The sequence below is a fragment of the Streptomyces sp. NPDC005799 genome, from assembly GCF_040630525.1.
Classification (GTDB): domain Bacteria; phylum Actinomycetota; class Actinomycetes; order Streptomycetales; family Streptomycetaceae; genus Streptomyces; species Streptomyces griseorubiginosus_B.
In genome coordinates, this window is the sequence record NZ_JBEXXQ010000002.1 from 229,497 (window position 1) to 344,102 (window position 114,606).

General features: G+C 70.9%; 102 protein-coding genes and 2 pseudogenes (1 of these 104 cut by a window edge). 65 read left to right on the plus strand and 39 right to left on the minus strand.

Annotated elements, in window-relative coordinates:
* Positions 1 to 854, minus strand: partial view of a DUF4184 family protein gene (locus ABZ453_RS03015; RefSeq protein ID WP_359010931.1) — the 5' portion only. The gene continues 4 nt to the left of window position 1, outside the view; 854 of the gene's 858 nt are visible here — the first part of the coding sequence; it begins with the start codon at positions 852 to 854; the stop codon falls past the left edge of the window.
* A gap of 244 nt (positions 855 to 1,098) precedes the next feature.
* On the opposite strand from ABZ453_RS03015, the gene ABZ453_RS03020 reads away from it, so the two are divergent.
* The 3 genes from ABZ453_RS03020 (at position 1,099) to ABZ453_RS03030 (ending at position 4,097) form a co-directional block, all read left to right on the plus strand.
* Positions 1,099 to 2,811, plus strand: a complete 1,713-nt coding sequence (locus ABZ453_RS03020; protein WP_359010933.1) for a lytic transglycosylase domain-containing protein — start codon at positions 1,099 to 1,101, stop codon at positions 2,809 to 2,811.
* A 137-nt stretch (positions 2,812 to 2,948) separates the two neighbouring features.
* On the plus strand, positions 2,949 to 3,083 hold the full coding sequence (locus tag ABZ453_RS03025) for an SPW_0924 family protein (RefSeq protein WP_107416174.1): 135 nt from the start codon (positions 2,949 to 2,951) through the stop codon (positions 3,081 to 3,083).
* 21 nt (positions 3,084 to 3,104) lie between these two features.
* Positions 3,105 to 4,097, plus strand: coding sequence for a DUF3068 domain-containing protein (locus ABZ453_RS03030; protein WP_359010935.1), 993 nt, complete (start codon positions 3,105 to 3,107; stop codon positions 4,095 to 4,097).
* On the opposite strand, the gene ABZ453_RS03035 is transcribed toward ABZ453_RS03030, so the two are convergent.
* Positions 4,087 to 6,741, minus strand: a complete 2,655-nt coding sequence (locus ABZ453_RS03035; RefSeq protein WP_359010937.1) for an ATP-dependent helicase C-terminal domain-containing protein — start codon at positions 6,739 to 6,741, stop codon at positions 4,087 to 4,089. The genes ABZ453_RS03030 and ABZ453_RS03035 overlap by 11 nt on opposite strands.
* A gap of 79 nt (positions 6,742 to 6,820) precedes the next feature.
* On the minus strand, positions 6,821 to 7,642 hold the full coding sequence (locus tag ABZ453_RS03040; protein WP_359011179.1) for a class I SAM-dependent methyltransferase: 822 nt from the start codon (positions 7,640 to 7,642) through the stop codon (positions 6,821 to 6,823).
* Between the two features lie 376 nt (positions 7,643 to 8,018).
* Here ABZ453_RS03040 and rpsA point away from each other — a divergent pair, with 376 nt between their 5' ends.
* The 4 genes from rpsA (at position 8,019) to ABZ453_RS03060 (ending at position 11,757) form a co-directional block, all read left to right on the plus strand.
* Positions 8,019 to 9,515 carry a 30S ribosomal protein S1 gene (gene rpsA, locus ABZ453_RS03045; RefSeq protein ID WP_359010939.1) on the plus strand — a complete coding sequence of 499 codons (1,497 nt, stop codon included), beginning with the start codon at positions 8,019 to 8,021 and terminating at the stop codon, positions 9,513 to 9,515.
* Positions 9,516 to 9,705: 190 nt separating this feature from the next.
* Positions 9,706 to 10,644 (plus strand): PAC2 family protein, encoded by a 939-nt coding sequence (locus ABZ453_RS03050; RefSeq protein ID WP_359010941.1) that lies wholly within the window; start codon positions 9,706 to 9,708, stop codon positions 10,642 to 10,644.
* Positions 10,645 to 10,689: 45 nt separating this feature from the next.
* A complete protein-coding gene (gene coaE, locus ABZ453_RS03055) occupies positions 10,690 to 11,355 on the plus strand; it encodes a dephospho-CoA kinase (protein WP_359010942.1) in 666 nt (221 codons plus the stop codon).
* A 15-nt stretch (positions 11,356 to 11,370) separates the two neighbouring features.
* Entirely contained in the window at positions 11,371 to 11,757 is a 387-nt protein-coding gene (locus ABZ453_RS03060; RefSeq protein WP_133042746.1) for a tetratricopeptide repeat protein, read from the plus strand.
* Positions 11,758 to 11,809: 52 nt separating this feature from the next.
* Here the strand turns inward: ABZ453_RS03060 and ABZ453_RS03065 are convergent, their stop codons facing one another.
* The gene (locus tag ABZ453_RS03065; protein ID WP_359010944.1) at positions 11,810 to 12,076 is read right to left on the minus strand and encodes a DUF6343 family protein; all 267 of its coding nucleotides are present in this window, start codon (positions 12,074 to 12,076) and stop codon (positions 11,810 to 11,812) included.
* A gap of 64 nt (positions 12,077 to 12,140) precedes the next feature.
* On the opposite strand from ABZ453_RS03065, the gene ABZ453_RS03070 reads away from it, so the two are divergent.
* Both ABZ453_RS03070 and ABZ453_RS03075 read left to right on the plus strand, forming a co-directional pair.
* Positions 12,141 to 13,040 carry an acyltransferase domain-containing protein gene (locus ABZ453_RS03070; RefSeq protein ID WP_359010946.1) on the plus strand — a complete coding sequence of 300 codons (900 nt, stop codon included), beginning with the start codon at positions 12,141 to 12,143 and terminating at the stop codon, positions 13,038 to 13,040.
* An 87-nt stretch (positions 13,041 to 13,127) separates the two neighbouring features.
* Complete coding sequence (locus tag ABZ453_RS03075; protein WP_359010948.1) at positions 13,128 to 13,568, plus strand: DoxX family protein; 441 nt, start codon at positions 13,128 to 13,130, stop codon at positions 13,566 to 13,568.
* A gap of 58 nt (positions 13,569 to 13,626) precedes the next feature.
* On the opposite strand, the gene ABZ453_RS03080 is transcribed toward ABZ453_RS03075, so the two are convergent.
* Positions 13,627 to 14,163 carry an RNA-binding S4 domain-containing protein gene (locus ABZ453_RS03080; RefSeq protein WP_359010950.1) on the minus strand — a complete coding sequence of 179 codons (537 nt, stop codon included), beginning with the start codon at positions 14,161 to 14,163 and terminating at the stop codon, positions 13,627 to 13,629.
* 343 nt (positions 14,164 to 14,506) lie between these two features.
* Between ABZ453_RS03080 and ABZ453_RS03085 the strand changes: the two genes are divergently transcribed.
* On the plus strand, positions 14,507 to 15,199 hold the full coding sequence (locus ABZ453_RS03085; RefSeq protein ID WP_359010952.1) for a uracil-DNA glycosylase: 693 nt from the start codon (positions 14,507 to 14,509) through the stop codon (positions 15,197 to 15,199).
* Between the two features lie 38 nt (positions 15,200 to 15,237).
* Positions 15,238 to 16,200, plus strand: a complete 963-nt coding sequence (pip, locus tag ABZ453_RS03090; protein WP_359010954.1) for a prolyl aminopeptidase — start codon at positions 15,238 to 15,240, stop codon at positions 16,198 to 16,200.
* A gap of 18 nt (positions 16,201 to 16,218) precedes the next feature.
* On the opposite strand, the gene ABZ453_RS03095 is transcribed toward pip, so the two are convergent.
* Positions 16,219 to 16,884, minus strand: a complete 666-nt coding sequence (locus ABZ453_RS03095; RefSeq protein WP_359010956.1) for a GntR family transcriptional regulator — start codon at positions 16,882 to 16,884, stop codon at positions 16,219 to 16,221.
* 144 nt (positions 16,885 to 17,028) lie between these two features.
* On the opposite strand from ABZ453_RS03095, the gene ABZ453_RS03100 reads away from it, so the two are divergent.
* From ABZ453_RS03100 to ABZ453_RS03115, 4 genes and pseudogenes are all read left to right on the plus strand, one after another.
* Positions 17,029 to 18,504, plus strand: coding sequence for an NCS1 family nucleobase:cation symporter-1 (locus ABZ453_RS03100; RefSeq protein WP_359010958.1), 1,476 nt, complete (start codon positions 17,029 to 17,031; stop codon positions 18,502 to 18,504).
* 5 nt (positions 18,505 to 18,509) lie between these two features.
* The gene (locus tag ABZ453_RS03105) at positions 18,510 to 19,232 is read left to right on the plus strand and encodes an aspartate/glutamate racemase family protein (protein WP_359010960.1); all 723 of its coding nucleotides are present in this window, start codon (positions 18,510 to 18,512) and stop codon (positions 19,230 to 19,232) included.
* 223 nt (positions 19,233 to 19,455) lie between these two features.
* Entirely contained in the window at positions 19,456 to 20,418 is a 963-nt protein-coding gene (locus tag ABZ453_RS03110) for an MBL fold metallo-hydrolase (RefSeq protein WP_359010961.1), read from the plus strand.
* A gap of 23 nt (positions 20,419 to 20,441) precedes the next feature.
* A pseudogene (locus ABZ453_RS03115) lies at positions 20,442 to 20,816 on the plus strand (acetyl-coenzyme A synthetase); the annotation flags it as partial.
* A gap of 48 nt (positions 20,817 to 20,864) precedes the next feature.
* Here ABZ453_RS03115 and ABZ453_RS03120 read toward each other — a convergent pair.
* On the minus strand, positions 20,865 to 21,350 hold the full coding sequence (locus ABZ453_RS03120; RefSeq protein ID WP_359010963.1) for a GNAT family N-acetyltransferase: 486 nt from the start codon (positions 21,348 to 21,350) through the stop codon (positions 20,865 to 20,867).
* A complete protein-coding gene (locus tag ABZ453_RS03125) occupies positions 21,347 to 21,763 on the minus strand; it encodes a RidA family protein (RefSeq protein ID WP_359010965.1) in 417 nt (138 codons plus the stop codon). Before ABZ453_RS03125 ends, ABZ453_RS03120 begins: the two co-directional genes overlap by 4 nt.
* Positions 21,764 to 22,008: 245 nt before the next feature.
* On the opposite strand from ABZ453_RS03125, the gene ABZ453_RS03130 reads away from it, so the two are divergent.
* From ABZ453_RS03130 to ABZ453_RS03145, 4 genes are all read left to right on the plus strand, one after another.
* Positions 22,009 to 22,767 (plus strand): nucleotidyltransferase domain-containing protein, encoded by a 759-nt coding sequence (locus ABZ453_RS03130; RefSeq protein WP_359010967.1) that lies wholly within the window; start codon positions 22,009 to 22,011, stop codon positions 22,765 to 22,767.
* Between the two features lie 213 nt (positions 22,768 to 22,980).
* A complete protein-coding gene (locus ABZ453_RS03135) occupies positions 22,981 to 23,712 on the plus strand; it encodes a hypothetical protein (protein WP_359010969.1) in 732 nt (243 codons plus the stop codon).
* Positions 23,713 to 24,294: 582 nt separating this feature from the next.
* Positions 24,295 to 26,172, plus strand: a complete 1,878-nt coding sequence (locus tag ABZ453_RS03140; RefSeq protein WP_359010971.1) for an FUSC family protein — start codon at positions 24,295 to 24,297, stop codon at positions 26,170 to 26,172.
* A 178-nt stretch (positions 26,173 to 26,350) separates the two neighbouring features.
* Positions 26,351 to 27,325 carry a hypothetical protein gene (locus ABZ453_RS03145; RefSeq protein WP_359010973.1) on the plus strand — a complete coding sequence of 325 codons (975 nt, stop codon included), beginning with the start codon at positions 26,351 to 26,353 and terminating at the stop codon, positions 27,323 to 27,325.
* Between the two features lie 26 nt (positions 27,326 to 27,351).
* Here the strand turns inward: ABZ453_RS03145 and ABZ453_RS03150 are convergent, their stop codons facing one another.
* The gene (locus tag ABZ453_RS03150; RefSeq protein WP_359010975.1) at positions 27,352 to 28,305 is read right to left on the minus strand and encodes an endonuclease/exonuclease/phosphatase family protein; all 954 of its coding nucleotides are present in this window, start codon (positions 28,303 to 28,305) and stop codon (positions 27,352 to 27,354) included.
* Positions 28,306 to 28,437: 132 nt separating this feature from the next.
* Between ABZ453_RS03150 and ABZ453_RS03155 the strand changes: the two genes are divergently transcribed.
* The 5 genes and pseudogenes from ABZ453_RS03155 (at position 28,438) to ABZ453_RS03175 (ending at position 32,378) form a co-directional block, all read left to right on the plus strand.
* The gene (locus ABZ453_RS03155) at positions 28,438 to 29,790 is read left to right on the plus strand and encodes an amidohydrolase (RefSeq protein WP_359010977.1); all 1,353 of its coding nucleotides are present in this window, start codon (positions 28,438 to 28,440) and stop codon (positions 29,788 to 29,790) included.
* Between the two features lie 118 nt (positions 29,791 to 29,908).
* Positions 29,909 to 30,124: a hypothetical protein gene (locus tag ABZ453_RS03160; protein ID WP_359010979.1), complete on the plus strand. Its 216-nt coding sequence runs from the start codon at positions 29,909 to 29,911 to the stop codon at positions 30,122 to 30,124.
* An 18-nt stretch (positions 30,125 to 30,142) separates the two neighbouring features.
* Positions 30,143 to 31,324 carry a cytochrome P450 gene (locus ABZ453_RS03165; RefSeq protein ID WP_359010980.1) on the plus strand — a complete coding sequence of 394 codons (1,182 nt, stop codon included), beginning with the start codon at positions 30,143 to 30,145 and terminating at the stop codon, positions 31,322 to 31,324.
* A gap of 79 nt (positions 31,325 to 31,403) precedes the next feature.
* Positions 31,404 to 32,038 (plus strand): annotated as a pseudogene (locus tag ABZ453_RS03170) (DUF899 domain-containing protein).
* 154 nt (positions 32,039 to 32,192) lie between these two features.
* Entirely contained in the window at positions 32,193 to 32,378 is a 186-nt protein-coding gene (locus ABZ453_RS03175; RefSeq protein ID WP_207929725.1) for a hypothetical protein, read from the plus strand.
* Positions 32,379 to 32,384: 6 nt separating this feature from the next.
* Here the strand turns inward: ABZ453_RS03175 and ABZ453_RS03180 are convergent, their stop codons facing one another.
* The 3 genes from ABZ453_RS03180 to ABZ453_RS03190 form a co-directional block, all read right to left on the minus strand.
* A complete protein-coding gene (locus tag ABZ453_RS03180; protein ID WP_359011181.1) occupies positions 32,385 to 34,247 on the minus strand; it encodes an ABC transporter ATP-binding protein in 1,863 nt (620 codons plus the stop codon).
* 236 nt (positions 34,248 to 34,483) lie between these two features.
* A complete protein-coding gene (locus ABZ453_RS03185; protein WP_359010982.1) occupies positions 34,484 to 34,924 on the minus strand; it encodes a hypothetical protein in 441 nt (146 codons plus the stop codon).
* Complete coding sequence (locus ABZ453_RS03190; protein ID WP_359010984.1) at positions 34,915 to 35,580, minus strand: ATP-binding protein; 666 nt, start codon at positions 35,578 to 35,580, stop codon at positions 34,915 to 34,917. Before ABZ453_RS03190 ends, ABZ453_RS03185 begins: the two co-directional genes overlap by 10 nt.
* A gap of 225 nt (positions 35,581 to 35,805) precedes the next feature.
* Here ABZ453_RS03190 and ABZ453_RS03195 point away from each other — a divergent pair, with 225 nt between their 5' ends.
* Together ABZ453_RS03195 and ABZ453_RS03200 are read left to right on the plus strand one after the other, a co-directional pair.
* Complete coding sequence (locus ABZ453_RS03195) at positions 35,806 to 36,666, plus strand: helix-turn-helix transcriptional regulator (RefSeq protein ID WP_359010986.1); 861 nt, start codon at positions 35,806 to 35,808, stop codon at positions 36,664 to 36,666.
* A complete protein-coding gene (locus ABZ453_RS03200) occupies positions 36,667 to 36,921 on the plus strand; it encodes a DUF397 domain-containing protein (RefSeq protein ID WP_058925966.1) in 255 nt (84 codons plus the stop codon). It abuts the gene before it with no gap.
* A gap of 125 nt (positions 36,922 to 37,046) precedes the next feature.
* On the opposite strand, the gene ABZ453_RS03205 is transcribed toward ABZ453_RS03200, so the two are convergent.
* A complete protein-coding gene (locus ABZ453_RS03205) occupies positions 37,047 to 38,678 on the minus strand; it encodes a PLP-dependent aminotransferase family protein (RefSeq protein WP_359010988.1) in 1,632 nt (543 codons plus the stop codon).
* Positions 38,679 to 38,725: 47 nt separating this feature from the next.
* Between ABZ453_RS03205 and ABZ453_RS03210 the strand changes: the two genes are divergently transcribed.
* Positions 38,726 to 39,226: a carboxymuconolactone decarboxylase family protein gene (locus tag ABZ453_RS03210; protein ID WP_359010990.1), complete on the plus strand. Its 501-nt coding sequence runs from the start codon at positions 38,726 to 38,728 to the stop codon at positions 39,224 to 39,226.
* Between the two features lie 24 nt (positions 39,227 to 39,250).
* Here ABZ453_RS03210 and ABZ453_RS03215 read toward each other — a convergent pair whose 3' ends face one another.
* From ABZ453_RS03215 to ABZ453_RS03225, 3 genes are all read right to left on the minus strand, one after another.
* On the minus strand, positions 39,251 to 40,738 hold the full coding sequence (locus tag ABZ453_RS03215; RefSeq protein WP_359010992.1) for a glutamate synthase subunit beta: 1,488 nt from the start codon (positions 40,736 to 40,738) through the stop codon (positions 39,251 to 39,253).
* 129 nt (positions 40,739 to 40,867) lie between these two features.
* The gene (locus tag ABZ453_RS03220; RefSeq protein ID WP_359010994.1) at positions 40,868 to 41,347 is read right to left on the minus strand and encodes an anthrone oxygenase family protein; all 480 of its coding nucleotides are present in this window, start codon (positions 41,345 to 41,347) and stop codon (positions 40,868 to 40,870) included.
* Positions 41,348 to 41,622: 275 nt separating this feature from the next.
* The gene (locus ABZ453_RS03225) at positions 41,623 to 42,330 is read right to left on the minus strand and encodes a DUF2293 domain-containing protein (RefSeq protein ID WP_359010996.1); all 708 of its coding nucleotides are present in this window, start codon (positions 42,328 to 42,330) and stop codon (positions 41,623 to 41,625) included.
* A 211-nt stretch (positions 42,331 to 42,541) separates the two neighbouring features.
* Between ABZ453_RS03225 and ABZ453_RS03230 the strand changes: the two genes are divergently transcribed.
* The 3 genes from ABZ453_RS03230 (at position 42,542) to ABZ453_RS03240 (ending at position 44,245) form a co-directional block, all read left to right on the plus strand.
* Positions 42,542 to 43,183, plus strand: coding sequence for a uridine kinase (locus ABZ453_RS03230; protein WP_359010998.1), 642 nt, complete (start codon positions 42,542 to 42,544; stop codon positions 43,181 to 43,183).
* 67 nt (positions 43,184 to 43,250) lie between these two features.
* Entirely contained in the window at positions 43,251 to 43,664 is a 414-nt protein-coding gene (locus tag ABZ453_RS03235) for a PPOX class F420-dependent oxidoreductase (RefSeq protein WP_359010999.1), read from the plus strand.
* A gap of 152 nt (positions 43,665 to 43,816) precedes the next feature.
* A complete protein-coding gene (locus tag ABZ453_RS03240) occupies positions 43,817 to 44,245 on the plus strand; it encodes a CBS domain-containing protein (RefSeq protein WP_359011001.1) in 429 nt (142 codons plus the stop codon).
* Positions 44,246 to 44,263: 18 nt separating this feature from the next.
* Here ABZ453_RS03240 and ABZ453_RS03245 read toward each other — a convergent pair whose 3' ends face one another.
* The gene (locus ABZ453_RS03245; RefSeq protein WP_359011003.1) at positions 44,264 to 45,391 is read right to left on the minus strand and encodes a magnesium and cobalt transport protein CorA; all 1,128 of its coding nucleotides are present in this window, start codon (positions 45,389 to 45,391) and stop codon (positions 44,264 to 44,266) included.
* Positions 45,392 to 45,632: 241 nt separating this feature from the next.
* On the opposite strand from ABZ453_RS03245, the gene ABZ453_RS03250 reads away from it, so the two are divergent.
* Positions 45,633 to 46,427, plus strand: a complete 795-nt coding sequence (locus tag ABZ453_RS03250) for a methyltransferase domain-containing protein (RefSeq protein ID WP_359011005.1) — start codon at positions 45,633 to 45,635, stop codon at positions 46,425 to 46,427.
* A gap of 115 nt (positions 46,428 to 46,542) precedes the next feature.
* Here ABZ453_RS03250 and ABZ453_RS03255 read toward each other — a convergent pair whose 3' ends face one another.
* On the minus strand, positions 46,543 to 47,496 hold the full coding sequence (locus ABZ453_RS03255; RefSeq protein WP_359011007.1) for a sugar kinase: 954 nt from the start codon (positions 47,494 to 47,496) through the stop codon (positions 46,543 to 46,545).
* Positions 47,493 to 48,401, minus strand: a complete 909-nt coding sequence (locus tag ABZ453_RS03260) for a pseudouridine-5'-phosphate glycosidase (RefSeq protein WP_359011009.1) — start codon at positions 48,399 to 48,401, stop codon at positions 47,493 to 47,495. The genes ABZ453_RS03255 and ABZ453_RS03260 overlap by 4 nt, the downstream gene beginning before the upstream one ends.
* A 99-nt stretch (positions 48,402 to 48,500) precedes the next feature.
* On the opposite strand from ABZ453_RS03260, the gene ABZ453_RS03265 reads away from it, so the two are divergent.
* The gene (locus ABZ453_RS03265; RefSeq protein WP_359011011.1) at positions 48,501 to 48,929 is read left to right on the plus strand and encodes a VOC family protein; all 429 of its coding nucleotides are present in this window, start codon (positions 48,501 to 48,503) and stop codon (positions 48,927 to 48,929) included.
* A gap of 46 nt (positions 48,930 to 48,975) precedes the next feature.
* On the opposite strand, the gene ABZ453_RS03270 is transcribed toward ABZ453_RS03265, so the two are convergent.
* Positions 48,976 to 49,530: a methylated-DNA--[protein]-cysteine S-methyltransferase gene (locus ABZ453_RS03270; RefSeq protein ID WP_359011013.1), complete on the minus strand. Its 555-nt coding sequence runs from the start codon at positions 49,528 to 49,530 to the stop codon at positions 48,976 to 48,978.
* A gap of 50 nt (positions 49,531 to 49,580) precedes the next feature.
* Positions 49,581 to 50,462 carry a glycerophosphodiester phosphodiesterase family protein gene (locus tag ABZ453_RS03275; protein ID WP_359011015.1) on the minus strand — a complete coding sequence of 294 codons (882 nt, stop codon included), beginning with the start codon at positions 50,460 to 50,462 and terminating at the stop codon, positions 49,581 to 49,583.
* A 280-nt stretch (positions 50,463 to 50,742) separates the two neighbouring features.
* On the opposite strand from ABZ453_RS03275, the gene ABZ453_RS03280 reads away from it, so the two are divergent.
* From ABZ453_RS03280 to aroQ, 8 genes are all read left to right on the plus strand, one after another.
* Positions 50,743 to 51,609: an MHYT domain-containing protein gene (locus ABZ453_RS03280; protein ID WP_359011017.1), complete on the plus strand. Its 867-nt coding sequence runs from the start codon at positions 50,743 to 50,745 to the stop codon at positions 51,607 to 51,609.
* A 40-nt stretch (positions 51,610 to 51,649) separates the two neighbouring features.
* Positions 51,650 to 53,788, plus strand: coding sequence for an excinuclease ABC subunit UvrB (gene uvrB, locus ABZ453_RS03285; RefSeq protein ID WP_359011019.1), 2,139 nt, complete (start codon positions 51,650 to 51,652; stop codon positions 53,786 to 53,788).
* 158 nt (positions 53,789 to 53,946) lie between these two features.
* Positions 53,947 to 54,525, plus strand: coding sequence for a TerD family protein (locus tag ABZ453_RS03290; RefSeq protein ID WP_133042700.1), 579 nt, complete (start codon positions 53,947 to 53,949; stop codon positions 54,523 to 54,525).
* A 56-nt stretch (positions 54,526 to 54,581) separates the two neighbouring features.
* Entirely contained in the window at positions 54,582 to 56,609 is a 2,028-nt protein-coding gene (locus ABZ453_RS03295; RefSeq protein ID WP_359011022.1) for a TerD family protein, read from the plus strand.
* 235 nt (positions 56,610 to 56,844) lie between these two features.
* The gene (locus ABZ453_RS03300) at positions 56,845 to 57,846 is read left to right on the plus strand and encodes a TerC/Alx family metal homeostasis membrane protein (RefSeq protein WP_356761417.1); all 1,002 of its coding nucleotides are present in this window, start codon (positions 56,845 to 56,847) and stop codon (positions 57,844 to 57,846) included.
* Between the two features lie 128 nt (positions 57,847 to 57,974).
* The gene (locus ABZ453_RS03305) at positions 57,975 to 58,289 is read left to right on the plus strand and encodes a hypothetical protein (protein ID WP_356761416.1); all 315 of its coding nucleotides are present in this window, start codon (positions 57,975 to 57,977) and stop codon (positions 58,287 to 58,289) included.
* 61 nt (positions 58,290 to 58,350) lie between these two features.
* Positions 58,351 to 59,451, plus strand: a complete 1,101-nt coding sequence (locus tag ABZ453_RS03310) for an ionic transporter y4hA (protein ID WP_359011024.1) — start codon at positions 58,351 to 58,353, stop codon at positions 59,449 to 59,451.
* 55 nt (positions 59,452 to 59,506) lie between these two features.
* Positions 59,507 to 59,980: a type II 3-dehydroquinate dehydratase gene (gene aroQ, locus ABZ453_RS03315; protein WP_359011026.1), complete on the plus strand. Its 474-nt coding sequence runs from the start codon at positions 59,507 to 59,509 to the stop codon at positions 59,978 to 59,980.
* A gap of 109 nt (positions 59,981 to 60,089) precedes the next feature.
* Here the strand turns inward: aroQ and ABZ453_RS03320 are convergent, their stop codons facing one another.
* From ABZ453_RS03320 to ABZ453_RS03340, 5 genes are all read right to left on the minus strand, one after another.
* Positions 60,090 to 60,842, minus strand: coding sequence for an amino acid ABC transporter ATP-binding protein (locus ABZ453_RS03320; protein ID WP_359011028.1), 753 nt, complete (start codon positions 60,840 to 60,842; stop codon positions 60,090 to 60,092).
* Entirely contained in the window at positions 60,839 to 61,741 is a 903-nt protein-coding gene (locus tag ABZ453_RS03325) for an amino acid ABC transporter permease (RefSeq protein ID WP_359011030.1), read from the minus strand. The genes ABZ453_RS03320 and ABZ453_RS03325 overlap by 4 nt, the downstream gene beginning before the upstream one ends.
* Positions 61,738 to 62,622: an ABC transporter substrate-binding protein gene (locus ABZ453_RS03330; RefSeq protein ID WP_359011032.1), complete on the minus strand. Its 885-nt coding sequence runs from the start codon at positions 62,620 to 62,622 to the stop codon at positions 61,738 to 61,740. The genes ABZ453_RS03325 and ABZ453_RS03330 overlap by 4 nt, the downstream gene beginning before the upstream one ends.
* Positions 62,623 to 63,102: 480 nt before the next feature.
* The gene (locus ABZ453_RS03335) at positions 63,103 to 63,759 is read right to left on the minus strand and encodes an MBL fold metallo-hydrolase (RefSeq protein WP_359011034.1); all 657 of its coding nucleotides are present in this window, start codon (positions 63,757 to 63,759) and stop codon (positions 63,103 to 63,105) included.
* A gap of 90 nt (positions 63,760 to 63,849) precedes the next feature.
* A complete protein-coding gene (locus ABZ453_RS03340; RefSeq protein WP_359011036.1) occupies positions 63,850 to 64,536 on the minus strand; it encodes a maleylpyruvate isomerase family mycothiol-dependent enzyme in 687 nt (228 codons plus the stop codon).
* Between the two features lie 223 nt (positions 64,537 to 64,759).
* Here ABZ453_RS03340 and uvrA point away from each other — a divergent pair, with 223 nt between their 5' ends.
* Complete coding sequence (gene uvrA, locus ABZ453_RS03345; RefSeq protein WP_359011038.1) at positions 64,760 to 67,789, plus strand: excinuclease ABC subunit UvrA; 3,030 nt, start codon at positions 64,760 to 64,762, stop codon at positions 67,787 to 67,789.
* A gap of 178 nt (positions 67,790 to 67,967) precedes the next feature.
* Here uvrA and ABZ453_RS03350 read toward each other — a convergent pair whose 3' ends face one another.
* On the minus strand, positions 67,968 to 68,879 hold the full coding sequence (locus ABZ453_RS03350; RefSeq protein WP_359011040.1) for a carbohydrate kinase: 912 nt from the start codon (positions 68,877 to 68,879) through the stop codon (positions 67,968 to 67,970).
* A gap of 48 nt (positions 68,880 to 68,927) precedes the next feature.
* Entirely contained in the window at positions 68,928 to 69,986 is a 1,059-nt protein-coding gene (locus ABZ453_RS03355; protein WP_359011042.1) for a LacI family DNA-binding transcriptional regulator, read from the minus strand.
* A gap of 199 nt (positions 69,987 to 70,185) precedes the next feature.
* On the opposite strand from ABZ453_RS03355, the gene ABZ453_RS03360 reads away from it, so the two are divergent.
* Positions 70,186 to 70,611: a Rieske 2Fe-2S domain-containing protein gene (locus tag ABZ453_RS03360; RefSeq protein ID WP_359011043.1), complete on the plus strand. Its 426-nt coding sequence runs from the start codon at positions 70,186 to 70,188 to the stop codon at positions 70,609 to 70,611.
* 142 nt (positions 70,612 to 70,753) lie between these two features.
* On the opposite strand, the gene ABZ453_RS03365 is transcribed toward ABZ453_RS03360, so the two are convergent.
* Both ABZ453_RS03365 and ABZ453_RS03370 read right to left on the minus strand, forming a co-directional pair.
* Complete coding sequence (locus ABZ453_RS03365) at positions 70,754 to 71,707, minus strand: hypothetical protein (RefSeq protein WP_359011045.1); 954 nt, start codon at positions 71,705 to 71,707, stop codon at positions 70,754 to 70,756.
* 211 nt (positions 71,708 to 71,918) lie between these two features.
* Positions 71,919 to 72,293, minus strand: coding sequence for a response regulator (locus ABZ453_RS03370; protein ID WP_359011047.1), 375 nt, complete (start codon positions 72,291 to 72,293; stop codon positions 71,919 to 71,921).
* A gap of 205 nt (positions 72,294 to 72,498) precedes the next feature.
* Here ABZ453_RS03370 and ABZ453_RS03375 point away from each other — a divergent pair, with 205 nt between their 5' ends.
* Together ABZ453_RS03375 and ABZ453_RS03380 are read left to right on the plus strand one after the other, a co-directional pair.
* Positions 72,499 to 73,857 carry an extracellular solute-binding protein gene (locus ABZ453_RS03375; protein WP_359011049.1) on the plus strand — a complete coding sequence of 453 codons (1,359 nt, stop codon included), beginning with the start codon at positions 72,499 to 72,501 and terminating at the stop codon, positions 73,855 to 73,857.
* Positions 73,858 to 74,066: 209 nt separating this feature from the next.
* Positions 74,067 to 76,790 carry a nitrate- and nitrite sensing domain-containing protein gene (locus tag ABZ453_RS03380; RefSeq protein ID WP_359011051.1) on the plus strand — a complete coding sequence of 908 codons (2,724 nt, stop codon included), beginning with the start codon at positions 74,067 to 74,069 and terminating at the stop codon, positions 76,788 to 76,790.
* A gap of 108 nt (positions 76,791 to 76,898) precedes the next feature.
* On the opposite strand, the gene ABZ453_RS03385 is transcribed toward ABZ453_RS03380, so the two are convergent.
* Positions 76,899 to 77,060: a hypothetical protein gene (locus ABZ453_RS03385; RefSeq protein WP_358594876.1), complete on the minus strand. Its 162-nt coding sequence runs from the start codon at positions 77,058 to 77,060 to the stop codon at positions 76,899 to 76,901.
* A 207-nt stretch (positions 77,061 to 77,267) separates the two neighbouring features.
* Between ABZ453_RS03385 and ABZ453_RS03390 the strand changes: the two genes are divergently transcribed.
* The 13 genes from ABZ453_RS03390 to pgi all read left to right on the plus strand — a co-directional run bounded on the left by ABZ453_RS03390 (position 77,268) and on the right by pgi (position 93,523).
* Positions 77,268 to 77,942 (plus strand): response regulator transcription factor, encoded by a 675-nt coding sequence (locus ABZ453_RS03390; protein ID WP_359011054.1) that lies wholly within the window; start codon positions 77,268 to 77,270, stop codon positions 77,940 to 77,942.
* A 53-nt stretch (positions 77,943 to 77,995) separates the two neighbouring features.
* Positions 77,996 to 80,056: an excinuclease ABC subunit UvrC gene (uvrC, locus tag ABZ453_RS03395; RefSeq protein WP_359011056.1), complete on the plus strand. Its 2,061-nt coding sequence runs from the start codon at positions 77,996 to 77,998 to the stop codon at positions 80,054 to 80,056.
* Positions 80,053 to 81,021, plus strand: coding sequence for an RNase adapter RapZ (gene rapZ, locus ABZ453_RS03400; RefSeq protein ID WP_359011058.1), 969 nt, complete (start codon positions 80,053 to 80,055; stop codon positions 81,019 to 81,021). Before uvrC ends, rapZ begins: the two co-directional genes overlap by 4 nt.
* Positions 81,018 to 82,085, plus strand: coding sequence for a uridine diphosphate-N-acetylglucosamine-binding protein YvcK (gene yvcK / locus ABZ453_RS03405; RefSeq protein ID WP_359011060.1), 1,068 nt, complete (start codon positions 81,018 to 81,020; stop codon positions 82,083 to 82,085). The genes rapZ and yvcK overlap by 4 nt, the downstream gene beginning before the upstream one ends.
* Positions 82,076 to 83,065: a DNA-binding protein WhiA gene (gene whiA / locus ABZ453_RS03410; protein WP_359011062.1), complete on the plus strand. Its 990-nt coding sequence runs from the start codon at positions 82,076 to 82,078 to the stop codon at positions 83,063 to 83,065. The genes yvcK and whiA overlap by 10 nt, the downstream gene beginning before the upstream one ends.
* 146 nt (positions 83,066 to 83,211) lie before the next feature.
* Positions 83,212 to 86,166, plus strand: a complete 2,955-nt coding sequence (locus ABZ453_RS03415) for a M14 family zinc carboxypeptidase (protein ID WP_359011065.1) — start codon at positions 83,212 to 83,214, stop codon at positions 86,164 to 86,166.
* A gap of 227 nt (positions 86,167 to 86,393) precedes the next feature.
* Positions 86,394 to 87,401, plus strand: coding sequence for a type I glyceraldehyde-3-phosphate dehydrogenase (gap, locus tag ABZ453_RS03420; RefSeq protein WP_133042677.1), 1,008 nt, complete (start codon positions 86,394 to 86,396; stop codon positions 87,399 to 87,401).
* Positions 87,402 to 87,526: 125 nt separating this feature from the next.
* A complete protein-coding gene (locus ABZ453_RS03425) occupies positions 87,527 to 88,738 on the plus strand; it encodes a phosphoglycerate kinase (protein WP_359011067.1) in 1,212 nt (403 codons plus the stop codon).
* 7 nt (positions 88,739 to 88,745) lie between these two features.
* Positions 88,746 to 89,522, plus strand: coding sequence for a triose-phosphate isomerase (tpiA, locus tag ABZ453_RS03430; RefSeq protein ID WP_359011069.1), 777 nt, complete (start codon positions 88,746 to 88,748; stop codon positions 89,520 to 89,522).
* A gap of 94 nt (positions 89,523 to 89,616) precedes the next feature.
* Positions 89,617 to 89,850 (plus strand): preprotein translocase subunit SecG, encoded by a 234-nt coding sequence (secG, locus tag ABZ453_RS03435; protein ID WP_359011071.1) that lies wholly within the window; start codon positions 89,617 to 89,619, stop codon positions 89,848 to 89,850.
* A gap of 227 nt (positions 89,851 to 90,077) precedes the next feature.
* Positions 90,078 to 90,413, plus strand: a complete 336-nt coding sequence (locus ABZ453_RS03440; protein ID WP_003976875.1) for an RNA polymerase-binding protein RbpA — start codon at positions 90,078 to 90,080, stop codon at positions 90,411 to 90,413.
* 133 nt (positions 90,414 to 90,546) lie between these two features.
* Positions 90,547 to 91,815, plus strand: a complete 1,269-nt coding sequence (locus ABZ453_RS03445) for an MFS transporter (RefSeq protein ID WP_359011076.1) — start codon at positions 90,547 to 90,549, stop codon at positions 91,813 to 91,815.
* Positions 91,816 to 91,867: 52 nt separating this feature from the next.
* Positions 91,868 to 93,523: a glucose-6-phosphate isomerase gene (gene pgi / locus ABZ453_RS03450; protein ID WP_359011078.1), complete on the plus strand. Its 1,656-nt coding sequence runs from the start codon at positions 91,868 to 91,870 to the stop codon at positions 93,521 to 93,523.
* A gap of 443 nt (positions 93,524 to 93,966) precedes the next feature.
* Here the strand turns inward: pgi and ABZ453_RS03455 are convergent, their stop codons facing one another.
* From ABZ453_RS03455 to ABZ453_RS03465, 3 genes are all read right to left on the minus strand, one after another.
* On the minus strand, positions 93,967 to 96,249 hold the full coding sequence (locus ABZ453_RS03455; RefSeq protein WP_359011080.1) for an FtsX-like permease family protein: 2,283 nt from the start codon (positions 96,247 to 96,249) through the stop codon (positions 93,967 to 93,969).
* A 561-nt stretch (positions 96,250 to 96,810) separates the two neighbouring features.
* Positions 96,811 to 97,560, minus strand: a complete 750-nt coding sequence (locus tag ABZ453_RS03460; RefSeq protein WP_133042669.1) for an ABC transporter ATP-binding protein — start codon at positions 97,558 to 97,560, stop codon at positions 96,811 to 96,813.
* Entirely contained in the window at positions 97,557 to 98,072 is a 516-nt protein-coding gene (locus ABZ453_RS03465; RefSeq protein WP_133042668.1) for a PadR family transcriptional regulator, read from the minus strand. The genes ABZ453_RS03460 and ABZ453_RS03465 overlap by 4 nt, the downstream gene beginning before the upstream one ends.
* 122 nt (positions 98,073 to 98,194) lie before the next feature.
* On the opposite strand from ABZ453_RS03465, the gene ABZ453_RS03470 reads away from it, so the two are divergent.
* The 5 genes from ABZ453_RS03470 (at position 98,195) to ABZ453_RS03490 (ending at position 104,803) form a co-directional block, all read left to right on the plus strand.
* On the plus strand, positions 98,195 to 99,463 hold the full coding sequence (locus tag ABZ453_RS03470) for an ABC transporter substrate-binding protein (protein WP_359011083.1): 1,269 nt from the start codon (positions 98,195 to 98,197) through the stop codon (positions 99,461 to 99,463).
* 142 nt (positions 99,464 to 99,605) lie between these two features.
* A complete protein-coding gene (locus ABZ453_RS03475) occupies positions 99,606 to 101,216 on the plus strand; it encodes an alpha-amylase family glycosyl hydrolase (protein WP_359011085.1) in 1,611 nt (536 codons plus the stop codon).
* Positions 101,217 to 101,273: 57 nt separating this feature from the next.
* Positions 101,274 to 102,602, plus strand: coding sequence for an ABC transporter substrate-binding protein (locus tag ABZ453_RS03480; RefSeq protein ID WP_359011183.1), 1,329 nt, complete (start codon positions 101,274 to 101,276; stop codon positions 102,600 to 102,602).
* A gap of 6 nt (positions 102,603 to 102,608) precedes the next feature.
* Entirely contained in the window at positions 102,609 to 103,967 is a 1,359-nt protein-coding gene (locus ABZ453_RS03485) for an ABC transporter permease subunit (RefSeq protein WP_359011087.1), read from the plus strand.
* Positions 103,964 to 104,803: a carbohydrate ABC transporter permease gene (locus tag ABZ453_RS03490; protein WP_359011089.1), complete on the plus strand. Its 840-nt coding sequence runs from the start codon at positions 103,964 to 103,966 to the stop codon at positions 104,801 to 104,803. The genes ABZ453_RS03485 and ABZ453_RS03490 overlap by 4 nt, the downstream gene beginning before the upstream one ends.
* Before the next feature lie 38 nt (positions 104,804 to 104,841).
* On the opposite strand, the gene pgl is transcribed toward ABZ453_RS03490, so the two are convergent.
* From pgl to tkt, 5 genes are read right to left on the minus strand one after another with little or no spacing between them, the layout of a single operon-like run.
* A complete protein-coding gene (pgl, locus tag ABZ453_RS03495) occupies positions 104,842 to 105,648 on the minus strand; it encodes a 6-phosphogluconolactonase (protein WP_359011091.1) in 807 nt (268 codons plus the stop codon).
* Positions 105,645 to 106,763, minus strand: a complete 1,119-nt coding sequence (gene opcA / locus ABZ453_RS03500) for a glucose-6-phosphate dehydrogenase assembly protein OpcA (RefSeq protein ID WP_359011093.1) — start codon at positions 106,761 to 106,763, stop codon at positions 105,645 to 105,647. Before opcA ends, pgl begins: the two co-directional genes overlap by 4 nt.
* Positions 106,760 to 108,298, minus strand: coding sequence for a glucose-6-phosphate dehydrogenase (gene zwf, locus ABZ453_RS03505; protein ID WP_359011095.1), 1,539 nt, complete (start codon positions 108,296 to 108,298; stop codon positions 106,760 to 106,762). Before zwf ends, opcA begins: the two co-directional genes overlap by 4 nt.
* Before the next feature lie 4 nt (positions 108,299 to 108,302).
* A complete protein-coding gene (tal, locus tag ABZ453_RS03510) occupies positions 108,303 to 109,421 on the minus strand; it encodes a transaldolase (protein ID WP_359011097.1) in 1,119 nt (372 codons plus the stop codon).
* A 33-nt stretch (positions 109,422 to 109,454) separates the two neighbouring features.
* Complete coding sequence (gene tkt, locus ABZ453_RS03515; RefSeq protein ID WP_359011099.1) at positions 109,455 to 111,557, minus strand: transketolase; 2,103 nt, start codon at positions 111,555 to 111,557, stop codon at positions 109,455 to 109,457.
* A gap of 348 nt (positions 111,558 to 111,905) precedes the next feature.
* Between tkt and ABZ453_RS03520 the strand changes: the two genes are divergently transcribed.
* The 3 genes from ABZ453_RS03520 to ABZ453_RS03530 all read left to right on the plus strand — a co-directional run bounded on the left by ABZ453_RS03520 (position 111,906) and on the right by ABZ453_RS03530 (position 114,560).
* Entirely contained in the window at positions 111,906 to 112,859 is a 954-nt protein-coding gene (locus ABZ453_RS03520; protein WP_359011101.1) for a heme o synthase, read from the plus strand.
* 195 nt (positions 112,860 to 113,054) lie between these two features.
* Positions 113,055 to 113,375, plus strand: a complete 321-nt coding sequence (locus ABZ453_RS03525) for a hypothetical protein (RefSeq protein WP_359011103.1) — start codon at positions 113,055 to 113,057, stop codon at positions 113,373 to 113,375.
* 78 nt (positions 113,376 to 113,453) lie between these two features.
* Positions 113,454 to 114,560 carry an amidohydrolase family protein gene (locus ABZ453_RS03530; RefSeq protein WP_359011105.1) on the plus strand — a complete coding sequence of 369 codons (1,107 nt, stop codon included), beginning with the start codon at positions 113,454 to 113,456 and terminating at the stop codon, positions 114,558 to 114,560.
* Positions 114,561 to 114,606: the final 46 nt, after the last annotated feature.

Below are 114,606 nucleotides of genomic sequence, written 5' to 3' on the forward strand. Positions count from 1 at the left end.
CGACCGGCGGAACGGCTCCGTTCCGCGCTGACGTGCTCCGGTCCGCCGAGTTCCGGGGCCGGGCGCCAGACCCGTACTCCGACGACGTACAGCAGCAGGCCCGGCACCAGGCCCGCGCCCGCTCCGAAGCAGACCGCCGGGATCAGCTCCCAGGGCTTCGCCGTGGACCCCCAGTACGCCCACCAGCGTGCCGCCCGCTCCACCGCCCCGACCCCGGCGCATCCGCCGACGACCAGGAGGGCCCACCACCGGTCCCGCGCCGACAGCACGGGAATCGCGGACGGGGCCGGAGTCGCCGGTGCCCGTCGCAGTGCCCGGACCAGCCACCCGGTGGTCACCACCAGGGCGAGCACGGAAGAGCCGTACTGCAGGTACCAGAACAGGGGAAAGCCCGCGACCATGTCGTTCAGCGCGGGGAACAGCCGTGTCCCGAACCGGTCGTGATGGGTGAACCCGTCCCACACGACATGCGTCAGCGCGCCCAGCACCGCCGACCCGTACCACCGGGCCACCGCCGACGGCCGTACCAGCGCGCGTGGCGCCCCGCAGCGCAGCAGCGCGGCCGGGCGCGGTTGCCGGGCCCGTGGCAGCAGCGCCACCAGGGGTTCGCGCACCAGCAGCCAGAGCCCCACCAACGCCCAGGCGATCAGCACGTCGACGGTGAGGACACCGGGCAGGGAATGGGTGACCGTCCCGAACTCCATACCTCCGGAAACGACACTCGCCGCGAAGTAGGTCATGTCGGGCGCGAAGGAACCGGCCACGAGAACGGCCGGAACCAGTCGTCCCCGCCCGCTTCCGTCGGCGCGCACGGCGGGCAGAACCGCCGCCGCGTGGCTCAGGGTGAACGGCAACGGGCCTCCTCGGCGGCGACGTTGATCGGAAGGGTCCAGTATGCGGGCTCCGTTCCGGTCAAACCCCACATGGCCAACTGGTGAAAACCGGGCACGAACGGGTGCACCTGGAAAGCAAGTTGTCGTAGGGTCGCCTGGGTCACAGCCCGGAGCGGGCAACCAGCACCGTGGGTCGCTCGTCACAACAGGGCGAGGACACAGACAAAAGACGGGCGCTCGGGCGTCCACGGGAGGGGTTCACTCTATGGCGGCGCAATTCGGCAGGCGGCTGGCCAAGGGCGCGGCGACCACGGCCGTGGCAGCGGTCGCGGTGGCGGCACTGTCCGCGTCCCAGGCTCCGGGGGTGCCGGTCGACGACCATGGCAGACAGACCGCCGCGGACGCCCAGCCGACCCCTGAAGCGACCGCCGACAGCGGCACCGCCACCGGAAACTCGCGGTACTACACGGACCTGCCGCCGCTCGACAGCCCCAACCCCAGCCCCAGCGCCTCGCCGAGCGCCGGCAGCACCCCGGTCGCGCAGGGCTCGGCGGAGGCCGGTATCCCGGCGACCGTCCTCGACGCCTACAAGAAGGCCGAGCAGTCCCTCAAGGAGGCCAAGCCCGGCTGCAACCTGCCCTGGCAACTGCTCGCCGCCATCGGCAAGGTCGAGTCGGGTCAGGCCCGCGGAGGCGAGGTCACGGCCGACGGCACCACCATCACCCCGATCCTCGGCCCGCAGCTCGACGGCAACGGCTTCGCGCTGATCAAGGACACCGACGGCGGCAGGTACGACGGCAACAGCCAGTACGACCAGGCCGTCGGCCCCATGCAGTTCATCCCCTCGACCTGGGCATGGGCGGGCCGGGACGGCAACGGCGACGGGGTCAAGGACCCCAACAACGTCTACGACGCGGCCCTCGCCGCCGCGCACTACCTGTGCCGCAACAACTGGGACCTGTCCCAGCAGGCGAACCTCAACAGCGCGATCCTCAGCTACAACGGCTCGCAGGACTACCTGAACCTGGTCCTGTCGTGGCTGGAGTACTACCGCAAGGGCACCCACGAGATCCCGGACGGCACGGGCACGCTCCCGTCGCACAGCAGCGACGACAAGTCGAAGACCCATTCCAGGCCGACGACCACGAAGCCCGGGAAGACGACGCCGCCGAGCACCGGTTCCCCGAGCCCCACCCCGCCGTCGGGCACCCCGGGCACCCCCTCCAGCCCGTCGCCCACCCCCACCGACACGGTGGACCGGCTATCGGACGCCGGCACCGCGAAGCTCACCGCGATGGCCGGGGACGCCTTCACCCAGAAGATCAGCACCAAGGCCGTGACCAAGGCCGGCAAGGCCGTCGCCAAGGTCCGCGTCCGCTTCACCGTCGTCGGCACGACCGACTCCGCCTTCAGTGGCGGCGAGACGGTCGCCACGGTCGTCACCAACGACTCCGGCGTGGCCGTCGCACCCGCACTCCAGGCGGGCGAGAAGACGGGCGACTTCACCGTCCGGGCCACCGTCGTGGGCCGCGCGGTCACCGGCGTCGACTACAAGGCGAGCGTCACCGAGCGGGTGGCGGACACCCTCGTTCGCACCAGCGACACCGCGCTGACGTGCACCCCCGGCGGGCAGTTCGCCGACCAGGTCGAGGTGAAGGCCACCTACCAGGGCGCCGTCGCCGACAAGGTCGGTGTCACCGCCACCCTCATCAAGTCGGTGCTCGATCCGACCGAGGACGACAAGGGCCCCTACTTCAAGGACGCCGACGGCAAGACCGTGCGCACCCTGACGGGCCTTCAGACGGATGCCGACGGTCTGCTGAAGCTCCCACAGCTGTACTCCGACGACACCACCGGCACCTTCATCCTGCGCATCACCACCGCCGGCGGCGCGACGCTCAACGTCCAGCTGAACGTGGCCGCGGCCGACTCCTCGGCAAGCCCCTCGCCGAGCCCGTCCGCGAGCCCGAGCGCGTAGCCCTTCGTACGACGACGACGGCGTCCCCTCTCGGAGGGGCCGCCGTCGTTGTGTGTGCAACGTGTTCTCATCTCGGCCACCCGTTGCTACGGTGCCGGACCTGACGATGTATCAGTTCCGTCCGTCGGGAGGCAGGCATGCGCGCCCTGATCGCCGCCGCGACCGGTCTCGCCGTCGCGTTCGCGCTGGTCCTCACGATCACCGCGATGGGGACGCCGACGGGAAAGACGTCCCCCAAACCGCTGCTGACGACGGTGCCCGCACACCCGTAGCCGTCCGCCCGGGAGGCCGAGATGCGCCGCAAGGCCAGTCTGGTCCTGCTCGCCTTCGCCGTGTTCTTCGCGGCCCTGTCCCCACTGCTGCGCTGGTACGCCTTCCCGCGCCTGGCCAAGATCCCGGCCAACCAGTACCAGGCCGTGGTGCTGGAGGCGAGGAACGCGACACTGCTCGACTACGGCACCATGAAGGCGCGCACCGTCCCGAAGGTCACCATCGTGCAGACCCTCAAGGGCGACGTGGCAGCCGCGAAGCGGATCGACCGGACGGCAGGGCGGGACGTCGTCGTCTGGGACGGCCTGTCCTACGTCCAGGGACCCGACGGCAAGATGGTCTCCCAGATCCCCGAGCGCTACATCTTCGACGCCCACAGCCAGGCCCCGGTCCACGCGACCGGCGAAATGGTCGACGGCGACCCGGTGAAGCGGACCGGCATCGAGTTCAAGTTCCCGTTCCTGACGCAGAAACGGGACTACGAGTACTTCGACGCCCAGACCCGCACCACCAACCCCATCCACTACAGGGGCACCCAGGACTTCCGCGGCCTGAAGGTCTACTACTTCGAGCAGACCATCCCCTGGACCCAGGTGAGGTTCCCCAAGGTGATGCCGGTCAAGGGCATCACCCCCCAGTCCGTCGCCAAGACCGGCACCACCCGCTGGTACACCACGGTCCGCAGGTTCTGGGTCGAGCCGGTCACCGGCGCCCCCGTCTACGGCGAGGAGATCCACAAGGAGGAGCTGCGCGGCGGCACCCTGCTCGGCGGCCGCGACAAGGTGACCGCCTTCGCCGGGCACGTGAAGATGCGCGAGGACTACATCAGGCACACCGTCGCCCTGGTCAAGTCCAACCGCACCCTCGTCCTGCTGATGACGTCGTACCTGCCCTGGGGCTTCCTCGTCCTCGGCACCCTGCTGCTGGCCCTCGCCCTGTGGCTGGAGGCCCGCAGCCGCCGCCCGGGCGACCCGGAACCGGCCACGGCGCAGGCACCCGAACCCGTCAGCGCCTGAGGCGCGCGCTGGTGTGCCGGGTCGGCTCGGCGGAGGCGGGGTCCTCGGGCCACGGATGCTTCGGGTACCGGCCGCGCAACTCCGCACGCACTCCCTTGTAACCGTCCTTCCAGAAGGAGGCGAGATCGGAGGTGACGGCGGCGGGCCGGCCGGCGGGGGAGAGCAGATGCACCAGCAACGGCACCCCGGCGATCGCCGGCGACTCGTGCAGTCCGAACATCTCCTGCAACTTCACGGCGAGCACGGGCCGTTCCGGGTCGGAGTAGTCGATCCGGATTCCGGACCCACTCGGTACGGTGATCCGCTCGGGCGCCAACTCGTCCAGCCGCCCCGCCTCTCCCGAGGCCCAGGGCAGCAGACGGCCCAACCCCTGGCCCGCGTCGATCCGGGCGAGGTCGGCCCGGCGCCGGGCCCGCCCCAACTCCGGCTCCAGCCACTCGTCCACGCGCGCGTGCAGCGCGTCGTCGGACACGTCGGGCCAGGGCTGCCCGAGGTGCAGGTGCAGAAAGGCGAGCCGCTGGCGCAGTACGGCGGCGGCGGGCGACCACCGCAACAGGCCGAGCCCTTCCTGCCGCAGCCCTTCCACGAGCGCCGCGCGTACGAGGACGGGGTCGGCGTCCCTGAGCGGCCGCACCGCCAGCTCGATCGCCCCCAGCCGCTCGACGCGCCGGGCCACGACGTCCCCGTCGGCCCAGTGAACCTCCTCGGCCTCGGAGTGCAGGGGAGCGGCAGCGCGCCGGGCCACGCCCTCGTCGATCACGGCGGCGAGCCGCACACGCGCGTGCCCCTTGCCGACGGGCCGATCAGCGACCGCGACGGCGATCCAGGGCGCACCCCGCAGAGGACTGCCCTCGCCGAGCTCGGCCCGCGTCCCCGACGCCATCAGATACGACCCACCGTCGGCCTTCGCGACCCGCTCGGGGAAGGCGAGAGCGGCGACGGCGCCGACGAGCGAGTCGTCGCCGGAAGGGGCGGGGGCGGGTGAGGAGCCGGCGATCGGGCGGCTCGCAGGCGCGGGTGTGCCGTGTGCGGCCGCTGCGTGCGGCGGGTCGGCGGCCGTCGGAGGGGCGCCATGGCAGGACGGGGCCGAGGCGGCAGTCGCGTGCGCGGCGGCGCCCCGTGCGGCTTCGTTCCCGGGTCGCGCCGGGCTGGTGAGCTCGGCCGTCAGAGCTCGCAGTCTGCGCGCCTCCGCACGCCACCTTCCGGCATACGCGTCGCCCCCGCGCCGAGCCGTTCGCAGTGCCGTCGCCAGATCGTCGCCGTACTCCCGCGGTGGCTCCTCCGAGAGCAGGGCCACCGCCCCGGCGCCCTCGCCGGAGGTGTCCAGCGTCGCCCGCCCCAGCCGCGGATGAACCCCCAGCCGGGCCAGCACCACGCCCCGCTCCGTGGCCCGGCCGTCGGCGTCGACCGCACCGACCGCCGTCAGTACCGCCCGCGCCGCCGCCATCGCCCCGCCCGGCGGGGGATCCAGCAACGCCAGCCCGGAGGCGTCCGGGTCGCCCCAGCACGCCGCCTGAAGCGCGAAGGCCGTCAGATCGGCCACCTTGATCTCCGGCGCCGGGAAACGCGGCAGACGCGCGTCCTCCGCCTCCGCCCAGCACCGGTACACCGTCCCCGGCGCCTCACGCCCGGCCCGCCCCGCCCGCTGCCGCCCGGCCGCCTGCGAGGCCCGCACCGTCGTCAGCGCGCTCAACCCGCGCGCGTGGTCCACGCGGGGCTCCCGCGCCAGCCCCGAGTCGACGACCACCCGCACCCCGGGCACCGTCAGGGAGGACTCCGCGACCGAGGTCGCCAGCACCACCCGGCGCCGTTCGCCCGGCGCCAGCACCGCGTCCTGCACGGCCGCCGGGGCCCGACCGTGCACCTGGAGCACCTCGACAGCGCCGAGATCCCCCAACTGCCCCGCCACGCGCGCGATCTCGCCCACGCCCGGCAGGAAGCACAGCACATCCCCGTCCCGCTCCCGCAGGGCCCGCCGCACCGTCGACGCCACATGTGCCAGGAGCGCGGGATCCACCTGCATGCCGTGCGGCGGCCGTACCGGACGGGCGGGAGGCGACCACACCACCTCCACCGGGTGGGCGGTGCCGGCGGCCTCGACCACGGGCGCGTCGCCCAGCATCCGCGCCCACCCCTCCGCGTCCGTCGTCGCCGACGCGGCCACCAGCCGCAGCTCCGGCCGGAGCGTCTCCCGCACGTCCCACAGGAACGCGGCCGTGGTGTCCGCGTCCAGATGCCGCTCATGGCATTCGTCGAGCACGACCACGTCCACCCCGGCCAGCTCCTGGTCCCGCTGCAGCCGCTGCAGCAGCACACCGGTCGTCACGACCTCCACGCGCGCGTGCCGACCGACGACCCGCTCGCCGCGCACGGTGTAACCGACGCCGGCACCCACCTTCTCGCCCAGCAGCCACGCCATCCGCCGGGCCGCGGCCCGGGCGGCGATCCGGCGCGGTTCGGCCACGACGACCCGGCGCGCGGGCCCGTCCCCGAGCAGCCCGGCGAGCGCGAGCGGCACGAGGGTCGTCTTGCCGGTGCCGGGAGGCGCCACCAGCACCGCCGTACCGTGCCCGTCCAGGGCGTCACGCAGGGCGGGCAGCGCGCTGTGCACCGGCAGTGCGTCCAGGGCGTCGTAACGGATCACGCCCCCAGTGTCGTACGGCTCCCGGAAACGCCGTCACGCGCGCGTGCGTCCCGGGAGTCCCGGCGGTCCCGCTTTTGCGTCAGTCCCGCTCGCAGACGAAGATCGCCGTGCCCGGGATCAGGTTCCCGCGCAGCGGTGACCAGCCGCCCCACTCCGAGGTGTTCCAGGCCGGCCACTCCGGCTCGACCAGGTCGACCAGCCGGAAGCCGCCGGCCACCACGTCCCGCACCCGGTCGCCGATCGTCCTGTGGTGCTCCACGTAGACCGCGCGGCCCTCCTCGTCCTGCTCGACGTACGGAGTCCGGTCGAAGTACGAGGCCGACACGCTCAGCCCCTCCGGGCCCGGCTCGTCCGGGAACGCCCAGCGAACGGGATGGGTGACCGAGAAGACGAACCGCCCGCCCGGGCGCAACACCCGCCGGACCTCCCTCAGGACCAGCACCGGATCGGCCACGAACGGCAGCGCCCCGTAGGCCGAGCACGCCAGGTCGAAGGAGCCGTCGGCGAAGGGAAGGGCCCCCGCGTCGGCGCACACCAGCGGGAACGAGCCGCCGATGCGCAGGGCGTGCTGGAGCTGGCGGTGGGAGATGTCGAGGGCGACCGGACGCGCCCCCTGCGCGGCGAGCCAGCGTGAGCACTGCGCCGCGCCGGCGCCGATCTCCAGGACGTCCCTGCCCTTGAGGTCCTCCGGCGGGCCGAGCAGCTCGGCCTCCACCTCGTCGAGCCCCTCGGGACCCCACACGAACCGGTCGTCGCCGAGGAACGTGCCGTGCTCGACCTGGTACTCGTCCGCGTTCCGGTCCCACCAGCCCCGGTTGGCCCGGGCGCTCTCACTGACGTCGGTGGCGCGCCGGGTGGCCTCCGGCTCGAACTCGGTCTCGGAAGAAACGGGCTCTTGGATGATCGGCTCCCTCGTATTAGTCTGCGGGCTCTTCCTGCCGACCGGCGCCCACGGGGTGTCACGGAAGGGGTGTCGCTGGCCTGCGTGGCCTCGCGAGACAGTTCTTGTGCCGGGTATGGGGCGATCCGCCCCGGGTGTGCGCCTTCGCGCATTGACCCTGCCTGGCCGCCCCCGTATGCTACAAGTTGCGCTGCGGGCCTGCGCACCTCAGACGTAGCAGGCTGCGCTCGCATCTGTTGTATGTCCCCTCGGTTCTCGAGGCGCCACCAGTGGTTTTGTGGCGCTTCCTTGGCTGTCCGGCTTCTTCAGAGCGAAACGGGCTCCCGGCGTAAGCAGTACCTACGACTTCAATGTCCGTACCGGAGCCCTTTCCCACATGACGAGCAGCACCGAGACCACCGCCACCACCCCGCAGGTAGCGGTCAACGACATCGGTAACGAGGAAGCCTTCCTCGCCGCGATCGACGAGACGATCAAGTACTTCAACGACGGCGACATCGTCGACGGCGTCATCGTGAAGGTCGACCGGGACGAGGTCCTGCTCGACATCGGTTACAAGACCGAAGGTGTCATCCCGAGCCGCGAACTCTCGATCAAGCACGACGTCGACCCGAACGAGGTCGTCGCCGTCGGCGACGAGATCGAGGCCCTGGTCCTCCAGAAGGAGGACAAGGAAGGCCGCCTGATCCTCTCGAAGAAGCGCGCCCAGTACGAGCGTGCCTGGGGCACCATCGAGAAGATCAAGGAAGAGGACGGCATCGTCACCGGTACCGTCATCGAGGTCGTCAAGGGTGGTCTCATCCTCGACATCGGCCTCCGTGGCTTCCTCCCGGCCTCCCTGGTCGAGATGCGCCGCGTCCGCGACCTCCAGCCCTACGTGGGCAAGGAGCTCGAGGCGAAGATCATCGAGCTGGACAAGAACCGCAACAACGTGGTCCTGTCCCGCCGCGCCTGGCTGGAGCAGACCCAGTCCGAGGTCCGCCAGACGTTCCTCACGACCCTGCAGAAGGGTCAGGTCCGTTCCGGTGTGGTCTCCTCGATCGTCAACTTCGGTGCCTTCGTGGACCTGGGTGGCGTCGACGGTCTGGTCCACGTCTCCGAGCTGTCCTGGAAGCACATCGACCACCCCTCCGAGGTCGTCGAGGTCGGCCAGGAGGTCACGGTCGAGGTCCTCGACGTCGACATGGACCGCGAGCGCGTCTCCCTGTCGCTGAAGGCGACCCAGGAAGACCCGTGGCAGCAGTTCGCCCGCACGCACCAGATCGGCCAGGTCGTGCCCGGCAAGGTCACCAAGCTGGTTCCGTTCGGTGCGTTCGTCCGCGTGGACGAGGGCATCGAGGGTCTGGTCCACATCTCCGAGCTGGCCGAGCGCCACGTGGAGATCCCGGAGCAGGTCGTCCAGGTCAACGACGAGATCTTCGTCAAGGTCATCGACATCGACCTCGAGCGCCGTCGCATCAGCCTCTCGCTGAAGCAGGCCAACGAGTCCTTCGGTGCCGACCCGGCCTCGGTCGAGTTCGACCCGACCCTGTACGGCATGGCCGCGTCCTACGACGACCAGGGCAACTACATCTACCCCGAGGGCTTCGACCCCGAGACCAACGACTGGCTCGAGGGCTACGAGACCCAGCGCGAGGCGTGGGAGTCCCAGTACGCCGAGGCGCAGCAGCGCTTCGAGCAGCACCAGCAGCAGGTCATCAAGAGCCGCGAGGCCGACGCCGCCGCTGCCGCCGAGGGCGGCGACACCGCGGGTGCGGCTCCGGCCGCGGGTGGCGGTTCGTACTCCTCCGAGGGCCCGGACAACTCCGGCGCGCTGGCCTCGGACGAGGCGCTCGCCGCGCTGCGGGAGAAGCTGGCGGGTGGGCAGAGCTGACGCCCACTGAGCAGTAGCTCTTGACTGAGGGGCCGTACCTTTCGAGGTGCGGCCCCTCAGCGTTGACCTGGGACGTCGCCGTACGCCTTGTCATGAAAGCCCGTAAGAGACGGCTGATCAGGGGCGCCGGTGGGAATGTCCCTGGTCCAGGGGGCGTTGAAGCGTATGAACACGAGGAGGAGCGGTCACAGTGCTTGATCCGCAGGGTTTGTACGCATGGGAGCCGAAGGGCCTCGCCGTCGTCGACATGGCGCTCGCCCAGGAGTCGGCCGGCCTTGTCATGCTCTACCACTTCGACGGATACATCGACGCGGGCGAGACCGGTGACCAGATCGTCGACCGGCTGCTCGACTCGCTGCCCCACCAGCTCGTCGCCCGCTTCGACCACGACCGGCTCGTGGACTACCGTGCCCGCCGCCCGCTGCTGACCTTCGAGCGCGACCGGTGGACCGACTACGAGGAGCCCACCATCGACGTGCGGCTCGTGCAGGACACCACCGGAGCGCCCTTCCTGCTGCTGTCCGGGCCCGAGCCTGACGTGGAGTGGGAGCGCTTCGCCGCGGCCGTCCAGCAGATCGTGGAGCGGCTCGGCGTGCGCCTGTCCGTGAGCTTCAACGGCATTCCAATGGGCGTCCCGCACACCCGTCCCGTGGGCCTGACCCCGCACGGCAACCGCACCGACCTGGTCCCGGGCCACCGCAGCCCCTTCGACGAGGCGCAGGTACCCGGCAGCGCCGAGGCGCTGGTCGAGTACCGGCTGATGGAGGCAGGCCACGACGTCCTGGGCGTCGCCGCGCACGTGCCCCACTACATCGCCCGCTCTCCTTATCCGGACGCGGCGCTGACGGTGCTGGAAGCCGTCACGGCCGCCACCGGGCTGGTCCTGCCCGGCATCGCGCACGCGCTGCGCACGGACGCGCACCGCACCCAGACCGAGATCGACCGCCAGGTCCAGGAGGGCGACGAGGAGCTCACCTCCCTCGTCACCGGCCTGGAGAACCAGTACGACGCGGTCGCGGGCGCCGAGAGCCGGGGCAACATGCTCGCCGAGCCCGTCGACATCCCGTCGGCGGACGAGATCGGGCGGGAGTTCGAGAAGTTCCTGGCGGAGCGCGAGGGCGACAACTGACACCTGAGGGGTGCGTTGTCAGTGGTGGGCCGTAAGCTCTCGGTCATGCTGAAAGTCGGCCTGACCGGGGGCATCGGTGCCGGTAAGAGCGAGGTGTCGCGGCTGCTCGTCGCGTGCGGCGCCGTGCTGATCGACGCGGACCGCATCGCGCGCGAGGTCGTCGCGCCGGGGACGCCCGGGCTGGCGGCGGTCGTCGAGGCCTTCGGCCAGGACGTGCTCACCGCCGACGGCAGCCTCGACCGGCCCAGACTCGGCTCGATCGTCTTCGCCGACCCGGACAGACTCGCCGTGCTGAACTCGATCGTGCATCCCCTGGTGGGCGCCCGCTCCCGGGAGCTGGAGCAGGCCGCCGCCGAGGACGCGGTGGTCGTGCACGACGTGCCGCTCCTCGCCGAGAACGGCCTCGCCCCGCTGTACGACGTCGTGATCGTCGTCGACGCCAGTCCCGAGACGCAGCTCGACCGGCTGGTACGACTGCGGGGCATGACGGAGCAGGACGCGCGGGCCCGCATGGCCGCCCAGGCGAGCCGGGAGGAACGCCGGGAGATCGCGGACGTCGTCATCGACAACGACGTACCGCTCGAGGAACTGCGGCGCCGGGTGAAGGACGTGTGGGCCGACCTCGTCCGAAGAGCCCATTCTCAGGGGGGGGTCGTCCCGTCGGCCCCAGGAATAGCGGGGTGCTTCAGGCGCGTTGAACCGCTCCAGTGAGGGAAGGACTGTGCCGTGCCCGAGACCAGCGGTTCGACCGGACGTACTCCGGAGACGCATGTCATCGACTTCCGTGCCGCCGAGCAGTTGCTCAACGCACGTGATCCGCGGGGCGCGGTGAAGCTGCTCGACCCGGTGATCGCCGCCCACCCCGAGAACACCGCCGCCCGGCTGCTGCGCGCGCGGGCCTTCTTCGCCGCCGCCCAACTGCGGCCCGCGGAGCTGGAGTTCACCATCGTCCTGGAGCGCGAACCGGACAACGCGTTCGCGCATTTCGCGCTGGCTCGCACCTACGAGCGCCAGGGCCGGGGCGAGCAGGCCAAACGCCACTTCCGTCTGGCGGCCGCCCTGGACCCCAACCCCCAGTTCCTGAAGGCGGCCCGCTTCGACGATCCGGCGTGAGCCGGCCGGCAGGGCCCGCCCGACGGACCATGCGGGCGTCGCCGGACAGCCGTCAGTGCGGCCGGCTCTCCGGCGGCCGATACGGCGGGATGTCACGGCCCGGCTGGTAGTGGGGGCCCTGGTGGATGTGTCTGAGGATGATCGCCATGTCGACGGTGATCACCAGCCACAGCGCCCCGCAGGCGGCCGCCCACCCCGGCCGCCCGGCCAGTGCGAACGCCGCCGTGCCGAAGATCGTCCAGATCAGCCCCCACACGCTCAGCCAGAACCGCGCCCGCAGTGCGCTGCGGGCGGTCGTGGGTTCACTGCCGGTACGCATCGCCGATCACCACTCCTCTTTGCAACGTACTCTTCGATGCGGACGTTCACCAAAGGGGGTTCCCGTGCTGCCGGCTGCGGACGAACTGGCCGAGGTACTGCTCGATCTCGCGGTACCCCATGAGGACATCGGCGACCTCGTACGGATGAGCCGCCGGGTGACCGACGACCCGGAGCTGCGGCAGGCGCTTCAGACGTCGGTCGCGGAGCTCGTCGAGGGGCTGGGGGAGCTCGGCACCGAGCTGGATCTGCCCGACCTCGACTGGCCCTCGGGTCCCCTGCAGCGCTGCTTCCCCGTGTACGTCTTCGTGGCGGCGCTGCCGTACACCCGGGCCTACCACCGCGGACGGGGCATCCCCGACGATGTCTCCCGGCGCACTCTCGCCGACCTCGGCCGGCACATGGCGGTGCACCGCCGGCGGTACGGCGTGGCGGGCGTGCACGCGGTGTGGTGGTTCGGGCATCACTTCCGCGGCGAGCTGTACCAGCTGGGCAGGCTGCAGTTCGAGCGGACCCGGCTCGGACGGCGCACCGGGACGGCGCTCGCGGCGGCCGGGCTCGACGTCGGTCCGGGTACGCCGTGTCTGAGCCTGCACATCCCCGACTTCCTCGGCCCGTTCTCCCCGGCCGCCTGCGACCGCTCGCTGGCGCTGGCGGCGGAGTTCTTCGCCCGGCATTTCCCCGAGGAGAAGTACCGGGTCGCGACCTGTCACTCCTGGCTGCTGGACCCGCAGTTGCGGGACTACCTGCCGGCCGGCTCCAACATCGTCCGCTTCCAGGACCGGTTCCGCCTGGCCCGCGAGGAGCGGGAGCCCTCGGACACCGACCCGGTGGAGTTCGTCTTCGGCGATCCGACGCTGCCCGTGGAGAGCCTGCCCCGGCGCAGCGCCCTGGAGCGGGCCGTCGGGGACCATCTGCGGGCGGGCGGCCACTGGTACACCGGGCACGGCTGGTTCCCGTTGTGAAAAGGGCGCGGGCACCGATGAGTTCGGGCAAGGGCCCCGGTCTACCCCTGTGACAGCGAGACGCACCGCTCACCACAGGAGAACACCATGTCCGAGACCACCGTCCCCGTCACCTCCGTCGCCCCCACCGCCGTCCCCACCCGTGGTCGCCGCGCCCGGATCGCCCTGCGCACCGTGCAGGTGCTGCTCGCCCTCTTCTACGGTGTCGCGAGCGCCCTGCCCAAGCTGATCGGCAACCAGTACGCCGTGGACGCCTTTGACAAGATCGGCTGGGGCAGCGCGGGCATGTACACCATCGGCGCGCTCGAACTGGCCGGTGCGGTGGCCCTGTTGGTCCCGGCTCTGCAATCGGTGGCCGCCATCGCGCTGAGTGCGCTGATGGTCGGCGCGTTCTTCGTCCAGATGATCGTCTTCCATGGCGAGAACGCCGCGACCCCGCTGATCCTGATCGTGCCGCTCGCCCTGATCGCCTGGGCGCGGCGCGGCTCCACCAGGGATCTGCTGGGTCTGGTACGACGACGGGCCTGAGCCCCGACGACGGAGGTGGCGTCCGGTCAGGGCCGGACGCCACCTCCGCATGCCCGGGTCAGTGGCCGCCCGGCCGCCCGGAGCCGCCCATCAGGCCCCGCAGGCGCTCCAGCTCCCGCCGGTCGCGCTTGGTCGGGCGGCCCGCACCGCGGTCGCGGATGCCGATGGGGGCGACGGCCTCGCGCGGCGGCGGGGGAGGGGAGTTGTCGACATAGCACTGAACCGCCACGGGAGCGCCCACCCGCTTGCGGATCAACCGCTTGACGATCACGATCCGCTCTCGGCCCTCGTGGCGCAGCCGCACCTCGTCGCCGACGCGGAGGGTGTGCGAGGGCTTCACGTTCTGCCCGTTCACACGGACGTGCCCGCCCTTGCAGGCGGTGGCGCCGAGCGAGCGGGTCTTGATGAGGCGTACGGCCCAGATCCAGCTGTCGACGCGCACGCTCTCGCCGTTCGCCGGCCCGGCCGCCTCGGCGGCGGCGATCGCGGCGGCGACCTTGGGATCGTCGGCCGCCGCGCTCTCGGCAGTGCCGGCCACGGGCGCCTCCTCGGGGTCACCCGGCCCGCTCTTCACCTCGTCACCTTCCAAACCCATGCCCCCGACCTTAGTCCTCCGCCGCGCGCGCCCCCGGCGGTTTTCCGCCCTGGTACGGGTGGGCGGGCCGGTCATGCGGCTTCGGAGGGGAGAACAGTGGTCGCGGCGGCCGTTGGCCCTTGCGGGCGCCTTGTGCGCTCGTTGCGGAGTTCCGGAGGGAAGGAGGGCGGCCGCTGTGGTGAGCCGTCGGGCCTTGCGGGCGTCGTACGCGCTCGTGCCGTCCGCCAACCCGCCGGCCGGCGTGCTCACGCCGCTGCCGGACCGTCGGGGTTGGGCGTAGTCACGTGTGGTCGACGCCGGGTGCCCTGTCGGCCGGTCGGAGACCCCGCCGTACCGTTGACACATGGACAGTCTGGCCGAGCTTGATCAGCGGATCGCCGGATGCGGCGCGTGTCCCCGGCTGGTGGAGTGGCGCGAGGAGGTCGGGCGGGTCCGGCGGGCGGCCTTCCAGGACTGGACGTACTGGGCCCGCCCCGTGCCCGGCTTCGGGCCCGCGGACGCCTCGCTGCTGGTCATCGGGCTCGCCCCGGCGGCCCACGGAGGCAATCGCACCGGCCGCATGTTCACCGGCGACCGATCAGGCGACGTGCTGTACCAGGCCATGTACGACGTGGGGCTGGCCTCGCAGCCGACCTCCGTCTCGGCGGACGACGGCCTCGCCCTGCACGGCGTGCGGGTCACCGCGCCCGTGCACTGCGCCCCGCCCGAGAACAAGCCCACTCCCGGCGAACGGGACACCTGCCGGCCCTGGCTCGTCCAGGAACTGAAGCTCCTGCGGCCGACGCTGCGCACGGTCGTGATCCTCGGCGCCTTCGGCTGGCAGGCCGCGCTGCCCGCGTTCGCCGAGGCGGGCTGGACCGTACCCCGGCCCCGACCGGTGTTCGGGCACGGCACACGGGTGCCGCTCGACGGCCTCGACCTCTTCGGCTGCTTCCACGTCAGCCAGCGCAACACCTTCACCGGCAAGCTCACCCCCGAGATGCTGAGGGAGGTCCTGCGCACCGCGGGGGAGGCGGCGGGACTGCCGGTGAAATGAGCATGCGGGCATGACCAGGGCAGCGTTACGGTGCCCTGATGCCCCTCTACCCCATGATCGAACCGTACGACCACGGCCTGCTCGATGTCGGCGACGGCAACCGCGTGTACTGGGAGACCTGCGGAAATCCCCATGGCAAGCCCGCGGTCGTGCTGCACGGCGGCCCCGGTTCCGGCTGCGGGCCGTATCCCCGGCGCCTGTTCGACCCCGCTCTCTACCGCATCGTGCTCCTCGACCAGCGCGGTGCCGGACGCTCCACACCGCCCGCGAGCGCGTACGACACCGACATGAGCGTCAACACGACCGCCCACCTCATCGCCGATCTGGAGCTGCTGCGGCGGCACTTGGGGATCGAGCGGTGGCTGGTGTGGGGCGTGTCCTTCGGGTCCGTGCTGGGACTGCGGTACGCGCAGAAGCATCCCGACGCGGTGAGCGAACTGGTTCTGACCGGGGTCGCCACCGGATCCGACGCCGAAGTGGCCCTGCTGACCAGGGGACTCGGTCAGTTCTTCCCCGAGGCCTTCGAGCGGTTCCGGGCCGGGGTGCCCGAAGACGAACGGGACGGCAACCTGGCCGCCGCCTACAGCCGGCTCCTCGAGTCGCCCGACCCCGGGACACGGCAGCGGGCCGCGCGCGCCTGGACCGACTGGGAGACGGCGATCATCCCCGCGCCGCCACGGTCCGTCGAGCGGTTCGAGGACCCGGAGTTCCGCATGGGCTTCGCCCGCACCGTCACGCACTACTGGGGTAACGGCCACTTCCTGGGTGAGGGCGGCGACGAGGGCGTGGTCCTGCGGGACGCACCGCAGTTGGCGGGCATCCCCGGCACCCTCGTCCAGGGCAGCCTCGACTTCGGCAACCTGCTGGGCATCGTCTGGCGGCTCCACCACGCCTGGCCCGGCAGCGAGTTGGTGATCGTGGACGACGTCGGCCACACCACGGGCACCCCCGCAATGGCGGAGGCGCTCGTGGCGGCCACGGACAAGTACGCCCGCGGGTGACCGACCAAGCCTCCGCTGCTAAGCCTCCGCCTCTCCGAACAGATGTCTGACCGTGGAGCGATAATTGGTCCGCACATGGGCCAGTGCGTGCGCCCGCGCGCGCTCCGGGTCGCCGGAGGCGATGGCGTCGTACAACTCCCGGTGCTCGATGAGGAGTTGGGGCCACTCCTCGTTTCTGCGGGTCATCCAGCGCAGCCGTCCGGCGACCGGTTCCAGGGCGGCGACGATCAGGCTGTTGCCCGCCATCGCCACGATCCGGTCGTGCAGTCGGCTGTTGATGTCCGTGATCGCCTCGGCGTCGCCGTCCTCGGTCGCTGCGGCGGCGCGGTCGAGCAGTGACTCGACCTCGGCGAGGTCCTCCGGGGTCGCGTTGGCGGCGGCGAGACCGGCCGCGTACACCTCCAGGGCCTCCCGCAGCTCGAACAGTTCCCGGACGTCGTTCGGGGTGAGCCGGCGCACTACCGTGCGGCGCGGGGTCTCGAAGTGCACGAACCCCTCGGCGACCAGGGCCCGGATCGCCTCGCGGACCGGTACCCGGGAGACGCCGAGGCGCTCGGCCAGCTCCCGCTCGACCAGGCGGTCGCCCGGGCCCAGCCGGCCGGAGATGATCTCCTGGCGCAGGCTCGCCAGGACCCGCTCGCGGACCGCGCCCAGAGGTTCGATCTTCGTCGTCGTGGAGCTCATGGAGCCATCTTCGCCGACTCCGGGGTGCTTTTACCGAGCGTTAACAAGCGGGACATCGGTCCGAACTCTTGACGACGGGACCATGTCGGCAGTTTGGTATACCAAACGGCTGTCGTCCTCCGTCCCCTTGCCCATGGAGGCCCCGTGTCCCTCGCCGACCGCGCCGAAGCCACCGGCGCCCCAGCGTTCGTCCCCGATCCCCGGCTCACCAACGAAGACCTCGCGCCCGCCGAGAAGCGCAACTGGAAGGTCTTCGACCTCTTCGCCATGTGGATGTCCGACGTCCACAACCTCGGCAACTACACCTTCGCCGCCGGACTGCTGGTCCTCGGCATGAACGTCTGGCAGGTCTTCACCGCCCTGCTCATCGGCTTCGTGCTGATCTACATCGGCATGAACTGGATGGGCCGGATCGGCCAGCGGCACGGCGTGCCCTTCCCGGTCGTCAGCCGCATCAGCTTCGGCGTCTGGGGCGCCAACATCCCGGCCCTGATCCGGGCCGTGATCGCCATCATGTGGTACGGCATCCAGACCTACCTGGCCTCGGTCGCGGTGAACGTGATGCTGCTCGCCGCCTGGCCTGGGCTGGAATCCTGGACGCACCACTCGTTCCTGGGGCTCGACGCGCTGGGGTGGTGCTCGTTCGTCTCCCTGTGGCTGATCCAGGCAGTGATCATCAGCCAGGGCATGGAATCGGTACGGAAGTTCCAGGACTTCTGCGGACCCGCGATCTGGCTGGTGATGATCGCGCTCGCGGTGTGGGTGCTGTGGAAGGCCGACTGGGGCATCTCGCTGACCTCGACGCCGCATCCCGTCTCGGTGGGGGAGCAGTGGCGGCAGTGGTTCGGCGCGATCGGGCTGATCCTCGCCACCTACGGCACGCTGATGCTCAACTTCTGCGACTTCTCCCGCTTCGCGCCGGACTACAAGACGGTGCGGCGCGGCAACTTCTGGGGCCTGCCCATCAACTCCACCGCCTTCGTGGTGGTTTCGGTGATCGTAACGGCCGGCTCGCTGAAGGTGTTCGGTACGGCCATCACCGACCCGGCGGAGCTCGTCGCCAAGATCGGCAACACCTGGGTCCTGGTCATCGCGGCCTTCACCTTCGCCGTGGCCACCATGGGCGTCAACATCGTCGCCAACTTCGTCTCACCGGCGTACGACCTCGCCAACGTCTGGCCGCAGAAGATCACCTTCAAGATCGGCGGCATGATCAGCACGGTCGCTGCGCTCGTCGTCACCCCCTGGAACCTCTTCTCCAACCCCACCGTCGTCAATTACTTCCTCGGCGGACTCGGTGCCTTCCTGGGCCCGCTGTTCGGTGTGATCATGGTCGACTACTACTGGGTCAAGCGGGGCAGGGTGAACGTCGACGAACTCTTCGACGCCCGACCCGGCTCGCGCTACTACTACAAGAAGGGCGTCAACCCCAAGGCGCTGTGGGCCTTCCTGCCCTCCGCCGGGGTCGCCGCGGTGCTCGCGCTGGTGAAGACCTTCAGCGACGTGGCCCCGTACTCATGGTTCATCGGCACGGCGCTCGCCGCCGGGCTGTACCTGCTGATCTGCCGGGCCGAGCGCGCGTCCGAGCCGGCGTCCGAGCCCGCTGTGGTGGAGGTCTGACAGACGTGCGGATCGTCGTCACCAACTGCAACACCACGCAGGAGATGACCGAGGAGATCGTGCGAGGTGCCCGGGCCGCGGCAGGCCCGGGCACCGCCGTGCTCGGTCTCACCCCGGGGTGGGGGCCCGAGTCCGCGGAGGGGTGGCTGGACAGCTATCTGTCGGCCGCGGCCGTCATCGATCTGCTGCGGACGTACGAGGGGCCCGACTATGACGCGGTCGTCATGGCCGGGTTCGGGGAGCACGGGCGGGAAGGCGTACGGGAGTTGGTCGACGTGCCCGTTGTCGACATCACCGAGGCCGCGGCGCATCTGGCGTGTCTGCTGGGGCGGCGGTACGGGGTCGTCACCACGCTGGAGCGGTCCTGTGGCCAGATCGAGGACAGCCTGGAGCTGGCGGGCGTCGGACGCAACTGCGCGGCGGTCGTCGGGACCGGGCTCGGGGTGCTCGATCTCGGTGACGCCGACCGTACGGAGGCGGCGTTCCTGTCGGCGGCCGAGCGGGCGCGGGAGGCGGGGGCCGAGGTGCTGGTGCTGGGGTGCGCCGGGATGACGGGGCTGCAGCGGGTGGTGAGCGAGAAGCTGGGGGTGCCGGTGGTCGACGGGGTCGGGGCGGCGGTGAAGCTGGCGGAGTCATTGGTGGGGCTGGGGCTGACTACGAGTCGGGCGGGGAGTTATGGGGTGCCTGTGCCCAAGCGGAGGGTGTGGGGCGTGGGGAGTGGGGGGTGAATGAATGGTGCGGGTGCGTGGGGGTTTCTCGCGCAGTTCCCCGCGCCCCTGAGGTGCGTCGTGGGTCGGGGTCGTGGCGGTACGGCGAGCCCGCCGCCGACGGATTTGACGCCTGCTCGTCAGGTTCGGGGCGTCCAGGACGCGTAAGCGGCGGGCTGCGCCGCACCGCCACGACCCGCTCCCGCGCGTGGGCGGCCGTGGGTGGGTCAGCACAATGATCGGCATGAACCTTCCTGACGGACTCGCCCCGGTGGCCGAGGGGCTGCATCTGTGGGCCCCGGCACACACCGGGACCTGGGGCTTCGCCAACTGTCTGCTGATCACCTCGGGGGAGGAGGCGGCCCTCGTCGACACCCCGTACGACCGGGTGATGACCGAGGCTCTCGTCGCTGCCGCCGGCTGCCTCTTGCCTGCTGCCGGTGGTGTGCGGACGATCGTCAACACCCATGGCAATGGGGACCACACATTCGGGAACGGTTGCTTTCCCGGTGCCGAGATCATCGCCACCAAGGCCGGGGCGGAGCATCTGTGTCATGAGCCGTCGCCCCAGCAGATGCACTTCCTGACCCATCAGACGCCGGCCGACCAGCCGCTCGGGTGGTATGCGCGCCGGCACTTCGGGCGCTATCGGTACGAGGGGGTCGAGGCCATCCCTCCGACCATCACCTTCTCCGGGCGGTACGAGCTGACCGTGGGGGATGTCCGGGCCGAGCTGATCGAGGTGGGGCCCGCGCACTCGGCCGGTGACCTCGTCGTTCACTTCCCGGGGCGGGCGGTCGTGTGCGCTGGGGATGTTCTGTTCGCGGGAGACCATCCCGTGCACTGGAACGGGCCGCTCACCAACGTCGTCGCCGCCTGCGAGGCGATTCTGGCGCTGCAGCCGGAGGTCGTGGTGCCGGGGCACGGGGCGGTGATGACGCCTCGGGACGTCCAGTGCCATGTCACATACCTTCGGGAACTGGAGGCCTTGATCCACGACCGGTACGCCGCCGGTCGCTCTGCTGGGGAGGCCGCCGCGGACATCCTCGCGGGCGGCTTCTACGATCAACTGGGTCTGCCGGAGCGGGTCGTCATTCTCACGGCCGTGGAGTACCGCCACCTCGACGGCGACACCGGGGAACCTGACCTCGTGGCGCTCGCCGCGCGGGCGGCGGACTGGGCGTACCGGAACCGCGGCGACGACTAGGGATCCGCGGGCGGGGAACCCGCTCCCATTCGACGGTCGCTGAGGCCGCCGTGGTCGGCGCCACCGACGCGACGACCGGGCAGGGCGTCGCGGCCTTCGTCATCCTGCGCGGGGACGCGGGCGGGGCGGGGGCCGGGGAGGCCGGTGCCGACGAGGTGGCGGCCGAGCCGCGCGCCCACGTCGCCAAGGAGATCGGTCCGATCGCCCGGCCGCGGCAGATCCTGGTGGTCGCCGAACTGCCCAGAACCCGCTCCGGCAAGATCACGCGCCGCCTGCTGCGGGACGTCGCCGAGAAACGGGACCTCGGTGACGTCACGACACTGACGGACTCGACGGTGATGGACGAGATCCGGGAGCGGCTGCCCTCGGCCGGCTCGGCGGGAGGTGAGGATCAGTAGAAGGCGTCGCTTCCAGCGGGGGCGTGTGCGGGGCTCGCGCGCCTCGGATCAGGGGCGCCACAGGTACCGGACATCCGGCTCCCGCTCCTCGTTGCCGCCGCCGTCCGTGTACTCGACGGCGACGAAGCCGTGGCGCTCGTAGAACCGGTGGGCGGGTTTGTTGACCTGGAAGGTCCACAGGGTGAGCCCCAGCGGACTGCGCTCCTTGGCCAGCGAGACGAACCGGTCTCCGAGGCCGTGTCCACGCCAGTCGGGGGCGAGATAGAGCTGGGACAGCTCGACGTCGGCGAGCACCATGACCCCGACGATCCCGTGCCCGCCCCCGGCGTCCGCGACCCAGGTCTCCCGGAAGGGCACCACGACGTCCCGGAAGTGGCCGCGCACCTCGTCGGCGGACCGAGGGCTGACGACGGTCGGCAGCGCGGCGGCGAAGGAAGACAGCCAGACGTCGGCCGCGGCACGGGCGTCCGGGGCGGCGGCGCGCCGCAGGACGACGTCGGCGTGGAGGGGGCGGGATGGTTCGGCGCGGGTCACGGGCGGTCGTCCCCGTCCGGTACGACGGCGGTCGCGGTGATCTCCACGAGTTGCCCGGTGTAGCCGAGGCAGGCCACACCGATCAGTGTCGACGAGTGCGGCCCCCCACTGAGCCCGGACGCCTCGACGACCTCCCAGACGGCGGACAGCACGGCGGGTTCGGCGGCGACGACGTACACGTCCGTCGCCACGACATGCGCCAGGCCGGACCCGACCGCCCGCAGTTGCTCCGCCAGATTCACCAGCACCTGCTCGGCCTGCCGCACGGGGTCCCCCTCACCGACCAACGTCCCCTCCGCATCGAGCGGCACGGCCCCGGCGAGAAACGCGAGCCGCGTGCCTGCCTCGACGACGGAGGCGTGGGAGTAACGGGGCGGCGGAAAGAGTCCGGGGACGGTGACACGACGGATCACGGGGGCGACTCCTGGGGTCGACGTGGGTGGCGAAGAGGACGCGGGTGGCGGTGCGGCGAGGTTGGACGACTCACCGATGGTCCGGTCCGCGGCCGGGCTCCGCATCTGGTTTTCCGCGCCCTCCTCGGTTGGCGCCGCCGCGATCCGCGCAAGCACCTGTCGCCGGGGGCATCGCACAACCGAGCGGGACACGCGACGGGATAACTGTTCGACACCCCCCATCCCCACCCGCCAGCCTTGTTTTCATGCCCGCCCTCACCGACTCCGCCTTCCTCGACTCCGTCGCCGGCCGCCTCGCGGCCCTTCCCACGGTCCGGGCGGTCGCCCTCGGTGGTTCCCGCGCCCAGGGCACCGACCGGCCGGACAGTGACTGGGACCTGGCCGTCTACTACCGCGGCCACTTCGACCCGGCCGACCTCAGCGCCCTCGGCTGGGAGGGCGAGGTCTCGGAGGTCGGCGGCTGGGGTGGCGGTGTGTTCAACGGTGGCGCGTGGCTGACCATCGACGGGCGGCGCGTCGACGTCCACTACCGCGATCTCGACGTGGTGGAACACGAGATGGCCGAGGCGGAGCAGGGGCGGTTCCGGGTGGAGCCGCTGCTGTTCCATCTCGCGGGGATTCCGAGCTACCTGGTCGTCGCCGAACTGGCGATCAACCAGGTGCTCCGCGGTGAACTGCGGCGCCCCGCCGCGTATCCCGACAAGCTGCGCGCCTGCGCCGCCGGCCGCTGGCACGGCACCGCCCGGGCCACCCTCCGCTACGCCAGGGCCAACCACGCCCCGGCGGGCCGCCTGACGGAGGTCGCGGGTGCCATCGCCACCGCCGCCGTGCAGACGGGGCATGCCGTGCTCGCGGGGCGGGGGGAGTGGGTGACGAACGAGAAGCGGCTGCTGGAGCGGGCCGGACTACGGCAGCTCGACGATGTTCTCGCGGCACTGCGAGCGGAACCCGAGGCACTGCGCCGGGCGATCGCCGAGACCGAGGCACGCTTCGCAGCCCTGTGACCCCGGCCGGGCTCACATTGCCGTCGTGGGTCAGCCGAGAACCTCATACGTCACTGGCGGTCCCGTCGTCGGCGATTCGGCCACTTCCTCGGCGCTGCACCCCCTCATGCCGCCCCTGCTCCTGCCGGCCGTGATCCCGGCCGGCGCCGGGGCCGCATGGCGGTGCGAATAATCGCTCGAATTACCGGAGTTGCCGCTGCTACCTTCCTCGTCGTGGCGAAACTCAATCAGATCATCGCAGTCGAGAAGGGCATCAAGTCCAAGGCGCACCAGGACCTGACGGCCGCTCACCACGGGCTGCAGAAACCCGCGTTGTTGGCCGGAATCTCGCGTACCTACCAGCCGAAGGACGAGGAGGGTGAGCAGCTGCCGCCCGAGTCGACGCGCGTTCAGGTGCAGGCCGAGGACGTGCTGCGGGACACCGCGGCCACCCTGACCCGCCTGTTCGACGTGACCGCCACCAAGGACTGGGCCAACTGCACCGCCCGAGCCGACGTGAAGGTGGACGGGCGGGTGCTTGTCGCCGACGTACCCGTCTCCTACCTGCTCTTCCTCGAGAAGCAGCTCGTCGATCTCAACACCTTCGTACGGAAGTTGCCCGTTCTCGACGCCTCGGAGTCGTGGGTGCAGGACCCGTCCACGGACGCCTGGAAGACGGAGCCCGTACGGACCCTTCGCACCAAGAAAGTGCCGCGGAACCACGTCAAGGCCGAGGCGACCGAGAAGCACCCCGCTCAGGTCGAGGTGTATTACGAGGACATTCCCGTCGGGTACTGGACCACCGTGAAATTCTCCGGTGCTCTTCCCGCCCGCCGCGTCAATGAACTCCTCGACCGCGTCGAGAAACTGCAGCAGGCCGTGAAGTTCGCCCGCGAGGAGGCGAACGGCGTCGACGTCGTCGACCAGAGGGTCGGTGACTCCGTTTTCGGCTACCTCTTCGGGTAGCCTCAAAAGACCCCCCGGTCCTTGGTGACCGGGGTGCGCGAGGAGCGCAAGCTGAAGCTGAGGCTTGTCGTGACTGCGCGGTTCCAGTGGAGGTTCGAATCCTCCCCGCGGCATCCACGTCCGATGTTCCTGCCGCGGTAGCCCAACCGGCAGAGGCAGACCGCGATCAATCTCAGACTCTCGCTCCAGACTCAGCATTCGCCGTCGATCGCCGGATCGACCGGGCCCAGGCCCCAGGGCGTCGAAATGCCGGTTCAAGTCCGGTCCGCACAGCTCGATGTGCGGTGGTCCAAAGGCAGGACGCGACGACATGACGACTGACCTGGACCCTCAAGCGTGCCGGCGTGCGCAGTTGGACGGCATCACAGGACCCGGGGGCAGGCTACGCCCTCGGGTCCGCTCGCGTTCACCAGGCAATTGCGTTCATAAAGAACGCGGCTCCGGCGCCGACCGTCACCCCTCGGAAACACAATCGTCCCGTTCGCTCCAGATCGCCGCTCTACCGTGGACACCCCACCCCACCCCGCCACCCGGCCACCGTCGCCCGAAGGCGTACCCCGCCCTCGTCCGGACAGGAGCCCTGTGTCCCGTACGTTCGTCGCTCTTCCTCCTTGGCTCGCTCATGCCTTTCGTGCTCAAGGCGGACCCGTGCCGTGGAGCGCGGTGGCCCGGGGTGCGCTGTCCGCCGGGCCGCTGCTTCTCGTCGCCGTACTCGCCGACCGCACCCAGCTCGGCGTCAGCGCCGCGATCGCCGCGATGCTCGCCGGCATCAACGACCGTCCCGGCAGCCGGCGGATGTCCGTCAAGCGGATCGGTGTGCCCGCGCTCGCGGGCTGCGGCGGGCTGCTCGTCGGGACGTACGGCGGGCAGCACCTCGGTGCCGTCGCCCTGACGCTGCTTCTGACCTGCGTCGGGCTCGTCGCCGGTGGCATCAGTGCCGCCGGACCCGTCGCCTCCGGTGCCGGGACACAACTGCTCGTCGCCTCCGCCATCGGGGCCGGGATGCCGGGGCCCGCGCCCGGGTGGCTCCGGGCCATCGCCTACCTGGGCGGCGCCGGCTGGCTGCTCGCGCTGCGGCTGGCGCTGCCCACGCCCGGCGCCACCGCCGGTGACTTCCGCTTCGACGGGGAGCGGGACGCCGTCGCCGCCGTGTACGACGCCGTCGCGGACCTGCTCGACGCGGTCGGGAGCGCGGAGGCCGTCGGACGGCGGGAGGCGCTCACAGCCGCCCTCGACCACGCGCAGGACGCCCTCTCCGGGCCTCGGCTGCGGCGGTACGCCTCCTCCGCGGCCGAACGGCGACTGCACGCCCAGTACGCCGCCGCGCTGCCGCTCGCCGAGGCGGCGACCGCGCTCGCGTGGGCCGGGGAGGCGGTCGGCGGGCGGACGTCCGAGGGGCCACGGCGGCTCGCCGCCGCCGTACGGAAGAACACGCCCACCGGGCCGCTGCCCGCGCCCCACCGGTCCGCCCCCGCGCTGCGCGCGCTCGACGACGCCCTGCTGCAGGCCGCCGACGCCTTCGACCGGGGGAGCGCCGGTGATCCGCCCACCCGCCGGCGGACCGCTGCGAGTGTGCCGCGGCTCGTCCTCGGGGCCGGTGGGCGGGAGTACGGGCTGCGGGTCGCCCTCTGCTTCGGGGCCAGCGCCGCCGTCGCGCAGTATCTGCATCACGCCCGCTGGTACGGGCAGCACTCCCACTGGTACTGGCTCCCGGCCACCGCCGTGTTCCTGGTCAAGCCGGACCTCGGGCCGCTTGTCTCCCGGGTTCTGTGCCGGGCCGCCGGGACCGTGCTCGGCGCGTTGGTCTTCGCCGGCTTGGCCGCCGTGCTGCCCCGGCCGGAGGGGCTGATCCTGCTGGTGGCGGTGAGCGGCGCGCTGATCCCCGTCTCCACCCGGCACTTCGCCGCGCAGACCGCCGTCGTGACTGTGCTCGTCCTCGCCCTCGTCATGGTCGGCGGGGAGCCCCAGGCCTCCCTCAGCCGGATCGGGGAGACGCTGCTGGCCTGCGCGATCGTGCTGGTCGTCGGCCATCTGCCGATGCCGGGGCAGCGGGGAGGGGGAGTACGGTCCCGGCTCGCGGCGGCGGGTGCGGCCGCGCAGGCCTACCTCGGGCATGTGCTGAGCGAGCCCTCACCGAGCGGGCTCGGTGAGGGCATGCCCGACGACCGTGCCGTGCGGTGGGCCCTGCGCCGTGAGGCCTACCGGCGGCTCGCCGAGGCCCGTACCGCGATCGCCCTGGCCGCCGCCGAACTTCCGCCGCTCGCCCGGCACTCGGAGGGCGCGGACACCGTCGTCGCCACCCTCGAACGACTCGTGGACGCCACCACCGCCTGCGCCGTCCACCTGGACGACTCCGGTCGGCTCTCTTCCTGGGACGTGCGGCAACTGACAGATCTGCTCGATGAGTTGGGGCACCAGAGGCATGGAGTACGGCTGCCCCGACTGCCCTTGGCCGGGTAGCGTCGGGCACGGCGGTTTTGGACGCTGCGGCGGACCGGGCCACTGGGGCAAGCGGCCCACAGGGCGTCGGCCGCTCGGGCGATTTCCCGGCCGGGGCAGCCGCCGGTGACGTGCGGCGCCGCGCACGCTGCGTCTGGCGCCGCATCCGGTGCCCTCTGCCTCGTACCAGGAGAGACCCATGCCCCGATTCCCGCAGCTGGCCGGTGTCGCCACGGCCGCCCTCGCCCTCGGCGCGCTCGCCGCGGCACCCGTGCCCGGTCCCGGACCGACCCTGTCCCATCCGCGGATCGTCGCCCACTTCGACTTCGCCGCCGGGCAGACCCCCGAGAACATCGCCCTGGAACCCGACGGGTCGGCCGACCTGACCTTCGCCTTCGCCCGGCAGGTCGCCAACGTCACGCGGCACGGCGACACCCGGATCCTCGCCACGCTGCCCGCCGAGGCCCACCCGAACACGCCCATCATCCAGGCGGCCATCGTGCTCGGCATCGCCCGCGCCCACGACGGCACGCTGTACGTCAACTACGCGACCGGCACCAGCTGGACGGGCATCTGGCGCATCGCCCCCGACGGCAGCCGGCCCGTGCAGATCGCGAGGCTGCCCAAGAACGGGCTGCCCAACGGTCTCGCGCTCGACGAGCGTCGCGGTGTGCTCTACGCCGCCGACTCGGTGCTCGGAACGGTCTGGCGCGTGCCGCAGGAGGGCGGCAGGCCGGTCGCGTGGGCACGCGGGACCGCGCTCGACCCGGTGCCGGGCGGAAGCGGCTTCGGCGTCAACGGCATCAAGGTCCACCACGACGCCGTGTGGGTGTCCAACACCGACCGCGGGACGCTGCTGCGCATCCCCGTCCGCCCGGACGGCTCGGCGGGCCGGATCGAGACACGGGCGACCGGACTCGACGGCATCGACGACTTCGGCTTCGTCGGACGGCGCGGGGACACCGTCCTCGCCGCGCTGAACACCGACAGCGAGGTCGCCCTGGTCCGGCCCGACGGCAGCCACACCATCGTGCTGACGCAGCGGGAGGGGCTGTCCAACCCGACCTCCGTGGCCGTGCGCGACCGGCTGGTCTACGTGCCCAGCGCCGCGTACTTCACCATGAAGGACCCGAACCTGCTCCTGGCCCACCTGAACCAGCACCACGGTCGCTGAGCGCGGCGGGCAGGGACCGTCGGTCGTCAGCCCACCCGCACCCACACCGGCGCGTGGTCCGAACCCGGTTGGCCGCGCCGCCCCGCCGGGTCCGGGCCCACCGACGGCAGGCGCGGGGTGTCCTCGCCGGGCATCCCCGTGCCGGCCGCCGTCACACGATGGACCAGACGGTGGCTGACCAGGATGTGGTCGATCAGCTCGCGCCGCCCCGAGTCGATCCGGGAGTAGCGCTGCGCGGCGGGTATCAGCGGTGCCACGTCCCACAGCCGCTCGGCGTCGCCCCGGTCGGGACGGTCGTATCCCGGCGTGCCGATCTCGGAGCCGGGCGGGCCGAGCAGGATCTGGGTGGTCGCCGCCTGCACCTCGTCGTTCATGTCGCCGAGTACGGCCACGTCCCGCTCGCGTCCGTCGCCGGCCAGCAGTTCGTCGGCGAGGGCGCGCAGGGTGGTGGCCTCGGCGGCGCGGCGGTACAGGGCGTAGGCGCCGTAGCGGGCGCGTTCGCCCTCGTCGTGGGGGAAGAAACGATCCCCCGGCGGATAGGACAGCAGTTTCGACTTCAGGTGGGCCACGGCCACCCGCAGCGGACCGGCGTCCGTGGCCACCTCCACGGCCAGGAAACCGCGTCCCGCCGCCGAGACCTCGGTGCCGGAGTCATCCTCCTGCACGGGACGCAGTTTCGCCGGGAAGGCGTTCGTGTCGGACAGCACCCGCAGCGGCGTACGGCTGACGAAGCCGACCCGGATGCCCCGGTGGTCGGGGTGTTGCGAGAGCTCGGTGTGCCAGTCGCCGCCCACCATGCCGAGCAGGTCCTCCAGCGCCTGTGGATCGCCGACCTCCTGCACGCCGAGCAGCGCCGGGTCGAGGTCGGTGATCACGGCGGCGAGGGCGGCGAGCTTGGTCTCGTAGGCGGCCTTGTCCTTGGGCCCCGAGGGGGTTCCGGGCAGGAAGAGATTCTCGAGATTCCAGGTGCCGAAGAGCATGCCGGGCTCCCTTCCAGAGCCGTCGGGCGAGCTTGGGACCAGGGTGCCGGACCGGGCTTCTCCCGAACACGGCGACGACAGGATGCGCGGTTCGGCTCACGCGGGGCGAGGACCGCGGCATACGTTGGCGGGATGACCGAGTCTGCCGCCGATCTCATCATCACCGGATGTACGGTCCTCGTGCACGACGATCAAGAGCGGATCGGGTTCCGGGAGGACGCGGCCGTCGTCGTCCGTGGCGGTGTCGTCGAGGCCGTGACGACGGCCGTGGACGCGGCGCTGCTGTCCGCCGCCGAGCGCATCGACGCGCGCGGACTGGTCGCCATGCCCGGCCTGATCAACTGTCACACGCACGCGCCGATGGTCGCGCTGCGCGGAGTGGCCGAGGACCTGCCGACCGAGGAGTGGTTCAACGACGTCGTCTGGCCGGTCGAGTCCAACCTCACCGAGTGGGACGTGGAGTTGGGGGCGCGGCTCGCCTGCGCGGAGATGATCCGGGCCGGGGTGACCTGCTTCGCCGACCACTACTTCGCCATGGACGCGGTGGCCTCCGTGGTCGAGGAGTGCGGGATGCGGGCGCATCTGGGGGAGGCGTACTTCTCCTCTCAGGGGCCCCAAGGCCGGGAGAAATCACTGGAGTTCGCGCTGCGGAACCGGGGCGGTGGCGATGGCCGCATCACCACGGCGCTCGCCCCGCACGCCCCCTACACCGTCGACGACGCCGACCTCGCCGCCACCGCGGAACTCGCCCGCGAGCACAGGCTCCCCGTGCACCTGCACGCCGCCGAGAACCGTGAACAGACCGAGGCCAGCCTCCAACACCACGGCGTCACCCCGATCGAGGTCCTCGAACGCACCGGCATCCTCGACACGGACGTCCTGATCGCACACGGAACCGGCATCGTGGAGGGCGACCTGCCCGTCCTGGAACGCGCCCGCGGCCGGGTGTCCGTCGCCACCGCGCCGCGGGGCTACCTCAGGTTCGCCTGGCCCACCACCACACCCGTCCGCGCGCTGTACGACCTCGGGATTCCCGTCGGACTCGCCACGGACGGGGCCGCCTCCAACAACTCCCTCGACGTATGGGAGTCGATGGCCCTGACCGCCCTCGTCCAGAAGTCGGCCACGGGCGACCCCCGCTGGCTGACATCCCGTCAGGCCCTGCACCACGCGACGCTCCAGAGTGCCCGGGCGATCGGCCAGGGCGACGTCCTCGGCACCCTCGCCCCCGGCCGCCGCGCGGACATCGTCCTCGTCGACCTCACCGGGCCGCACACCCAGCCCGTCCACGACCTGGCGGCCACCCTCGTCCACAGCGCCCGCTCCTCGGACGTCCGCACGACGATCGTCGACGGCCGCGTCCTGATGCGGGACCGGGAACTGCACACCGTCGATGTCCCGCCAGTGGTACGGGAGTTGGGGGCACGGCTGCCGGTACTCCTCGACCGCGGCCACGGCCGCCGCATCCAGGACTACAAGACCTGAAATCCGGTCGCGGAGAAGCGGTTTGACGCCAACCGGGGGTGACCGGGCCGTCGCTCCAGGTGATTTCACGGTACACAGGTAGGCCGAAGCGCACTCGTCCGACGGGGAGGGCCGGCCGGTGGAGCTGTCGATCGACGTCGCGGTACTGCTCGCTGTCATCATCTTCGTGCGCGTACGCCGCAAGGTGCAGGCCCGCAGCCGGTCCGACCAGTGGCTGACCGTCTGTCTCGCGCTCGCCTTCGGTGTGCTCATCGCCCCCACCGCCTTCGGGCAGGGCGTGTTCCATCTCGTGGGTCAACTCGCCCAGGGAGTAACGCAGTCCACCAGTCCGTGATCTCCTAGGCTGGCCCCCATGGACCCCGCCGACGGCCTCCTCGAGCATCCTTACGACGTCTACCGGCGCCTGCGTGAGACCGCGCCCGTGCATCGGATCACCGGGCCCGACGGGACGCCCGCCTGGCTCGTCACCCGGTACGAGGACGCGCGGGCGGCGCTGGCGGACCCCCGGTTGTCGCTCGACAAGCGGCATGCCACGGCGGGGACGTACCAGGGGTTCTCCTTGCCGCCCGCACTCGACGCGAACCTTCTGAACATGGATCCGCCGGACCACACCCGGGTCCGGCGCCTGGTCGGCCGGGCCTTCACCCCGCGTCGGATCGAGCGGTTGCGGGCCCCGATCCGGGAGACCGCGGACCGTCTTCTCGACGCACTGGGCGCGGAGGGCACCGCCGATCTCGTCGCCGCCTACGCCGCGCCCCTTCCCATCACCGTCATCTGCGACCTGCTCGGCATCCCGGAGGGCGCCCGGCGGGACTTCCGGGAGTGGACCGACACCCTCATCGCACCGGACCCCGCGCACCCCGGGGCCGCGAAGGAGGCGGTGGTGGCGATGCTCGGCTTCTTCACCCGGCTGCTCGCCGACAAGCGTGCCGAGCCCGCCGACGACCTGCTGTCCGACCTGATCGCCGTGCGCGAGGAGGGCGACCGGCTCAGCGAGGACGAGCTGATGTCGCTGGCCTTCCTCATCCTCTTCGCCGGGTACGAGAACACGGTCCAGCTCATCGGCAACGCCGTGCTCGCCCTCCTGCAGCACCCGGTCCAACTGGCCGCCCTGCGCCGGGACCCCGGTCAAGTCGCCCTCGCGGTCGAGGAGTTCGCCCGATTCGAGACCCCCGGATCCCTCGCCATCCGGCGTTTCCCCGTCGAGGACGTCACCATCGCCGGCGTCACCGTCCCCGCCGGCGAGACCGTCTGGGTCTCCCTCGCCTCCGCCAACCGCGACCCCGCCCGCTTCCCCGACCCCGACCGTCTCGACCTCGCCCGCGACACCTCCGGCCACCTCGCCCTCGGCCACGGCATCCACTACTGCCTGGGCGCACCCCTGGCCCGCGCCGAGACCGAGATCGCCGTGGCCGCCCTGCTGGAACGGTTCCCGGTACTCGCCCTCGCGGACGGCGACCTGCGGTGGCGCCGCTCGCTGCGCGCCCGCGGCCTGGTCGCGCTCCCGGTGACGTACGCGCGCAAGAGCTCCTGAGAAAAAGTCCCGGGGCGCGATGAGTTCCGCCCTCGCCGTCGGTCACCACTGGCAACGGACCGTTGCAGCAGGAGGGGCCATGTCGCTTCCGGAGATCGTCTCGCGCGAGCAGTGGCGCGCGGCGCGCGAGGAGTTGCTCGTCAAGGAGAAGGCCGCCACACGCGCGCGTGACGCCCTCAGCGCCGAGCGACGGCGGCTGCCCATGGTCGAGGTGGACCAGGAGTACGTGTTCGAGGGCGGCGACGGCAAGGCCGTCCTGCCCGACCTGTTCGATGGGCGGCCGCAACTGGTGGTCTGCCACTTCATGTTCGCCCCGGAGTGGGACGCGGGCTGCCCCGCTGCTCGGCCTTCCTGGATCAGATCGGGCATCTGGCACATCTCAGGGCGCAGGGGACTGCCTTCGCGGCCGTCTCCCGGGCGCCGTTCACGAGGATCCTGCCGTTCAAGGCGCGGATGGGGTGGACGGTGCCCTGGTACTCCTCGTACGGCAGTGACTTCAACCGCGACTTCGAGGTCACCCTGGAGCGCGAGGGGGAGTGGGTGGAGCGGCCCGGCATCAGCTGCTTCCTGCGGGACGGCGAGCGGGTCTTCCACACCTACTCCACCTTCGAACGCGGGCTCGACGGGCTCGGCCCGACCACGACGTTCATGGATCTGACCGCGCTGGGGCGGCAGGAGATCCCCGTTCGTTATCACGATGAGTACGAGGACTGACACAAAAAGTTAACGAGATTGCCGTAAAGTAACCAGATCCTCACACTCCGCGTTGAACTAGTGTCAACTACGTCTCAGTCCAGCAACTGAGCGAGGCTTTCTCGACCGCCAGGGCGTTAACTCCTACAAGTACAACGCTTTCTGGAGGTGCGAGATGGTGAACGGGCGAACAGTGCTCGAACGCTTTCCCGCAGGTGGGCCGCGAGGCTCGTGGCCGGCGGAGGAGTTCGCGCACGCGCGACGACTGGAAGGACTGCCCGCGGAGGTCGTCATGGACCTCGCGACGGACACGTTCCTGGTGATCGTGCGCGGGGACACGGCCGCCGACGCGGTCGCCTGAGAGGCGTCAGCCCGCCTTCGGGGCGGGCACCGGCGCCCTGAACTGTTCCGCCTGGAGCGAGTACAGCTCCGCGTAGATGCCCCCACCGGCCAGCAGCTCCTCCGGGGTGCCGGACTCCGCGAGCCGGCCCTGGTCCAGGACGTGCACCAGGTCCGCGTGGCGTACGGACGCCAGCCGGTGGGTGATCAGGATCACCGTCTGCCCGGCGGAGGCCAGGGCGCGGATCTTCTCGAAGACCTCCAGCTCGGCCCGTGCGTCCAGCGCCGCCGTCGGCTCGTCCACCACCAGGATCCGGCCACGCCGGTAGGCCGCCCGGGCGATCCCGAGCCGCTGCCACTGACCGCCGGACAGCTCGTGCCCGCCGCTGAAGTTGCGCGCCAGCAGGGTGTCCAGGCCGCGCGGCAGATCGGCCACCACCTCCTCGGCGCCGGCCTCGGCGAGCGAGGCCGCCAGGCGTTCCTCGGTCAGCGGGGCCGAGGAGCGGCCGATGGCCACGTTCACCCGTGCGGTGAACGGCCAGCGCTTGAAGTCCTGGGCCACCATCGCGATCCGCCCGGCGAGCTGGTGCCGGTCCGCGGTCGCCGTGTCCACGCCGTCCCACAGGATCCGGCCCGCGTCCGGGGTGTAGAGGCCCGCCAGCAGCTTGACCAGGGTCGTCTTGCCGGAGCCGTTCTCCCCGACCAGCGCCACGATGCGGCCGAGGGGCAGGGTCAGGGTGACGTCGTCGAGGGCGGGACGGGCCGACTCACCCGGGTAGCGGAAGGTGACGTTCTCGAAGCGGATCTCCCGGGGGTCCTCCGGCAGCGGGTCGCCGCCGACCGGGATCGCCCGTTCGGCCGCCTCGACGTACAGCTTCTGCATGTCACCGACGAACAAAGCCTCCTCATGGAGCGAATTGACCGCCAGGACCATGTTGTCCAGGCTCGCCGACCCGGTCCGGATCGCGATCACCGCGGTGCCCGCCACCGACAGCGCCATCGCCCCGCCGAGCAGCAGCCCGACGAGCGTCGCGTACGTCGCCACGGTCGCGAGCCCCGTCCAGGCCGCCGCGATCAGCCCGGTGCGCGCCGCCAGCCGGGCCAGCCGGGCCTGCTCCGTCTCCGCGGTCTCCGACATGGCCCGGAAATGGCGCAGCAGGAACGGTCCGACGCCGTGCACGCGGATCTCGGGAGCCGCCGCGGGCTCGGTCAGCAGTCCGCTGATCAGCTGTCCGGCCCGGGCGTGCTGCACCCAGGTGTGCCAGGACTCGTAATGCCGCCGCGCGTTCGTCAGCGCGCCCCATGCGCTGGGCAGGGTCATCGTCACCAGCAGCGGAAGCAGCGCAGGATGCAGCACGGTCAGCACACCCGCGGCCGCGATCAGTGAGATCAGCGCGTTGATCGCGCGGGTGGCGTACGAGATCATCCGCCGTGCGGAGCCGGCGCCGTACTGCGCGGTGTCCAGCAGCTTGTGGAAGGCGTGGTCCTCGATCGCGGCCAGCTCCACGGCCGCCGCCCGCTCCAGGTACAGCTCGGTGGCCACCCGCTCCACCTTGGGCTCGAGCCGCCCGGTCGCATACGTCGACGCGGCCCGCAGCAGCGTCCCGACCAGCATGACGGCGGCCATGGCGGTCAGCACCGGTACGGCACCGCGCAGCCGGTCCGCGATCGCCCCGCCGGTGATCAGCCGCCCCAGCACGCTGTTGACGGCGAGCAGGCTCACCGCCTGGGTGGCGCCCCGGCCCGCCTCGGCGGCCAGCACGATCCGCGCCGCCCGGGGGTCGGCCTGCCAGGCCAGCCGGAAGCTGGAGCCGAGCAGGGCCGGCAACCGCGTCACCATGGCCCGGAAGTTCAGCTCCAGGAACGCGTCCCGGTGCTGGTTCCAGCCCATGTCGTAACGCAGCGGGCCGCCGAAGAGCAGTTGCTCCGACTCGGAGACCCCGACACCGGCCGACTCACGTTTCTTCCCCACCGCCGGCCTCCCCCGATCCGCCTGGCACGCCGCCGAACGGCCACTATCGCGGGCTCACGGCCCGGCTGGCAGGGCGCAGGAGGAACAAGGGGGAGCGCGCGGGGCGTACGCCACCCGGGCGGCCCGATGTTTACGCAACCACGGTGCCGTCGCGGCTACGCGGTCACCGGGCGTGACCAGGTGGGCGTCGTCCCCGTCACCCGGCACACGGCCAGATACAGCGGGATGGGCGGGGTGTAGGGGAGTGTGCCGTCCGGCTTGTGGATCAGGCCGGGGACCGCCGGGGCGTCCGGAACAACCGCCCCGGCGGCGTACTGGGCGGGGGCGGGCCACTCCAGGGCGTAGTCGGAGTCGGACGGGACGAGCCACCACCAGTGCGCCTCATCGGCGTAGACGCACCCCACTCGTGGCAGCCGGGGCAGCACCAGCGGGCCGAAAGGGGCCGGCACCGCCACCGCGTCGCATCCCAGAGGAGCCGTCATCCCGTCCGGTACGGGCAGTCGCCGGGGCGTGCCCGAGGCGTGCCGCCCGCGTTCGAGGCGGACCAGCGTGTCCAGGTTCAGCACCCGACGGCCGGACGCGGCCCTCAGCCCCATGTGATCCCCGTCCCCTGCGTACCGTGGCGCGCGTCCGGCTCGTCCTCGTCCCCCGAGCCGCCGGCCGGTCCCGGCTTGGGGCGGGCTCCCCAGCCCAGGTCGTTGCACGGCTCGTGCGCCTCGCGGCTCTGACGTGTACACGGCCCGCAGTCGTGCCGCGGCTCGTCCGCCTGGCGAGGCAGCTCCGCCCAGACGAGCAGGCCGGGTCCGTGTTCGTGTGCTCCCCATGCGTGACAGAGGGCGTCGATGAGAAGCAATCCCCTCCCGTGCTCCTCCTCGGGCCGAGCCCGCGACGGGTGGGGCGCACCCGGCGCACAGCCCTCGTCACGCACGGCTATCCGCACCAGGTCCGTCCCGTCGTGCAGCTCGCACACGATGTGGCGGCTCGCGGTGTGGACCAGTGCGTTGGTGACCAGCTCGGTGACCACCAGGGCGGCCGTGTCACAGATGTCCTCGCACACCGACCAGCCGTTCAGCCGGGCCTTGGTCAGGTGTCTGGCCTGCGCGGGAGAGCCCGGATGCGCGGCCAGCTCGAACCGGAACCGGCGCTCGGCTGTGGCCCCGGCGGGGCCTGGCCCTGCGGCGGCACCGAGGCTGTGGGGGCGGCCTTCGGCGGCGTCTGTTCCTAAGGGCGCGGACGGAATCACGCTTGCCACTATCGCCCCGTCGTGAACACTTGGCAAGTGTCACTCTGAAAATTGCAGAGTGCGGTGTGACGTTGTGGAAGGGCGTGGCACACTGCTCGCAACAGCACGTCGAGCGGCGCCAGTTGAGATCAACGAAGATCGGTACCGAACCGTACGGATCTTCGAATAGGTCTTCGAATGGCGCCGCATGGCTGTCAGCATGCTTTTCGGATCCCGGCGAGGTGGAGGTGGAGCGTGAGCGAACCACGGTCCGCGCCGACGGTCGGTCAGGTCGTCCTCGGCCGACGCCTGTTGGACCTGCGGGAACGCGCGGGACTCAAGCGCGAGGAAGCCGCCAAGGTGCTGCGCGTCGCCCCCGCCACGGTCCGCCGTATGGAAATGGCCGAGGTCGCCCTCAAAATCCCCTACCTCCAGCTGCTGCTGAAGTCCTACGGCGTCTCCGACGAGGAGGCGGAGACCTTCGTGCAACTGGCCGAGGAGGCCAACCGGCCGGGCTGGTGGCAGCGGTTCCACGACATCCTGCCGGGCTGGTTCTCGATGTACGTCAGCCTGGAGGGCGCGGCCGCCCTCATCCGCTCCTACGACCCGCATTTCCTCCCCGGCCTGTTGCAGACCGAGGACTACGCGCGCGGGGTTCTCAAGTCGGGCGCCATCGGCCAGACCAGGCCCGAGGACATCGAGCGCCATGTCGCGCTGCGCATACAACGCCAGGAACTGCTCACCCGTCAGGGCGCGCCCCGATTCTGGGCCGTGTTCGACGAGACCGCGCTGCGCCGCCCCGTCGGCGGCCCGGAGGTGATGCGTGCCCAGATCGACCGACTGCTCGAGGCCACGAAGTTGCCCAATGTGACGCTGCAGGTCGCGCCGTTCCTCAACGGCCCGCACCCCGGAACGTTCGGGCCCTTCGTGCTGTTCCGATTTGCCATGTCAGAACTGCCGGACATGGTCTACAGCGAGTACCTGACCGGCGCCGTCTACCTGGACGCGCGCGCCGAGGTGGCCACCCATCTCGAGGTCATGGACCGCATGGCGGCGCAGGCCGCTACGGCACATCGCACGAAGGAGATCCTCCTGGATCTCCGCAAGGAGTTGTGAATGGATCGCATCAAGCCGCGCAAACACGTCTACAACGGCATGCCCGCACGGGAGTTGGGCAGCGAGGGCTGGCACAAGCCCTGGAGCGGCGGCAACGGCGGCAACTGCCTGGAGGCGATGAAGCTCGCCGACGGCCGGATCGCCGTCCGCCAGTCCACCGACCCGGACGGCCCGGCGCTGATCTACACCACCGACGAGATGACGGCGTTCATCGAGGGTGCCAAGGCGGGGGAGGCCGACTTCCTGCTGTCGTGAGCCACTGAACCGACGTGGTACTGCGTTGTTGCTGCTGAATTGATGGGTGCGTTAATCATGGTTGAGATCGACACAGGCAAGCCGTATCCGACCCGGACGGGTCGCAGGCCCTAGCTTTTCGAGGGTCAGGTGCCGGGCGCGTGCGGTGGCAGCGCCCGGCACAGTGCTTCCAGGGCCGCCGTGTACGCGTGTTCCGGGGGTGTCGCATAGCCCACGACCAGTCCGTCCCCGGCGTCCATGTCCGTCTCCGGATGCCGGAACGCGGCCAGTCCGTCGAGGGCGACGCCCTGCCGGGCGGCGGCCTCGGCGGCGGAGCGCTCGGTGCCGGGCGGCAGTCGCAGCACCGCGTGCAGGCCGGCCGCGACGCCGGTGACGCCGACCCGCGGCGCGTGCTCGGCGAGCGCCGCCACGAGACGGTCCCGGCGGCCGCGGTACCGCTGCCGCATCCGCCGTACGTGACGGTCGTACGCCCCGCTGGAGATGAACTCGGCGAGGCACAACTGGTCGAGGACGCTCGCCCAGGCCTCGCGCTCGCCCTTGGCCGCGAGCACACCGTCGACGTACCGCTCCGGGAGCACCATCCAGCCGAGCCGCACGGCCGGTGACAGGCTCTTGCTGACCGAGCCGAGCAGGATCACCCGCTCCGGGTCCAGGCCCTGCACGGCCCCCACGGGCTTGCGGTCGTAGCGGAACTCCCCGTCGTAGTCGTCCTCCAGCACCACACCCCCACGCGCGCGTGCCCAGTCGACCACGGCCGCGCGCCGCTCCGGACGCAGCGGCCCACCGGTCGGGAACTGGTGCGCCGGCGTGAGCAGCACGGCCCGCTCACGCCCCAACCGATCCACGCGCGCCCCGTCCTCGTCCAGGGGCAGCGGTACGGTCCGAACGCCGGCCGCCGTGAGCAGTTCCCGGTGGAAGGGCAGCCCGTACGCCTCCACGGCGAGCGGTCCGCGCAGCACACGGCCGCCGAAGAGCAGCCGCAGGGCGTGCGCGAACCCGGAGCAGATCACGATCCGCCCCGGCTCGGTCCGCACCCCACGTGCGCGTGCCAGATACTCGGCGAGCGCCTCCCGCAACTCGATCCGCCCGGCGGGATCTCCCGGCCCGAACGCCTCGTTGGGTGCCTGCTGGAGGGCCCGCCGACTGCACGCCAGCCAGGCCGAGCGGGGGAAGGACGAGGCGTCGGGGGTGCCTTGACGGAGATCGTGGCGGGGTGTGGGCGGGGGTGTTTTCGTGGCACGCGCGGGTGATGGCTGTGTCGATGCTCGCGAGTGTGGGGGCTGCGTTGATGCGCGCGAGTTCGGTGCCGGCGTTGATGCGCGCGAGTTCGGTGTTTGCGTCGATGCACGCGCGGGTGCTGGCTGTGTTGACGCGCGCGAGTGTGGGGGCTGCGTTGATGCGCGCGCGAGTGGGGGTGGTGGCGTACGCGCGCGTGGAGGTGCGTCAACGGGACCTTTCACGGCGTGTCGCAGCGGTTCCGCCCGTTCCGCGACCCGGGTCCCCGAGCCCTGCCGCGCGGTGAGCCAGCCCTCCGCGACGAGTTCGGCGTACGCGTCGGCGACGGTGTTGCGGGCGACACCGAGGTCCGCGGCGAGCGAGCGGTACGGCGGCAGCCGGGTGCCGGGAGCGAGCCGCCCACCGCGCACCGCCTCGCGCAGCGCGCAGATGAGCGCGGCCCGCCGTCCGCCCGTCGCGGGCAGCTCCAGATGGAGGTCGGCCCCGATCCGCTCAGCCGAATTGACCCATGAATTTGCCACAGAAATGCACCCTACAGGGGGTCTTTTCGCTCCGTAGGGTGAAGGACATGACGACGAACACGACGGTTTCCCCCACCACGCCGGCCCTGCCCGAGCAGCCCCGCCTCGACTTCGCGAAGACCGCCCCGAAGGTGTTCCGCGCGCTCATCGGCTTCGATGCCGCGGCCCGCGAGGGCCTCGATCCGGCCCTGGTCGAACTCATCCAGATCCGCGCCTCGCACCTCAACCACTGCGCGTACTGCCTCCACATGCACACGAACGACGCCCGCAAGGCCGGCGAGAGCGAGGACCGGCTGCACATGGTCCCCGTCTGGCGCGAGGCCCGCCACTTCTTCACGGAGCGGGAACAGGCCGCTCTCGCGCTGACGGAGGCGGTGACCCTGGTCGCCGACACCGGTGTCCCCGCCGACGTCCACGCGCAGGCGGCCGCGCAGTTCGACGAAACCGAGCTGGCCCAGGTGCTGGCCCTGATCCTCACGATCAACACGTGGAACCGGGTGGCCCTGTCCACGGGCAAGGTGGCGGGGACGGACGAACGCCGCCGCTGAGCCGCACAGGTGCCGTCCAGCCCGCTACACGGTCATCGGGCGGTCGTACGGCCCGATCGGCGCCGGCAGTCGCGAACTCCCCGTCAGATAGCGGTCGACCGCCGCCGCCACGGCCCGCCCCTCGGCGATCGCCCACACGATCAGCGACTGCCCCCGGGCGGCGTCCCCCGCGGCGAACACGCCCGGCACGCTCGTCCCGAAGTCCGCACCCCGGGCGATCGTCCCGCGCGCCTCCATCGCCAGCTCCAACTGGTCGATCAGCCCGTCGTTCCGGTCGGGCCCGGAGAAACCGAGCGCGAGCAGCACGAGGTCCGCGGGCAGAGTCCGCCCGGTCCCCGGCAACGGGAGCCGTCCCGCGTCCACCTCGACCAGGTGCAACGACCGCACATGCCCGCTGTCGTCCCCCGTGAAGCGGAGCGTGGACGCGGCGAACAACCGCACGTCCGCGTCCGCCTCCGGCGCCGTCTCCAGATCCCGCGCCTCCTCGTGCGCGGCCGACAGCCGGTAGATCTTCGGGTACGTCGGCCACGGTTCGGTGTCGTCGTCCCGCTCGGCACCCGGCTGCGCGTAGATGTCCAGCTGGGTAATGGACGCGGCCTCCTGGCGCACCGCCGTGCCCAGACAGTCCGCACCCGTGTCACCGCCGCCGACGATGACGACATGCTTCCCGGCGGCGGACACGGGGGAGCACTCCAGGTCTCCCTCGCACACCCGGTTGGCCAGCGGCAGATACTCCATCGCCTGATGGATGCCGTCCAACTCCCGTCCGGGTATGGGCAGTTCACGCCACGCCGTCGCCCCGGTCGCGATCACCACCGCGTCGTACCGCGTCCGCAGCTCCGCCGCCCCGACATCCCGCCCGACCGCCGTCGACGTACGGAACTTCGTCCCCTCGGCCCGCATCTGCTCGATCCGGCGCTCCAGATGGTGCTTCTCCATCTTGAACTCGGGGATGCCGTACCGCATCAGCCCGCCGAGCCGGTCGTCCTTCTCGTACACGGCGACGGTGTGCCCGGCCCGCGTCAGCTGCTGCGCCGCGGCCAGCCCGGTCGGCCCCGAACCGATCACCGCGACGGTCCGCCCGGAGAGCCGGTCCGGCGGACTCGGCGGCGCGAAGCCCAGCTCCCAGGCCCGGTCGGCGATGGCCACCTCCACGTTCTTGATGGTCACCGCGGGCTGGTTGATGGCGAGCACACACCCCGCCTCGCACGGCGCCGGGCACAACCGCCCCGTGAACTCGGGGAAGTTGTTGGTGGCGTGCAGCCGGTCCGCCGCCGCCCGCCAGTCGTCCCGGCTGACCAGGTCGTTCCACTCCGGGATCAGGTTGCCGAGGGGACAGGCCTCGTGGCAGAACGGTATGCCGCAGTCCATGCAGCGGTCCGCCTGCTTGTCGATGATGGGCAGCAGAGCCCCGGGGACATAGACCTCGTTCCAGTCCCGGACCCGCTCCGCGACCGGTCGGCGGGGCCAGTCCCGGCGAGGCGTGGTCATGAATCCCTTGGGATCGGCCATGGCCGTCTTCCTTGAGGTGCGCGTGCGACAGGCCGTGCGTCTTCGGGCGGCACTCTTCCGGCCACGATACGACGTGTCGGCCCCGGTCGCAGAGGGGACGGAAAGTGCTTTCCGCCCGCGCTCTCCGGTTCAGGTCAGCGCCAGTACGTACGCCACCGCCGCGCCCGCCGAGGCCACCGTCCGGACGTGGTTCCACATGGTCCACTCGCGCACGTACGACGGCCAGTACGCCGCCGCCTCCGGGGTGCCCGGGTCGAGCCTGAGCAGCGCCTCGTTGCGCGGCACGTTCGCGACCATGGTCACCCCGAACGATCCGATCAGATACAGCGCGCTGCCCACCAGCAGCTCCACCTTCCCGTCGTCCGGCCACAGCACGAAGGTCACCACGCCCAGCACCGCGCACAGTACGGCCGACCCCACGAACACGACCATGAACGCCGGCATCACCGCCGTCACATTGATCGCGTTCATCGCCGCCACGCCCTGCGCCGGCGGCAACGCGGCCAGCCCGCGCATCACGAACGTCGAGAACGCGCAGAACACCCCCGCCACCAGCCCGGTCCCGAGCACACCCAGCACCGTCAGCCAGAGGTACGGTCCGTCGATCACGTCAGCGTCATCTCCCCGCGTCGAGCCGAGCCCAGCCCCGGCACCTCCTCCTGCCCCTCCAGTGAATGCCCACGCGTCCCCGGTGACCATGACCGAGAGACGCGGACACATACGCGAACGTCCAGAGCCGGAGAGGACGCGAGCGTATGAACATCCGGGGGCCGTCGCGGCCCGTCGCGCCGCCGGGTTCCGCTGTGTTCCGTCGCCACGGCGAGCGACTCGCGCACCGCACACCGACGTTGTCCGGCGACCGCGTCCCACACCTCACCGGCAGGTCACCCCACGTCCACTCCCGCCTCCGTCCCCTCGTCCCGCCATCCCCGCAGCACCGTCTCCACCCCCGGCCGGATCCGCCGTCGAGCCTCGTGCCGCGGCACGCCGCTCATCAGCAACTGGTCGTACGGCGTCTCCACATGCCGCACCGACGCCACGACCGCCGACACCACCGCCCCCTCCGACAACGCCCGCCCCGCAGCACTCCGCCCCACCCGGCCACTGCCCCGCACGGACGCGTGCGCCGCGATCTCCCGCGCCCGCTCATCGGGGCACCCCGGAAACAGCCGCCGTATCTCCGCCGCGAACGCCTCCGCGAACCGCACATCCTCCGCGGCCCGCCGTCTGGCGTCCCGTGCCCGGCGCCGCCGCCGCGCCTCCGCGTCCGCCAGACACCGGTCCTCCGCGCGGACGAGCCCCGCCTCCTCGACCAGGACGCCCTGCCGCTCGTATCGTGCCTTGCGCCGGTTGAAGCGCACGACCACCGCCGACAGCGCGCTCTCCTCCCGCGACCGCCGCGTCAGCGCCGTGTCACCGCGCGGCAGGAACACCAGATGCCCGAGATCGGCGCAGTCCAGACACCGCGGCGCCCCCTCCTCGAGCACCAACAGCGACAACGGTCCCGCATGACACTCCCCGCACTGCCGCCGCCTCAGCGGCTGAATGACGAGAAGGCCGGTACGGCCCGTAGGAGTTGCCAGGTGCGCCATACCCGTTCCCTTCCCCGTCACACGACCCGGGCCTACCCCCATCGGTCATACCTCCGTCACCGACACCGCTCACCGACACGCGGGTGTACCGGCGTACAGACGCACGGGTGCCGCTTCGGAGTCCCACTCTCCGTACCCACCAACCGGACGACGCGTCCTGACCCGTGGTGCCGCACCGGCGCGACGCGTCGCGCTCGGTACCTGACGCATCATGGGCCCTGTGCGACTCGAAGCGATCACCTGGGACCGGCTCGGCGACCTCCTGGCCGAGCGGCTGCTCGACCTCCAGCCCGTCGACGGCAGCTCCTGGCCCCGCATAGCCTTCGACGGCGCCCCCGCGGCCCGCCCCGGAGACCTCGCCGAGCGCGTGTCCGAGGCGCTGCGCGTACGTGGCCGCCCCTCGCTCACCGTCGGCACCCAGGGCTTCCTGCGCCCCGCCTCGCTCCGCCTGGAGTACGGCCGTCAGGACGTGGAGGCCTACTACGACGGCTGGTTCGACACCGCCGCCCTGTGGCGCGAGGTCTTCGGCCCTCTCGAACCCGGCGGCGACGGACGTGTCCTGCCCGATCTGTGGGACCCGGCCACCGACCGCGCCACCCGCAGCTCCTACGTCCAACTCCCGCCCGGTGGCTTCCTGTTGCTGCACGGCCCCCTCCTGCTGCGGCACTGGTTCCCCTTCGACCTGACCGTCCATGTCCTCCTCTCGCCCGGTGCCCTGCGCCGCCGCACACCCGATGCCGACCACTGGACGCTCCCCGCCTACGAGCGCTACGAGTCCGAGACCGACCCGGCCGGCACCGCCGACGTCCTGGTACGGGCCGACGATCCTGGGCATCCGGCGTGGAGCGGCTGACCGACGGCGAGCAGACCGGATCCGTAATCCACTTTTCAATGCGCGTGCATATAATTAGTCTCTCCCCATGACGACCTCCTCGATCGACCCCGTTCGCTTCACCGCCCCTGTCCGCGCCCTCCTCGACGGCAGGAACTTCGCCGGCGTCGCCACCCTCGGCCCCGACGGCTCCCCGCAGAACTCGGTGGTCTGGATCAAACGCGAGGGCGACACCGTGCTCTTCTCCTCCACCGACGGCCGACAGAAGGTGCGCAACCTCCGCCGCGACCCCCGCGTCAGCCTCTCGGTCTTCGACCTCGCCGACCCCTACACCTCGGTCGAGATCCGCGGCACCGCCGAGATCCTCCCTGACGAGGGCAAACGGCTCCCGTACGAGCTCTCCCACAAGTACCTCGGCATCGACCCTCCCGCGGAGAAGGACGACGAGGTCCGCGTGATCGTCCGTGTGGTCCCACGGAAGATCGTCGGCTTCTCCGCCTGACCGTCACCCGTTCCCGGCGCCACGGACCCGTTCGCCCCCTGCCACCGCCGAGTTCCGGGTGCATCCGGCATCCGGCGCGGCGAGAATGTAGGGCGCCGGTTTCAGCGGTGCGTCCCGCGCCGCTCCGGCCGCCCGGCACCGGGAGGTACTCCATGACCACCGCCGGAGACATCATGCACCGTGGCGCCCAGTGGATCCCCGCCCACGAGACGCTGGACCGCGCCGCCCAGCTGATGCGCGAGCTGAACGTCGGAGCCCTGCCCATCAGTGACGACAACGAGCGGCTCTGCGGCATCCTCACCGACCGCGACATCGTCGTCGGCTGTGTGGCCATGGGCCACGACCCGGCCAGGGTGACCGCCGGTGAGATGGCCCAGGGCACCCCGCGCTGGATCGACGCGAGCGCCGACGTCGACGACGTGCTCAGGGAGATGCGGGACCACCAGATCCGCCGGCTCCCCGTCATAGAGAACAAGCGGCTGGTCGGCATGATCAGCGAGGCCGACCTGGCCCGGAACCTGACGCAGGACCAGATCGCCGACTTCACCCACAGCGTCTACGCCACGGCCATGACCCGCTGACCGGCCGCGCCCCGGAAGTCACAGCCAGCCGTTGCGCCGGAAGCCGCGGTACAGCGCCAGGCACGCCACGGATATGACGCCGATGACCAAGGGGTAGCCGAACCTCCAGTGCAGCTCCGGCATGTGATCGAAGTTCATGCCGTACACCCCGCAGACCATCGTCGGCACGGCGATCACCGCGGCCCAGGCCGTGATCTTCCGCATGTCCTCGTTCTGAGCGACCGTCACCTGCGCGAGATGGGCCTGCAGGATCGAGTTGAGCAGTTCGTCGAAGGCCGCGATCTGCTCCTTGGCGCGCATGAGGTGGTCCAGGACGTCCCTGAAGTAGGCCTGTATCTCCGGGTCGACCACCCGGATCGGCCGGGTCGCGAGATCCTCGACCGGGCGGGCGAGCGGCACCACGGCCCGCTTCAGTTCGAGCAGTTCACGCTTCATCTGGTAGATCCGGCCCGGGTCGGCCCGTGCGCCGTTCTCCGCGAACACGTCCGTCTCGACCTGGTCGATGTCCTCCTGGACCGAGTCGGTGACGCTCAGATAGTCGTCGACGACGTGGTCGGCGATCGCGTGCAGGACCGCGGCCGGGCCCTTGGCGAGCTGCTGGGGGTGCGATTCCAGCTCCTCGCGCAGCGGTCCCAGTGAGCCATGCATGCCATGGCGGACAGTGATCACGAAGTCCTCGCCGACGAACACCATGATCTCGCCGGTGTTCACCACCTCGCTGGTCGCGGTCAGCTTCTCGTGCTCGACGTAGCAGACCGTCTTGAACACCGCGAACAGCGTCTCGCCGTACCGCTCCAGCTTCGGGCGCTGATGGGCCTCGACCGCGTCCTCCACCGCCAGTGGATGCAGGTCGAAGAGCTCCGCGATACCCGCGAACTCCCGGTCCGTCGGCTCGTGCAGCCCCAGCCACACGAAGCCGTGTCCGCTCTTGCGTACCCGCTGCACCGTGTCGACCAGGTCACCGCCCGCGGGCACCCGTACGCCGTCGCGATAGGTCACGCAGTTGACCACCGAGGAGCCCAGCGGGGACCTGGCCGGGTGGCTCAGGTCGACGCGGGGGCGCCGACGGGCCAGCCGTGCCACCTTGCGGAGGCCACCGACCCTGCTGAGGCTGGTGACCTTCCGCAGATTCCCTGCCATGGACATCTGGATCTCCTTGCGTGGATCTCCCGGACTCGGCGCCGGGTGGCTGCGACGAGCCGCTTTCCCGTGCCTTGGCCGGCCAGTCTGCCAGGTTCGGGTAAGCGGCGGTTGAGGCTGTGGGAACAGGAGATTCCGCTTTGTTCCCGTCTGTGGAAAAGCGGTTTGCCCGAGTTGGGCGGGTCTTCTGGTCCCCGGGATCGCGTCGGCCGCACCGCACAAGCCCGGCAACTGGGATGATCGCGGCATGACGCGATCCGACGGGTACCTCCTGGACAACCGGCGGTCGGAGGCGGCCGAGCGCTTCGACGCCTTCGCCACCCTCTTCGACCCCACGACGTTCCGGCACATCGAAGGATTCGGCATCGGGTCCGGCTGGCGCTGCTGGGAGGTCGGCGCGGGCGGCACCTCGGTGGTGTCCTGGCTGGCCAAGAAGGTCGGTCCGACCGGCAAGGTCGTGGCGACCGACATCGACACGACCCGGCTCGCCTCCGCAGGCCGGCCGCCGGTGGAGGTCCGGGTCCACGACGTGGGCACCGAGGAACCGCCGGGGGAGGGCTTCGACCTGGTGCACGCCCGGCTCGTCCTCGTCCATGTCCCCGACCGCGAGAGGGCGTTGCGGTCGATGGTCGAGTCCCTGCGTCCTGGTGGCCGCATCCTCGTCGAGGACGCCGACCCCGCCCTGCAGCCGCTGCTCTGCCCCGACGAGCACGGCCCGGACCAGCGCCTCGCCAACCGGCTGCGGCAAGGTTTCCGCCGGCTCCTCGCCGAGCGCGGCGCCGATCTCTCCTACGGCCGCCGTCTACCGCGGCTGCTGCGCGAGGCCGGACTGCGCCGTGTCGAGGCCGAGGCGTACTTCCCGCTCACCTCACCGGCCTGCGTGGCCCTCGAATCGGCCACCGTCCGCCAGGTCCGCGCCCAGCTCGTCGAAGCGGGCCTGGCCACGGACGAGGAGATCGACCGCCACCTGACCAACATCGAGACCGGCAGCATGGACCTGGCGACCGCTCCGATGATCTCGGCGTGGGGGAGGAAGGAGTAGCCGGTAGGGAGACGCGTGGGGGAGTCAGCGACGGTTGGCTGCCGGTCTCGTCCGCGTCGCCCGCCGTCTCGCCAAAGGGACGGGCGGTTGCCGGTCTCGTCCGCGTCGCCCGCGGTCACCCCCGCCCCGGCGGTCTCGCTCCCACCCGTTCGACGGCCAGTGCCCCCGCTCGGCAGCCTTCCTGCGCCGCCGTTTCCGGGGTGGCGCCCGAGATCAGCGCGCCCAGGAACGCGCCGGTGAAGGCGTCGCCGGCCCCCGTGGTGTCCGTGGCGTGGACCGGGACCGCAGGGACGTCCGCGGTCACCGTTCCCGCGCGGGCGACCAGCGCGCCGTCCGCTCCCCGCTTGGCGACCACCAGCGGGATGTGCCGGCTCAGCTTGGCCGCCGCGTCCGCCGGATCGGGCAGCCCTGTGAGCAGACACGCCTCGTCCCGGCTGGGCAGCAGCAGATCCACTCCGTCGACGAGTTCCAGGAACCGGTCGACCCCCAGGTCCCGCAGAAAACCGGCCGACGCGGGGTCCAGACTCACCGGCACCCCACGTGCGCGTGCCGAGTCCAGCGCCACCCTCACCAGCGCGCGGCTCGGCTCGGAGAACAGCAGATAGCCCGAGAGGTGCAGCCGGGCCACCCCGTCGAGCATCCCGTCCGACCAGTCACCCGGCTCCAGCCGCAAAGACGCCCCGCTGTCGGTCAGAAACGTCCGCTCGCCCGAAGCGCCCGTGTCGACCAGGCAGATCACCGTCCCGGTCGGCGCCTCGGGATCGACGACGAGCAGGGGCCGTACCCCGCACGCGGCGAGCGCGCGCTCGTGCCAGTCCGCCGCGTCCGCTCCCACCCGTCCTAGCAGCCGTACCTCCGGACAGCCCCGATGGGCCGCCCAGCACGCCACGTTGGCACCCGCGCCTCCCGGCAGCGTCCGGATCGCGGAGGCCGTGTCGGTTCCCGCGGCGAGCGGCCCTTGGTGCCGGGCGACCACATCCGTGATCACGTCCCCGACGACCAGCAGCGCACCGGTCCGCGAACCGAGCGAGCCCGCTTGCCCGGCCGAGCCGCCCGGCTCCGTCGTCATCCCGCTGCCCAGGCCGCCGCGATTCGCGCCGCCAGCCGTACGTTTCCGCGCACCGCCGCGAGGTTCGCGGTCAGCGAGGCCCCGTCGGTGTGCCGTACCAGGTAGTCCAGCAGGAAGGGCGTGACGGCCTGTCCGGTGACGCCCTCCGCCTCGCACGCGTGCAGCGCGTCGGCGAGCACACGCGCGTGCAACTCGGGATCCAGCTGTTCCTTTGGGGGCACGGGGTTGGCGACGATCAGCGCCGACTCGGGGCCGTCGAGGGAGTCCTGCGCCCGCATGACGTCGGCGACCTGCGCGGGGCTGTCCAGCGTCCAGTCCACCGGGTGTCCCGAATCCGACAGATAGAAGCCGGGGAAGTGGTCCGTGCCGTATCCGGCCACGGCGACCCCGAGCGTCTCCAGCCGTTGCAGCGTCGCCTGCACGTCCAGGATCGACTTCACGCCCGCGCACACCACCGTGATCCGCGTCCGGGCCAGCAACCCCAGGTCGGCGGACTCGTCCTGCGTGACCGTCCACTCCCGGTGCACCCCGCCGAGCCCGCCCGTCGCGAACACCCGCACGCCTGCCTGGGCCGCCAGCAGCGCCGTCGCCGACACCGTGGTCGCCCCGCTCGCCCCCGACGCCACCGCGAGTGGCAGGTCCCGGTGGCCCAGCTTGCGGATCCCGTCCTCGTTGGCGACCCGCTCCAGCTGGTCCTTGTCCAGCCCCACATGAGGCCGCCCGTCCAGCACCGCGATCGTCGCGGGAACGGCGCCCTCCCGCCGTACGACCTCCTCCAGCTCCAGCGCGACCTGCAGGTTGCGCGGGCGCGGCAGACCGTGCGCGATGATCGTGGACTCGAGAGCCACCACGGGTCGACGCGCGTCGATCGCCTCGCGTACTTCCTCCGACACCATGAGCACCACGCGCCTGCCTCCTGTCGTTCGGTCCTCCCTCATCTCTGGCGGGAGGTGTGCCCGGTCAAACCCTTGCGGCCTGTGGTGGACGACACCAGCCTGGGGTGCATGACCGACAACACGACACGTCTCGACCACGTCGTCCTGTGGGTGCGCGACCCGGTCGCCTCGGCCGACTTCTACGAGAAGACGGTCGGCCTCCGGCCCCTCCGGGTCCTCGAGTTCACCGAGGGGAAGGTCTCCTTCCCTTCCGTGCGGCTGAACGACGAGACCATCCTCGACCTCATGCCCCATTCCACCGCGCCGCGCATGAAAATGCTCCCCGGCGCCGCCGACAGCGCGGGCCACCCGGTCAACCACGTCTGCATAGCCCTGCCGGGCGACGACTTCGACACCCTCCACAGCCGTCTTGAGGAGCGCGCCGTCCCCGTCTCCGAGTTCTCGTACGACTCCTTCGGCGCCCGCGGGAACGCCCGGCGCAGCTTCTACTTCCGCGACCCGGACGGCAACGTCCTGGAGGCCCGGCACTACGACTGACAGGCGCAGGGGCCGGCCACGCGCGCGGCCGCTCCCTGGGACGACGTCAGAACAGCGGCTCGGGCAGCACTCCCTCCAGGGCCAGCAGCTTCCGCTTGGTCTCCAGACCGCCCCCGAACCCGCCGATGCCGCCGTCGCTCTCGACGACCCGATGGCAGGGCACCACGACCGGCAGCGGGTTGGATCCCATCGCCACGCCCACCGCCTGTGCCGCCCCGGGCTGTCCCACCCGCCCGGCCAGGTCGCCGTAGCCCACCACCGCCCCGTACGGCACCCCGGACGCCAGCTCGCGCAGCACCTGACGGTTGAACCCGGAGATCAGCGACCAGTCCAACGGCAGCTCGAAGTCACGCCGCTCGCCCGCGAAGTACGCCTGGACCTGCCGTATCGCCTCGGCCAGCAAAGGTGAGTCCGGTGCCTCGACCGGCTCGCGGCCCAGCCGCGCCGCGAGCCGGTCCACCGCCTTGTCGCGCACCGCGTCCGTGGCATGGAACACGACGTTGACCAGGCCCTCGCGGGTCGCGGCGAGCAGCAGCGGACCGATGCCGGTGCCCACCACCGCCCATACGACCTGCTGTTCGTACTCCCCATGGCTGTCCATGCGCCCACCGTACGGCCCGCCACTGACAACGTCCGGCGCGGCGGATCGGCTCAGGGTGCCTGCAGCGCCGCCCGGACCACGTCGGCCTTGTTGGTGATGACGCCGTCGACGCCGTACCGCTCCACGCGCCGGGCGACGGCCGCGTCGTCCACGGTCCAGGCGAACACCGTCAGCGGCCTGCCGTGCGGTCCCTTGAACGCGTGCACCGAGGTGACGTATCCCGTCGAGATCGTGCGGTAGGACGGGTTGATCCCGTCGGTGAAGGCCGCGTACTGGTGCAGGTCCGCCACCAGCGGGGTGCCGAGCAGGGCGGTCCTGACGGCCGGCGCGAGGTCGTGGACGATCCGCAGGCTGTCCGCGCTGAAGCTCTGCACGATCAGCCGGCCGGCGAGATGCCGCCGGTCCAGCCAGCCCTCGTTGCCGAGGACCTTCAGGGTCTCCCGCTCGATGCCGGGGTACAGCTGCGGGTTCTTGATCTCCAGGAGCAGCTTCTGGTGGTTGTGCTCCACCTCCCGCATGTACTGCGTCAGCGTCGGCACGCGCGTGCCCGCGTACTGGTGACCGAACCAGCTGCCCGCGTCCAGGCGCGCGATCTCGGCGGCGGTGAAGTCCTTCACCTTCCAGGGGGACCGGCCGGGGAAGAGTTGCTTGACGTTCGTCGTGCGCCCCAGGTTGTCGTCGTGGATGACGACGAGTTCGCCGTCCTTGGTGCGCTGGACGTCGTTCTCGACCCAGAAGACACCCATCGCGGCCGCCTTGTCGATGGAGGCCAGGGTGTTCTCGGGCGCGTAGGCGGCCGCGCCCCGGTGGCCGATGACCAGCGGAGCCGGGCCCTCGGCGACATCGCCCGCCCGGGCGTCGTTGTGCGGCAGCAGGAAGGCGGCGGCCCCCAGCAGCGCGGTGCAGACGACGGCGACTACGCGCGCGTACATGCGTACTCCTAGCATCGGGCAATCACGTACTGCTCAACTGTGACAGCAGAGCGTCAACGATGTCGGGGTACAGAATGACCACACAATGAATGGCGTTGCCCACGTCCGCTCACTGGTGCCGCACAACTGGGGCAACGACGTGTTTCTTTGCCGGAAAATCGTTCGACCATTCCGGTGGGGGCCATACTCTCTGCCTCAACCCTGACCGCTGGGGCGGTTCTGGGAGGGGGTGCATTTCAGAGGATTCCGGGACGTAAAAGGGCGGGAAGGGCAGCCGCACATGCAAGGCACGGTCGACGGATTCAGCTACGGACTCGTCACACCGGTGGTGGCTTTTCTCATGGCCTCTCTCGGTGGCGCCCTCGGCCTGCGCTGCACCACCAGATCCATGCTCGTCGCCCACTCCTGGCGCCCCGGCTGGCTCGCCCTCGGTGCGGTGGCCATCGCGTCCGGCATATGGACCATGCACTTCGTCGCCATGATGGGGTTCAAGGTCAGGCAGGCGCCGATCCACTACGACAAGGCGATGACGTTCGCCAGCCTCGGCGTCGCGATCGTCATGGTGGGCATCGGGATCTTCATCGTCGGCTACCGGGGCGCGAGGGGGACCGCTCTGTTCACCGGCGGCACCATCACCGGTCTGGGCATCGCCTCGATGCACTACCTGGGCATGGCAGCGATGCGCCTGAACGGGCGACTGGAGTACAACACCCTCACCGTCGCCGCCTCCGTCGTCATCGCCATGGCCGCCGCCACCGCCGCCCTGTGGGCGGCCGGACAGATCCGCGGGTTCCTGTGGAGCGTGGGCGCCAGCCTCGTCATGGGGCTCGCCGTGAGCGGCATGCACTACACCGGGATGGCCGCCCTGAGCGTCCATCTCCACGGCACGGCGGCCCCGACCGAGGGTGAGTCGGCCGCGGCGCTGCTGTGGCCCCTGCTGATCGGCCCGCTCGCCTTCCTGCTGCTCGCGGCCGTGGTCGTGGTGTTCGACCCGATGATGGTCATGGGCAAGCCCGACTGGACCCCCGTCGAGCACAAGCCCGGCGTCCCGGCCCATCCCGCCGTCCACCACCCGGCGCACCGTCCCCCGCTCCGCCCGGTCCGGCAGGCCGTCCAACGCGGCTCACGCACCCCGCAGAACCGCTGACCCGACCGCATTGTCAGTGGGGGGTCGTACGGTGGATCCCATGCGGCCCGTTTCCAACATCGAACGCACGGTGGCGCCCTTCGAGGTCGTCAGCCCCTACCAGCCCAGCGGCGACCAGCCGGCGGCCATCGCCGAGCTGGCCAAGCGCATCGAGGCCGGTGAGAAGGACGTCGTCCTGCTGGGCGCGACCGGCACCGGCAAGTCCGCCACCACCGCGTGGATGATCGAGAAGCTCCAGCGCCCCACCCTCGTGATGGCGCCGAACAAGACCCTGGCCGCCCAGCTGGCGAACGAGTTCCGCGAACTGCTGCCCAACAACGCGGTCGAGTACTTCGTCTCGTACTACGACTACTACCAGCCCGAGGCGTACGTCCCGCAGTCGGACACGTACATCGAGAAGGACTCCTCGATCAACGAGGAGGTCGAGCGGCTGCGCCACTCCGCGACCAACTCGTTGCTCACCCGCCGCGACGTCGTGGTGGTCGCCTCCGTCTCCTGCATCTACGGCCTCGGTACACCCCAGGAGTACGTGGACCGCATGGTCCCCCTGAGGGTGGGCGACGAGATGGACCGGGACCAGCTGCTGCGCCGCTTCGTGGACATCCAGTACACCCGCAACGACCTGGCCTTCACCCGGGGCACCTTCCGCGTCCGCGGCGACACCATCGAGATCTTCCCGGTCTACGAGGAGCTCGCGGTCCGCATCGAGATGTTCGGCGACGAGATCGAGGCACTCTCCACGCTGCACCCGATCACCGGCGAGATCATCAGCGACGACGAGCAGCTGTACGTCTTCCCCGCCTCCCACTACGTCGCCGGACCCGAGCGCATGGAGCGGGCCATCAACGACATCGAGAAGGAGCTCGGCGAGCGCCTGGCCGAGCTGGAGAAACAGGGCAAGCTCCTGGAGGCGCAGCGCCTGCGGATGCGGACGACGTACGACCTCGAGATGCTCCGCCAGATCGGCTCCTGCTCCGGCGTCGAGAACTACTCGATGCACTTCGACGGCCGCTCGCCCGGCTCCCCGCCCAACACCCTGCTGGACTACTTCCCGGACGACTTCCTCCTGGTCATCGACGAGTCGCACAACACGGTCCCGCAGATCGGCGCCATGTACGAGGGCGACGCCTCCCGCAAGCGCACCCTCGTCGACCACGGCTTCCGCCTGCCCTCCGCCCTCGACAACCGCCCGCTGAAGTGGGAGGAGTTCCAGAAGCGCATCGGGCAGACGGTGTATCTGTCGGCCACCCCGGGCAAGTACGAGCTCTCGCGCGCGGACGGCGTCGTCGAGCAGATCATCCGCCCCACCGGCCTCGTCGACCCGGAGGTGGTCGTCAAGCCCACCGAGGGCCAGATCGACGACCTGGTGCACGAGATCCGCACCCGCACCGAGAAGGACGAGCGCGTCCTGGTCACCACCCTCACCAAGAAGATGGCCGAGGACCTCACCGACTACTTCCTGGAGCTCGGCATCCACGTGCGCTACCTGCACAGCGACGTCGACACCCTGCGCCGCGTCGAACTGCTGCGCGAGCTGCGCTCCGGTGAGTTCGACGTGCTGGTCGGCATCAACCTCCTGCGTGAGGGTCTCGACCTGCCCGAGGTGTCCCTGGTGGCGATCCTCGACGCCGACAAGGAGGGCTTCCTGCGCTCGGGCACCTCCCTGATCCAGACCATCGGCCGCGCGGCGCGCAACGTCTCCGGCCAGGTCCACATGTACGCCGACAAGATCACCCCGGCGATGGAGAAGGCCATCGAGGAGACCAACCGGCGCCGGGAGAAGCAGGTCGCGTACAACAAGGAGCGGGGCATCGACCCGCAGCCGCTGCGCAAGAAGATCAACGACATCGTGGCCCAGATCGCCCGCGAGGACGTCGACACCGAACAACTGCTCGGCTCGGGTTACCGCAAGTCGAAGGACGGCAAGGGCGCCAAGGCACCCGTGCCCGCCCTCGGCGGCAAGGCGGCCGCCGGTACCAAGAAGGCCAAGGGCAAGGCGAAGGAGACCGTCCCCACCGACCGCCCGGCGGCCGAACTCGCCGAGCAGATCGAGGAGATGACGGCGCGTATGCGCGCCGCGGCTGCGGACCTCCAGTTCGAGATCGCGGCCCGGCTGCGCGACGAGGTGTCCGAGATGAAGAAGGAGCTGCGCCAGATGAGGGAGGCGGGTCTGGCCTGACCCTCCCTGCAGCCGCCGGACCTCGGCACATGCGGACTGTGTTGCAAGACCGACACAAAGTACGAGCCGGGGTTCGGCACTGTCGGTGCCGCTGCGTAGGGTTCTGGACAACCGCGGAATCCGCGGCAACAGGGGACAGTTCGAGAGGGGAACCAGCCGTGACCGTCAACATGACCAAGGGTCAGGCCATCAGTCTGCAGAAGAACGACGGGGGCAGCCTGACCGCGGTGCGCATGGGTCTCGGGTGGCAGGCGGCTCCCCGGCGCGGTCTGTTCGGCTCGCGCACCCGTGAGATCGACCTGGACGCCTCCGCCGTCCTGTTCGCGGACAAGCAGCCGGTCGACGTCGTCTTCTTCCGCCACCTCGTCAGCGACGACGGCTCGGTCCGCCACACCGGTGACAACCTCGTCGGCGGTGTCGGCCAGGGCGGCGACGACGAGGCGATCCTCGTGGACCTGGCGCGGGTCCCGGTCCACATCGACCAGATCGTCTTCACGGTGAACTCGTTCACCGGGCAGACCTTCCAGGAGGTGCAGAACGCGTTCTGCCGCCTGGTCGACGAGACCAACGGCCAGGAACTCGCGCGGTACACACTCGCGGGTGGCGGCGCCTACACCGCCCAGATCATGGCCAAGGTGCACCGAGCCGGCGCCGGTTGGACGCTGACCGCTCTCGGCACCCCGGCCAACGGCCGTACCTTCCAGGACCTGATGCCGTCGATCCTGCCGCACCTGTAGGGCCACCCGACGACCGCACACGAGACGACGGCAGCGACACAGGGGGGACGAGGGCGATGACGGCCGAGCTGGTGCGGGGGCAGAACCACCCGCTCTCCCAGGTCCGTCTCGAGATCCGGGTCTCGGCCGGCACGCCGGTCGTCGCCTCGGCCACGCTCGGCGACGAGCACGGCAGGGCGCGCGGCGTGGAAGGGGTCGCCCACCCCGGCGCGCCCACCCTGCCCGGTCTGGAGGTGTCCCGGCAGGCGGCCGCCGACCACCGGCTCGCGGTCGACCTGGGTGCCATGCCCGAGGCCGTGCACCGCGTCCATGTGCTGCTCGCCCTCCCCGACGGGGGGCCGGTGAGCTTCGGTGCCGTCGCCGCTCCGTTCGTCGCCGTCACCGGCCTCGACGGCACCGAGGTCGCCAGCTACACGATCACCGGCCTGGACGCGGAGTCCGCCGTCGTCGCCGTGGAGCTGTACCGCCGGCAGGGCGCCTGGAAGGTGCGCGCCGTCGGCCAGGGATACGCCGGCGGTCTCGCCGAACTCTTCAGCGATCAGGGCCTGCCCGAGCCGCAGCGGCTCGCGGCCCGCATCGACGAGGCGGTCAGCCAGAGCCTGGCCCGAGCGGTACCGGCACCCCCGCAGCACTCGGCGGACGGTGACCGGACCCGCCAGACGGCGGTGCCGGCCCCAGGCCCTGACCAGGCCGGAGCGTCCCACTGCGGCTCAGGCCCGGCCGCACCGCAGCAGCCGGCCAACCCGTACGGCGTCCCGGCACCGCCGACCGCTCCCTACGGCGCTCAGAGCACCACCGCGGGTGGCGCCCCGCAGCCCGGAATCCCGCCCATGGACCCCTCCGCCGCCACCCAGCCCTCCGCGCCCGGCGGTCCGATCAACTACAGTCACCCGGCCCGGCAGACCGCCGCGCCGCCGCCCCCACCGCCGACCGCGCCTACCGCCGCTCCCGGACAGCCCGCCCAGCCGGTCGCGGGTGACGCCACGGGTTGGTCGATGGACGAGCGGCTCTACAACCAGATCTGGGGCATGTTCGAGGACCTGGCCCGCACCACGGCCGCGTACCGCAGCGCCGTGGACTTCGCCGACTCGCGCATGGAGAAGGAACTCGACCAGGCCCTGTCCGACCCGCGCAACAGGATCGGCGGCCAGGGCGAGGCCGCCCGCGAGACGGCCCGCGCCAAGCACGCCGACCTGGTCGACCAGGCCCGGGCGGCTCTCGACCGCGATCTCGCCCAGCTGTCCGCCGAGTCCGACGTCGTCGAACCCGCGCTCCCACCCGCCTACGCCCGCTGGGACAACCCGGTGTGGCACGCCTACCGGGTCCCGATGGAGATCCCGATGGCCCTGCGCCTGGGCGACCTCTACCTGCCCGAGAGTGAGCTGCTGCGCATCCCGATGCTGGTACGGCTGCCCCTGGAACGCGGTCTGTGGATCGACGCGGGATTCACCGAGGCGTACGACGAGTCGTTCGCCGACGCCCATGAACTGCGCCACCGCGCGATGGAGACCGCGGTGGCACTGGCCGCCAGGCTGCTCGCGGTCTATCCGGCCGGCGAGTTCACCGTGCAGGTCGTCGATCCGGCGGGGTCCGGATCCCGGGCGCTCGCGCCGCTGGTGCGGACCGGCGTCCTCCCTGCCCCGCCCGCCCAGGGGGCCGCGGGCGTGACGGACGTCCTGACCCGGCTCACCCAGCGCGTCGACCTGGTCCAGATGGCGGTGCGCGGTGGAGCGGCCGACTCCCTGCCACCCGGCCTGGACACGGCCGAGCAGCTGCTGATAGTCAACGACTTCCCGCACGGCTTCGACGACCGGGCCGTGACCCAGCTGCGCTACCTGGCGGACGAGGGACCGGCGGTCGGCGTCCACCTGATGATGGTCGCGGACCGCGAGGACGCCCAGGCCTACGGGCCTTTGCTCGACCCCCTGTGGCGTTCGCTGCTGCGACTCACCCCCCTGCCCGACGATCACCTCGCCGACCCGTGGGTCGGCCATGCGTGGACCTATGAACCGGCGCTGGTGCCACCCGGCAGTGAGGTGCTCCAGCAGGTGCTCACCTTGGTCGCGGCAGCCCGCACCAAGTAGACGTAAAGCGCTCTGAGCAGCGAGTTTGGCCTTTATTTTACCAATCTCTTTACCTTTCCTTGGTGGTTGGGGTACAGTTTTCCTCACGGAGGGGAGTACTCCCTATCTGCTGCGGCGTACCCGTCAGTACGGATCAACCAGATCCCGGGGCGTCGGCCCAGGGCCCGTGCCTGGGTGGAAGAGACCTCCGGTAGCGACGACGCTGACATTTGCCGTTACGTATGCCGGAGGCGCAGTGGATGTTTCCCCGACCCTGTGGGTCCTGACCATCGTGGGCCTTGCCGCCCTCATCGCGGTCGACTTCTTCATCGGCCGCAAGCCGCACGACGTCTCGATCAAGGAAGCCGGGATCTGGACGGTCGTCTGGATCGCCCTCGCCGGGCTCTTCGGACTCGGCCTGCTCGTCTTCGGCGGCGGCGAGGCCGGCGGCGAGTTCTTCGCCGGCTTCATCACCGAGAAGTCGCTGAGCGTCGACAACCTCTTCGTCTTCGTCCTGATCATGGCGAAGTTCGCCGTGCCCTCGCAGTACCAGCAGCGCGTCCTGCTCGTCGGTGTGCTCATAGCCCTGGTCCTGCGGGCGATCTTCATCGCCGCCGGCGCCGCGATCCTCGCCAGCTTCTCCTGGGTGTTCTATCTCTTCGGCGCCTTCCTGATCTGGACCGCCTGGAAGCTCATCCAGGAGGCCAGGGCCGACGAGGAGGACGAGGAGTTCGAGGAGAACAAGCTGCTCAAGGCCGCCGAGCGCAGGTTCGGTGTCGCCGACCGCTACCACGGCACCAAGCTGTGGATCCAGCAGAACGGCAAGCGGGTCATGACCCCGATGCTGGTGGTGATGCTGGCGATCGGCACCACGGACGTCCTCTTCGCGCTCGACTCGATCCCCGCGATCTTCGGCCTGACCCAGGACCCGTACATCGTCTTCACCGCGAACGCCTTCGCGCTGATGGGCCTTCGCCAGCTGTACTTCCTCATCGGCGGCCTGCTGAAGAAGCTCGTCCACCTCAGCTACGGTCTGTCGATCATCCTGGGCTTCATCGGCGTCAAGCTGGTGCTGCACGCGCTGCACGAGTCCGGCGTCCATGTCCCGGAGATCTCCATCCCCGTCTCCCTCGGCGTGATCTGCTCGGTCCTCATCGTCACCACGATCACGAGCCTGCGGGCGTCCAGGAAGCAGGCGGCGGCCGAGGCGGCGCAGTCGGAGAGCGAAGGCGCTCCGAAGGACAGCATCCAGGCCTGACCACGACCGACGTAGGAACAACCAGCACCGGGAGCGCCGCACGATGAATTGCCGACCACCGCTCCCGGTGCTTCCTTGGGAGCCGAGCGTTCCCGCACCGGGAGCGCCGTGGCCGGGTGGAGGAATCCATGGACGCACCCGTCAAGTTCGTACAGATCGTCGACTTCGAGACCGAGCGCATCGAGGAGATGCGCAAGCTGTCCGAGGAGATGGACGAGCGGTTCGCGAGCCGCAGCGGCGGTCCCACGCACCGCCTCGTCCTCAGGGACAGGAATCAGCCGAACCGCTACCTCGTGGTGATCGAGTTCAACTCCTACGAGGAGGCCATGGCCACCAGCAACGCTCCCGAGACGGCCGAGTTCGCGCAGCGCATGGCCGCGCTGTGCACCCGGCCGCCGACCTTCACCGACTGCGATCTGGAAGGGATGACCGAGTTCAAGTGACAGGCGCCAGGCCCCGCAACGCCGGAATGCGGGGCCTGTGCCCCTCTGTGAGGATCGCTCCATGATCGCTCGGTCCAGGTCGCTCACAACCCAGTGGACGCTCCTCATACCGGTTCTCGCGGTCGTTCTGCTGGTCTTCACCTGGGGGCGCGATCTGCCGGGCGCGGTGGTCGCGCTGGTCACGCTCGTTCTCGCGGGGGCCGTTCTGGCCGCTGTGCATCATGCGGAGGTGGTCGCCCACCGGGTCGGGGAGCCGTTCGGTTCCCTCGTTCTTGCCGTCGCCGTCACGATCATCGAGGTGGCGCTGATCGTCACGTTGATGGCGGACGGCGGCGACAAGAGTTCGACGCTGGCCAGGGACACGGTCTTCGCGGCCGTGATGATCACCTGCAACGGGATCGTCGGCCTCTGTCTCCTGGTCGCCTCCCTGCGACACGGCACGGCGGTGTTCAACCCCGAGGGCACCGGCGCCGCCCTCGCCACCGTGGCCACCCTGGCCACGCTCAGCCTGGTGCTGCCGACCTTCACCACCAGCAAACCCGGCCCGGAGTTCTCCGCCGTACAGCTGACCTTCGCCGCGATCTCCTCGCTGATCCTCTATGGCCTGTTCGTGACAACCCAGACCGTGCGGCACCGCGACTACTTCCTCCCCATCAGCCGCCAGGGCGAGGTGATCAGCGCCGACGACCACGCCGACGTCCCCTCCACGCGCACCGCGTGGATCAGCCTGGGTCTGCTCGGGCTCGCCCTGATCGGTGTGGTGGGCCTGGCCAAGGGGGTGTCGCCCACGATCGAGTCGGGCGTGGAGGCCGCGGGCCTGCATCATGCGGTCGTCGGTGTGATCATCGCCCTGCTGGTGCTGCTCCCCGAGACCATCGCCGCTCTGCGTTCGGCCCGCCGTGACCGCGTCCAGACCAGCCTGAACCTGGCGCTCGGCTCCGCCATGGCCAGCATCGGACTGACCATCCCCGCGGTCGCCCTGGCCTCGGTCTGGCTCTCCGGCCCGCTCGTCCTCGGCCTCGGCGCCACGCACATGGTGCTGCTGGCCCTGACCGTGGTGGTCAGCTCGCTGACGGTCGTGCCGGGCCGCGCCACACCACTGCAGGGCGGGGTGCATCTCGTGCTGTTCGCGGCGTACCTGGAGCTGGCGATCAACCCGTAGGCCGCCGCGTGATAGACCGGTCCGAGCAGCCCACCCTCACCGGACCGGAGGAACCGTGCCCCGCACCCTGGCCAACGCCCCGATCATGATCCTCAACGGGCCCAACCTGAACCTCCTCGGCCAGCGCCAGCCGGAGATCTACGGCAAGGACACCCTGGCCGACGTGGAGGCGCTGTGCGCCAAGGCGGCCGCCGCGCACGGCGGCACGGTGGACTTCCGGCAGTCCAACCACGAGGGCGAACTGGTGGACTGGATCCACGAGGCACGGCTGAACCACTGCGGGATCGTGATCAACCCGGGTGCCTACTCCCACACGTCGGTCGCGATCCTGGACGCCCTCAACACCTGCGACGGGCTGCCCGTCCTCGAGGTCCACATCTCCAACATCCACCAGCGCGAGTCATTCCGGCACCACTCGTACGTCTCGCTGCGCGCCGACGGCGTCATCGCGGGATGCGGTGTGCAGGGCTATGCCTTCGGCGTCGAGCGGGTGGTGGCGCTGGTGGGGGCGGCGCAGGCCGAGGCCTGAGGTCGGCCTGCGTACGAACCCGGCCTTCCGCCTGTGCAAGGCCCGGCCTGAGTAAGAGCGGCCCCGGCGCCTTCCGCCTGTAAGGCCCGGCCGCCATTGCGCGCGCCCCTTACAACCGCCCCGCCTCCACGATCCGCTTCAGGAAGCGCCGCGTGCGCTCCTCCTGCGGATCGCCGAAGATCTGCTCGGAGGTTCCGCGCTCCAGGACCACGCCCGAGTCCAGAAAACAAACCTGGTCGGCGACCTCCCGTGCGAAGCCCATCTCGTGCGTGGCCAGCATCATCGTCATGCCGTCGTCCTTGAGGTCGCGGACGACGGTGAGGACCTCGCCGACGAGCTCCGGGTCGAGCGCGGCCGTGATCTCGTCGAACAGGAGCAGCCGAGGGCGTACGGCGAGGGCGCGCACGATCGCCACACGCTGCTGCTGGCCGCCGCTCAGCCGGTCCGGGTACTCGCTCGCCTTCCCGCCCAGCCCGAGCCGCTCCAGCAGCTCCCTGGCCCGCTCCTCTGCCTCCGCTCGGGACACGCCGTGCACCCGCCGCGGAGCGAGAGTGATGTTGTCCAGGACCGTCATGTGCGGAAAGAGGTTGTACGCCTGGAAGACCACGCCGATACGGCGCCGTACGGCGTCCTGGTCCACGCGAGGGTCGGTGATCTCCTCGTCGTCCAGCCAGATCGCGCCGTCGTCGATCTCCTCCAGGAGGTTGGCGCACCGCAGCAGCGTCGACTTGCCGGAACCGGACGCGCCGATCAGCGCGGTCACCGTGTGCGGAGCGACCTCCAGATCGACGTCCCGCAGCACCACCGTGCCGCCGAACGTCTTGCGCACGGACTCCATGCGCAGCACGGGCGCGTCGCTCATATCGCTCCTCCCTGGGCCCGCTGCCGGTCCATCCGCGCCGTCACCCAGTCCGTGAACCGGGTCATCGGAATGGTCAGCGCCACAAAGACCAGGCCGGCCACGATGTACGGCGTGTAGTTCAGGCTGCGCTGGGCGATGATGTCGGACGCCCGCACCGCGTCGATGGCACCGCCGATCGACACGAGCCCGGTGTCCTTCTGGAGGGACACGAGGTCGTTCAGCAGGGGCGGCACCTGACGGCGTACGGCCTGCGGCAGCACCACGTGGCGCAACGCCTGCCGGTTGGTCAGGCCGAGCGAGCGGGCCGCGGCGCGCTGCGAGGGGTGTACGGACTCGATGCCGGCGCGGAACACCTCGGCGACGTACGCCGCGTAGGTCAGGGTCAGCGCCGTACCGCCGAGCCACACGGGATCGACGGTCACGCCCTGGAGACGCAGGGCGGGCACACCGAAGACGACGATCATCAGGTTGATGATCAGCGGCAGCCCGCGGAAGAAGTCCGTGTAGGCGGCCGCGAGTGCCCGCAACGGGAAGAACACCGGTCCGGGCAGGGTGCGCGCGACGGCGATCAGCATGCCCAGGAGGAGCACCAGGACACCGCAGATCAGCAGTAGCCGGATGTTCAGCCAGAGCCCTTCCAGGACCTTCGGGAACGCCTCGCGCGCGTAGTCCGCGTCGAAGAAGGTCTCCTTGGTGCGCTCCCAGCCCGGGGCACTGACGACGACCAGGTAGAGGACGACAGCGGTGACGAGGGTCGACACAGCGGCGATGGCCGTTGCGCGACGGGCACGCGCACGCTTGTACCGCTGGCGCTCCAGCCGCCGTTCGGACGGAACGTACTCGTCGGGCACGTCACCCTTGCCCGCGTCCTCCCCGGACTCCTCCTTGACGACCGTCACTTGAGCACCGGCGCGTCGACGGCGTCGGACAGCCACTGCTTCTCCAGCTTCGCCAGGGTGCCGTCCTTACGGAGGGCGTCCACGGCCGACGACACGCAGGAGGTGAGGGCGCTGCCCTTGTCGAGGACGAGCCCGAACTGTTCGGGTGTGCCGCCCTGGTTCTCGAACTGGCCGACGATCTTGGCATTGGGAACCTGGGCGGCGGTGACGTAGAAGGCGGTCGGCAGGTCGGTGACGATCGCGTCCACCTGACCGTTCTTGAGGGCGGAGATCGCCTGGTCGTTCTTGGAGAACGCGGCCGCCTCCTGCGACGGCTTCACCACGTCGCTGATGTAGTTCAGGCTCGTCGTACCGACCTGCGCGCCCAGCTTGAGGTTCTTCAGGTCCGCGATGCTGGTCGCCTTCGCGGCCTTGGAACCCTTGAGCGCGATGACGGCCTGGCGCACGTCGTAGTAGCCGGAGGAGAAGTCCACGGCCTTTTTGCGCTCGGCGCTGATCGACACCTGGTTGATGTCGAAGTCGAAGGTCTTCACACCGGGCGCGAAGGCCTTGTTGAAGGGAACGCTCTGCCAGACGACGGCGCTCTTGTCGTAACCGAGCTGCTGTGCGACGGCGTAGGCGACCGCCGACTCGAAGCCCTTGCCGTTGGCGGGCTTGTCGTCCTTGAACCAGGGCTCGTAAGCCGGTTCGTCGGTGGCGATCGTCAGCTTGCCGGAGGCCTTGGTGGCCAGTTCGCCCTTGGCGCAGGTGGTGCCGGTCGAACCGGACGGCGAGGCAGCCGCCTTCTCCTCCGGCTGCGGAGCGCAGCCGACGGCGGTGGCGAGCAGGGCTATCGTGGCCGCGGCTACGGCGCGGCGCAGTGCGCGAGGGGCCAGGTGCATGGCGGGAGATTGACAGTCGATCGCCCGTTTGTCGAGGTCACGACCGTAATTGTCCGCATAGTGGGAACGAGTGTTGCGGTCCTGTGAACAGTTCCCGGGCAGAGGCCGGGGCCGCCGGCCGAGGGCGGGGATTCGAAAGACCGGCGGCCCGTACCGCGCAGGAGCCGTCATCCTGTGCGGGGCTGCCTCCAGTTGACTGCGCAACGAAGTGCACCGGGAGCGCGCGCATGACACCGGCGCGTGCGAACGGTTCACACGGGGCGCGCATCTTCGGGCGTGCGCCGGGCGGGTGTTGAGAGTTCGCGCCGGGGATGTGACGCATCCGGCGCTCCGTGCGCTGTAGGGGTGACTCCCATGGGTCACCGGCCCGCCCTCACGAGGCGGCAAGCGGGCCGAGATGTGCGGGGGCGGCGGGTCGTGGCGGCCGGCCGCCCCTGTGCGGCGTCCCCGGCGGCCACCGGCCCGCCGTACCGGGCGAGTTCACCACCCGCGCGCGTGCCACTCCGGCAGGTGCGGGCGCTCCGCCCCCAGGGTGGTGTCGTTCCCATGGCCCGGGTAGACCCACGTCTCGTCCGGGAGCACGTCGAAGATCTTCGTCTCGACGTCGTGGATGAGACTGGCGAACGCCTCCGGATCCTTACGGGTGTTGCCGACGCCGCCCGGGAAGAGGCAGTCGCCCGTGAAGACATGGGGATGCCCGTGCGGGTCGTCGTACACGAGGGCGATGGAGCCCGGGGTGTGCCCCACCAGGTGGCGCGCGGTGAGCGCCACCTGTCCCACCCGGATGGTGTCGCCGTCGTCGACGAGGACGTCGGTCGGGACGGGGATGCCGGTGGCGTCGTCCCGGCCCGCGTACGTCCGGGCGCCGGTGGCCGACACGACCCGGGCGAGGGCCTGCCAGTGGTCGCCGTGCTGGTGCGTGGTGACGACGGAGGCGATGCCGTCGTCGCCGATCATGCCGAGCAGGGTGTCCGCGTCGTTGGCCGCGTCGATCAGCAACTGCTCGTCCGTGGCCCGGCAGCGCAGCAGATAGGTGTTGTTGTCCATCGGGCCGACCGCGATCTTGGTGATCATCAGGTCCTTGAGCTCGTGCACGTCCGCCGGGCCGCCGACCTTCACCTGTCCGCTGTACGTCATGGCGGTCAGCCTATAGCGGCGGAGCGCACCCGGGTCCCCCGCCGAGGCCCGTCGCTCGCGGTACGGCCTCGGCGGGGACCTGCCGCCGTGCTACAGCGGCGGGAGCTTCGGCAGCTCGCCGCCCTCGGTGGTCAGCTCCGAGCCGTCGCGGCGCCCGGCGAGCCAGCCCAGGAGGTCCGGTGCCGGACCGGTGACGGTGACCTCCGGGCCCTCGGCCTCCCGGCCCGTCCGCCACGCGCGTGTGCCGTCCGTCAGGCGGGTGGCCGCCACGTCCGGGTGGCCGGAGAAGCGCTCTGCGAGGAAGTCGATCTCCCGCTCCACGAATTCTCCGGGCAGGTCCTCCAGCTCGTAGCCGATGCCGAGGTCGACGTGGTGGAGCTCCACCTCGGCCCAGCGCCGGAACGGCACCCGGGACGCCGAGTCGGTGACCCCGTTGCGCAGCTCCACCGTGCGCGACCAGTCCGCCGGCACGGTCCCCGCGGCCTGGAAGCGGGCCGCGCTCTCCCGCAGGTCGGCGAGGTGCGCGTCGAGGGTGCGCGGGGCGTCCCGCTCGATGTCGCCGTCGCGGGCGTCCGCGGAGGGGTACATGGGCAGGCCCTCCAGGACGTTCACGAGGGCGTCCGCGTTGCGGGCGAGATGGGCGAGGACGTGGCCGCGGCTCCAGCCGGGAAGCCGTGACGGCTCGGCCGCCGACGCGTTGTCCATGCCGGCGGCTGCGGTGAGCAGCCGGTCCGTCGCGTCACGTACAGACGCCAGGTCATGACCGTGATCAATCATGGTGCTGACCCTAGCCCCGCCACACCTTTGGGTGAAGGTGGTGAAGCCGTGCCGTAAATCGAATGCGCGTGCTATATGGTCGGGAGTGGCGTCGGGCATGCTGGAGTGCCGGGGATTGTTATGCATCCGGGAATCCGACCGGCGTTGTCAGTGGCTCCCCCTAGTCTGAAGAAGCACGGGGGCCTCGCCCCTGTCACTTCTCTCAAGAAAGGTGCGGACCGGCGTGGCCGACCGTCTCATCGTCCGTGGCGCGCGCGAGCACAACCTGAAGAATGTCTCGCTCGACCTGCCGCGCGACTCGCTCATCGTCTTCACGGGCCTGTCGGGGTCGGGCAAGTCCTCGCTGGCCTTCGACACCATCTTCGCCGAGGGGCAGCGGCGCTATGTGGAGTCGCTCTCCTCGTACGCCCGCCAGTTCCTCGGGCAGATGGACAAGCCGGACGTCGACTTCATCGAGGGCCTGTCGCCGGCGGTCTCCATCGACCAGAAGTCGACCTCGCGCAACCCGCGCTCGACGGTCGGCACCATCACCGAGGTCTACGACTACCTGCGTCTGCTCTTCGCGCGCATCGGCAAGCCGCACTGTCCCGAGTGCGGCCGCCCGATCTCCCGCCAGTCGCCGCAGGCCATCGTGGACAGGGTCCTGGAGCTGCCGGAGGGCAGCCGCTTCCAGGTGCTCTCCCCGCTGGTGCGGGAGCGCAAGGGTGAGTTCGTCGACCTCTTCGCCGACCTGCAGACCAAGGGCTACTCCCGCGCGCGGGTCGACGGCGAGACCATCCAGCTCTCCAGCCCGCCCACGCTCAAGAAGCAGGAGAAGCACACCATCGAGGTGGTCGTCGACCGTCTCACGGTGAAGGACTCCGCCAAGCGTCGGCTCACCGACTCCGTGGAGACGGCCCTGGGCCTGTCCGGCGGCATGGTCGTGCTCGACTTCGTCGACCTCCCCGAGGACGACCCCGAGCGCGAGCGCATGTACTCGGAGCACCTGTACTGCCCGTACGACGACCTGTCCTTCGAGGAGCTGGAGCCCCGCTCCTTCTCCTTCAACTCGCCCTTCGGCGCCTGCCCCGAGTGCACCGGCATCGGCACGCGCATGGAGGTCGACCCCGAGCTGATCGTCCCCGACGAGGACAAGTCCCTCGACGAGGGTGCCATCCACCCCTGGTCGCACGGGCACACCAAGGACTACTTCGGCCGTCTGATCGGCGCCCTAGCGGACGCGCTCGGTTTCCGGACGGACATCCCCTTCGCCGGCCTGCCCCAGCGCGCCAAGAAGGCGCTGCTCTACGGCCACAAGACACAGATCGAGGTCCGCTACCGCAACAGGTACGGCCGCGAGCGTGTGTACACCACGCCCTTCGAGGGCGCCGTCCCCTTCGTGAAGCGCCGGCACAGCGAGGCCGAGAGCGACGCCAGCCGTGAGCGCTTCGAGGGCTACATGCGCGAGGTGCCCTGCCCCAGCTGTGAGGGCACGCGCCTGAAGCCGATCGTCCTCGCGGTCACCATCATGGAGAAGTCGATCGCCGAGGTCGCCGCGATGTCCATCAGCGACTGCGCGGACTTCCTGGGCGAGCTCAAGCTCAGCGCCCGCGACAAGAAGATCGCCGAGCGGGTGCTGAAGGAGGTCAACGAGCGGCTGCGCTTCCTGGTCGACGTCGGCCTGGACTACCTCTCGCTGAACCGCGCGGCCGGCACCCTCTCCGGCGGTGAGGCGCAGCGCATCCGCCTGGCCACCCAGATCGGCTCCGGTCTGGTCGGTGTGCTGTACGTGCTGGACGAGCCGTCCATCGGCCTGCACCAGCGCGACAACCACCGGCTGATCGAGACCCTGGTCCGGCTGCGTGACATGGGCAACACGCTCATCGTCGTCGAGCACGACGAGGACACCATCAAGGTCGCCGACTGGGTCGTGGACATCGGCCCCGGCGCCGGCGAGCACGGCGGCAAGGTCGTGCACAGCGGCTCCCTGAAGGAGCTGCTGGCCAACCCCGAGTCGCAGACCGGCCAGTACCTGTCCGGCAAGAAGGCGATCCCGGTCCCGGACATCCGGCGCCCGCAGGACCCGTCCCGGCGGCTCACCGTGCACGGTGCCCGCGAGAACAACCTGCAGGACATCGACGTGTCGTTCCCGCTGGGCGTCTTCACGGCCGTCACCGGCGTGTCCGGCTCCGGCAAGTCGACGCTGGTCAACGACATCCTGTACACGCACCTGGCCCGCGAGCTCAACGGGGCGCGCAGCGTCCCGGGGCGGCACACGCGCGTGGACGGCGACGACCTCGTCGACAAGGTCGTGCACGTCGACCAGTCGCCCATCGGCCGCACCCCGCGGTCCAACCCGGCGACGTACACCGGTGTCTTCGACCACATCCGCAAGCTGTTCGCCGAGACCACCGAGGCGAAGGTCCGCGGCTACCAGCCGGGCCGCTTCTCCTTCAACGTCAAGGGCGGCCGCTGCGAGAACTGTGCGGGCGACGGCACGATCAAGATCGAGATGAACTTCCTCCCGGACGTCTACGTCCCCTGCGAGGTCTGCCACGGCGCCCGCTACAACCGGGAGACGCTGGAGGTCCACTACAAGGGCAAGTCCATCTCCGAGGTCCTGAACATGCCGATCGAGGAGGCGATGAACTTCTTCGAGGCGGTTCCGGCGATCAACCGTCACCTCACGACGCTGAACGACGTCGGTCTCGGCTATGTCCGGCTCGGCCAGTCCGCGACCACGCTCTCCGGTGGTGAGGCGCAGCGCGTCAAGCTCGCCAGCGAGCTGCAGAAGCGCTCCACCGGCCGCACGGTCTACGTCCTCGACGAGCCGACCACCGGTCTGCACTTCGAGGACATCAGCAAGCTGCTGAAGGTCCTGGCCGGCCTGGTCGACAAGGGCAACACGGTCATCGTCATCGAGCACAACCTCGACGTGATCAAGACCGCCGACTGGGTCGTCGACATGGGTCCGGAGGGCGGCGCCGGCGGCGGACTCGTCGTCGCGGAGGGCACGCCCGAGGAGGTCGCCGGCGTTCCGGCCAGCCACACCGGTAAGTTCCTGCGCGAGATCCTCGGTGCCGACCGGATCAGCGACGCGGCCTCGGTACCGGCCCCGCGCAGGACGGCGGCACGGAAGACGGTCGCGGCGAAGTCACCGGCGAAGAAGACGGCGACAGCCAACGCGGCCAACGACACGGCCGCGAGGAAGGCGGCCGGGGCGACGAAGAAGACGGCCCCGGCGAAGAAGACGACCCGGGCACGGAAGGCCTGAGCCCGGCCGCCCGACACGGCGGAGAAAATCCTGAAAAGTACGGCGCCCCGCGGGAACTCCCGGCGGGGCGCCGCTCGTTGCAAGAACAGCCGCCGGATTTCCGCGGCCATGAGGAACCTTGACTCCTGAACAGCGGAAATCAGCGCGGAAACTCAGCGAAGCGAAGGCCGTACACCCCTCACCAGTCCCCGAGTTCGGAGGCGTACGGCGGCTCGGCGCCCGCGCGGGAGCAGGTGACGGCGGCCGCGCGCGCCGCGAACCGCAGCAGCCGGGTCCAGCCTTCCCGGCCCAGCTCCGCGAGACTCTCCGAGGACAAGGCGTCCTGAGTGGCGAGACCGTGCAGCAGAGCCGCGTTCACGGTGTCGCCGGCGCCGATCGTGTCCACGACCTCGACCTTCTCGCCCGGCACCGGGTACACGGCGCCGTCCCGGGTGAAGGCGGTGAGCCCGTCCCCGCCATGGGTGATCACGACGGCCGCGGGCCCGGCGGCCAGCCACTCGCGCGGGGTGCCGCCCAGCCACCGGGCGTCCTCCTCGGACAGCTTCAGCAGGGACACCGAGGGCAGCCAGCTCTTGAAACGTGCCCGGTAGGCGTCCGCGTCGGGGATCAGGGCCGTCCGGATGTTGGGGTCGAGCGCGGTGAACGCCCCCTGGTCCGCCGCGGCCCGCAGCAGGGTCTCGTAGGCGGTCGCGCCAGGCTCCAGGACGAGCGAGCAGGTGCCGAAGGAGACGGCCCGGGTCCCGGCGGGCAGCGTCTCGGGGGCCGTGAACAGTCGGTCGGCGGTGCCGTCGACGTAGAAGGAGTACGCGGCCGATCCGGTCTCGTCGATCGTGGCGACGGCGAGCGTGGTCGGCTCCGTGCCGCGCTGTACGGCGGAGACGTCCACGTTCGCCCGCCGGAGCCCGTCCAGCAGGGCTTCGCCGAAGGCGTCGTACGAGGTCCGGGAGCAGAAGGCGGTGCGGGAGCCGAGGCGGCCGAGGGCCACCGCGGTGTTGTAGGGGCCGCCGCCGAGCGCCGGCTGCAGTCCCGCGAGGGCACCCGCGCCCTGCGGTACCAGATCGATCAGGGCCTCACCGGCGACGACGATCACGAGACGCTTCCTTTCTCGAACTTCCGGGGTGCTGGGGCTGTGTGGGGACTACGACCGTGCGGGCGGTTGCGGGCGTCGGGCACTTCCGGGTTCCTCCGGGCACCCGCACGAGCCGCGGTGGACGAGGACGCACGGCAGCCGCACGGTGCCCGCCGGGCGGTCCGGGGAGGCGAGGCGGTCCAGGAGGAGGCGTACGGCCCGGGCGCCGATCTCCCTGCTGGGCTGGGCGATCGCGGTCAGCCGGGGTGAGAAGAGGTCGGCCCAGGCGAAGTCGTCGAAGCAGCACAGCGCGATGTCCTCGGGCACGGACAGCCCACGGTCGCGCAGGGCGCGCAGGGCGCCGATGGTCATCGCGTTGTTGGCGGTGACGAGTGCGGTGGGCGGTTCGGTGAGGGAGAGGAGGGCCGCGGTGGCCCGTTCCGCGCCCGGTGACTCGGAGTCGCCGTGCGCGACGAGGCGTTCGTCGTAGGGGAGTCCGGAGACGGCGAGGCCGTGGCGGTAGCCGGTGATGCGCTCGCGGGTGGTGCTGAATCCGGGCAGACCGGCGACCAGGGCGATGCGGCGATGGCCGAGTTCGGCGAGGTGGGTGACGAGTCGGGCGGTCGGTTCGGCGTTCTCGGCGCAGATCTGGTCGTAGCGGGGCGCGCCGTCGGCCGGGGTGTCGACGAGCCGGTCGAGGAAGACGGCCGGGACCTGGTGGCGTCCGAGGTAGGCGACGAGTTCCCGTGGGTTCGCGGAAGGGGCGACGATCATGCCGTCCACGCGGCGCTCGTGCAGCAGTTGGACGACCTTGCGCTCGTGTGCCGGGTCGTCGTGCGGGTCGGCGATGAGGAGGCTGTAGCCGTGTTCCAGGGAGCGGGCCTCGACGCCCTGGAGGATCTCCGTGAAGTACGGGTTGCTGATCGCCGACACCGCGAGCCCGATGGACCGGGTGCGCGAGGTCACCAGGGAGCGGGCGAGGGTGTTGGGGGTGTAGCCGAGTCGGTCGATCGCGTCCAGGACCGCCTGGCGGGTGTGGGGCAGGACCGGCCGGGTCTCGTTGAGGACGTGCGAGACGGTCGCCACGGACACACCGGCGCTGCGCGCGACATCGGCCATGGTCGGCATGGCGCCCCCTCTCGTCGGTTTCCGGGGTCCGCCTAGGGCCCCAGGCCGGGAAGCTATCCCATCCGACGGCGGACGTAAACGCTTGCGCAAACGTTTACGTACAGCCAACCCTCCCCAGCGACAGCCAACCCGCTCGAACCCGGAGGAACAGCCCCCGGCTATCGTCCCGCGTGCACGACCCTCGACCAGTGGAGACCGCATGCCCGGCCGTCCCTCCCCGAGCCGCCGTACCGTCCTGCGAGGAGCGGCCCTGACCCCGGTGGCCGGGCTCGGCCTCACCGCCTGCTCCGCCGCAGGCGGTGTCACCGCACCGGCGACCCCGACCGCGCCGGTCGAACTCGCCGACGAGAGCGGGATCGCCAAGGGGAGCGCCGAGCTGTACCGGGATCACAACGTCGTGGTCAGCCGGGGCGAGAACGGCTCTCTGAGGGCGTACAGCACGATCTGCACGCACGCGGGGTGCCCGATCAACAAGCTGGAGGGGACCACGCTCGTCTGCCCGTGCCACGGCAGCGAGTTCGACGCCGGGACCGGCAAGGTGCTGCGCTCCCCGGCCACCGAACCGCTGCACGCGCTGCCGGTGGCGACCAGGAACGGCAAGATCGTCGCCGGGCCGGGGGCCTGACGAGGAGCTCCTCGGAGGACGGCACGCGCGCTGATCAGATCAGCAGAACAACAAGGTCAGGACGGTCCGCGCGTCCCCCACGGCATCGCGGTGGCCGACCCGGCGCCGCCGGCCGCCCAGGCCCCCCAGCCCCCGGCCCGGCTCACTCCCAGTCCCACCCGATCCCCACGATCCCCGCGCGCACCCGTGGTTCGACGAGGTGGACCGAGTGGTGGCCGCTGAGCGGGAGTTCCTGGCGGCCGCTGCGGGGGGCCGCCGGTGAATGCTGGGCGAAGCGGTGGCAGCGCACCGGCAGGGCGCGCTCGTCGAAGCGGACCTGGAGCGCGTACTGGCCGCCGGCCGGTCCGAACCCCCGGACGTACTCGCGGGAGACGCCGGCCGTGCCGTCCTCGACGCCGTAGCGGAAGAGGTAGGTGTCCCCGGCCCGCAGACGGGTGCCGAAGAGGAGTTCGGCGACGAGCACGCCGGTGTCCTGGTGCACGCGCACGCGTCCCGTGCGGCAGTTCTCCAGCGCGTGGACCCGCACCCGCTCCGGCACGCATCCCGGATCGCCGTGGTGGACGGCCACGAAGCGGTCGACGCCGTCCATGTGGGCGCGCACGATGTGGTGCGACTCACGGCCCGCCAGCTCGCGGCATGCCCCGATGTGGACCCGCTCATGGTGTCCGAGGGTGTGCAGACCGCCGTCCGGCGGCAGGCTCAGCTCGGTCAGCAGCCGCTCCAGCACGCCCGACGCCTCCACCAGGGAGCGGTAGGAACGGCCCGCGGGTCGTTGTCCCGGTGAGGCCTCGTGTGTCTCGGCGAGCAGCCGGATCAGGGATTCCTCCGGCAACTGGAGTATCTCCTCCAGGGCCCGTACGGCTCGCAGGGACTCGGGGCGCTGCGGGCGGCGGGCGCCCTGCTGCCAGTAACTCAGGCTGGTGACACCGACCTTGACCCCGTAGCGCGAGAGATGGTGCTGCACGCGCTGCAGCGGCAGGCCACGGGCGGCGATGGCGGCGCGCAGCGCGACATGGAAGGGGCCGCCTCGCAGAGCCGAGTCCAGTTCCGCGGTGGCGACGGCGGCGACGTCCGCGTGCTGTGTGGCGTGCGGCATGCAGGGGCCTTTCTGTGAAAGCTCGCTACGGCTGGTCGGGCCGGGTTCGCGCTGGTTGTCGGGGCCACCCCGTCGGCGTCGGGGCGTCTTCACATCCGTACGCCGTCGTTCACGGCCCCGAGTTCCCACGCATTGAAGCGTGTTGACCAAGTCCCGACAACACCTGAAGCCCAACAGTCCCGCGCTCCTGGCCGAGACCCGCCAGGTCCCCTCACCTCGGTGCGGCCCCGCCGCCGTTGCCGAGCACCTCCCGGATCGCCACTGCGGACAGGTCGGACTTGTGCAGGAAACCGCGGGCCGGGCTGGCGGCGACGAGTTCCTCGAAGTCCTCCAGGGCGTGGGTCGAGATCAGGATGATGACGCAGGAGACGCGGTCGGCCAGCTCGACGGCGAGATCGAAACCGCTCTCGCCGTCGAGGTCGAGGTCCACCAGGACGATGTCCGGGACCAGCTCCGCCGCCCGCGCGAGCGCCTCCGCACCCGTCGAGGCCAGGCCGACGACGGGAATCCCGTCGCGTTCGAGCAGGGTGCGTGCGGCCTCCAGGAACCGGATGCTGTCATCGACGAGAAGACAGCGCAGGGACATGCGGACAGGGTGCCAAGCGCGGACTGATTGCGCTTTCCCGCTACCCGGAAAGAGTCGGGAGCGGCGTTACCCGTCAGCTGGAACGTGCTGAAGTCCCGTTCCCCGTAAGCGGGTTCGCGCTCACCCTGCGCAGCCGGGTGTCACCGGCGGTAGCATGGATCCGCCCTGGAAAGACCGTGGTCGTCCGGTCGAGTGGGGGTGCGCGATGCGGGCTTCGCTCGGAAGCAAGCTGGTCTCGGGACTGCTGGGGGCCGCCCTGCTACTGGCTGGATGCGATGGTGGCGGGGGCGGTGACGACAAAACGCGGAGGGTCCCGGGCGACACCACCTGTGACGGCCGGATCGAGGGCACCGCGAACATCACCGTCTGGTTCCACTCCGAACAGCCCGGCGAGATCGGCACCCTGCGCAGCCAGGTCGCGGACTTCAACAGGGCGCAGCACCAGGTCCGCGTCGAGCTGGTGCCCCTGCCGGGACGGCGGTCCTACGGCGAGCTGGTGGACTCCGCCGCGGCCAGCGGCGACCTTCCCGACCTGCTCGACTTCGACGGGCCGAACCTCTACAGCTACGCGTGGTCCGGCAGGCTGAGACCGATCGACTCCTGCGTGCCGCGCTCGGTCCGGGACGACCTGCTGCCCTCGATCCGCCGGCAGGGCACCTACGCGGGCCGGCTGTGGGGCGTCGGCACATTCGACTCCGGTCTGGGGCTCTACGTCCGCAAGTCCGTGCTGCGCAAGGCCGGCATCCGTATCCCCACGGGACCGGCGGACGCCTGGAGCGCCGAGGAGTTCACCGGAATCCTGCACCGGCTCCGGGGGCTGGGCCACCGGACGCCGCTCGACCTGTATCTCGAGTCCACGAAGCCGGGCGACGAGTGGCCCACGTACGGCTTCGCGCCCGCCGTGTGGTCGGCGGGCGGTGATCTCGTCGACCCGCTGAAGCACCGGACGGCCGAGGGGTACCTCAACAGCGCCGCGTCCGTCAGGGCGCTCACGATCATCCAGAGCTGGGTCGAGGAGGGACTCGTCGACCCGGGCAGGGACGATCAGGCCTTCGTCCAAGGCCGCAGTGTCCTCTCCTGGCTCGGGCACTGGGTGTTCGGCGAGAACACGAGGGCGTTCCCGGGCGATGTCGCCATCGTGCCGCTGCCCGACTTCGGCAAGGGCACCGTCACCGGCATGGGCTCCTGGCAGTGGGGCATCCCGGCCGGTACCGCCGACGGCGACGCGGTCTGGCGATTCCTGGCCTACCTGCTCGAACCGCGGGAGGTCCACCGGATGAGCGTGGCCAACGGGGCCGTTCCGGCCACGGACAGCGCCGTGCGGCTCTCACCGCGGTTCGGCCCGAACGGTGCCGAGCACCTCTACATCGACCAACTGCGCGGCGGGGTCGCCCGGCCGCGTCCGCAGACGCCGGCCTATCCGGCGATCACCGCGGCCTTCTCCTGGGCCTTCAGGAGGATCGTCCTCGAGCACGCCCCGGCCAGGGCCACGCTCGATCGGGCGGCCCACCGGATCGACGAGGACATCGCGGCCCACGACGGCTATCCGCAGAAGGGCCTTTGACCCGGCCTGGACCGCCGCCGGCCGCGCGGGCATGCTGGGGAAACCCCGCGAGGAGGAAACCCCGCGAGGCTGGACACCGAGGACACGTACGACCTCACGCCCTTGGCGCGGTCGGCGGGAGGTGTGGTGCGCATGACGGACGCCAACAGAGCGGTTCCGGCGGATTCCTCGACGATCACCGGCGCACGTTCCCGGTACTAGGTCCGGTCGTGCGCCGCCTCCGGGGCGAGAACGGTCCGCCTCTGCTCGCCCGACTCCGCGTCGGCAGCAAGCTGATGCTGCTCGTGCTGCTGCCGGTGGCCGGCATGCTCGCCTTCACCGCGTTCAGCGCCGTCGCCCAGTGGCAGCAGGCGCGGGAACTTGACCGTTTCCACACGGCGACCCGGGTGTCGTTCGAGACCACCGGGGTCTTGGACGCGGTCGCCCGAGAGCGGATCGCCGCCGTGCCGGCCCGTCTGCGGCCCGCCCGGAACACCCTCGGTGAGCGGGCCGCCGCCGAGCGGTCCACCGACCGGGCGCTGGCCGGGGCCACCGAGCGGGCCGGCGCCTGGTCAGGGGCCGACGTCGCCGGCGAACTCGGCGCCTTCGGCCGCCAACTGCACGCCATCCGGGCACAGACGGACACCGGCTCGCTCTCCGCGAGCGCGGTCGTGCAGCAGTACCAGACGGTCCAGGACGAGCTGCTCGACACCGTCGCCGACCTGGAATCGGGAGGTCCGACCAGGGCGGCGGGGCGCGCGGCCGACGCGCATATCGCGCTTCTGCAGGCCATCGAGGCCGGAGAACGGGAGCGCGCCGAGGTGGCCATTCTGCTCAGCACCCCCCTCGCCCACCGGCCCACCGCGGCCGGGCGCTGGCCCGCGCTGGAGGAGGCACAGCTGCGGGAGTTCCGCCGCGACACCTCCGCCCCGCTGCGGGCCGAGCTGTACGCGACGCGGTTCGGGAAGCCCGGACGCGCCGTCCGCAGTGTGCGCGACATGCTCGCCGCGGCCGACCCACGGACCGCGCACTGGCCGTCGTACGACAGCTGGCTGGTCGACTCCCGGGCCCGTATCGACTCCCTGCGCGGTATCCAGGACCAGGCGGCGCGCGAACTCGCCGGGACGGCCGCCCACGACCTGCACACCGCGAAGGTCCGCGCGCTGCGTGACCTCGCCCTCTCCCTCGCCGTCCTGGTCGTGGTCACGGTCCTCGCGCTGGCCCTGCGGCGTTCCATCACCCGGCCGCTGCGCGAGGTCGCCGCGGGCGCCCGGGCCCTGTCGGAGGGCGATCTGTCGTACGACATCCGGTACGCGGGACGCGACGAACTCGGGGACGTCGCCGACACGTTCCGCGAACTGCGGGTGACCACGGAACGGCTGGCGGCCGAGATCCGCTCCCTGAACACGGCGATCGACGACAACCGGCTCGCCCACCGGGCGGACGTCGGGGCCTTCGCGGGGACGTGGGCGCAACTGCTCGGCGGCATGAACGCCACCATGGCGTCCTTCGCGGCGGCGCACGGCCGACGTAAGCGGGCCGAGGAGGAGCTGGAGAGCATCTTCAACCTCTCCCTCGACCTGCTGTGCATCACCGGGGTCGACGGCTACTTCAAGCGGGTCAACCCCGCCTTCGAACGCACCCTCGGCCACCCGGCGGAGACGCTGCTGTCCAGGCCGTTCACCGAGTTCGTGCACGAGGAGGACCGGGCCGACACCCGGGCGGCCCTCGACCGGCTGGCGAGCGGCGTCGAAGTGGCCGAGTTCGAGAACCGCTATCTGCGCGCGGACGGCACCGAACGCTGGCTGCAGTGGAGCGCGCGGCCTGTTCCCGAGCAGGGCCTCGTCTACGCCGCCGCCCGGGACGTCACCGAGAGCCGCAGGCACGCCCGAGAACAGGCCGCGCTGCGCCGGGTCGCCACCCTCGTGGCCCGTGGCGCCCCGCCCGAGGAGGTGTTCACGCAGGTGGCGGAGGAGGTGGGCGAGCTGCTGGACACGACAGCGGCCGTCCTGCGCCATCAGCCCGACGGCAGCCGTACGGTGCTCGGGACCGCGCACGACCCGGAGGTGTTCGAACCGGCCTCCCGTGATGCCCGCCGTGACGCCGCACGCCGGGCGATCCACGAGGTGACCCGGACCGGACGCGCCGCCCGGGTCGGCAGGGCCGTCGCCGCGCCCATCGTCGTCGACGACCGGCTGTGGGGATTCGTGGTCGCGGCGTCCCCGCGGGAGGCGCTGGACCGCGGCACGGAGGATCGGCTTGCCGACTTCACCGAGCTCATCGCCACTGCCATCGCCAACGCCGACAGCCGTGCCCAGCTGACCGCCTCACGCGCGCGCGTGGTGGCCGCCGCAGACGCCTCCCGGCGCCGTATCGAGCGCGATCTGCACGACGGTGTCCAGCAGCGCCTCGTCGCCCTCCAACTCGATCTGCGGCTGGCCGAGTCCCTGGTCACCGACCCCACGTCCGAGCTGTCCGAACAACTCGCCCATGTCAGCAAGGGGCTCGACGACGCTTTCCAGGACCTGCTCCAGGTCGCCCGCGGTATCCACCCGGCGATCCTGTCCAAGGGCGGCCTCGGCCCCGCGCTGCGTTCCCTGGCCCGTCGCTCGGCCGTCCCCGTGGAGCTCGACCTCGCCCTGCCCGCCGCCCGTCTGCCGGAGCAGCTGGAGGTGGCCGCGTACTACGTGATCTCCGAGTGCCTCACCAACGCCGCCAAGCACGCGCACGCACGCGTGGTGCGCATCGAAGCGAAGGTCCGTGACGACGTCCTGGAGCTGACCGTCGCCGACGACGGGGCCGGAGGGGCCGAGCCCGGCCGGGGCTCCGGTCTCATCGGCCTGATCGACCGGGTGGAGGCGATCGGCGGCAAGCTGGACGTCCGCAGCCCGCCCGACGAGGGCACGACCCTGCGTGTGCGGCTGCCGCTGGCCGTGCCCCCGACGGACGTGTGACCGCCCGGGGCGCACGCCGGGGGAGTCGCCCAGGCGGGGGAGTCCTGGACTGGTGACGTCGCGTACGCTCCGGGCGGTCCTGTCGGACGGAGAGGCGTCCGTCCGGCTCTAGGTGCGGCCCGTGCCGCCGTGATCGGTGCTCCGTGGGCGCTTGGCCCGCACGATCTCGTGGTCCCGCGGATCCAGCAGCTCGCTCCACGCGTGCGTGTCGTCCTGGTACCGGCGGGCGCGGACCGGCCGCCGTGGCTTCTCCATCCGCGTCCGACGCATTTCCGCAGCCCTTCGACCCGTGGCCGGCCGGCGACTCGCCCGGACCGGCCGGTCCGCCTTGCTCTGCACTGCATCGAGAATCGCCCGTGACCGGGTCCGTTGTCGTCACCGCGAGCCCCCAATCCCGCTTCCGGCTAGCCGGAACCCCGATGGTGGGGCAGGCTGTTGGGGCGCGCACCGATCGGCCGGGCAAGGGGAACCGGGACCATGGACGACGCATCGCAGCGGCCTGCACGGGGACGAGTCGTCCTCGCCGACGACGACGTGCTGCTCCGCGAGGGGCTCGCCAGCCTGTGCGAGCGGGTCGGGTACGACGTGGTGGGGCAGGCCGGAGACGCCGTGGGCCTCCTCGATCTGGTCGCCGGGCACCGCCCCGACCTCGCGATCGTCGACATCAGGATGCCGCCGGACCACTCCACCGAAGGACTCAAGGCGGCCCGCACCATCCGGGAACGCCACCCCGAAACCGGCATCCTGGTCCTCTCGGCGTTCGTCGAGGTCGAAGAGGCGCTGGAGCTGCTGGCCGGCGGCCGCAAGGTCGGCTATCTGCTCAAGAGCCGGGTCACGGTCGTCGACGAGTTCACCGAGGCCCTGGAGCGCGTCCGGCGGGGCGGCTCGGTCGTCGACCCCTCCCTGGTGCAGGAGCTGTTCTCGGCCCAGCGCCGCGACGACCCCCTCGCCCATCTCAGCGCCCGGGAGCGCGAGGTCCTCGCCCTCATGGCCGAGGGCCGCTCGAACGCGGGCATCGGCCGTCGTCTGTGGGTCACCGAGGGCACGGTCGAGAAACACGTCCGCAGCATTCTCGGCAAGCTCCATCTCACCGAGGACACCGACGACCACCGCCGGGTCCTGGCCGTCCTGACCTTCCTGGAGTCCCGCTAGGCGTTGTCCACAGGCCCGACACGGTGTCAGTCCCCGCCAGTAGGGTGTGAGACATGGCCGACCCCTCCAGCTACCGCCCCCAGCCGGGACAGATCCCGGACTCTCCCGGGGTGTACAGGTTCCGTGACGAGCACCGCCGGGTGATCTACGTCGGAAAGGCGAAAAGCCTGCGCCAGCGCCTGGCGAACTACTTCCAGGACCTGGCGAACCTGCACCCGCGCACCCGGACGATGGTCACCACCGCCGAGTCCGTGGAGTGGACCGTGGTGTCCACGGAGGTCGAGGCCCTGCAGCTGGAGTACTCCTGGATCAAGGAGTACGACCCCCGGTTCAACGTCAAGTACCGCGACGACAAGAGCTATCCGTACCTCGCGGTGACGATGAACGAGGAGTTCCCGCGCGTGCAGGTGATGCGCGGCCACAAGCGCAAGGGCGTCCGGTACTTCGGGCCCTACGCACACGCGTGGGCCATCCGGGACACCGTCGACCTGCTGCTACGGGTCTTCCCCGTACGCACCTGCTCGGCGGGCGTCTTCAAGAACGCCGCCCGCACCGGCCGTCCCTGTCTGCTCGGTTACATCGGCAAGTGCTCGGCGCCCTGCGTCGGCCGCGTCGATCCGGAGGAGCACCGCGAACTGGCCGAGGAGTTCTGCGACTTCATGGCCGGCCGCACGGGCACGTACATCCGCCGCCTGGAGAAGCGGATGACCGAGGCGGCCGAGGAGATGGAGTACGAGCGCGCCGCCCGCCTGCGCGACGACATCGAGGCCCTGAAGAAGGCCATGGAGAAGAACGCGGTCGTGCTCGCCGACGCGACCGACGCCGACCTGATCGCCGTCGCCGAGGACGAGCTGGAGGCGGCGGTGCAGATCTTCCACGTGCGCGGCGGACGCGTGCGCGGCCAGCGCGGCTGGGTCACCGACAAGGTCGAGGAGATCACCACCGGCGCCCTCGTCGAACACGCCCTGCAGCAGCTCTACGGCGAGGAGAAGGGCGACTCCGTCCCCAAGGAAGTCCTGGTCCCCGCCCTGCCGGATCCGGTCGAGCCCGTCCAGGAGTGGCTCGCCGACCGCCGCGGCTCGGGCGTCTCGCTGCGCATCCCGCAGCGCGGCGACAAGAAGGCCCTGATGGAGACCGTGCAGCGTAACGCCCTGCAGGCGCTCGCGCTGCACAAGACCAAGCGCGCCTCCGACCTCACCACGCGCTCGCGTGCCCTGGAGGAGATCGCCGAGGCCCTCGACCTCGACAGCGCACCCCTGCGTATCGAGTGCTATGACATCTCCCACCTCCAGGGCGACGACGTCGTGGCCTCCATGGTGGTCTTCGAGGACGGTCTGCAGCGCAAGAGCGAGTACCGCCGCTTCCAGATCAAGGGCTTCGCCGGACAGGACGACGTCCGCTCCATGCACGAGGTGATCACCCGCCGCTTCCGGCGCTACCTCGCGGAGAAGGAGAAGACCGGTGAGTGGGTCGAGGACGGCCACGAGGACGGCCTCACGGGTGACCTCGGCACAGGCCTCAAGGACGAGGACGGCCGCCCGAAGAAGTTCGCCTACCCGCCCCAGCTGGTCGTGGTCGACGGCGGTCAGCCGCAGGTCGCCGCCGCCAAGAAGGCCCTCGACGAGCTCGGCATCGACGACATCGCCGTCTGCGGCCTCGCCAAGCGACTGGAGGAGGTCTGGTTGCCGGACGAGGACGACCCGGTCGTCCTGCCACGTACCAGCGAGGGCCTCTACCTGCTGCAGCGCGTCCGCGACGAGGCCCATCGCTTCGCGATCACCTACCAGCGCACCAAGCGGGCCAAGCGCTTCAAGGCCAGCCCCCTGGACGAGGTGCCCGGCCTCGGCGACACCCGCAAGCAGGCCCTGCTGAAGCACTTCGGCTCGCTCAAGAAACTGCGGTCCGCCACCATCGACCAGATCTGCGAGGTCCCCGGCATAGGCCGCAAGACGGCCGAGACGATCGCCGCGGCCCTCGCCCAGGCGGCTCCCGCCGCACCCGCCGTCAACATGACGACTGGAGAGATCATGGAGGAGGAACCCGGCACCATGGGTTCCGGTGGGGAGCCCGTGACGACGGGCGCCCCGGACGAACGACGGGGGCAGGAGACATGAATGTGAACGAGCACGACGAGCAACACGGGCAGACGGACCAGGGCGGAGACGAAGCACAGGTGAGTACGGGCACGACCGGCGACCAGGGCGGGCTCCCCGAGGCAGCCATCCCCGAGCTGGTGATCATCTCCGGAATGTCGGGCGCGGGCAGGTCGACGGCCGCCAAGTGCCTGGAGGACCTCGGCTGGTTCGTCGTCGACAACCTCCCGCCCGCGCTGATCCCCACCATGGTGGAGCTCGGCGCCCGGTCGCAGGGCAACGTGGCACGGATCGCGGTCGTCGTGGACGTCCGCGGCCGCCGCTTCTTCGACAACCTCCGCGAGTCCCTCGCCGACCTGGAGGCCAAGAACGTCACCCGGCGGATCGTCTTCCTGGAGTCCTCCGACGAGGCCCTGGTGCGCCGCTTCGAGTCGGTGCGCCGCCCGCACCCCCTGCAGGGCGACGGCCGGATCGTCGACGGCATCGCCGCCGAGCGCGAGCTGCTGCGCGAGCTGCGCGGCGACGCCGACCTGGTCATCGACACCTCCAGCCTCAACGTGCACGAGCTGCGCGCCAAGATGGACGCCCAGTTCGCCGGCGAGGAGGAGCCCGAGCTGCGGGCCACCGTGATGTCCTTCGGCTTCAAGTACGGCCTTCCCGTGGACGCCGACCTGGTCGCCGACATGCGCTTCCTGCCCAACCCGCACTGGGTCCCGGAGCTGCGCCCCTTCACCGGCCTCAACGAGGAGGTGTCGGCGTACGTCTTCAACCAGCCCGGCGCCAAGGAGTTCCTCGACCGCTACGCCGAGCTGCTCCGGCTGATCGCCGCGGGCTACCGCCGCGAGGGCAAGCGGTATGTGACGATCGCGATCGGCTGCACCGGCGGCAAGCACCGCTCGGTGGCCATGTCGGAGAAGCTCGCCGCGCGTCTGGCGGCCGAGGGCGTGGAGACGGTGGTCGTGCACCGGGACATGGGACGCGAATGACGGAGCGCTCTGTGCGGCTGAGCAGGCTGCGCCGGACGGTTCCCGAGTCGCGTGCCGGCCGGCCCGTGGAGGCCCGCGGTGCCCGGCCGCGCCGGCGCGGTGCCCAGCCCAAGGTCGTCGCGCTCGGCGGCGGTATGGGCCTGTCCGCCTCGCTCGCCGCCCTGCGCCGGATCACCGGCGACCTCACCGCCGTCGTCACCGTGGCCGACGACGGCGGCTCCAGCGGGCGCCTGCGCGACGAGCTGGGCGTGCTGCCGCCCGGCGACCTGCGCAAGGCGCTGGCCGCGCTGTGCGGCGACGACGACTGGGGCCAGACCTGGGCCCGGGTCATCCAGCACCGCTTCCACTCCCAGGGCGACCTGCACGACCACGCGGTCGGCAACCTCCTGATCGTCGCCCTGTGGGAGCAGCTCGGCGACCATGTCCAGGCGCTGGACCTGGTGGGCAAGCTCCTCGGCGCGCACGGGCGCGTGCTGCCCATGTCCGCCGTACCGCTGGAGCTGCAGGCCCTGGTCAAGGGGCATGATCCGGCGCGGCCGGAGGACGTGGACACCGTGCGCGGGCAGGCGACCGTGGCGCTCACGCCCGGCGAGGTGCAGTCCGTGCACGTCGTGCCGCACGACCCGCCCGCCGTCCCGGAGGCCGTCGAGGCCGTGCTGGACGCGGACTGGGTGGTGCTCGGCCCCGGCTCCTGGTTCTCCTCGGTCATCCCGCACCTGCTCGTGCCGGAACTGCTGGACGCGCTCACCGAGACCAAGGCGCGCCGGGTACTCTCGCTGAACCTCGCCCCGCAGCCCGGAGAAACCGAGGGCTTCTCCCCGCAGCGTCATTTGGAGGTTTTGGGACGACACGCCCCTAAACTCGCCCTGGACGTGGTGCTGGCCGACGAGGCCGCCGTGCCCGACCGCGACGTGCTCACCGAAGCCGCAGGGCGGCTCGGAGCAGCGGTCGAGCTGGCTCCGGTGGCCCGGAGGGACGGAACTCCGCGGCACGACCCGGAGCTGCTGGCCGCCGCGTACGACCGTATTTTTCGGATGCATGGAAGGATCGGCCCATGGCGATGACGGCAGCGGTGAAGGACGAGATCTCCCGGCTCCCCGTCACCCGGACCTGCTGCAGAAAGGCGGAGGTCTCCGCCATCCTGCGGTTCGCCGGCGGCCTCCATCTGGTCAGCGGGCGCATCGTGATCGAGGCGGAGCTGGACACCGCGATGGCGGCCCGGCGCCTGAAACGGGACATCCTGGAGATCTTCGGCCACTCCTCCGAACTGATCGTGATGGCGCCCGGCGGACTGCGCCGCGGCTCGCGTTACGTCGTCCGGGTCGTCGCCGGCGGTGACCAGCTGGCCCGGCAGACCGGCCTGGTGGACGGGCGGGGCCGCCCGATCCGCGGCCTGCCCCCGCAGGTGGTCTCGGGGGCCACCTGCGACGCGGAGGCCGCCTGGCGCGGCGCCTTCCTGGCGCACGGCTCGCTGACCGAACCCGGCCGCTCCTCCTCCCTTGAGGTGACCTGCCCCGGCCCCGAGGCCGCCCTCGCCCTGGTCGGTGCCGCCCGCCGCCTGTCGATCGCCGCCAAGGCCCGCGAGGTGCGCGGCGTGGACCGCGTGGTCGTCCGGGACGGGGACGCGATCGGCGCCCTGCTCACCCGTCTCGGGGCGCACGAGTCGGTGCTGGCCTGGGAGGAGCGCCGGATGCGCCGCGAGGTACGGGCCACGGCGAACCGTCTCGCCAACTTCGACGACGCCAACCTCCGCCGCTCCGCGCGTGCGGCGGTCGCCGCCGGCGCCCGCGTCCAGCGCGCGCTGGAGATCCTCGGCGAGGAGGTGCCCGAGCATCTCGCGGCCGCCGGCCGGCTGCGCATGGAGCACAAGCAGGCCTCGCTGGAGGAGCTGGGCGCACTCGCCGACCCGCCGCTGACCAAGGACGCCGTCGCCGGCCGCATCCGCCGCCTGCTGGCGATGGCCGACAAGCGCGCCTCCGACCTCGGCATCCCGGGCACGGAGTCCACTCTCGCCGAGGAGATGGCCGACAACCTCGTCGGCTGACCAGGGTCCAACCCGTCGGTGCCGACGCCCACTTGGGCCGTCGGCACCGGCGTTTGACTGTCTTTGAGGCACCCTTGACTCGGCTGTGAAGTGGCATGAGCCTGGCAACACTTCGTCGCCGTGACGAAGGATGGCTAGGGGGGTTCATGAGACACAGAGCGAGATCGATCCTCGCTGTCGGCGCGCTCCTGATCGGCGGAGCGAGCCTCGCGCCCATCGCCCAGGCACAGAACGGACCGTCACAGGGTTCGGATCCCAATGAGGTCAACGTCTACCGCGCGGACGTCACCGCCAGGCAGGTACCCCTGCTGCTGGCGGCCGGACAGGACGGCCAGGAGCTCGCCGAGCAGGTACCCACGAAGGGCACGGCCTCGGTCGAGCTCTATCTCACCGCACGGCAGGCCCACCAGCTCGAGAAGCAGGGCGTCGACCTCACCGAGCACACACTTTCGGCCAAGGCCGAGAAGCGGGTCGACAACGCCGCCCAGGGCGTGTTCCGCCCGTACGGCGCAAGCGGCGGCATCAAGGAGGAGATCGTCCGCACCGGGCAGCAGAACCCCGGTCTGACCAAGGTCGTCTCCATCGGCAAGACGATCAACGGCCAGGACATCCTCGCGCTCAAACTGACCAAGGGCGCGAAGAAGTCCAAGGACGGCTCGAAGCCCTCCGTGCTGTACATGTCCAACCAGCACGCGCGTGAGTGGATCACGCCGGAGATGACCCGCCGGCTGATGCACTACTACCTGGACCACTACAAGACCGACAAGCGGATCAGGAAGATCGTCGACTCCACCGAGCTGTGGTTCGTGATCTCGGCCAACCCCGACGGCTACGACTACACCTTCAAGAACTCCGAAACCCGTCTGTGGCGCAAGAACCTGCGGGACGTCAACGGCGACGGCGTCATCTCCACCGGCGACGGCGTCGACCTCAACCGCAACTTCGCCTACAAGTGGGGCTACGACGACGAGGGTTCGTCCCCCAACCCCACCAGCGAGACCTACCGCGGCGCGAGCCCGGGCTCCGAGCCCGAGACCAAGGCGCTCGACGCCTTCGAGAAGCGCATCGGCTTCTCCTACGGCGTCAACTACCACTCCGCCGCCGAACTCCTCCTCTACGGCGTCGGCTGGCAGGTGGCCACCCCGACCCCCGACGACGTCGTCTACAAGGCGCTCGCCGGCACCCCGGACAACTCCGCGATCCCGGGCTACCGTCCGCAGGTCTCCTCGGAGCTGTACACCACCAACGGCGAGGCGGACGGCCACGCGGCGAACGTCAACGGCATGTCGATGTTCACCCCCGAGATGTCGACCTGCCAGACGGCCTCCAACCTCGACCCGAACGACCAGTGGAACGCGGCCGACTGCCAGTCCGTGTTCAACTTCCCGGACGACGAGAAGCTGATCCAGCAGGAGTTCGTCAAGAACATCCCCTTCGCGCTCTCGGTCGCCGAGACCGCCCAGCACCCGGACACCCCCTCCTCCTCGCTCGGCCTGAAGGCCGCCGACTTCACCCCGGCGACGTTCTCCACGTCCTACTCCCGCGGCGCCGACCAGGAGGTCTCCGTCGTCGTCCGCAAGGCGATCCGCGGCAAGGAGCTCAACTACCGCGTCAACGGCGGCCGTACGAAGGACGAGCCGCTGAGGGCCTGGAAGGGCGGCGAGACCTACGGCGGCGATGACAACCTGCACTTCGACGAGTACCGGGCCAAGGTCCGGGACGGCGACCCGGGCGACAAGGTCGAGGTGTGGTTCACCGGCCGCGGCCAGAGCGGCAAGAAGGTCTCCAGTGAGCACTTCACCTACACCGTCGCCCAGCGCGGCAAGGCCGACACCCTCGTCGTCGCGGAGGAGGGCGCGACCGCCACGCAGGCGCAGACCTATGTGGACGCGCTGAAGGCGAACGGCCGCAAGGCACTCGTCTGGGACGTCGCCACCCAGGGCGCGCCCGACGCGCTCGGCGTGCTGAAGCACTTCAGGACCGTGGTCCACTACACGGGAGCGAGCGTGCCCGGCAACGCCACCCAGCTCCAGCTGCGCGCCTACCTCAACGAGGGCGGCAAGCTGATCGAGGCGGGCGAGCAGGCCGGCGGCAACGTCGACCTCGGCGGCGGCACCCTGTCCAACGACTTCAGCCAGTACTACCTGGGCGCCTACTCCCGTACGTCGACCCCCGGCGCCACCGGCTTCACCGGGTCCGGCGAACTCGGCGGCTTCAGCGGGCCCCTCGGCGCGGCGCCCGGCAACCCCCTCGACAAGGCCGGCACCTACAGCGTCACCTCCGACTCGCTGCCCGCCGACAAGTACCCGCAGTTCGCCAGCGCCGGCGCGGGCCAGTTCGCCGGGACCGTCAACCCGTACGGGCCCTACGCGGGTTCCTACATGGCGGCCGCCGTGCACACCGACGACGCCTACAAGCGCCTCACCCGCACCATCGACCTCACCGGTGTAGCTGCGGCCCAGCAGCCGACCCTGCGCAGCCAGTTGCTGTGGGACACCGAGCCCGGCTACGACCATGTGATCGTCGAGGCCCACACCGTCGGCGCCGACGACTGGACGACCCTCCCGGAGAAGGGCGGCGCGAGCAGCCAGACCGTGCCCTCGGAGTGCGGGGCGGGCTTCCTGATCAACGAACACCCGTGGCTCAAGCACTACCTGACCATCGGCAACAACGCGTGCACCGCCACCGGCACCAGCGGCGCCTGGAACAGCCTCACCGGCGCCTCCAGCGGGTGGCAGCAGGTCAACTACGACCTGAGCGCCTACGCCGGCAAGTCCGTCCAGGTCTCCATCAGCTACGTCACCGACCCGGGCACCGGCGGTCACGGCGTCCTCGCCGACGACGCCTCGCTCGTCCTCGGCGGCACGGCGACGCAGACCGAGGGCTTCGAGACCTCGCTCGGCGCCTGGAGCGTGACCGGACCGCCCGCGGGCAGCCCGGCCGTGCTCAGGGACTGGGAGCGCACGGGTGCCCTGTTCAAGACGTACGGCGCCGTCACCACCGACCGGACCGTGCTGCTGGGCTTCGGCCTGGAGCACGTCAGCGCGGCGGCGGACCGTGCCGCACTCGTCAAGAAGGCGCTCGCCGCCCTGGGAGGGTGAACAGGCTGGTCAACGATGACTAGCACTTCGTAGTCAAAAAGAGTGACCGGATGTTTGGGCCGGGCGGTCCGTACCCCTACTGGCGGGTACGGACCGCCTGCCCGTGTATGCGGCAATCCGATGTCACTCCGGAGCTCTCAGGGAGGTAGGGTCGGGGGTGGTCGGGGACATCCCAAACAGAGCTCGCCGGCACCGCATGGCCGGCGTACCAACGAGGAGATCGGTTCGTGACGATCCGCGTAGGCATCAACGGCTTCGGTCGTATCGGTCGCAACTACTTCCGCGCGCTGCTGGAGCAGGGTGCTGACATCGAGATCGTGGCTGTCAACGACCTGGGTGACACCGCGACCACCGCTCACCTGCTGAAGTACGACACCATCCTGGGCCGTCTCAAGGCCGAGGTCTCGCACACCGCCGACACCATCACCGTCGACGGCAAGACCATCAAGGTCCTGTCCGAGCGCAACCCCGCCGACATCCCGTGGGGCGAGCTGGGCGCCGACATCGTCATCGAGTCCACCGGCATCTTCACCAAGAAGGAAGACGCCGCGAAGCACATCGCCGGCGGCGCCAAGAAGGTCATCATCTCGGCTCCGGCCAAGGATGAGGACATCACCATCGTGATGGGCGTCAACCAGGACAAGTACGACCCGGCGAACCACCACGTCATCTCCAACGCCTCCTGCACCACCAACTGCGTGGCGCCGATGGCGAAGGTCCTCGACGAGAACTTCGGCATCGTCAAGGGCCTGATGACGACGGTGCACGCGTACACCAACGACCAGCGCATCCTGGACTTCCCGCACAAGGACCTGCGTCGCGCGCGTGCCGCCGCCGAGAACATCATCCCGACCACCACGGGTGCCGCGAAGGCCACCGCGCTGGTCCTCCCGCAGCTCAAGGGCAAGCTGGACGGCATCGCCATGCGCGTCCCGGTCCCGACCGGCTCGGCCACCGACCTCGTCGTGGAGCTGTCCCGCGAGGTCACCAAGGACGAGGTCAACGCCGCGTTCAAGAAGGCCGCCGAGGGCGAGCTGCAGGGCTACCTGACCTACACCGAGGACGAGATCGTCTCCTCGGACATCGTCAGCGACCCGTCGTCCTGCACCTTCGACTCCTCCCTGACCATGGTCCAGGAGGGCACGTCGGTGAAGATCCTCGGCTGGTACGACAACGAGTGGGGCTACTCCAACCGCCTCGTCGACCTCACGGTCTTCGTCGGCAACCAGCTCTGACCCACAGAGCAGGCACTTTGCTGTGAGAGCAGGGCTCGGGCGGCGCAGGGACGCGCCGCCCGGGCCCTGACTCACGTACAGAACAGCTCTCGTACGATCAGAGCAGCCCTCACCAGGAGTCCCTCATGAAGACGATCGACGAACTTCTCGCCGAAGGCGTGGACAACAAGCGGGTCTTCGTCCGCGCCGACCTCAACGTGCCGCTCGCCGACGGCCTCATCACCGACGACGGCCGCATCCGTGCCGTACTGCCCACCGTCAAGGCCCTCGTCGAGGCGGGCGCCAAGGTGGTCGTCGCCTCGCACCTGGGCCGCCCCAAGGGTGCCCCGGACCCCGCCTTCTCGCTGCTGCCCGCCGCCGAGCGCCTCGCCGAACTGCTCGGCGCCCCCGTCGCGTTCGCCCAGGACACCGTCGGCCCCGCCGCCCACGACGCGGTGAACGGCCTCCAGCCCGGCCAGGTCGCGGTCATCGAGAACCTGCGCTTCAACGCCGGCGAGACCTCCAAGGACGACACCGAGCGCGGCGAGTTCGCCGACCGGCTCGCGGCCCTCGCGGACGTCTACGTGGGTGACGGTTTCGGCGCGGTGCACCGCAAGCACGCCTCGGTCTTCGACCTTCCGGCCCGGCTGCCGCACTACGCCGGCTACCTCATCGCCACCGAGGTCGGCGTCCTGAAGAAGCTCACCGAGGACGTCAAGCGCCCGTACGTCGTCGCGCTCGGCGGCGCCAAGGTCTCCGACAAGCTCGCGGTCATCGACCAGCTGCTCGGCAAGGCCGACCGGCTGCTCATCGGCGGCGGCATGGCGTACACCTTCCTCAAGGCCAAGGGCTACGAGATCGGCAAGTCCCTGCTCCAGGAGGACCAGATCCCCGCGGTCCAGGAGTACATCGAGCGCGCCGAGAAGACCGGCGTCGAGCTGGTCCTGCCCGTCGACGTCGTGGTCGCCCAGGAGTTCCCCGACCTGGCGGGCAAGGCTCCGGCCAACCCCACCACCGTCGCCGCCGACTCCGTCCCCGGTGACCAGATGGGCCTGGACATCGGTCCCGAGTCCCGCAAGCTGTACGCCTCGAAGATCACCGACGCCGCCACCGTCTTCTGGAACGGCCCCATGGGCGTCTTCGAGCACCCCGATTTCGCCGAGGGCACCAAGGCGGTCGCCCAGGCCCTCCTCGACTCCCCGGCCTTCACGGTCGTCGGCGGCGGCGACTCCGCCGCGGCCGTCCGCCTCCTGGGCTTCGACGAGACCGCGTTCGGACACATCTCGACCGGTGGCGGCGCCTCCCTCGAATACCTCGAGGGCAAGACGCTCCCCGGCCTTGCCGCACTGGAGGACTGACCCCGCTATGACCACTCGCACGCCGATCATGGCGGGCAACTGGAAGATGAACCTCAACCACCTCGAGGCCATCGCGCACGTCCAGAAGCTCGCCTTCGCCCTCGCGGACAAGGACTACGAGGCCGTCGAGGTCGCCGTCCTGCCGCCCTTCACCGACCTGCGCTCCGTGCAGACCCTGGTCGACGGCGACAAGCTCAAGATCAAGTACGGTGCCCAGGACATCTCGCAGCACGACTCCGGCGCCTACACCGGCGAGATCTCCGGCCCGATGCTGGCCAAGCTGAAGTGCACCTACGTGGTGATCGGCCACTCCGAGCGCCGCCAGTACCACGCCGAGACCGACGAGATCGTCAACGCCAAGGTCAAGGCCGCGTACAAGCACGGTCTGACCCCGATCCTGTGCGTCGGCGAGGAGCTGGACGTGCGCGAGGCGGGCAACCACGTCACGCACACGCTCACCCAGGTCGAGGGCGGTCTCAAGGACCTCCCCGCCGAGCAGGCCGAGTCCGTCGTGATCGCCTACGAGCCGGTGTGGGCCATCGGCACCGGCAAGGTCTGCGGCGCCGAGGACGCCCAGGAGGTCTGCGCCGCCATCCGCGCCAAGGTCGCCGAGCTGTACACCCAGGAGCTGGCCGACCAGGTCCGCATCCAGTACGGCGGCTCCGTCAAGGCGGGCAACGTCGCCGAGATCATGGCCCAGGCAGACATCGACGGCGCCCTCGTGGGCGGCGCGTCCCTCGACGCCGACGAGTTCGTCAAGATCGTGCGCTTCCGCGACCAGTGAGTATGCGCTAGGCCCGATCCGTCGTACCCTTGCGGGGTCCAGCACTGTGCCGGACCCCGCGTGTACATCCGAATCCGAGGAAGTTGGTCCAGCCGTGGTTTTGGGGTTCTCGATCGCCCTGATCGTCTTCAGCCTGCTGATGATGCTGCTGGTGCTGATGCACAAGGGCAAGGGCGGCGGTCTCTCCGACATGTTCGGTGGCGGCATGCAGTCCTCCGTCGGCGGCTCCTCGGTCGCCGAGCGCAACCTCGACCGCATCACCCTGGTGATCGGTCTGCTGTGGCTGGCGTGCATCGTCGTGCTCGGCCTCCTCATGAAGTCGTCCTGACGACGAACAGCCGAGCGGCAACCCGCACACAGCACCTCCATTCCGCACGTAAGGCCCCATGTTCGGTACGCGCAGCTGAGCGCGGCCTATCATGGGGCTTGCGTCCGGGTGTGGGGCTTGTAACTCCAACCACTGGACGTGCGTTGGGCCTTACGTAGACTGAGGCGCTCGCAACGAAGCGACACGCCGACTCGCTTCGCGGCACCATCACGCAGGGAGTTACGACCGTGGCAAGTGGCAACGCGATCCGAGGAAGCCGGGTCGGGGCGGGGCCGATGGGCGAGGCCGAGCGCGGCGAGTCCGCGCCGCGTCTGCGCATCTCCTTCTGGTGCTCCAACGGGCACGAGACGCAGCCCAGCTTCGCCAGCGACGCGCAGGTTCCCGAGACCTGGGACTGCCCGCGCTGTGGCTTCCCGGCCGGACAGGACCGGGACAACCCGCCGGACCCGCCGCGCACCGAGCCCTACAAGACGCACCTCGCGTACGTCCGGGAGCGGCGCAGCGACGCGGACGGCGAGGCGATCCTCGCCGAGGCGCTCGCCAAACTGCGGGGCGAGATCTAGGAATTGACGGCCGGCCGGGCACCCCAGCGGTGCCTGGCCGGACTTGTCTTCGTCGCCGGGGCCGACCGCCTCCGGACCGATTGTCAGTGGTGCCCTCTACGGTTTGTGCAGACGCGAATCGTGAGGGGGAGACGTGACGACGGTCGAGTCCGCGGGCGGGTGTGCGCCCACGTGGCGCGGGGGGTTCGGGCGGCTGTGGACGGCCGCGGTGGTCTCCCGCTTCGGAGACGCGCTGCGCGGTGCCGCCCTGCCCCTGCTCGCCGCCTCGCTGACGGACCGGCCCCTGCTCATCGCGTCCGTCACCGCCTGCGGCTATCTGCCCTGGATCGTCTTCGGGCTGCTCGGCGGCGCGGTCGCGGACCGGGTGGACCAGCGGCGCGCGATGTGGACGGTGGACGCGGTACGAGGGCTGCTCGTCGCCGCGTTCGCCATGGTCGTCGCACTCGGCCACGCCTCCATCGCGCTGATCATCGCCCTCGCCTTCGCCCTGACCACCCTCCAGACCCTGTTCGACAACGCCTCCACCGCCCTGCTGCCCGTCCTGGTCGACCGCGCGGCGCTCGGCAGCGCCAACGCCCGGCTGATGACCGGACAGCAGATCGCGGGCGGTCTGCTGGGCGCGCCCGTGGTGCCCCTGCTGATCGCCGCGGGGGCCGCCGTCCCCTTCGTGGCCGACGCGGGGACCTTCCTGGTGGCCGCCGTGCTGGTCGCCTCGCTGCGGACCGAGGTGCCCGAGCGGCCACCTGCACCGGCGGGCAGCACGCTGCGCCGGGAGATCGCTGACGGTCTGCGCACCCTGTGGCACGACCGGGCCCTGCGCGGACTGTGCGCTGCCACGGCCCTGTGCAACATCGGCATGGGCGCGCTGATCGCCACGCTGGTCATCCTGGTCACGGGTTGGCTCGACGCCGGCACCGCCGGTTACGCGGCGGCGACCACCGCGTACACCGTCGGTGGGCTCGCCGGGGGAGCGGTCAACCGGCGCGTCACCGCCCGGCTCGGGGCACCGCGCGCCGTACTGCTCGCCGGCCTCGCGCAGATCGGCGCCCTGGCGGTGATGGGTGCCGTGCGGAGTCTGACGGCGCTGGTGGCGGCCCTGGCCGTGTTCGGGTTCATGGGCATGGTGTGGAACGTCAACACCACCACGCTCACGCAGCAGCGCGCGCCCGCCGAGATCCTGGGCCGGGTCAGCTCCGCCTTCCGCACCCTCGCCGTCGCCGGGGCACCGCTGGGCGCACTGCTCGGGGGTGTCGCCGCCACCGCCTGGGGGCCGGGCACCCCGCCCCTGCTGACCGCCGCCTTCTTCGTCCTGGCCGTCATCGCGCTGATACCTCTCCGCAAGCCGGACGTACCTGTTGTTGCGCCGGGCGACGACGCCATGACGGCTCGCGCACCGCGCTGATCAACTAGGTTGGAACAGCTGGGACAGGCACGAAAGAAGGCTGAAGTCGGACATGAACGCAGACGGCCGTACCAGGCTCAACCGGACGCCCGAGTGGACCGCGCTGGCCAAGCACCGCGAGGAACTCGCCGACACGGGCCTGCGGGAGCTCTTCTCCGCCGACCCGGGCCGCGGCACCGGCTACACGCTGCAGGTGGGCGACCTGTACGTCGACTACTCCAAGCACCTGGTCACCGACGAGACCCTGCAACTGCTGCGCGAACTGGCCGCCGCCACCGACGTGTTCGGGCTGCGGGACGCCATGTTCCGCGGCGAGAGGATCAACACCACGGAGAACCGCGCCGTGCTGCACACCGCCCTGCGTGCCTCGCGCGACGCGGTGATCGAGGTCGACGGCGAGAACGTGGTGCCCGGGGTGCACGCGGTCCTCGACAAGATGGCCGACTTCGCCGACCGGGTGCGCTCCGGCGCGTGGACCGGACACACCGGCAAGCGCATCAAGAACATCGTCAACGTCGGCATCGGCGGCTCCGACCTCGGGCCCGCGATGGCCTACGAGGTACTGCGCAGCTACACCGACCGCGATCTCACGGTCCGCTTCGTGTCGAACGTCGACGGTGCCGACCTGCACGAGGCCACCCGCGACCTGGACGCGGCGGAGACGCTGTTCGTCATCGCCTCCAAGACCTTCACCACCATCGAGACGATCACCAACGCGACCTCGGCGCGCGCCTGGCTGCTGGATGAGCTGAAGGCCGGTCAGGAAGCTGTCGCCCAGCACTTCGTGGCTCTGTCGACCAACGCCGGAAAGGTCTCCGACTTCGGTATCGACACGGCCAACATGTTCGAGTTCTGGGACTGGGTCGGCGGACGGTACTCGTACGACTCGGCGATCGGCCTGTCCCTGATGATCGCGATCGGCCCGGACCGTTTCCGGGAGATGCTCGACGGCTTCCGGCTGGTCGACGAGCACTTCAGGACCGCGCCCGCCGAGTCCAACGTGCCGCTGCTGCTGGGGCTGTTGGGCATCTGGTACGGCAACTTCCACGGCGCCCAGTCGCACGCGGTGCTGCCGTACAGCCACTACCTCTCCAAGTTCACGGCGTATCTGCAGCAGTTGGACATGGAGTCCAACGGCAAGTACGTGGGCCGGGACGGGCAGGAGGTCGACTGGCAGACCGGGCCGGTGGTGTGGGGCACCCCGGGGACCAACGGGCAGCACGCGTACTACCAGTTGATCCACCAGGGCACGAAGCTGATCCCGGCGGACTTCATCGGGTTCGCCGAGCCCGTGGCCGAGCTGAGTGAGGAGCTGAAGGCGCAGCACGACCTGCTGATGGCCAACTTCTTCGCCCAGACACAGGCGTTGGCCTTCGGCAAGACCCCGGACGAGGTGCGGGCGGAGGGGGTACCCGAGGAGCTGGTGGCGCACAAGACCTTCAAGGGGGACCACCCGACGACCACGATCCTCGCGCGCGAGCTGACGCCGTCCGTGCTCGGCCAGCTGATCGCGCTCTACGAGCACAAGGTGTTCGTGCAGGGCGCCGTGTGGGACATCGACTCCTTCGACCAGTGGGGCGTCGAGCTGGGCAAGGTGCTCGCCAAGCGGGTGGAGCCGGCGCTGACGGAGGGCGCCGAGGCGCCGGGCCTGGACGAGTCCAGCAAGGCGCTGGTGGCCAGGTACCGGGAGTTGCGCGGCCGGCAGTGAGGTGACCGGCGGCGCACACTCGCCTGTTGGTGACGGCGGCATTCCGCCCGCCTGTTGGCAACGGGTGGCGTGCTGCCTGCCTGCTGGTTACCGGTGGCGTGCCCCGCCTGTTGGTGTCTGGTGGTGCGCTGCTTGCCTGTCGGTGTCCGGTGGGGCGCCCGTGTGCTGGTGACTGGTGACTGGTGACTGGTGACTGGTGACTGGTGACTGGTGGCGTGGCCGCCTGCCTGGTGGTGTTCGGTGGTGTGCGGCTCGCCTGCCGGTTATCGGTGGCGTGCGCGTCTGCTGGTGACTGGTGGTGCGCCGCCTGCCTGTCGGTGTTCGGTGGTGCTCCGCGCGCTCGCTGGTGAACGGTGGCCTACCGCCTGTCCATTGAGGCGGTGCGTCCCGTCCGTTGCGGCTGCGGGGCGCCCGTCAGGCTGGGCGTCCCGTGCTGCCCGCGGTCAGGCCACCGCCGTCAGGGTGTCCGCCAACCGGCGTCGGGCCGCGCGCGCCGCCGGCAGGGCTGCGAGCGCGGTCGCGCCCAGGACCGCTGCCGTGCCGAACAGCGCCAGCAGCAGTGGCGGCGGGGTCTGGGCGATGCCCGAGCCGATGCCGCTCGATCTGCCCTGGGCGTCGATCAACCAGCGTGCGAGCGGGGCGCCCAGGGTCGTGCCGACGAGGACGGCGGCCAGGGCGGTGCAGCCGGTGGCCGTGACGGTGATCGCGGTGATCTGGCGCGGAGACAGGCCGATGGCCTTGAGGGCGAGCAGATCGCGTTCGCTCTCGCGGACCATGCCGCCGATCGCGGTGAGCAGTTCGACGATCCCGATCAGGGCGAGGACGCCGATCAGTCCGACGACGACCGAGCGCAGCGGGGAAAGCCCCTCGGCCGGGTTGGTGACGGCGTGCACCTCCAGCTGTCCGTGCCCGGCACCGGTCAGCCGGGCGGCGACCGTGTGCGGGTCGGCGCCGGGGCGCAGGCGCAGCTGGTAGACGCTCGGGGTCAGCCGCGGGTCGTTCTCGCGGAGGGTGTCGAGGGACGTGGAGATGACCCGGCCGGCGTTCTCCGGCTCGATGCTGCGGCCCACGATGTGCAGGATCTGCGGCTGATCACCGACGGTCATGCGCACCCAGTCGCCGACCCGGGAGTGCGTCAGGTCGAGCAGGCCCTGCCCGGCCACGGCCTCTTCACTGCCGTGCGGCAGGCGGCCCTCGGCGAGGGTGTAGGGGTACGGGTCCTGCCGGGTGCCGAGGCCGCGCAGGGCGATCGTCGCGGTCTGGTTGGCGACGAGCGCGGCCACCTCCACGCTCGGGTAGACGGCGGCGACCTGCGGATCCCGTGCCAGCAGCGCACGGGCGTCGCGCTCGCCGAGCCCCGCGTCCGTGTGCACGGACAGCGCGGCGGGCAGCCCGATCCGCTCGGGCCGGCTCTGGGCCCGGTCGATGGTGGTCCACGCGTTCATCGCCACGACCATCAGCAGCAGCGGCAGGGCCAGCCGGACGACGGTCGCCAGTGAGCGGACCCGGCGGGTGAACGCCGTGTGCCAGCCCAGGACCAGCGCGGGGGGCAGCCGTACGCCGAGCGCCCGCCGCGCCACCCCGGACAGACGTCCGCCGCGCGCCACCGCGGGGCGGGGTACCGGTACGGGCGGGACCCGTCCCGCGCGCCAGGCCGCGAGGCCCGTCGTCGCGCCGATGAACAGGACCGCGCCGGCGGGGATCGCGAACAGAGCCAGTGTGTGGCCGGGCAGGCCCTGCCAGACGCCGACCGCGTCGCCGAGGCGGCCCGGGATGCGGCTGCCCAGGGCCTGCGTCAGCGCCGCCGCGCCGACGGCGCCGAGGAGGGCGTACACGATGTGCTGGAAGAGGAACACCCGGACGACCTGGGCCGGGGTGAAGCCGATCGCCTTGAGCACCGAGATGTCGCGGAGGTGACCGCGGATGCGGGTGGTGATCGCGCCGTGCACCGCGAGTCCGGCCGCGATCAGGGCGCCCAGGCCGAACAGGCCCAGTACCTGGCCGAGCAACCGGTTGTCGCCCTGGGCCTCGGCGCGGGCCTGTTTCCAGGTGGAGATCTCGCCGATGGTGCCGGGGCCGAGTTCGGCGGCGGCGCGCAGGAGGATGTAGACCGTGTCCTCGGGGTTGGTCAGGCGCAGGCCGATGACCTGGCCGGTGGGGTGCGGTACGGCGGAGGGCAGGGCCCAGACCAGGCCGGGCTGCTCACCTGGGCTGTAGCGGGGCTCCGCGCTGTCGGCCACGCCCAGGACGGTCACGGTCCGTGGCGTACCGGGCAGGGTCAGCCGGTCGCCGGGCGCGGCGAGCAGCGCGCGGGCCAGGTGGCTCTCCAGCACGACGCCGTCGGGAGTGCCGGGGTCGAGCCAGCGGCCGGCGGTGACCAGCGGGTTGCCGACCGTGGGGCGTTCGGGTGTCACGCGGAGCTCGACGGCGGCGCGGGTGCCGCGGGAGACAAGGGTGGTGGAGGCGGTGGGGTAGGGGCCGGCGACGGACTCGACGCCGTCCAGTCGCGCCAGCTCGCGCACGTCGGCGGTGGGATTCGTGTGGATCCACACGTGCGCGCCGCGTGCCTGGGTGAAGACCCGCTGCCAGGGATTGGTGGCGTACCCGAAGAGGGCGGTCGCCAGCAGCAGGGACACGACGATCCCGGCGGTGGCGAGCACGAGGAACAACGCCTCACCCCGATGCGCCCGCAGATCGGAGTGCGCCCAGCGCAAAGTCGCCCACACGCAGATCAGCCCCCCACCCGGCACGGGGCCACCGACGGGGCGAAGCAGACGACCGCCGTCCCCGCAGCCGCACGGTCGTGGCCCGGGGCCGGTCGCCGGGCGAGGTCGCAGCCGGCCCCCGGGGACTGCCGGGCGCGGGCACCGCTCGCGGCCTTGCAGGTCACCCTTGCCGTAGCTGCCGTAGCTGCCGTAGCTGCCGTAGCTGCCGTAGCTGCCGTAGCTGCCGTAGCTGCCGGGCCGTCGGGTGTCGGTGGCCGTCGGGCATGAGGGGTGCCCGGGGGGCCGGCGGGCGGGGCCCCCGTTGCCTCGTCGCCGTCGGTCGGGTCCGGCCGACGGACGTCGGTGCGGGCGCGGATGCCGCAGACCTGGGGGCTGCGCCGGGTGGCGGGCCCGCTCGCAGGGGTGGTCGTCGCGGGCGCGTCGCAGCCGTCCCGCGTCGGCAGCGGACGGGTGCAGATGTCACCCGCCCGCGCGGTTGACCGCCGGGGGCCGCGGTCGGTGGTCGTAGGGGGGACGAACCGCGTTCCCGTCGGCTCGTAGCCGTCGTCGTACGTCCGCATGTCAGTCCTTGAACTCCAGTACCCCGGAGATGCCTGCCCGGCGGGACAGGGTGTCGTCCAGGTCCGCGTCGTCGGCTATGCGGCCGTCGAAGAAGCTGATCACCCGGTCCGCGGCACTCGCCAGCCGGGCGTCATGGGTGACCAGCACGATCGTCTGGCCCCGGCCGTGGAAGCGGGACAGCAGCCGCATCACCTCGCGCGTGCCCTTGCTGTCGAGGCTGCCGGCGGGCTCGTCCGCGAGCAGCAGCGGAGGGTGGTTGACCAGGGCCCGGGCCAGCGCGACCCGCTGCTGCTCGCCGCCGGACAGCTCACCCGGCAGGCTCCGCTCCTTGCCGGCCAGCCCCAGCTCGCCCAGCAGCTCCTCACGCTCCGCGCGCGCCCGCTTCGGCGACACCCCGGCGAGCAGCGCCGGCAGCTCCACGTTGTCGGCGACGGACAGGTTCGAGACCAGGTTGAAGAACTGGAAGACGATCCCGATCCGCTTCCTGCGCTCCACCGCCCAGCGCGCCTCGCTCCACCCGTCCGCGCACTCGCCGTCCAGCCACACGCTGCCGGAGTCCGGGCGCTGCAGCCCGCCCAGCAGATGCAGCAGCGTCGACTTGCCGGCCCCGGACGGCCCGGTGACGGCCACGAACTCGCCCCGCCGCACCCGCAGGCCGACCCCGCGCACCGCATGCGCCGGGGCACCCTCGCCGTGATGCGTCTTGACCAGGCCCTCGGCACGCAGCACCGGAGCGGGACGCTCGCTCATTCCAGCTCCTCCAGCTCTTCCTGGCACCGCTCCAGCCAGTCGAGGTCGGCCTGCAGATGCAGCATCGCGCCCTCGATCAGCAACTGGGCGATGCGGTTGTCCCGGTCTTCGGCGGCGGCCAGCTTCGACAGTTGCCGCATGGTGTTCAGATACTGTCGCCGCTGCTTGTTGATCAGCGCGATCTGGTCGGCGAGACCCGTCTGCGGGGCGAGCGCCAGCTTCATGAAGAACTCGTCCCGCACCCGGGGCTCGTCCTCGGGCTCCTCGAACCAGGCACGCAGCGCGGCCCGCCCGGTGTCGGTGAGGTGGTAGACCTTCTTGTTGGGCCGGCTGGACTGCTCGACGTCCTCGCCCTCGATCAGTCCCTGTTTCTCGAGGCGGCCGAGGGTCACGTAGACCTGGCCGACATTCGGCTGAGGGTACGCGGAGCCCAGCAGTTGCTCAAGGTCCTGCTTCAGCTCGTAGCCATGGGCCGGACCGCGCGCGAGAAGTGCCAGGAGGGGCAGGCGCACGTGTGCTGTCCTCCCGTCCGCGTAATGTGGGCCAGACCCTAGTATCGCCCATACCTAACAGGTATACATGGCCTCTGACTCCGGGCGAGGGTGCCCGGTGCCGGGTGCGCAAGGAGGAACCTATGCGGTGGATACATGCCGCCGGTAGGGGCCTTCTCGTTCTCGTCGTGATCTTGACGGGGTATGTCACCTCGGGCGCCCGTGCCCAGGACGGCTCCGGTGGCGGTCGCGGGCCTCTCACCCTCGCCACCGCCGGCGACCTCACCCACTATCTCGGTCCCCTCCTCCAGGGCTGGAACCGCACCCACCCCGGCGAGAAGGTCACCCTCGTCGAACTCCCGGACTCCGCCGACGAGACCCACGCGCAGATGGCGACCGACCTGCGCGACGGCGACCGCAGCCGCTTCGACGTCCTCAACATCGACGTGAACTGGACCTCGGAGTTCGCGGCCGCGGGCTGGATACGCCCCCTGCCCCGCGACCGCTTCCCCCTGGGGGCCTTCCTCGATCCGGTCACCGACACCGCGACCTACGAGGGACGTCTGTACGCCGTCCCGTACGTCACCAACGCCGGCCTGCTCCTCTACCGCAAGGACGTCCTCGCCAAGCAGGGCGTTCCGCCCCCGCGCACCTGGGCCGAACTGGAGCACGACGCGAGGACGATCGCGCCGAAGTACGGACTCGGCGGCTACGCCGGGCAGTTCCTGCCGTACGAGGGCCTGACCGTCAACGCGGCCGAGGCCGTCTACTCGGCGGGCGGCACCATCCTGGGCGACGAGGGAGCCCGCGTCACCGTCGACTCGGCGGCGACCGAGGGCATCGGGTTCCTGGCGCGCGGGGTGCGCGAGGGCTGGATACCGAAGGCGGCGCTGACGTACAAGGAGGAGGAGTCAAAGCAGGCGTTCCAGGACGGCAAGCTGCTCTTCCTGCGCAACTGGCCCTACGCCTACGTCCTCGCCTCGGCCAAGGGCTCCCCGGTCGCCGGGAGGATCGGCGCCGTACCGCTGCCCGGACCGGACGGTCCCGGCACCAGTGTCCTCGGCGGTTCCAATCTCGCCGTCAACGCCCATGCCCGGCACCCCGATTCGGCCGCGCGCCTGATCGCGTACCTCACGAGCGCGCCGGTCCAGCGTCAGGTCCTCACGCGCGGGGCGCTGCCGCCCGTCCGTGCCGCGCTGTACGAGGATCCCGGTCTGATCCGGCGCTTCCCGTATCTCCCCACCCTGCGCGAGAGCGTGATCAACGCGAAGCCGCGCCCCAAGAGCCCGCGGTACGACCAGGTCAGCCTGGTCGTCCAGGCGGTCGTGCACGACGCGATGAGCGGGCACGAGACGCCCGCGGCGGCGGCACGCCGTCTGGCCCGGGAGCTGTCCGCGATCCCTGGTCGCTAGTTTCTAGTTACTTGTTAGGTAACGCGACGGTCTCTCTTCGCTTCCTATTGCCCGAGTAAGTCAGGATTTGAGGCGCCAACCAGTCGGTAGCTTCTGCTCTTTTCATTGACACCCTCTCGACACGCCTACTTAACATGCATGCATGCTGAGTAAGTACCGCTGGTGGCGGGACGCGGTGATCTATCAGGTGTACGTCCGCAGCTTCCTGGACAGCACCGGCGACGGCGTCGGCGATCTCGCCGGGGTCAGGGCGGGGCTGCCGTACCTGAAGAAGCTGGGTGTCGACGGGATCTGGCTGAGCCCCTTCTATCCGTCCCCGCAGCACGACCACGGCTACGACGTGGCCGACTACTGCGGCGTCGACCCGCTCTTCGGCGACCTCGCCGAGTTCGACCTGCTGGTGGCGGCCGCCCGGCGGCTCGGGGTCAAGGTGCTCCTCGACATCGTGCCCAACCACTGCTCCAGCGAGCACCCGTGGTTCCAGGAGGCGCTGGCGGCCGAGCCCGGCAGCCCGGCCCGCGCCCGCTTCCACTTCGCCGACGGACGCGGCCCCGCAGGCGGCGAGCCGCCCAACAACTGGCACTCCATGTTCGGCGGCCCCGCCTGGACCAGGATCGGCGACGGCCAGTGGTACCTGCACATGTTCGCGCCCGAGCAGCCCGACTGGAACTGGCGCAACCCCGAGGTCGGCGCCGAGTTCGACCGGGTGCTGCGCTTCTGGCTGGACCGGGGCATCGACGGCTTCCGCATCGACGTGGCCGCCGGTCTCTACAAGCACCCCGACCTGCCCGACGCCGACGACCCCGAGGCCGACGCCCGCACCCGCGACTCGGTCAACCCGCTCGCCTGGAACCAGCCCGAGGTGCACGACGTGTGGCGGCGCTGGCGGGCCACCTGCGAGGAGTACACCGCCCGCGACGGCCGGGAGCGGCTGCTGGTCGGCGAGGTCTCCGTCCCGACCGCCCGCGAACACGCCCGGTACGTCCGCCCCGACGAGCTCCACCAGGCATTCTTCTTCGACCTGCTGAGCGCCCCGTGGAACGCCGACGCCTTCCGCAAGGTCATCTCGGAGGCCATGCAGGACATCGCCGGCACCGGTTCCACGGTCACCTGGGTCCTCAACAACCACGACCAGGTCCGCACGGTGACGCGGTACGGCGAACCGGCCACCGAGGGCAGCGGACTCGGCGCCGCCCGCGCCCGCGCCGCCGCGCTGCTGATGCTGGCGCTGCCCGGGGCCGCGTACATCTACCAGGGCGAGGAGCTCGGCCTGCCCGAGGTCGTCGACCTGCCCGACGACGTCCTCACCGACCCGATCTTCCGGCGCACGGGAAGCCGTGCCCGGATCCGCGACGGCTGCCGGGTCCCGCTGCCCTGGTCCGGACAGGCCTCGCCCTTCGGCTTCACCTCCGGCGCCGAGAGCGCGCGGCCCTGGCTGCCGCAGCCGGAGTACTTCGCCGAGTACGCCACCGACCGTGCCCTCGCCGACACCCGCTCCTTCTGGCACCTGTACCGCGACGGCCTCCAACTGCGTGCCGCCCTGCCCCAGTTGGGCGAGGGCACACTCCGCTGGCTGGACACCCCGCCCGGCGTTCTCGGCTTCGTCCGTGGCGACGGCCTGGTCTGCGCCGTCAACTTCGGTACGGTGCCCACCCCTTCGCCGGTCTCCGGCACCCCCCTGCTGTCCAGCGGCCCATGCCCGGCCGGGGTGCTCCCCGGCTCGACGGCCGCCTGGTGGATCAGCGACCTCTGATCCCCCGTCACTTCCCCATCTCCCGTCATTTCCCCATCCCTGAAAGGAACATCGATGATGATGCGACGACGCACGACCCTGCTCACCAGTTGCACCGTCCTTACCCTCGCCCTGGGCATGACCGCCTGTGGCGGCGGCGGACCGGTCACGGCGGGAGGCGGCGACAAGGCGCTGAACGGACAGACGGTCACCGTGGCCGGTGTCTGGACCGGCAGCGAGCAGAAGAACTTCCAGAAGGTGCTGGACGCGTTCAGCGCGAAGACCGGCGCCAAGACCGAGTTCGTCTCCACCGGGGACAACGTCTCCACGGTCGTCGGCAGCAAGATCGAGGGCGGCAACGCCCCCGACGTGGTGATGGTCCCCCAGGTCGGCGTGTTGCAGCAGTTCGCGAAGAAGGGCTGGCTCACCCCGCTGTCGGCCACCACCGAGAAGGCGGTGGACGCGGGTTACGCACCCGTCTGGAAGAAGTACGGCAGCGTCGACGGCCGCCTCTACGGCCTCTACTTCAAGGCCGCCCACAAGTCGACGGTGTGGTACAGCCCCGACGCCCTCGACCAGGCCGGCGTCAAGCCGCCGAAGACGTACGACGAGATGCTGAAGGCCGGCCACACCGTCTCCGACTCCGGGCTCGCCGCCTTCTCCGTCGCCGGTGAGGACGGCTGGACCCTCACCGACTGGTTCGAGAACGTCTACCTCTCCCAGGCGGGCCCCGAGAAGTACGACGCCCTCGCCGCCCACAAGCTGAAGTGGACCGACGCCTCGGTGGTCAGGGCGCTCGGCACGCTCGGCAAGCTCTTCAAGGACAGGCAGTTGATCGCGGGCGGCCCGAAGGAGGCCCTCAACACCGACTTCCCGGGCTCGGTGGAGAAGGTGTTCGGCCCCAAGCCCGAGGCGAGCATGGTCTACGAGGGCGACTTCGTCGCCGGGGTGGCCCACGACCAGTTCGGCAAGACCATCGGCCAGGACGCCGACTTCTTCCCCTTCCCAGCGGTCGACGGCGGTGCGGCACCCGTCGTCAGCGGCGGGGACGCGGCGGTGGTCCTGAAGGACGGCAAGAACGCCAAGGCCGGCATGAAGCTCCTCGAATACCTGGCGACCCCGGAGGCGGCCGCCGTGTGGGCGAAGGCGGGCGGCTTCCTGTCCCCGAACAAGAAGCTCGACCTCAGCGCCTACGGCGACGACGTCACCCGGGCGACCGCCAAGTCCCTCGTCGGCGCCGGTGACTCGGTCCGCTTCGACATGTCCGACCAGGCACCGGCCGCGTTCGGCGGCACCAAGGGCGCCGGCGAGTGGAAGCTGCTCCAGGACTTCCTGCGCGACCCGTCCGACCCGAAGGGCACCGCGGCGAAGCTGGAGACCGCCGCGGCCAAGGCGTACCAGGGCTGACGCGCGATGACAGCGACCTTGGTGAAAGAGACAAGTCCGCCCGGAACTGGGCTCGTCGAGCGCGCCCGGCGCTCCCGGCGGCGAGCCCGGATCGTCGCCCTGCTGTTCGTCTTCCCCGCCCTGCTCCTGCTGGGCGCGCTGGTGGTCTACCCGGTGCTGTTCTCGATCGGCCGCAGCTTCTTCGACGCGTCCGGCACCCGTTTCGTGGGCGGCGAGAACTACACCGAGATGTTCCGCGACCCGGCGACCCTCAAGGCCATCCGCAACACGGCGATCTGGGTCGTGGTCGCGCCGGCGCTGCTGACCGGCCTCGGTCTGATCCTCGCCGTGCTGGTGGAGAAGGTGCGCTGGGCGACGGCCTTCAAGCTGCTGCTGTTCATGCCGATGGCGGTGTCCTTCCTGGCCGCCGGGATCATCTTCCGGCTCGCCTACGACGAGGACCCGCACAAGGGCGTGCTGAACGCGGCCGTGGTCGGGGTGCACGACGCCTTCAAGGGCACGTCGCAGTACCCGACCGCGCGGGCCCGGGACGGGTTCGGTCTGGCGAAGGAAGGGGACGGCTCGTACCAGACCAACGCCGGTGTCCAGCGAGGTACTTCGGTGGCCCTGGGCCTGGTCGGTGTCGCGCCGAAGGACCTGCCGAAGGGGGCCCGGCCCGCCTACCCGGCCGCACAGCGCACGGCGGCGGCCGACGAGGTGCGCGGCGTCGTCTACCTGGACTTCACGCCCGGCGGGGGAGGAGCACAGGGGAAGGTCGACCGGCGGGAGAGCGGGCTGCCCGAGGTGCGGGTCGAGGCGGTGCGGGACGGCAGGACGGTCGCCGATGCGACGACCGCGGCGGACGGCTCCTTCCGCTTCACCGGACTCGAGCCGGGCTCCTACACGGTGAAGTTGCCGGCCTCGAACTTCGCGCAGCCCTACCAGGGCGTCTCCTGGCTCGGCCCCGCGCTCGTCACACCGGCGATCATCGGGGCGTACGTGTGGATCTGGACCGGCTTCGCGATGGTGCTGATCGGGGCGGGGCTCTCCACCCTTCCCCGGGACGCGCTGGAGGCGGCGCGGATGGACGGGGCCAACGAGTGGCAGATCTTCCGCCGCATCACGGTCCCGCTCCTCGCGCCCGTGCTGACCGTGGTCTTCGTGACGCTCCTGATCAACGTGATGAAGGTCTTCGACCTCGTCTACATCATCGCGCCCGGGGACGTGCAGGAGGACGCGACCGTGCTCGCCACGCAGATGTGGCTGGTGTCCTTCGGCGGCGGCAACAACCAGGGCCTGGGCAGCGCGCTGGGCGTCCTGCTCCTCCTGCTGGTCGTCCCCGCCATGGTCTTCAACGTCCGCCGTTTTAGAGGGAGTCAGCGATGAAGGCGATACGACGGGGCCTGAGCAGTGGTCTGGTGCAGGCCTTCCTCGTCCTGATCGGCCTGGTATGGCTGACACCGCTCGCGGGACTGTTCATGTCCTCGCTGCGGTCGTCCGGAGACTCCGCGAGCAGCGGCTGGTGGACCGCGTTCACCAGCCCCGGCCAACTGTCCTTCGACAACTACTCGGCGCTGTTGAAGAACGCGGGCATCACACAGGCCTTCTGGAACACGGTGCTGATCTCGGTGCCGGCGACGACCCTGGTCGTCGTCCTGGCCGCGCTGGCCGGATACGCCTTCGCCTGGCTGGACTTCCCCGGACGCGAGGCCGTCTTCCTTCTCGTGGTGGCCCTGTTGGTGGTGCCGGTGCAGATCGGCCTGCTGCCCGTCGCCAAACTCTTCGGAGAACTGGGCCTGTTCGGCACCATCCCCGGTGTCGTCCTCTTCCACGTGGCGTACGGACTGCCCTTCGCCGTCTTCCTCCTGCGCAACTACTTCGCCGAGATGCCGAAGGAGATGCTGGAGGCGGCACGGATGGACGGCGGCAGCGAATGGCGCATCTTCACCCGGCTGGTGCTGCCCGTCGGGCGCCCCGCGATCGCCTCGCTGGCCATCTTCCAGTTCCTGTGGGTGTGGAACGACATGCTGGTCGCCCTGCTGTTCGCGGACCCCTCGTCACAACCGCTGACCGTGGAACTCCAGTCCCAGATACGGCAGTTCGGCAGCAACATCGACGTCCTGGCACCGGGCGCGTTCGTGTCCCTGGTGGTCCCGCTGGTGGTGTTCTTCGCCTTCCAGCGGCACTTCGTGCAGGGCGTGATGGCCGGGTCGGTGAAATGAGACGGTGGGGGCTCCCGAAGGGAACCCCCACCGCACGCTCACGGCGAGGCCGGTGGGTACAGGGAGCGGGGCAGCTGGGAGGCCGCCGCCGCGTCCAGCAGCCACAGGGTGCGCCGGCGGCCCTGGGCGCCCGCCGCCGGGGCCTGGATCTCGCCCGCGCCGGAGAGGGCGATCGCCGCCGCCTCCGCCTTGTCCTCGCCCGCCGCCAGCAGCCACACCTCGGCGGCCGCGCGGATGGCGGGGAGGGTCAGCGTGATCCGGGTCGGCGGCGGCTTCGGGGCGCCGTGGACACCGACCACCGTGCGCTCCGTCTCCCGGACCGCGGGCAGTTCCGGGAAGAGCGACGCCACATGGGTGTCGGGGCCGACGCCCAGCATCAGGACGTCGAAGGTGGGAACCGACGCGCCCGCGGCGCCAGCCGCTGACGTCCACGACTCGGGGCCGGCCGCACGCGCGAGTTCCTCCGCGTACCCCTCCGCCGCCGCGTCCACGTCCGCTCCGTACGGACCGTCCGACGCGGGCATGGCGTGCACGCGCTTCGGGTCCAGCGGGACGGCGTCGAGCAGGGCCTCGCGGGCCTGGGTGACGTTGCGCTCCGGGTGGCCCTCGGGCAGGAAGCGCTCGTCTCCCCACCACAGGTCCAGCCGGCCCCAGTCGATCGCGTCCCGGGCCGGAGCCGCGGCCAGCGCCGCCAGCAGGCCGTTGCCGTTGCGGCCGCCCGTGAGGACCACGGAGGCGAAGCCCCGGGAGGCCTGCGCGTCCACGATCTTCGTGATCAGACGGGCCGCCGCGGCCTGCGCCATCAGTTCCTTGTCGCGGTGCACGACCAGCTGCGGAGTGCTCATTTCGCCGCCGCCTTCGTGGACTCCTGCTTCACCGGTTCCCGCGCCGCCGCTTCCTTCGCGGGAGCTTTCGCAGCGTCCTCGACAGGCGCTTCGACGGCGACGGGCTCGGCACCGGAGGGCTGTCCTGAAGTGACCGGATCTCCTTTGGCGACCGCTTCTCCTTTGGGAGCGGGTTCCTGGAAGGAGGGGCCGTCGTTCAGCTTCTCGACGCCGAACCGCAGCGCCGAGGCGTATGTGTCGTCCGGGTCCAGCCGCCGCAGCTCCTCCGCGATCAGCTCGGCCGTCTCACGCCGCTTCAGCGCCACCGCACGGTCCGGCTGGCCCTCGATGGAGAGGGTCGCCAGGGAACCGTCCGCGCGGTCCAGGGTGATCGGACCGCAGTCCGTGTGCATCCGGACCGCCGTCAGACCGGGGCCCGACGACAGCGACCGCTTCACCGGCACGTCCAGCCGGTCCGCCAGCCACATCGCCAGCAGCTCGCAGCTGGGGTTGAACTCCTCGCCCTCCACCTCGACGGCCTCCACCTGGCAGGTGACCTGGTCGAGAGCGGCCGCCAGCATCGAACGCCAGGGCGTGATGCGGGTCCAGGAGAGGTCGGTGTCGCCGGGGGTGTAGGTGTCGGCGCGGGCCGTGAGCTCCCGTACCGGCTGCTCGGCGGCGTAGGTGTCCGTGACCCGGCGCTGGGCCAGGGCGCCCAGCGGGTCGTTCGCCGGGTCGAGCGGGGCGTTGACGGGCCACCAGACGACGACGGGCGCGTCGGGCAGCAGCAGCGGCAGGACGACCGACTGCGCGTGGTCCACGATCTCGCCGTACAGACGCAGCACCACCGTCTCGCCCGTCCCCGCGTCCGCGCCCACCCGGACCTCCGCGTCCAGGCGGGACGACGTACGGTCGCGGGGCGAGCGGGAGACCCGCTTGATGACGACGAGCGTGCGCGAGGGGTGCTCGCGCGAGGCGTCGTTCGCCGCCTTCAGAGCGTCGTACGCGTTCTCCTCGTCCGTCACGATGACCAGCGTGAGCACCATGCCGACGGCCGGCGTGCCGATGGCCCGCCGGCCCTGCACCAGCGCCTTGTTGATCTTGCTGGCCGTGGTGTCCGTGAGGTCTATCTTCATGGCCGGCGCCAGCTCCGTCCCTCTCGTGCGAGCATTTCGTCCGCCTCGACGGGCCCCCAGGTACCGGCCGGGTACTGGGCGGGCTTGCCGTTGGCGTCCCAGTACTCCTCGATCGGGTCGAGGATCTTCCAGGACAGCTCGACCTCCTCGGTGCGCGGGAAGAGGTTCGAGTCGCCGAGCAGGACGTCCAGGATCAGACGCTCATACGCCTCGGGGGAGGACTCGGTGAAGGACTCGCCGTAGGCGAAGTCCATCGACACGTCCCGGATCTCCATCGACGTGCCGGGCACCTTGGAGCCGAAGCGGACCGTCACGCCCTCGTCCGGCTGGACGCGGATGACGATCGCGTTCTTGCCCAGCTCCTCCGTCGCCGTGTGGTCGAAGGGGGAGTGCGGGGCCCGCTGGAAGACGACCGCGATCTCGGTGACGCGCCGGCCCAGACGCTTGCCGGTGCGCAGATAGAAGGGGACACCCGCCCAGCGGCGGTTGTCCACCTCCACCTTGATGGCCGCGTAGGTGTCGGTCTTGGAGTTGGGGTCGATGCCCTCCTCCTGGAGGTACCCGACCGCCTTCTCACCGCCCTGCCAGCCCGCCGCGTACTGACCGCGCACGGTGTCCCGGCCCAGGTCCCTCGGCAGCCGGACGGCCCCGAGCACCTTGGTCTTCTCCGCGGCCAGCGCGTCCGCGTCGAAGGAGGCGGGCTCCTCCATGGCCGTCAGGGCCATGAGCTGCAGGAGGTGGTTCTGGATGACGTCACGGGCGGCGCCGATGCCGTCGTAGTAGCCGGCGCGGCCGCCGATGCCGATGTCCTCGGCCATGGTGATCTGCACATGGTCCACGAAGGACCGGTTCCAGATCGGCTCGAACATCGTGTTGGCGAAGCGCAGCGCCAGGATGTTCTGGACGGTCTCCTTGCCCAGGTAGTGGTCGATGCGGAAGACCTGGTCCGGGGCGAAGACCTCGTGGACGACCTTGTTGAGCTCCTCGGCCGACTTCAGGTCGTGGCCGAAGGGCTTTTCGATGACCGCGCGGCGCCAGGAGCCGCCGGTCTGGTCCGCCAGCCCGTGCTTCTTCAGCTGCTGGATGACCACGGGGAAGGAGCGCGGCGGCACCGACAGGTAGAAGGCGAAGTTGCCGCCCGTGCCCTGGGCCTTGTCCAGCTCCTCGATGGTGCCGCGCAGCCGCTCGAAGGCCTCGTCGTCGTCGAAGGTGCCCTGGACGAAGCGCATCCCCTGGATGAGCTGCTGCCAGACCTCCTCACGGAACGGCGTACGGGCGTGCTCCTTGACGGCGTCGTGGACCTCCTGGGCGAAGTCCTCGTTCTGCCATTCGCGGCGGGCGAAGCCCACCAGCGAGAAACCCGGCGGCAGCAGACCCCGGTTGGCGAGGTCGTACACGGCGGGCATCAGCTTCTTGCGGGAGAGGTCGCCCGTGACGCCGAAGATGACCAGGCCCGACGGCCCCGCGATACGCGGGAGCCGTCGGTCGGCGGGGTCACGAAGCGGGTTCGCTCCGGAACCGGAAAGAGGGGCCAAGGTCTCAGCCCTCCGCGGGGGCGAGGCGTTCCAGCTCCGCCTCGGTCGACTTGAGCAGGTCGTTCCAGGACGCCTCGAACTTCTCGACGCCCTCGTCCTCCAGGAGCTGCACCACCTCGTCGTACGAGATGCCGAGCTTCTCGAGCGCGTCGAGGTCGGCGCGGGCCTGCTCGTAGGTGCCGGCGATGGTGTTGCCGGTGATCGAGCCGCTCTCCTCGGTGGCGTGCAGGGTGGCCTCCGGCATGGTGTTCACCGTGTTCGGCGCCACCAGCTCGTCGACGTAGAGGGTCGGCTTGTACGCCGGGTCCTTCACGCCGGTGGAGGCCCACAGCGGACGCTGCTTGCGGGCGCCCGCGTTCTCCAGCTTGCTCCAGCGCTCCGAGGAGAACACCTCCTCGTACGCCTGGTAGGCGAGCCGGGCGTTGGCGATGGCGGCCTTGCCGCGCAGCGCCTTGGCCTCGTCGGTGCCCAGGGCGTCGAGCCGCTTGTCGACTTCGGTGTCCACCCGGGACACGAAGAAGGACGCCACGGAGTGGATCTTCGACAGGTCCAGGCCGCGCTCCTTGGCCTTCTCCAGGCCGGTGAGGTAGGCGTCCATGACCTTGCGGTAGCGCTCCAGCGAGAAGATCAGCGTGACGTTGACGCTGATGCCGCGACCGATGGTCTCGGAGATCGCCGGCAGACCCGCCTCGGTGGCCGGGATCTTGATGAGGGTGTTGGGCCGGTCGACGAGCCAGGCGAGCTGCTTGGCCTCGGCGACGGTGGCCTTGGTGTTGTGGGCCAGGCGCGGGTCGACCTCGATCGACACGCGGCCGTCCTGGCCCTCGGTGGCGTCGAAGACCGGGCGCAGGATGTCGGCGGCGTCGCGGACGTCCGCCGTGGTGATCATGCGGATGGCCTCTTCGACGGTGACCTTGCGGGCGGCGAGGTCCGACAGCTGCTGGTCGTAGCCGTCGCCCTCGGAGATCGCCTTCTGGAAGATCGTCGGGTTGGTGGTGACGCCCACGACGTGCTGCTGGTCGATCAGCTCGGCGAGGTTGCCGGACGTGATCCGCTTGCGCGACAGGTCGTCCAGCCAGATCGCGACGCCCTCCTCGGAGAGGCGCTTGAGTGCGTCTGTCATGGAATTACATCTCCTACGTGTCGTGTACGGGCGTCAGCGCTGGGCGGCCGCGATGGATTCCCGGGCCTTGGCGGCCACGTTCTCGGCAGTGAAGCCGAACTCGCGGAAGAGGACCTTGCCGTCCGCGGAAGCACCGAAGTGCTCCAGGGAAACGATGCGGCCGGCGTCCCCGACGTACTTGTGCCAGGTGAGTCCGATACCGGCCTCGACCGCGACCCGCGCCTTCACCTGCGGCGGCAGGACGCTGTCCCGGTACCCCTGGTCCTGCTCCTCGAACCACTCCACGGACGGCATGGACACCACCCGCGTCGGCACCCCGTCCGCCTGCAGCTGCTCGCGCGCCTCGACGGCGACGTGCACCTCGGAACCGGTGGCGATGAGGATGACCTGAGCTGCTGCGCTCTGCCCGTCGGGCCCTTCGGCCTCGAACAGGACGTAACCGCCCTTGGCCGCGTCGTCGTTGGGCTCGTACGTCGGCACGCCCTGACGGGTCAGCGCGAGACCGTGCGGGGCGCCCTTGCCGTAGACCTTGGTGTAGCGGCGCATGATCTCGCGCCAGGCGATGGCGGTCTCGTTGGCGTCGGCCGGGCGGACCACGTTCAGGCCCGGGATGGCGCGCAGCGAGGCGAGGTGCTCGACGGGCTGGTGGGTGGGGCCGTCCTCGCCGAGGCCGATGGAGTCGTGCGTCCATACGTACGTCACCGGCAGGTGCATCAGCGCCGACAGGCGTACGGCGTTGCGCATGTAGTCGGAGAAGACGAGGAACGTACCGCCGTAGACACGGGTGTTGCCGTGCAGGGTGATGCCGTTCAGCTCCGCGGCCATGGAGTGCTCGCGGATGCCGAAGTGGATGGTGCGGCCGTACGGGTTCGCCTCCGGCAGCGGGTTGTCCGCCGGGAGGAAGGACGACGTCTTGTCGATCGTCGTGTTGTTGGAGCCGGCCAGGTCGGCGGAGCCGCCCCACAGTTCGGGGATGACGGCGCCGAGCGCCTGCAGCACCTTGCCGGAGGCCGCGCGCGTGGCGACGCCCTTGCCCGTCTCGAAGACCGGGATCTTCTCCTCCCAGCCGGCGGGCAGTTCACCCTTGCTGATGCGGTCGAACTCGGCCGCGCGCTCGGGGTTGTCCTCCCGCCACTGCTGGAAGGACTTCTCCCACTCGGCCTTCGCCTCCCGGCCGCGGTCCAGTGCCTGACGGGTGTGCTTGAGGACCTCGTCGGAGACGTCGAAGCTCTTCTCCGGGTCGAAGCCGAGGACGCGCTTGGTGGCGGCCACCTCGTCGTCGCCGAGCGCCGAGCCGTGGGCGGCCTCGGTGTTCTGCGCGTTCGGGGCGGGCCAGGCGATGATCGAGCGCATCGCGATGAAGGACGGCCTGTCCGTCACCTTCTTCGCGGCCTCGATCGCGTTGTAGATCGCGTGCGGGTCGATGTCGCCGTCCGGCTTCGGCGCGACGCGCTGCACGTGCCAGCCGTAGGCCTCGTAGCGCTTGACGGTGTCCTCGGAGACGGCCGTCTCGGTGTCGCCCTCGATCGAGATGTGGTTGTCGTCCCACAGCAGGATCAGGTTGCCGAGCTTCTGGTGGCCGGCCAGCGAGGAGGCCTCGGCGGAGATGCCCTCCTGGAGGCAGCCGTCACCGGCGATCGCGAAGATGAAGTGGTCGAACGGGGACTCGCCCTGCGGGGCCTCGGGGTCGAACAGACCGCGCTCGTAGCGGGCGGCCATGGCCATGCCCACGGCGTTGGCGACGCCCTGGCCCAGCGGGCCCGTCGTCGTCTCGACGCCCTTGGTGTGGCCGTACTCCGGGTGACCGGGGGTCTTCGAGCCCCAGGTGCGGAAGGCCTTGAGGTCGTCCAGCTCCAGGCCGAAGCCGGCCAGGTAGAGCTGTGTGTAGAGGGTCAGGGACGAGTGGCCGGCGGACAGCACGAAGCGGTCGCGGGCCACCCAGTCCGGGTCGGCCGGGTCATGCCGCATCACCTTCTGGAAGAGGGTGTAGGCGGCGGGCGCCAGACTCATGGCCGTACCCGGATGGCCGTTGCCGACCTTCTGTACGGCGTCGGCGGCCAGGACACGGGCGGTGTCGACGGCCCGCTGGTCCAACTCGGTCCACTCGAGGTCTGTGGTGGTCGGCTTGGTGCTCACCCTGGGTCAGGGCTCCTCTCCACATGTTCGAACGCCGGTGCACTGGACGCCCACCGGCCGCTGTCGAGCCTACCCCCGGAACAAGCGCGTTTTTTCGAGTCATTCCAGACTGCCCGGCCCGCGGGGGATCCGCCTCCCGACTGCGGTGATGCGTGTTCGGCAAGTGAATACGCAGCCGCTCATCTGACTGCTCAATCGAGCTTCCGCAGCCGCTGCCGGCGGGCCCCCGCCAACACGACCCCACCCCCGCGAAGGTCGGGGTATGGGCAACGTCTACAGTGGCGTGGTACGCGCGAGCCTTTACCGGGACTTCACACGGGTGAGGCTCGCTGGGATGTCTCTGTAGGGGTGTGCGTGACGGCCGTCGAATCCCGTCCAGCGGGTGTACTCGGTGCGAGCGAGAGCCCGCGTCACCGGCCGTTCGGGGCCCGTGTCAAGGCGTTCGTGGCGCTGACCAAGCCGCGGATCATCGAGCTCCTGCTCATCACCACCGTGCCGGTGATGTTCCTGGCCCAGCGGGGGGTGCCGGACCTGAAGCTGGTCCTGCTCACCTGCGTCGGCGGCTACCTCTCCGCGGGCGGCGCGAACGCGCTCAACATGTACATCGACCGCGACATCGACGCGCTGATGGACCGCACCTCGCAGCGTCCGCTGGTCACCGGCATGGTGAGCCCGCGCGAGTGCCTCGCCTTCGGCATCTCCCTGGCGGTCGTCTCCACCCTGCTCTTCGGCCTCACCGTCAACTGGCTGAGCGCCTGGCTCTCCCTCGGCGCTCTCCTCTTCTACGTCGTCGTCTACACGATGATCCTCAAGCGCCGTACCTCGCAGAACATCGTGTGGGGCGGCATCGCGGGCTGTATGCCGGTGCTGATCGGCTGGTCGGCCGTGACCGACTCCCTGTCCTGGGCCCCGCTCATCCTCTTCCTGGTGATCTTCTTCTGGACGCCGCCGCACTACTGGCCGCTGTCGATGAAAGTCAGGGAGGACTACGCGCGCGTGGGCGTGCCGATGCTGCCGGTCATCGCCTCCAACAAGGTGGTCGCCAAGCAGATCGTGATCTACAGCTGGGTCATGGTCGCCGTTTCTCTCCTGCTCACCCCGCTCGGCTACACAGGCTGGTTCTACACCGCGGTCGCGCTTGTCGCGGGCGGCTGGTGGCTGTGGGAGGCGCACGGGCTGCAGAGCCGCGCGAAGGCGGAGGTGACGGGCGCGAAGCTCAAGGAGATGCGCCTGTTCCACTGGTCGATCACCTATGTGTCGCTGCTGTTCGTGGCGATCGCGGTGGACCCCTTCCTGCGCTGAGCGCTCCGCTGGAAGTGCCGGATGCGTCGTCGGTCGTCCGCGGCGCCGTCGTGGCCGGTCGCGCAGTTCCCCGCGCCGCTTCGGGGCGCTACCGAACCGCGGCGGACTTCACCAGGTCCGCTCAGCCGCCGGTGAGGCGGGGGTCACGCAGCCCAGCCGTCGCCAGTTGATCTACTCGTGGGTAGCATCCTGGGCATGGCAGACACGCAGCAGGTTGACGCGAAGGCGGAGCGCAAGGCGGCGAAGCTCGCCCAGCGGATCCAGGCCTTCTCCAAGGCGCACGGCGGTGCCGAGGGTCAGGTGGCCTACATCGGCGAACGCGGCGCCCGCATCGTCCTCGTCGGCGAGGACGGCGCCTGGGGCGACCTGGTCGCCCCCACCTACGAGATCGCCGGCAAGGCGGTCGAGCAGTCCGGCATCACCGCCCACGAGTCCTTCGACGGCGAGTTCGCGGCGAAGGTCCGCACCGGCGCCTACGAGTGGAAGCGGATGGCCGGCATCCAGGTCGGCGGCTGAGCGACGGCCCTCAGCCCGCGACCTCCCACCCGGTTCACCCGTTAGGACGTGTAAGACCACGTCCCACGGGGAGTCCGGATGATCGAAACGCCGTCCCTGGTGGACCAGTACTGCCACGGCGTGCTGAGAACGGAGCTGGGTCTCGGGACCTTCGAGACCCAGCTGGCCCGGACCGAGGGCCCGCCCGCCCCGGGCACCACCCTCTTCGACACCCAGACCGGTTTCGCCGTACGACGCTGGTGTCCTCCCTTACTCGGTCTGGAACCGCACTGTCACCCCGCCCGCTATCTCGCCCGCCGCCGGGAGCTCGGCGTACTGGAATCGGGCCGCAGGCTGCTGCGGGGCAGCGGCATCACGACGTACCTGGTCGACACGGGGCTGCCCGGCGACCTCACCGGACCGTCCGAGATGGCGTCCACGGGCGACGCCGACGCCCATGAGATCGTGCGGCTGGAACTGCTCGCGGAGCAGGTCGCCGACACCTCCGGAACCGTCGAGTCCTTCCTCGCCAACCTCGCCGAGTCGGTGCACGGCGCCGCCGCGACCGCCGTCGCCTTCACCTCGGTCGCGGGCGTACGGCACGGTCTGGCACTGGCGCCCGAGCCGCCCGGCCCGGGGGAGGTGCGGGGCGCGGCGGGGCGGTGGCTGGCGGGCCGCGGGGTGGGCGGTGAACTGACCGACCCGGTCCTGCTGCGCCACCTCCTGTGGATCGCCGTGGCCTCGGGCCGCCCCCTCCAGCTCCACGCGGGCCTCGGTGAACCGGGCACCCGCATCGACCGCACGGACCCGGTGCTCCTCACGGACTTCGTGCGCGCGACGGCCGGCCTCGGCACGGACCTGATCCTGCTGCACGGCTACCCGTACCACCGCCACGCCGCCCACCTCGCCGGCGTCTTCCCGCACGTCTACGCCGACTCCGGCGCCGCACTCATCCGCACCGGCGCACGCTCGGCCGGCGTCCTCGCCGAGATCCTGGAGCTGGCCCCCTTCGGCAAGATCCTCTTCTCCAGCGGCGCCCACGGCCTGCCGGAACTGCATGTGGTGGGCGCCCACCTGTTCCGCGAGTCCCTCGCCCGGGTCCTCGGCACCTGGGTCACCGAGGGCGCGTGGTCCCTCACGGACGCCCAGCGGGTCGCGGGGATGGTGGCGGCGGGCAACGCGCGGAGGGTGTACGGGCTGGAGTGATGCTCGCGTGGTCCGGTCCGGGGTCGCCGGCGTGGCGAGGCCACTC

Coding starts and splice junctions, on each gene's coding strand:
- ABZ453_RS03020 (WP_359010933.1), top strand. CDS start 1,099: ATGGCGGCGCAATTCGGCAGGCGGCTGGCCAAGGGCGCGGCGACCACG.
- ABZ453_RS03025 (WP_107416174.1), top strand. CDS start 2,949: ATGCGCGCCCTGATCGCCGCCGCGACCGGTCTCGCCGTCGCGTTCGCG.
- ABZ453_RS03030 (WP_359010935.1), top strand. CDS start 3,105: ATGCGCCGCAAGGCCAGTCTGGTCCTGCTCGCCTTCGCCGTGTTCTTC.
- rpsA (WP_359010939.1), top strand. CDS start 8,019: ATGACGAGCAGCACCGAGACCACCGCCACCACCCCGCAGGTAGCGGTC.
- coaE (WP_359010942.1), top strand. CDS start 10,690: ATGCTGAAAGTCGGCCTGACCGGGGGCATCGGTGCCGGTAAGAGCGAG.
- ABZ453_RS03065 (WP_359010944.1), bottom strand. CDS start 12,076: ATGCGTACCGGCAGTGAACCCACGACCGCCCGCAGCGCACTGCGGGCG.
- ABZ453_RS03075 (WP_359010948.1), top strand. CDS start 13,128: ATGTCCGAGACCACCGTCCCCGTCACCTCCGTCGCCCCCACCGCCGTC.
- ABZ453_RS03080 (WP_359010950.1), bottom strand. CDS start 14,163: ATGGGTTTGGAAGGTGACGAGGTGAAGAGCGGGCCGGGTGACCCCGAG.
- ABZ453_RS03085 (WP_359010952.1), top strand. CDS start 14,507: ATGGACAGTCTGGCCGAGCTTGATCAGCGGATCGCCGGATGCGGCGCG.
- pip (WP_359010954.1), top strand. CDS start 15,238: ATGCCCCTCTACCCCATGATCGAACCGTACGACCACGGCCTGCTCGAT.
- ABZ453_RS03095 (WP_359010956.1), bottom strand. CDS start 16,884: ATGAGCTCCACGACGACGAAGATCGAACCTCTGGGCGCGGTCCGCGAG.
- ABZ453_RS03110 (WP_359010961.1), top strand. CDS start 19,456: ATGAACCTTCCTGACGGACTCGCCCCGGTGGCCGAGGGGCTGCATCTG.
- ABZ453_RS03130 (WP_359010967.1), top strand. CDS start 22,009: ATGCCCGCCCTCACCGACTCCGCCTTCCTCGACTCCGTCGCCGGCCGC.
- ABZ453_RS03145 (WP_359010973.1), top strand. CDS start 26,351: ATGCCCCGATTCCCGCAGCTGGCCGGTGTCGCCACGGCCGCCCTCGCC.
- ABZ453_RS03150 (WP_359010975.1), bottom strand. CDS start 28,305: ATGCTCTTCGGCACCTGGAATCTCGAGAATCTCTTCCTGCCCGGAACC.
- ABZ453_RS03155 (WP_359010977.1), top strand. CDS start 28,438: ATGACCGAGTCTGCCGCCGATCTCATCATCACCGGATGTACGGTCCTC.
- ABZ453_RS03165 (WP_359010980.1), top strand. CDS start 30,143: ATGGACCCCGCCGACGGCCTCCTCGAGCATCCTTACGACGTCTACCGG.
- ABZ453_RS03175 (WP_207929725.1), top strand. CDS start 32,193: ATGGTGAACGGGCGAACAGTGCTCGAACGCTTTCCCGCAGGTGGGCCG.
- ABZ453_RS03180 (WP_359011181.1), bottom strand. CDS start 34,247: ATGGGCTGGAACCAGCACCGGGACGCGTTCCTGGAGCTGAACTTCCGG.
- ABZ453_RS03185 (WP_359010982.1), bottom strand. CDS start 34,924: ATGGGGCTGAGGGCCGCGTCCGGCCGTCGGGTGCTGAACCTGGACACG.
- ABZ453_RS03200 (WP_058925966.1), top strand. CDS start 36,667: ATGGATCGCATCAAGCCGCGCAAACACGTCTACAACGGCATGCCCGCA.
- ABZ453_RS03210 (WP_359010990.1), top strand. CDS start 38,726: ATGACGACGAACACGACGGTTTCCCCCACCACGCCGGCCCTGCCCGAG.
- ABZ453_RS03215 (WP_359010992.1), bottom strand. CDS start 40,738: ATGGCCGATCCCAAGGGATTCATGACCACGCCTCGCCGGGACTGGCCC.
- ABZ453_RS03225 (WP_359010996.1), bottom strand. CDS start 42,330: ATGGCGCACCTGGCAACTCCTACGGGCCGTACCGGCCTTCTCGTCATT.
- ABZ453_RS03230 (WP_359010998.1), top strand. CDS start 42,542: ATGGGCCCTGTGCGACTCGAAGCGATCACCTGGGACCGGCTCGGCGAC.
- ABZ453_RS03235 (WP_359010999.1), top strand. CDS start 43,251: ATGACGACCTCCTCGATCGACCCCGTTCGCTTCACCGCCCCTGTCCGC.
- ABZ453_RS03240 (WP_359011001.1), top strand. CDS start 43,817: ATGACCACCGCCGGAGACATCATGCACCGTGGCGCCCAGTGGATCCCC.
- ABZ453_RS03245 (WP_359011003.1), bottom strand. CDS start 45,391: ATGTCCATGGCAGGGAATCTGCGGAAGGTCACCAGCCTCAGCAGGGTC.
- ABZ453_RS03250 (WP_359011005.1), top strand. CDS start 45,633: ATGACGCGATCCGACGGGTACCTCCTGGACAACCGGCGGTCGGAGGCG.
- ABZ453_RS03255 (WP_359011007.1), bottom strand. CDS start 47,496: ATGACGACGGAGCCGGGCGGCTCGGCCGGGCAAGCGGGCTCGCTCGGT.
- ABZ453_RS03265 (WP_359011011.1), top strand. CDS start 48,501: ATGACCGACAACACGACACGTCTCGACCACGTCGTCCTGTGGGTGCGC.
- ABZ453_RS03270 (WP_359011013.1), bottom strand. CDS start 49,530: ATGGACAGCCATGGGGAGTACGAACAGCAGGTCGTATGGGCGGTGGTG.
- ABZ453_RS03275 (WP_359011015.1), bottom strand. CDS start 50,462: ATGTACGCGCGCGTAGTCGCCGTCGTCTGCACCGCGCTGCTGGGGGCC.
- ABZ453_RS03280 (WP_359011017.1), top strand. CDS start 50,743: ATGCAAGGCACGGTCGACGGATTCAGCTACGGACTCGTCACACCGGTG.
- uvrB (WP_359011019.1), top strand. CDS start 51,650: ATGCGGCCCGTTTCCAACATCGAACGCACGGTGGCGCCCTTCGAGGTC.
- ABZ453_RS03295 (WP_359011022.1), top strand. CDS start 54,582: ATGACGGCCGAGCTGGTGCGGGGGCAGAACCACCCGCTCTCCCAGGTC.
- ABZ453_RS03305 (WP_356761416.1), top strand. CDS start 57,975: ATGGACGCACCCGTCAAGTTCGTACAGATCGTCGACTTCGAGACCGAG.
- ABZ453_RS03310 (WP_359011024.1), top strand. CDS start 58,351: ATGATCGCTCGGTCCAGGTCGCTCACAACCCAGTGGACGCTCCTCATA.
- ABZ453_RS03320 (WP_359011028.1), bottom strand. CDS start 60,842: ATGAGCGACGCGCCCGTGCTGCGCATGGAGTCCGTGCGCAAGACGTTC.
- ABZ453_RS03330 (WP_359011032.1), bottom strand. CDS start 62,622: ATGCACCTGGCCCCTCGCGCACTGCGCCGCGCCGTAGCCGCGGCCACG.
- ABZ453_RS03335 (WP_359011034.1), bottom strand. CDS start 63,759: ATGACGTACAGCGGACAGGTGAAGGTCGGCGGCCCGGCGGACGTGCAC.
- ABZ453_RS03340 (WP_359011036.1), bottom strand. CDS start 64,536: ATGATTGATCACGGTCATGACCTGGCGTCTGTACGTGACGCGACGGAC.
- ABZ453_RS03355 (WP_359011042.1), bottom strand. CDS start 69,986: ATGCCGACCATGGCCGATGTCGCGCGCAGCGCCGGTGTGTCCGTGGCG.
- ABZ453_RS03360 (WP_359011043.1), top strand. CDS start 70,186: ATGCCCGGCCGTCCCTCCCCGAGCCGCCGTACCGTCCTGCGAGGAGCG.
- ABZ453_RS03365 (WP_359011045.1), bottom strand. CDS start 71,707: ATGCCGCACGCCACACAGCACGCGGACGTCGCCGCCGTCGCCACCGCG.
- ABZ453_RS03370 (WP_359011047.1), bottom strand. CDS start 72,293: ATGTCCCTGCGCTGTCTTCTCGTCGATGACAGCATCCGGTTCCTGGAG.
- ABZ453_RS03375 (WP_359011049.1), top strand. CDS start 72,499: ATGCGGGCTTCGCTCGGAAGCAAGCTGGTCTCGGGACTGCTGGGGGCC.
- ABZ453_RS03385 (WP_358594876.1), bottom strand. CDS start 77,060: ATGCGTCGGACGCGGATGGAGAAGCCACGGCGGCCGGTCCGCGCCCGC.
- ABZ453_RS03390 (WP_359011054.1), top strand. CDS start 77,268: ATGGACGACGCATCGCAGCGGCCTGCACGGGGACGAGTCGTCCTCGCC.
- uvrC (WP_359011056.1), top strand. CDS start 77,996: ATGGCCGACCCCTCCAGCTACCGCCCCCAGCCGGGACAGATCCCGGAC.
- rapZ (WP_359011058.1), top strand. CDS start 80,053: ATGAATGTGAACGAGCACGACGAGCAACACGGGCAGACGGACCAGGGC.
- yvcK (WP_359011060.1), top strand. CDS start 81,018: ATGACGGAGCGCTCTGTGCGGCTGAGCAGGCTGCGCCGGACGGTTCCC.
- whiA (WP_359011062.1), top strand. CDS start 82,076: ATGGCGATGACGGCAGCGGTGAAGGACGAGATCTCCCGGCTCCCCGTC.
- ABZ453_RS03415 (WP_359011065.1), top strand. CDS start 83,212: ATGAGACACAGAGCGAGATCGATCCTCGCTGTCGGCGCGCTCCTGATC.
- ABZ453_RS03425 (WP_359011067.1), top strand. CDS start 87,527: ATGAAGACGATCGACGAACTTCTCGCCGAAGGCGTGGACAACAAGCGG.
- tpiA (WP_359011069.1), top strand. CDS start 88,746: ATGACCACTCGCACGCCGATCATGGCGGGCAACTGGAAGATGAACCTC.
- pgi (WP_359011078.1), top strand. CDS start 91,868: ATGAACGCAGACGGCCGTACCAGGCTCAACCGGACGCCCGAGTGGACC.
- ABZ453_RS03460 (WP_133042669.1), bottom strand. CDS start 97,560: ATGAGCGAGCGTCCCGCTCCGGTGCTGCGTGCCGAGGGCCTGGTCAAG.
- ABZ453_RS03470 (WP_359011083.1), top strand. CDS start 98,195: ATGCGGTGGATACATGCCGCCGGTAGGGGCCTTCTCGTTCTCGTCGTG.
- ABZ453_RS03475 (WP_359011085.1), top strand. CDS start 99,606: ATGCTGAGTAAGTACCGCTGGTGGCGGGACGCGGTGATCTATCAGGTG.
- ABZ453_RS03480 (WP_359011183.1), top strand. CDS start 101,274: ATGATGCGACGACGCACGACCCTGCTCACCAGTTGCACCGTCCTTACC.
- ABZ453_RS03485 (WP_359011087.1), top strand. CDS start 102,609: ATGACAGCGACCTTGGTGAAAGAGACAAGTCCGCCCGGAACTGGGCTC.
- ABZ453_RS03490 (WP_359011089.1), top strand. CDS start 103,964: ATGAAGGCGATACGACGGGGCCTGAGCAGTGGTCTGGTGCAGGCCTTC.
- pgl (WP_359011091.1), bottom strand. CDS start 105,648: ATGAGCACTCCGCAGCTGGTCGTGCACCGCGACAAGGAACTGATGGCG.
- opcA (WP_359011093.1), bottom strand. CDS start 106,763: ATGAAGATAGACCTCACGGACACCACGGCCAGCAAGATCAACAAGGCG.
- tal (WP_359011097.1), bottom strand. CDS start 109,421: ATGACAGACGCACTCAAGCGCCTCTCCGAGGAGGGCGTCGCGATCTGG.
- ABZ453_RS03525 (WP_359011103.1), top strand. CDS start 113,055: ATGGCAGACACGCAGCAGGTTGACGCGAAGGCGGAGCGCAAGGCGGCG.
- ABZ453_RS03530 (WP_359011105.1), top strand. CDS start 113,454: ATGATCGAAACGCCGTCCCTGGTGGACCAGTACTGCCACGGCGTGCTG.